The sequence below is a fragment of the Mesorhizobium sp. BHbdii genome (genome assembly GCF_053848045.1).
In genome coordinates, this window is record NZ_JBSPKX010000001.1 from 1,403,327 (window position 1) to 1,515,910 (window position 112,584).

Below are 112,584 nucleotides of genomic sequence, written 5' to 3' on the forward strand. Positions count from 1 at the left end.
CCGGCGTCGAGCTTGGAAATGTCGAGCAGGGTGCGGAGCAGGTCCTCCATCGTCTCCAGCGACCGCTCGACCTGCCGGACCAATTTTTTGCCCTCGTCGCTGGTCTGCACTTCGGCCAGCGCCGAGACGGAGAGATGCGCGGCATTCAATGGTTGCAGCACGTCGTGGCTGGCGGCCGCCAGGAACCTGGTCTTGGACAGGTTCGCCAGCTCGGCGTTTTCCTTGGCGGCACTGAGATCGATGTTGGATTGTTCCAATCTACGCAGTGTCGAGTGCAGTTCCTCGGTGCGCGTGCGCACTCGATTCTCGAGCGAAATCGCGGTCTGGAACAGCGAGAACGCGTTGGCCTGCTGGTCCATCGAGCGCTCGACGCGGCTGACAAGGGCTGCGTTGATCTTCTTCAGCTTCTCCAGGTCGTTGATGTTCCTGAGCGGCATAAGAACCTCCTACTCCGCCGCCTGCCGCTCTCCGAAGGCGATGCCGGTGAACGTCTGGTTCAGATGCATCGACCGGTACTGTTCGCCATAGGTGCCGAAGCCGATGACGTTGTTGACCTTGTAGAGTTCCGAAATCTCCCGAAAGACCTGCCGGTTGCGCGCGTCGAGTCGGCGCAGCACGCAGTCGAAGCCGAGGATCATGTCGATGCCGCCAAGCCTTTCCTCGACATCCCTGAAGGCGGCACGTGTCGATTCAACCATGTTCTTGGGCTGGGCGATGGAAAGGACGACGCCATCGTCGATGGCGCAGAAGAACGACAGCGAGCCGTCGGCGTGCATTTTCTGAATCGAGCGGCAGTAAAACTCGCCGCCCACTTTCACCACCACCGGGTGCGAGGCAAAACTCAGTGGCGTCAGCATCTGCCGGATGACACCGACCGAGGCGGCGTATTCCTCGGCGGCATTGGTGGCGTTGAATTCGCGCACGGTGCGGTAATCGGGATCGGACGCGGTCACCACCAGCTTCTCGTCGGTGGGAACGAAATTGTCGGTCTTGAACACGTGGAAAGGAATTTCCGTGGTGATCAGCACGATGATGGCACAGTCGGAGGCAACCTTGCCGTTCGAGATCAGCCGCGTCGTCTCGAATTTCAGATCGTCGCCGGCCGAACCGCCGATCAGCGGAATGTCGTCGAGCCCCCAGTGGATGGCGGAGGTCACCGCTTCTTCGGCATAGGACAGCCCGTCGATGAAGCAGAGCGCGAAGGTGGTGTTGGTCCGTTCGTAGCCGACGCGGCCCTGCAGCGCGCGCCGCAGCGCCCCGACTTCACCGGTGATCCTGTCCATGCCCGACGAAGAGAGACTGTCGACCATGGTGCTTGCGACCGAAAACGATGCTGATGGAAAGAGCAAGGCGAGGATCTGGCCTTCCTCCAGACCGCGCGGCGTGATTTCGCCGGCGGTGGAGCAGCCGGCATAGGCAAGTGCCGGCGCGTTGATCTTCAGCGCGTCCGACAGGGCCGCCGCATCGACAAGGCTCTGGGAGAAAAACAGCAGGGCGAAACCCGCATCGATGGCTGCGGCTTCAGCCGCGACCGCCTGGGTGAACACATTGGCGTCGGGCTCATCCGTGGTGAGCACCGATAGGCCGCATGCATAGCGCGTCCGTGAACTGGCCAGCGGCTTCCTCCTCGATTCCTCCGACGCTCTTTTTGTGCGCGTCTGGCGCGCCGGCGTCGAAGTCATTGTTGTCTTCAAGTGCTGCTTTGGCAATGAGCCAACACGATGGATTTGAAGTTTCTGCTATTTTGACGGCAGCAACATGGACAAAGTCACATCGGTCTATGCCTCCGCCTTCATTGCGGCGTCGCCTGCCGGCGTCATGGTCGGGAAGAACGACGACCAGCTCAGGCAAGTTATGGAGCAAGGTTATGCTCATTATCGAGCGATCGGTACGAAGGAGATGCGGATACGGGCACCTCGCCGATAGACGAGCATCATTTGCGTTGCTCACGTCGCCTGGACGTCGATCTATGCGCGCAAACGCCAACCGGACGTCACGATAGATTTCGACGTCCACTACCTCGTCCAGAAGCTGGACGGAGAGCCGAAAACATTTGGGTGGGTGTCAGGCGACGAGCAGGAGGTTCTCAGAAAACACGGCGTCGGCTGAATCGGCTTGCCGCGCTAGCCGTTCGTGGCCGCAAGGCGGCATCGCCACAGCGATCGTGGTTTCGCTTCGCTCCGCCGTTCCGGCCTTTGCGTGACCGAAAGTACAATAGGCGGATTTTCGGGCGAACTGCATTCTCACGACTTCGGGATTGCAAGCTGCTTTTTCCGCACGTTATACGGGAGGGGAAGAGCGGCAGCCGGGAGCACTCACGCGGCATCGGCGACAAGACGACCAAGGTAAATTACCCAGGGAGATTTCATGTCGGACATATCGTTGACGGTGAACGGAAAGCGGGTCGGTGGCGTCACCGAAGACCGCACGTTGCTGGTTCATTTCTTGCGGGAGAATCTTGGACTCACCGGCACCCATGTCGGTTGCGACACTTCGCAATGCGGCGCCTGTGTGGTCCATGTCGACGGCAAGGCGGTAAAGTCCTGCACAATGCTTGCGGTGCAAGCCTCCGGGTCGACCATCGCGACGATCGAAGGCTTGGCGGACGGAGCCGACCTGCATCCAGTGCAAGCGGCGTTCAAGGAGCATCACGGATTGCAGTGCGGTTTCTGCACGCCGGGCATGATTATGACGGCGACCGACATGATCAACCGTCACCCCGAAGGCCTCGACGAGGCCACGGCGCGCGCCGAGCTCGAAGGCAACATCTGCCGCTGCACCGGCTACCACAACATCGTGAAGGCGATCCTCGCCGCATCGGAGACGATGGCCAAGGGAGCCGCCAAGGGCAAGGCCAGGCAAGCTGCGTGAGGGATGAAGTGAGTAGGGGAATAGGGAATAGGGAGTAGGGAGTAGCGATTTGGCTCTTAATTCCCTATTGCCCGACTCCCTTACCCCTATTCCCCTACTTTTTCGGGAGGAATTTCTGCGATGGGCATTGAAGGTGTTGGCGCTCGTGTGGCGCGCAAGGAAGACAAGCGGTTCATTACCGGCGCCGGCCGCTATGTCGACGACATGGTGGTTCCCGGCATGAAGCATGCGGCCTTCGTCCGCAGCCCGCACGCGCATGCGCAGATCCAGAAGATCGATGTCAAAAAGGCCCAGGCCATGCCGGGCGTCATCGGCGTGCTGACCGGCGAGGAACTCAAGGCCGACGGCATCGGCAATCTCATCTGCGGCTGGATGATCCATTCCAAGGACGGCACGCCGATGAAGATGGGGGCGTGGTCGCCGCTGGCCTTCGACAGGGTCCGCTATGTCGGCGACGCGGTGGTCGTCGTGGTCGCCGAAACCAAGGGCCAGGCGCGCGACGCGGCCGAAGCGGTCGACATCACCTACAAGGAATTGAAAGCAGTCGTCGATGCTCCGAAGGCGCTCGAAAGGAGCGCACCACAGATCCACCCGGAAGCCGACGGCAATCTGATTTTCGACTGGGAGCTCGGCGACAGCACAGCGACCAATGCGGCGATCAAGGCCGCTGCCCACGTCACCCGCATGAAGATCGTCAACAACCGGCTGGTGCCCAACGCCATGGAGCCGCGTGCGGCACTAGGCTATTACGACAAGGCCGAGGACCACTACACGTGCTGGACGACCTCGCAGAACCCGCATCTCGCGCGTCTGGTGATGAGCGCCTTCTACAATGTCGCGCCCGAAAACAAGCTGCGCGTCATCGCGCCGGATGTCGGCGGCGGCTTCGGCTCGAAGATTTATATCTATCCGGAAGAAATCATCTGCCTGTGGGCCTCGAAGAAGACCGGCGTGCCGGTCAAATGGGTCGCTGACCGCACCGAGAGCTTTCTCACCGACGCCCATGGCCGTGACCATGTCTCGACGGTCGAAATGGCTTTCGACAAGGACAACAGGATCACCGGGCTGAAGGTCGACACCATCGCCAACCTCGGCGCCTACATGTCGCTGTTCTCGTCCTGCGTGCCGACCTATCTCTACGCGACGCTGTTGTCGGGCCAGTACGACATTCCGGCGATCCACGCCAATGTGCGCGCCGTCTATACCAACACCGCACCGGTCGACGCATATCGCGGGGCAGGGCGGCCCGAGGCCACCTATCTGCTCGAACGCGCCATGGAGACCGCCGCCCGTGAGTTGGGCGTGTCGCCGGCGGAGCTTCGCCGAAAGAACTTCATCACATCGTTCCCGCACCAGACGCCGGTCATCATGAATTATGATGCCGGCGATTATGCCGTTTCGCTGGACGCGGCGATGGAGGCTGCCGATTATGCCGGTTTTACCCAGCGCAAGGCGGCCGCCAGAGCGAATGGCAAGCTGCGCGGCATCGGCATGAGCTGCTATATCGAGGCCTGCGGGCTGGCGCCGTCGGCGGCGGTCGGCAGTCTTGGAGCGGGTGTCGGCCTGTGGGAATCAGCCGAGGTACGCGTCAACGCCGCCGGAACGATCGAAGTATTGACCGGCTCGCACAGCCATGGCCAGGGCCATGAGACGACTTTCGCACAACTGGTCAACCAGCGCTTCGGCGTGCCGATCGACAGTGTTTCGATCGTCCATGGCGATACCGACAAGGTCCAGATGGGCATGGGCACCTATGGCTCGCGCTCGGGCGCCGTCGGCATGTCGGCTGTCGCCAAGGCGCTCGACAAGGTCGAGGCCAAGGCCAAGAAGATCGCCGCCCATCTGCTCGAGGCCGACGAGGGCGACATCGTCATCGAAAACGGTGCATTGAAGGTCACCGGCACCGACAGACAAGTGCCGTGGTTTCAGATGGCGCTTGCCGCCTACACCGCCCACAACCTGCCGGGCGGCATGGAGCCGGGGCTGAAGGAGACTTCATTCTACGATCCGTCGAACTTCACTTTCCCCGCCGGCTGCTATGTCTGCGAGGTCGAGATCGATCCGGAAACCGGCGTCACCGAGATCGTCCAGTTCGTCGCCGCCGACGATTTCGGCAACATCATCAATCCAATGATCGTCGAAGGCCAGGTGCATGGCGGCGTCGCCCAAGGCATCGGCCAGGCCTTGCTGGAGGGCACCCGCTACGACGCCAGCGGGCAGCTTTTGACTGCGAGCTATATGGACTACACCATGCCGCGAGCCGACGACCTGCCGTCGTTCAAGGTCTCGACCTCGAACACGCCGTGCCCGGGGAATCCGCTCGGCATCAAGGGCTGCGGCGAGGCCGGCGCCATCGGCTCACCGCCGGCAGTGCTCAACGCCATCACCGACGCCATCGGCATCACCGATATCGCCATGCCGGCATCGCCGTCCACGGTCTGGGCAGCGATCCGGGCGACGACGAAACACTGAAAGGGGTGAATAGTGAATGGTCGATAGTGAATAGTAAGATTGGCGTCGAGTTCACGAAGCTTCCGATTCACCATTCACCGTTCACTAATTCACTTTAGCGGAGAGTCCCATGTACTCAGTCAATTATCACCGCGCCGCCTCGGTCGCTGATGCCGTCAAGCTGCTAGAGAGCGGCGATGCGAAGCTGCTGTCGGGCGGCATGACGCTGATCCCGGCGATGAAGACGCGGCTTGCCGCACCGTCCGATCTCGTCGACCTTTCGCATATCGAGGAATTGAAAGGCATCGAGGTGTCGGGCAGCACCATCACCATCCGCGCCGGCACCACGCATTACGACGTCGCCCGCGACGAGAGGCTGAAGACGGCCTGTCCGGCTTTGGCCCACATGGCTTCTCTGATCGGCGATCCGGCCGTACGCTACAAGGGCACGATCGGCGGCTCGGTCGCCAATAATGACCCGGCGGCCGATTACCCGGCAGCACTTCTTGCGCTTGACGCCACTATCGTCACCAACAGGCGCGAGATCGCTGCCGACACGTTCTTCACCGGCCTGTTCGAGACGGCGCTGGAGGACGGCGAGATCGTCACCGCGGTGACCTTCACCGCGCCGGCCAAGGCGGCCTATGAAAAATTCCGCAATCCGGCATCGCGCTATGCGATCGTCGGTGTGTTCGTGGCCAAGGGCGCGGACGGAGTCCGCGTCGCCGTCACCGGGGCCGGCGACAACGGCGTCTTTCGTTCCAAGGAAATCGAGGCGGCACTTGCCACGAATTTCGACGCCGCTGCCCTCAACGGAGTGAAAGTGCCGGCGAATGATTTGATGACTGACATCCATGCCTCGGCCGATTATCGCGCCAATCTGATCATGGTGATGGCCAAGCGCGCGGTGGCTGCCGCCAACGCCTGAAGATACCGATCGCCGGGTCTTGGGTTTGTCATCTTTGGGGAAGGGGCCTTCGCGGCCCCTTTTTCGTCGCTCTCGGGCATTACGGCCGTACAGGCCAAAGGGTGGCCATCTCGCACTTGCACAGCGCTCTATTGCACTGCAATATGCATGGAGGAATGCGAGCCGGGGCTCGGAGCGCACGGTCACAGCCCGCAGCCCTTTCGCATCATTCAAATGCGAAAGGACCGGCATGACGGATATCTCCGCGGCGCAGCTTGTCGTGTCCCGGTCCGCCGCCGACACGTCGTCGAGAACAAGGCTGGCCTATCTCGACGGATGGCGCGGCCTGTCGATCGCACTGGTGCTGATCGGCCACTTCTTTCCCGTTCCCGGGATCAACCTCGGTGTCATGGGCGTCGAGTTCTTCTTCGTGCTCAGCGGCCGGCTCATGGCCGAGATTCTCTTTGTCGAACGCTATCCTCTCAAGGCGTTCTTCAAGCGCCGGTTCTCCCGCATCTATCCGGCGCTGCTGGTTTTCGTCGTCGCTTCGATGGTTGCGTTGTCCGGCACGTTTGTCGCCTTCAAATGGAAGGCGGCGCTGACGGCGCTGACATTCACCTACAATTATGCCGGGATTCTCGTCAGCCGCGCCGGCGCGCTCGACCATATCTGGTCGCTATGCGTCGAAGAACATGCCTATGTCATCCTGGCGGTGATCAGTTTTTTCGTTTCAGGGCGTGCCCGCGTCGTCTTGCTGCTCAGCGCGCTGTCGGTGCTGGCCATGGCAAACGGCGCGATTTCGTACTGGGTCTTCGCAATGGACTACGAGACCACCTATTGGCGGACCGACGTGCACATCGCTTCGATCCTGCTGTCGGCGGTGATATGCCTGCTCAAGGCCGACGACAGGCTGCCAGCCTTGTTCGAGGGGCCGCATGTCGCCGTCGCGGCGTCCGTCGGGGCGGTTCTTCTGTTCATGGATGCGGTGCCGACGCCGATCCATTATCTGGTCGCGGTGCCGCTGTTGGCGCTCGCCGTCAACTCGCTCGATTTCAGCACACGGTACCTGACCGGATTTTTGTCCTGCTGGCCGATGGCGACGCTGGGACTGTGGTCGTATTCGCTCTATCTGTGGCAGCAGCCGTTCTACAAATTCGTCTATTCACAGGGCAGTGCGCCGCTGCTGATGCTGGCCGGGGCGTTCGCTTGCGCTTTGTGCAGCTATTACATCGTCGAAAAGCCTGCCCGTGGCTGGCTGAACCGCAATTGGTAGGGCTGTCGCCTCAGCCGGTGATCTGCCTGGTATAGTAGCGGACCGCCTTCTTGCCGCCGTGGATCACCGCGTCGCCGACCTCGACGAAGCCAAGCGCGGCGTGAAAGGCGTCTGAAGCCGGATTGGGCGGCTCGGCATTCACCTCGCAAGTGACGATGGTCTGGCCGGCATGCAATACATGGTCGAACAGATCCTCATAGAGCCTGCGGGCATGGCCGCGACCACGCGCTTCTCCTGCAACGACGACACGGTCGACATAGACGAAGCGCGAATAGCGCTCGCGGAACCACAGGAAGTTCGGGCTGTCGTAGCGGGCGTTCTGGTCGAAGGTCATGATGAAGGCTTCGAGCGCACCGATGCGGCGCGCATAAAACGCTTCGCCGAGCAGGAAGGACAGGCGCTCGGGTTCGAGCCACGACAACTCGGCCGCGTGTTCGTTGTTGAGGGCGAGGACGGCGGGCTCGTCCTGCGGCGAGACCTGGTCGATCGGCAGGCGTGCTTGCGTCACGTGTTTTTCTTTCTTCGGGATCATGCTCTCGCCGCCGCAATCGTCGCCGCCACCAGCGCCGCGTCGGTCACGGTGTTGCGGTACTCGCGGTCGAGGTCGGTGCCGCCCATGCCAACCTGGGGATTGCGGTAGCGCATCGCGCTCGGCACGTCCTTGAGCGCGGCGAAATGCATTTCCGTCAGTCCGGTTCTTTCCCGCACCTCGGCGGTGTTCCTGGGGTTGAGCCCGCCGCAGCCAAGAATGACGATGCGCTTACCGGCCTGCTGGACGAGGCCCGCCAGCAGGGCCACGCCCTCCAATGCGGTATCGCGCTGGCCGCTGGTCAGCACGCGGCCGACCTTGCTGCGGATCAGCGCTTCCAGCGCTTCGGCCGGATCGCGTGTCATGTCGAAGGCACGGTGGCAGGTGACGTTCAAAGGCCCTGCCGCCTGCACCAATTCGCTCATGCGCTTTTCGTCGACGGTACCGTCGGCATTCAGGCAGCCGACGACGACACCAGCCACGCCAAGTTCGCTCAGCGCACGCACATCGGCGAGCATCGAACGGTACTCGGCTTCACTGTAGAGAAAATCGCCGCCGCGCGGCCGCACGATGACGTGGAATGGGATCGTCGCCAGCTCAAGGGCGGCACGCACTGTGCCAAGACTCGGCGTTATGCCGCCCTCGAGGAGGCTGGCGCAGAGCTCGACCCGGTCGGCGCCGGCGGCTTGCGCCGCCAGCAGGCCGTCTATGCCTTCGACGCAGATTTCGATCAGCGGCAGGCGAGGGCGTTCGGTGTCGGTCACAGGGCGATCCGTTGGCGAATTCGAGTTGGTCATGCCCTAGCATCGGGCTCCTTGTAGCGAAAGCCGGAACTATTGGCTCAACGCGACGGGTCGTTGCCGTTTGCATTGCCCAATTTCCTGCTTGACACATTCATAACTGCCGAGTTATTGGTAAATCCATAGCTATCTGGTTATTGATTTTGGCAGACAGGGCGCCGATCCCGGATGACTGGCATCGGGATCGGCAAAACAAGGAGACCACGATGCAAGCAAGACTGAAACACCCTGTGCTTCTCATTCCCGGTGCCCTGCAGGCGCTGCTGGCGCTGGACAAGTCGACGGAATCGGCTGACCTGCCCTACGTGACGCGCAAGCTCGTCCATTTGCGCGCCAGCCAGATCAACGGATGCAGCGTCTGTATCGACATGCATGCGCGTGAATTGAAGAAGGCCGGCGAAAAGGATGAGCGCGTCTTCACGGTGTCCGCCTGGCGGGAGACGCCTTACTTCACCGACGCCGAACGCGCGGCTCTTGCGCTTGCCGAGGCAACAACCCGGCTCTGCGACCGGCCCGACCCGGTGCCCGACGCGATCTGGGACGAGGCCGCCCGGCATTATGACGAGAAGGCGCTTGCCGCCCTGGTGGTCCAGATTGCCCTGATCAACGCCTTCAATCGCCTCAACGCCGCCACTAGGCAGATGGTCGGCACCTGGGGGTGAGCGGACCGGCTCGCCGATATGCGCCGTGGCTGGTTTCGCGGCGGCGCATCAGATCCGCAAATTGTGAGCGTTCGCGCGCACGAAGTCGATGAAGGCCCGCAGCTTGGGCGGGACGAGGCGGCGGCTGGGATAATAGAGGTGGAGCGGTTCGTAGGTGGGACAGAAAGGCTCCAGCACCTTGACCAGCGCGCCGGAGGCGAGAAGCGGCGCAGCAAGGCCTTCGACGGCAAAGGCTAGGCCAAGCCCTTGCGCGGCGGCGGTGATGCAGAGCGGAAGTGTGTTCACGACCAGACGTGCGTCGGGCGTGAACTCGACTTGGCGTCCGTCCACGACGAACTCCCAGGGCGAGATGGCGCGGGTGCGGGTGAAGGCGAAGGCCATGCAGCGGTGGGCGGCGAGGTCGGCGGGCCGCTTCGGCGTACCGTTACGCGCCAGATAGTCCGGGCTCCCCAACACCACGGTCTGCAGCGGCCCGCCCAGACGCGCGCCGATCATATCCTTCTCGAGAAGCTCGCCGATCCGCAGACCGGCATCGAAGCCCTGAGCGGCGATATCGACGAAATTGTCGTCGAAGATCAGGCTAAGCCGCACTTCCGGGTAAGCGTCCATGAACGGCCCCATCAGCGGCTCGACCAGCAGTGGTGCGGCGATCCATGGCAGGCTCAGGCGCAGTGTGCCGGCGGGGCGATCGCGGGTCTCGCGCAGCGCCGCGCCAGCCGCCCGGATCTCTTCGGCCGCTGGGCGCACGTGGTCGAGGTAGTGGGCGCCGGCTTCGGTCAGGCCAACGCTGCGGGTCGTGCGGTTGAGAAGCCGCACCCCCAGACGGTCCTCGAGCCCCTTGACCGCCTCGCTCAAAGAGGCCGGAGCGACGCCGAGTTCGGAGGCGGCGCGGGTGAAGCTCCTGGCCTCTGCAACCTTCAAGAAGGCGACGATGCCGCTGAACTGGTCGAGGCGCATTATGAGGTTATTCCAAATAGCCTTGTCGAACTATACGGGTTTTTTCCGGTGAAGAAAATGCCTCATGCTGGGTTTAGCCTCGCCGTTGCGACGGCTCGAAAGGCAACTCGAAAGGCAAGGAGACAGGATCGATGACCAGGCTCGCTTCGCTTGCCGCCGGCGCTCTCCTGGCGGTGTCTGCCGCTCCCGCGAACGGCGGTCCGCAGGAAGACCGCAACATCCAGCTGATCAAGGACTATTACGCAGCTTATGCGACCGGGAACCCGGAGGCCGTCCGGCCCTTCCTCGCGCCAGACATCGTCTGGCGCATTCCGGGCCATCATCCGCTGGCCGGCGACAAGCGCGGGCCGGAGGAAGTGGTCGCCTTCTTCCGTGGCCTGGCCGATGGCAAATTCAGGGCCGAGCCGATCCTCTTCCAGGCGCAGGGCGACCTCGTCGTCGACATCCATCGCGGCTGGTCGAACGTCGGCTCAGGTCCCGAGATCGACCAGCTCTACGCCCTGATGTTTCGCATCAAGGACGGAAAGATCGCCGAGGCGCAGAATTTTTTGACCGACATGTACCAGTCGGACGCCTTCTACTGGACGCACTACCCGCTGAAGCCACTGCCCGGCCGACTGGCGGATGACCGCTAGACGGCGGCTTTGCTCAACCTGCCGCTCCCGCGCCAAGCAAAGGAGATTTGCGATGCTGAAAACCCTGACATTAGCCGCAGCAACTGCCGTCGCGCTCGGCTCCAGCGCCTTCGCCGCACCGCGGGTCGAGCGCGTCACTTTCACCTCGCACGGTGAGCAGATCGTTGGCGATCTTTATCTGCCCGAGGATCTGGACGCGGCGAGACTTCGGCCCGCGCTGGTCGTGACCGGCGCCTGGATGACGGTAAAGGAACAGATGCCGGCCCGCTACGCCCGCGAGATGGCCGACCGCGGATTCGCAGCCTTGACCTTCGACTTTCGCGGTTGGGGCGAGAGCGGCGGCGCCCGGCGCCAATATGAGGATCCCGGCGCCAAGATCGCCGACATCGAAGCGGCGGTCGCCTATCTCGCGACCCGGCCCGAGATCGGCAAGGATCGCATCGGCGGGCTCGGCATTTGCGCCAGCTCCGGCTACATGGTCACTGCCGCCGCTGAAGATGCCGCGATCAAATCGGTCGCCCTCGTTGCGCCGTGGCTGCATGATGCCGAGGTGGTCGAGCAGACCTATGGCGGCAAGGAAGGCGTCGCCAGACTTGAAGCGGCGGGCGATGCGGCCGAGGCTGCGTATCGCCGCACCGGCAAGCAGGCCTTGCTGCCCGCCGCCAGCCCGACCGACGAGCGTGCGATCATGTTCAAGGTGCCTTACTACACCGAGGCCGATCGCGGGATGATCCCGGCCTGGCGCAACGAGGCCGATCCGGCCTTCTGGCGCGGCTGGCTGACATTCGATGCAATCCGGGCTGCTCCGCGCCTGGATCAGCCCTTTCTGATGGTGCACAGCGAGGCGGCTGCCATCCCACAGGGTGCGCACAAATTTTACGCACGGCTGACTGGGCAGAAGCAGGAGCTGTGGCTCGACAACGTCACCCAGTTCGACTTCTACGACCGCGCTGCGCCGGTGAAGGCCGCGAGCGACGCCGTTGCCGCGCACTTCAGCGTCACGCTGGGCGGTGCAGGGGAGGCGGGACAATGAGCCCGGTTACCCGCCGGCAGGTCGTGGCCTCGGCAGTCTTCGCCGCGACCCTTGCAGCTACCTCGTTGCCGGCCTTGAGCACCACGCGATCCGCCGCCACGCTGACGGTCGAAGACAGGACCGCCATCGCGGAGGCAGTGGCGGGAATCGGCCTCTATGCCGATTTGCGCGAATGGAACCGGGTCAGATCCTATCTCGCGGCCCGCGTCACGACCGATTATACCAGCCTTTTCGGTGGCGAGGTTGCGACCAGCGACCGCGACGCGCTGATTGCTCAGTGGAAAGGCCTTCTGCCGGGCTTCGACGCCACCCAGCACCTCATCACCAACATCGTTGTCGAAGGCGCGGGCAACGATGCGGTTGCGCGCAGCCACGTCCGCGCCACCCACTGGTTCGACACCCGGTTCTGGACAGTTGGCGCCAGCTATCTACACCGGCTGGTGCGGACGCCCGAAGGCTGGCGCGTCAGCGCCATCGCTATCCGCCGCCTGTACGAGGAGGGCGACCGCGCCGTGCTGGCCGCCGCCGCTGATCGGGTGAACGCGGCGGCGAAGTGAGCAGCCGGCTGGTAGCCACTGTTGCCAGCTACTGGCGCAACACCGTGTTTTTGGTGCCTTCTTCGACCTGGTCGATGACCAGCAGCTTGACTGGATCGGCGCCGACATTGGTGGCCTGATGCCACTGCCCGGTCATTTCGATGATGAAATCGCCTGACTTGTACGTGGTGCTCTTGCCGGTCTCGACATTGGTGACCTGAAGCGTTCCACCCTCAACATAGGCATAGCGGGGAAACGGGTGCTTGTGGACCGGTAACGTCGCGCCCGGCGCGATCTCATAGGACGAAACCAGGACCTGCACGTTTTTCTGAGGCAGCGTGATCGGCTCGCCGGACGCCGTCTCGGTGCGCGAGGCAAGCGGGGTCACGACGACCGGGGTGCCGCTGGCGTCCAGCGCGTGCGCGGCGGTTGCGGACAGGGCTGCCGCAAGCACCAGCGTCGTCGATATCAGAATTTTTCGCATAATTCCCCCCAAGCCAGACTTCACCATCGCTCAGCAAATTTCCGCGCGCAAGCGTCTCCTTTCGGGAGCACCCAGCCGCCTCTCCTGAAAATACCAGGCGTCATGCCGCGCGTAGCCCGGAACGTGCGGGAAAAATGGCTCTGGTCGGCGAAACCTGCCGCGATGGCGGCATCGGCGAGGCCGAGCCCCTGTTCTATCAAGGTGCTGGCGCGACGCAATCTCCGGTCGCGGATATACGCCGCGGGCGTCAGGCCAATCGCCTTCTTGAAATCCCGGATGACCTGGAACCGGGTGACACACGCGGCGTCGGCAAGCCGCTGTAGGTCGAGCTGCGAGCCAAGTTCGCGTTCAATAACGTCCTCGTAGATCGAGAACCTTTGTCGCGATCCCGAACTTTCGACCTCTTCGGTTCGCCCGCCCCAATCGCCATGCCGAACGATGAGATGCCTCAAGGCGACGAGCAGCGACGCCTCAGCCTGCGTTGAGTCCTGGGACGTCGAGCCCTCATGCGCCGCCGCCAACGCTGCGGCGAGATTGCTGTCTTCGATGATCGCGCGTGAAAAAACCGGAGCGTCAGCCCCGCCCAACTCGCGGGCGACGGCCGTCAGCAGCGGCACCGAGGGATAAAACGTCCGGTAGGCCCAGCCTTCATCGGCACCTTGTTCGCCATCATGCCACTCCTCGGGATTGACGACGGCAATTGCGCCTGCCGGAGCGAGAACGCTGTGGCGCCCGATGCGAATACGTTCACAGCCAGAAGTAATCAGTGCGATCACATAGGTTGGGTGCGTGTGCAACTCGTAGCGATGCTGCGTGAAGCGCGCCTTGAACAGGCCAAGGTCAGGGAAGCAGGGATGGCGCCAGTACTTCCTGATCTCTGTCGCGTCCACGTCTTTCGTCCCCGCTGCGGTCAATCTGGTTCAAGACGCATCTTGCGCGACCTTCTAATCGTGATCCCGGATCAAACCATGACCGCCTTTGCCGGCGTGGAAGGAGCATCATGCTGCATAATGACCCCATCGCCGCTCTGACACCAGAGGTCATAGCCTGGCGCCACCACATCCATTCCAATCCCGAACTCGGATTCGATGAGAACGAAACGGCACGTTTCATTGCCGAGAAACTGCGCGCCTTCGGCTTCGATGAGGTGCATGAGGGGATCGGCGGAACCGGGGTTGTCGGCGTCCTGCGCAACGGCGCGGGCACGCGCGCCATCGGTCTCCGCGCCGAGCTGGACGCCCTTCCGGTCGTCGAGAGGACCGGCTTGCCCTATGCCTCCAGGAATGAGGGCGTGATGCACGCCTGCGGCCATGACGGCCACACAGCCATGTTGCTCGGCGCCGCCAGGCTGCTCAGCCAATCCCGCGCCTTCGACGGCATCGTCTACTTCATCTTCCAGCCAGCCGAAGAAAATGAAGGCGGCAGCTTGCGCATGATCGAAGACGGCCTGTTTAGGCGTTTCCCGGTCGAGGCGATGTATGCCGTCCACAACTGGCCGGGCGTCAGACTGGGGAGCATCGCCGCTCGCGTTGGAGCGCAGATGGCCGCCGTCGACAATTTCGAGGTGACCTTCGAGGGTCTTGGCGCACATGCCGCCATGCCGCAGCTCGGCGACGACCCGATCCTGGCCGCGGGCGCCTTTGTCCAGGCCGTCCAGCGCATTGTCAGCCGCTCGGTCGATCCGCAAAGCGCGCTGGTCGTCAGCCTCACCCAAATCCATGGCGGCAATGTCGGCAACATCGTGCCTGGGAGGGTCTGGCTGCAAGGCACCTGCCGGTTTTTCGAGCCCGGTCATTCCGATCATTGCGAGAAGCTGATCGGCGAGATCGCTCGGGGCATTGCCGCAGCCCATGCGCTCAAAGCCACGCTCGACTACCACAAGGGCTATCCGCCGCTCATCAACACGGCCGACGCGACGGCGCGCGCCATCGCGGCAGCCGCCGCCACCGTCGGCAGCGAGAACGTTTCGACCGAGTTCAGCCCGAGCCTCGGCTGCGAAGATTTCGCCTTCATGATCCGTGAGGCAGGCGGCTGCTACGCGTGGGTCGGCGTCGGCGATGTCGGGCCCGGGGAGGGCCTGCACGGCGACCGCTACGTCTTCAATGACGAGATCGTGCCGACCGTGCTGCGCTACTACCTCAGTCTGGTCGAGCAGACGTTTCCCGCCTCCTGAATCGCCAGAGGGAAAACTGACCGCTCAGCGAGAAATTCCGATCTGAATGCGCTTCGTGGGCGATAAGCCGGGAAATAATCATGCGCGACACCAAGCCGACGCGTCTCACCCGCCTGTGGCCACGAGTTGCGTTACCCGAACGGGATTTTCTAGCGCTGCCTGCGCGGTATCGGCCAGTTTTTCATCGACCTGCGCCATCACAAAGATGACGCCTTGTGCAACGTTCGGCTCACCCGGCTTTTTGGCAACATCGGCAGATGCCTGGAGAAGTCCACCAGCAAAGCCGCCGCAGGCCCCACCGACGAGGACCATGCCAGCCACGGCTCCGACAGGATCAATGCCGATGGCTCCAAAAGCACCCAGGCCGATTAACAGACCAGCGGCCGCGCCAAATGCGACACCGCCCGGACCGCGCAGGACAGCGCTGATTTCGTCGTCGTATGGTCCGATGACGCTGATCTGTTCGTAAGAAACTCCTGCCGCCTGAAGCGCGGCAACTGCACGCGCTGCCTGGTCGCGGGAATCGAAAAGTCTGCTGATTGTTCGCATTTGACACAGCCCATAGCATAGTCGCCCGCCGCTCATTCGAAGCGGCGGGCGTCTCCTACCCTCGCGTTCAGGTCACTGAATGATCTTGACGATCTTACGTGTGCCGGGATCAACGACAACGGTCCGGTTGTCGACGACGACATAGCGGTATTCGGTGTCGGGAACTTCGTGAAGCTCGACCGTCTCGGGCAGCGTTGAACCGATATTGAGTTCCACCCCAGGGAGTTCCACGGATGCGAGCGGCTGCTTTTTCACATATTCCCTGATGACTGTCTCCTGCTCAGGCGCGATTATCACGTCCTGAGCGGCAGCGGCGCCGATACCTGCCAATAGCAGAAATCCCGCGGCTGCAGTGGAAAGACGCATTTTCATAGTTGCCTCCTTCTGTGAGCTCTCTTGGCATCCATCTTCGAGCTAGGCTCACTCAAACATGAGACCGCTGCAAACGTTCCTTGGCTAGCCTTCGGTCCGATCCGAGAAGCCTTGCCGTTGGACTTAAGTCTGACCTGCCGCGCGCAATGGGTCCGGCTATCGAGCCGCCCGGAACCGCGACCGCTTGCACTCGTTCGCCGCACGTTCACAGGAGGAGCTCATGGAGAGGAGTGTCCACCACCCTCATCCAGCCGGTTTCCAACCGACATTCAGACCCCGTGTTAGGCTTCGCCAGGAGAAGGAAATGGCCGACAACAAGTGCAACCGAGACTTCCTCGACCACGACCGCCTGTCGGTCGACGAGTACTACGAGGTGGAACATTTCGCGCGAGAAAATGGCGTTTCGCCCAGCCAGGTCAGTAAGCTGATCAAAAAGAACGGTAACGATCGCATGACCCTTACTCAAGCGGTGAGAGAATTGCGCGACCGGAAGTGAAAAATACGCCGCATCTTGTGCCTGGGGGGATCGAAAGCGTTGGCGTTGCCGCGTCATGACTTGCCGCCTCGCTCGACGAGACCGTGGCGCTTACGCAAAAAAACCGCTGGCTGCGGTTTCCGTCCCGTCTGTTAGCCCTAAGTTCCCTTGTGATTGATCGGTTGCAGATCAAAGATGGCGTCGCTTAGCGTCGTTCGACAACAGATTGGCCGGTTCTCTCGAATCGTGCCGCTGGCGCGACGCGCCGCCGACCGGGCCGTTGGGGATATGGCGCGATACAGAGCGACAAGACTGATCGATCGATGGAATGCACTGTCGCTGGCCACCCAGTTTCTGCTCGCCGGCGGGCTGTTCTCGCTGTCGGCGATGATCGTGGTGGGAATTTCAGTGACAAGCCAGATAGAAGCAGCGGTCACCCGGAACTCGGCTTCTGCGACCGCTCTTTACGTCGACAGCGTTATCGCGCCGCTGCTCCCCGACATGCGCAGGAGCGAGGTGCTGGAGGAGAGCGTTGCCCACGCCCTGGATGAAACGCTGGGACAAGGCGCACTCGGCACAAGGCTCGAATCCTTCAAGCTCTGGCGCCGCGACGGTACCATCCTCTATTCAACCAATAAAAATTTGGTCGGGAAGCGCTTTCCACTCAGCGACAATCTCCGGGCCGCATTCGCAGGCGACATAGTTGCTGAATTGGACAGGCACTATGATAACCAGGCTGAGAGGGACAGCGGCTTGCATCTTCTTGAAATCTATAATCCGATGCTTCAGCCGTGGTCGGGCGAAGTCGTAGCTGTTTTGGAATTCGACGAGATCGCCGCCGATTTTGAAAAGGACCTCCGGCAGGCACTCGTTCGGACCTGGTTCGATGTCGCTGCCGTTACCGCACTTTTTTTCCTTGGGCTTTCGGCGATCGTTTTTCGTGGCAGCCGCACGATTCGTTCCCAGAGCCACTCCTTGAAGCGGCGCATTGCCGAACTTTCCGATCTGGTTGCTCAAAACAGAATGTTGAGATTGCGGGTGCAGCGTGCTTCGCAGCGCGCCACGGCACTTAACGAACGTTACCTCAGGCGGATCGGCGCGGACCTGCACGACGGGCCGGCGCAACTGGTTGCCCTCGCTGCGCTAGGGATTGACAGCCCCGTGCTAGCCGATCCTGCCACGCCGGCTGCGGCGCGCGCACGGGAATTGCAGGTGGTCAAAGCGAATTTGGACGATGCGATGCGAGAAATCAGGAATGTCAGCAAGGGCCTCATGCTGCCGCATGTCGAGAATGCCGAGTTGACGGAAATCCTTGAGCTTGCCGTGCGAGCGCACGAAGAACGGACCGGCGTCAAAGTGATGCTGTCCATGACCGGGGCGCACGCACCCTTGTCACCAGCGGCCAAGATCTGCATCTTTCGCTTCATTCAGGAGGCGCTGAACAACGGCTTCCGCCACGCCGGGGGTGCCGGTCAATCGGTCGCGAAACATTTCGACGGGGAGCGCGTTTCTATCGAGGTTTCCGACACCGGCCCAGGTTTCGACCCGAAGATCATCCACCCTGAAAGGCTGGGGGTCATCGGGCTGCGTGAGCGGGTAGAAAGCCTCGGCGGCCAATTTGGTGTAACATCTTCACAGAATGGCACGGTGGTGAAAATGGTTCTCAACATAGTTGAAATAGGACAGGCGTGATGGCAGCCGCCATAAAGCTCGCCATCATCGACGACCATCCGCTGTTCAGGGAGGGCGTCGTGCGCACTCTCGAGCAGATCGGCGGGTTCGAGATCGTTGCCCAAGGTAGCAGTAGAGACGATGCCTTGCGGATATCGGAAGACCAGCAGCTCGATATTCTCCTGATGGACATCTCGGTGCCGGGAGGGGGCCTCAGTGCGATCGAACCGGCTCTGGAGCGGCATCCGGATCTGAAAATCGTGATGCTGACCGTTTCGGAGGAAAACCAGCATGTCATGACCGCCTTGCAGAGCGGGGCAAGAGGCTATGTCCTGAAGGGGGTCGGGTCGAGAACCCTGGCCGCCATACTGCGCACGGTGGCTATGGGCGAACGGTACGTTTGCCCGCAATTGTCGGCGCGCGTGCTGGTCGACTTGTCTGCCCAGTCAACCGCGACCGCGAAACCCGACGTGCTGGCCGAACTCACCAGCCGCGAAAGAGAGATCCTGACGCTCGTTGCCGCGGGATTGAGCAACAAGCGGATCGGTCTTCAGCTGAACCTGCACGAGAAAACCATAAAGCATCACATGACGCGAATTCTCGCCAAGCTCAATGTGAGCAACCGGACCGAAGCCGCGATGACACTGCGCGACGCGACCGAGCATCAGCGTCCGCCTGCCCGCCATCCGGCGTGAAGCAAGGTAGCCTTGCGGCCTGTGAACTCGCCATCACTCGATCATGCCGAGCAGTCTTGCCCGATCGGAGTTCGTTGCCTGCCGCCGAATGATGGTGCGGCCCATCGCATCCCGCATTTCATAATGGCCACCGTCGATGCGCTCGCTGAGCCCGTTGGAATGCACTACACCCACACTTGGCCCGCGCACTTCGATCCGGTCTCCAGTGGTCGCGTTGACATATACTTGTGGCTTGTTGGCGGGGTTTACCGCGGCAACTGGATTTGCGGGGGGATTGCCTTTTGACGATTTTGATTTGCCCTTGCCCGCGTTGGCATTGGAGTTCGAGCTCCCGGGAGTTCCAGCGTTCCCGGAGTTTCCAGCGTTCCCGGAGTTTCCAGCGTTCCCGGAGTTTCCAGCGTTCCCGGAGGTTCCAGAGTTCCCGGAGTTTCCAGAGTTTCCAGAGTTCCCGGAGTTCCCAGCGTTCCCAGAGTTCCCTTGTGCCTGGGCGGCCTGCGGGCTAAGCGTCAGGGACAGGCCGTCCTGTGCCACACGGTAGGGGCTCACGACGAGCATCAAGGTCGATGCGGTGAGGCAGATGGCGACGCGAAGCCTTCGAAGAGATTTGAGCCTGCGCTGCGATTGAGAGCACGCAGGCCGCACATTGATCATGGCGAGAACTCTTGTCTCACGAAGCCTCAGGCGTTGCGGCCGTATCGCGTCTGTGGTCAATGAATTTGCCAATAGCACGCTAGAATATCCTCTGACCGTCACGGTCTGCGTTGCATTTCCACCTGTTTCGAATTCGCCCGAGCCAATCCTCTGTACTCTGCACCATCTATCACGCTTTCGCCATCATCAGGCGGTGTCAAGACCCACCAGTCTCACGGGGAGAAACCGGTGGTCTCGCTAGCGCAGGAAGGGACTCATTACTGCGCAAGTCTGTTGCCTTCATTGATCGGGCCCATCAGCCGATAATAAGCCCGACGGCCGCGACCCCGAACACCAAGCCAAATACCGGAAAAAGCAGCCAGCGTGCCTGGTGAATGCTGGGGTCCATTGCAGCCTCCTGTCACGGGTTGGTATCGCAACGACGCCTGCAGGAGCTCGGTTCCTGAAAACTCTCCCATATTAGGCTTTTGCGATAGCGGTCCCGGGCCAAAGCACTGCCGACGCCAGCCCATGGTCGGACAGGGGGCAGACTGAAGTCCTATCTCAGGCCTTTTAGACAAGAAGGGCACCGTCGAGGGTGATCCATGAGGCTACGGCTGGGGAGGGTGCTCAACCGCAAGAGCCCCGCCAGCTCGAACGGCGGTGTGTACTGGCGACGTAAATAGCTGCCGTTCGACAAATGGTGACTCCTCTCCAACTTCAACCGATGCAATTGAAGGGGACCGCCGTGGGGGCAGCGGACCCCTCCTTTGCGCCGAACAAGGGCGTTAGGTCAGAATAAGGACGATCTTGAGCGTACCCGGGTCGACGATGACGATTCGGCCATCGGCCAATACGAAATACTCATAGGATTCGTAAGCCGGGACGATCTTGACGATTCGCGGTGGCAGACGACGCAGCTTAACCTTCTGCCGCGGAACCTCGACACCCACTGAGATGTCAAAATCGACGCTGGCAACCGGTTCGACCCTCTCCTGCTTGAGGATTTGGGTGATTTCCGTTTTCTGTTCAACGGTCACATTGCTGATCGCGCCGGTCGAAGTCTCATCCTGAGTAGAGGTCGTGCCCTGCGTCTGCTGCTCGGTCTGGACCTTGGCCTTGTCCTGCGCCTGTTGGTCGGTTGTGGCGCCAGCCTCGCCTTGGGTCTGCTGCTCGGCGGTTGCGCCGGCTTTGCCCTGGGCTTGTTCATCGGTCTGCATCTTCGCCTTGCCTTGAGCTTGCTCCTCGGTGGTGGCGCCGGCCTTACCTTGGGACTGTTCGCCCATCGCACCTTCCGGGCAACCGGCCGAGCCGGCCGGGCAATTGGTTTCGGCGCCCGACTGGGTTTGGGCCGGCTGCTGTTCCTGAGCGAGCGCTGCTCCACAGCCAACGCCGATGGCCAGCATACTGGTGATCAGAACTTTTTTCACGAGACGTCTCCTTCGAAAAGTCTGTCCCTTCACGGGGAAAACCACCTCTGGAAAGTTTTGTTCCAGGCGAATTGACCGGGCGGAAGTGATCGGAGCCTGTTGGAACAAACAGTGCGCGTTCATGCGCGCGCCGAATAGGGCTCGTGTCTTTGTTACAGCAGAGGTGCGGGTTCCCTTATTCGGCCGACGCGAGGTCCTGGTAGGAGGCGGAGATTGAAAAATCCGCGCTCGCTGCCGGACAAATCTCTTCCAACCGCCGGTTGGTAGACGCCGGGCAGCCGGCACGCGTATGATTTTTTTCGGTCCGCGCACCGGGCACATCCCAGCCCCCCAAGCCGTGCTTGGTGACCGCTTGATCGCCCCGTCGCACCTGCAGGTACGGCGGGCTTTTTTTGTCGGTGCTAGAACTTGTTGCATTCAGCACAGCATGTTCTTACGCAGACAATGCAAATGGCCAGCGCTCCATTCCACGACGCAGCCCTGGGAGTCAGACACCGTGGAAGAACCTATTTGGGAAACCAACAAAATCCATGCGGCGCGCGTTCGGCAGACCGCCGAACGCGGAAGGGCGCTCGTTGAGGACCTTCGCTACACACTTGGCCGCAGCGTTATCAGGAAGGGCGATCGAAACGAGAATTTGAACGAGAAACAAGACGAAGCTGACGCCGTCGTCGGCGAGCCATACCCCGTCGCCTTGCTCCTGGTTCTTTCTATACTCTCGATGGTGGGCGGGGCAGTGTACGCGGTCCTTCGTCGGGAGGAGTTTCTATAGCGGCCAACACAAACCTGCGGTTTTTTCCTTAGAGGGTGGAACACTGTCCTGCGACAAAAGTTTAGTGCCAGCAGCGTAGTATTGTCCCTCATACAAATGCTGCGAGATCGGTGGCCCCGACCAGCCCGCGTCCTCTCCCGGAGGGCGCGGGCTTTCTGCTGCCGCGTCTTTCCGTCGCCGCGAATCGTGCCGCCGGGCGGTCTTTGCGAGAGTTCGGTTTTCATCGGGAGCAATGGAGTTCAGAGCGTCCTCGGCTGCAGGTTGCAGCGGTACACAGCGACATTGCGCATGCGGTCCCAGTCCTGCGATGCGTTTTGCTTCAGTCCCGAATTGGTCCTTCCTTGACAGCAAAAACCGCTCTTCACATATTTCCCCGCAGCCGTCGCTCACGGCTCTCGTGTAAGCTCAAACACTCGTTCAGTTGAATGGAGGTTCTAATGAACGACAGGACTTTCGACCGGCCTGTTTTCGTCAAGAGAGGGGAGTTCATGGTGGAGGAAATCGAATGCTTGGCTGATGCTTTCGAGTTCCTGCAGGAATGGCCGAAGAATCGCAGAGGGCCAATCTTTGACACGGCGTTCCGAGCTTGCCAGCGCGCCTACGATGGCCAAGTTCCCATTTCAGTTGCACGCGAGGCTTTCGCCGGCTTCGCGAGATCGGCCAAGATCCTCGATGACGTCTCTGCAGCTATGCCCTGGATGACGGCACCGAAAACCGGTCGCGGTGGCGTGACGGCGTAACCCATGTAGGTCCTTGGCGACGCCCTTGTGAAAATCGCCGGCATGGACAATCCGCCAAGCAGTTCCTGGCCGGTAGCGATGCCGTTACTGCGACAAGGGCGGCGCTTGAGGCACGGCTTGAGGAAATTCGCGCATTCGAGGACCTGTCCGATTCGACAGATGGGTCTTTCTAGGTCAGAGCCCGGAGAGCGGGGCCACGCTGGGTCGAACAGGCCCCGCGCGAATCCCAATTATCGAGGAGACGAAACCGGCCCCGGCCTCTGCGGGCTGCCGAGTGTAGCGGCAGGGGAGGGCACAGCGCGGGACATTCGCAATCTGGCCGCTCGTCGGGCATTGATGCTGACGTCGCGTGAAGGATCAGCATGGAGTTCGCCATTTATGGCCACGAGCAGGATGGCGTCCTCTTGGCCAAGGCGGGTGATTGGGACGATGCCGGCGCGCGCGAAGCATTCCGCGTCGCTGTCGTCCGCAACGTCGACAGGACCGTCGTTGCCCCGCCATTTTGGATGCTGGTGCGGAGTGTGCCTCAAGCGGAACATTACCGTCCGCTAACGGTGTGTTGGACCAGTGGGCCTACCCCCCACGCTTGGCCTGCTGGAGATCGGGCTGCATCCGGTCGGCCCGCGCCCTGAGGAGTAGCGCGGGCTTCTGCTTGCGCTTACCGGCTCAGCCTTTGACCGTCTCAATCATGGCCTTCGCAAGAGCCTCGCCCTCGTGGATCGGCTCGGGGCGATAAAACAACAGGACCGCTCTTCGCTCGGCAGCACGCCGGCAGGGGCATGGCTGTTCAATAGCCTTACGCACGGGCTTGAGGGCGGCCCAAGCGTTGCTGATGTCATCGTGGCCGTCCATGCTTTCTTCGCCAGATGGACTGTCTCAACGTCGACCCTGAAGGCAGGGGCCCGGACGAGGCGAGGCCCTGTTCCATCAAAATCTAGCGACTGGGAAAGCGCACTGGAAAGCACGTGCGGTAACAGTTGATTCAACCATTGCTGGTATTTTAGAGCGGTGTGGTAGCGGCTCCGGCAATGTGAGGCGGGGTGCTGAATTGCCGGAGCCGCCTGCGCAGTCCGGTTGGGTTTGACCGCGCCGTCCTATTCTGGGACGGCGCGGTCAACGATTCGTTAAAATGAGAACTAATTAAGCGTATGCTAATTGAATCGCGGTTTTGCGGGTCAATGCATGCGTTTGAAGTTCGTCCCGCCACTAATGCCGACTTTGGTGGAGAAGCCTCCCGAAAGCGCCGTCTGGCTTCATGAGCTCAAGTTCGACGGCTATCGGTCGCAAATGATCATTGACGAATGCGGAACGCGGATTTTCACCCGCCGTGGCTTGGACTGGAGGACCTCCGCCACGCGATGGAGAATAACAGGAATTCCGCCTCGGTTTGCGGGAGTGTTCGTCAAGCGGAACATAAGCTTGTACTAACGGTTGTGTAGGATCAGTGGGCCAACCCCCAAGATTTAGCCCCCTGCACATCGCGCTGCAATCCGGTCGGCCCGCGCTCGGAGGAGTGGGCGCGGGCTTTGCTTACGCTATTACCGGCTCTCAATCATCCTTCGCAAGCGCTTCGCCCGCAAACTGGTTCTCATGTCGATCGGACAGACTTGCCCCGCCAGCATATTGCCGAGCAAGGAAGCCGCCCTGTTGCTTTGCGAGCCCCGGGCCTACAGGGGATCGAGCCGCGCCCAATTGAGCGCGAAGAAAGGTTTATAAATGTCGGGAGCACCCCATATGTTAATTCGCTCACCAGGTGCCAGCGCGTACGCAACGTCATACTGCTTCGTGGTGCCATGAAACCCTGAAAAACTAACCGCGTTCCACCGTTCTGGATTGGTATTCCTAGCCTCCCACCATTCTTGTCCTGGCACTGTATGCTTCCAGATTTCGAGAAACCTCGACCCGTCGTCGCCCCCATATCGGCAAAGTCTGTCACTGCGCTAACGGCCATTTGAACCCCTGGGAAGAGAATGGGCCTGTCTCTGCCGTCTTCCAAATGGAACCATCGAGTGGCAACGAGGCCTCCGTGCTTGTCCCAATTCAAGACCTTTATTGTCTTGGGCGACGTATGCTTGTTGACCAGCTTTGGGGTATTTGTGTCAAGGTTGGTAATTTGAGCGCAATTAAGTAACTCGGCATCGATATTAACGACACGACCAACATAATCTTTGGGGAGACCAAGCATCTGAAGCCCTCCTCACTGCGTCCCGCAGGTTTTCATTCTGTCTTTTAAATCGCACTCCGATGAAAAGTCGCGTGCAGGAAAGGCGATCTTTGTCACAAAGTCGGCGGACTTGGTCAGCCGTTCTTTTCCGCGGACCACCCGCCCATCGAGGAATGGCGGGTGGTCCTTTATCAGCGCGGGAAGGGACTTAGCTGCGCAGATCTCATTTCGTCGTTCCGGCCATCGTCAAGTCCGGTCGGCCTCTAGCTAACGATCCTAGCTAACGATTATTCCAATCGCCAGGAATGTGATCGAAACTGCGAAGACCAGGAGCGAGTAACCAGCGGGCGTGGTGGGCACTATTTTCCATGGGCTCCTCCCGTGAACTTGCAGCGAGCAACGACTATGCGCAGGGGCGGTTCCGGGTGGCGCGATGTCCGGCCTATTACGCCAAAACAGGCGAGACTTACGTCCCGTCGCGCATCAGACCAAAGTCCCGCAAAAGGAACATTTGCAGCTGCCTGAGGTTTGGTAAATCTGGCGCGAAGACGCGTTCAGCGGAACATAGCTCACATAAAGGAGGCCATCATGAGAATGCATCTTTCCACTGCAGCCGCGGGATTTTTACTGCTGGCAGGCATTGGTGCTGCTGCCGCTCAGGACGTAGTCATCGAGCCTGAACAGGAGACGGTGATCAGGGAGTACGTGAAAAAGCAGCCGCTCGCCTCAGTGAAAATCCCTGGAGTGGAGCTCAATATCGGCTCAACCCTGCCCGAGACGGTCGAGCTCCATGAAGTACCCAACACCAAATACCGCACCGTTGTCGTCGACAACCGGACCGTTGTCGTTGACCCGGGCACTCGCAAGATCATCAAAATTATTGAATGACCTAAGCGACTGGGAGGAAAGCCCGCCGCGCCGAAAGGTGCGGCGGGCTTTTTTTGATCAGCTTATGGAGCGAAGTTGCCGGTGATGACGGCGAGAAAGATAGCAACAACTCGGAACACATGCCACGCTACAGTCAAGCCGAGGCCGATTAACACAGCCCACGCAATCAGCTTACCCTAATTTCTCTCCGGCAGTTTCGACAGCAGATGGCTTTCTTTCCCCCTTCGGTCGTCATCTCGCGGTTTAGCGAACAATCCCTTGGAGATCCGACCGATGCGGGCATGCCACTGCGCTTGCGCGGGCATCTCCGGCCCTACGAATGGAGCCATGCGCCATCGGCTGTTTTGGCGTCGAAAGCTACGGGCACGCTGTAAATCACGCACGCTGCCGCCAATATCTCCTCCAACTCGTGGTCGGTCGCGTTGCAAGCCGGCATGAGTTTCCGAAGGGCGCAGATTGCCTGTCCGATCGATAGGAAGCGGGCCTTGCCTATGGAAAGAACGTAGACTTCGGCGACTGTTTCTACCGTGACTGTGGGAAAAGAGTGAGTCATCGAGAATTCCTCCCTGAAACCCTGACCAACACGATTTCCGGCCAAATGTGGCGGCCTTCAACGCTCTGTCTGATTGCGGACAGTTAGGCTCGCCGCCATTTCGGCCATTGTCTGTAGGCGATTCATTGAATTGCTGATCCTAGAGAGGCCGGCCGGCGCGGCTCATTGCGCGTGCGATCGCAAGCTGCGCCTCGACCTTGGCATTTTCCTTTTGCGTCATGTTGTCTGCGGAGATCAGCCGGCGTAGCGAGCGCATGATCTCTCCACGGGCCCAGCCCGCTTCCAGCATGCAATCGACGATCGCCTGAAAGCTTGGCTCGACGGCCTTCTGACAATCGATCTCGCGATCGGGATATTCGCCGGGTCGTTTCGGCCGGTTTCTCACCCGGTGCCGTTTTGTCCACCTCGCGATTGTGATCCCGCACGCCATGCCAGCACAGTCGGCAATCCAGTCGAATACATCCGGACCGCGCCCTATCAGTTGCGCGCCCTGAACAACTTCAATCGCCACGCCCGAAAAAGCGAGGAGGACAATCAGCTTTGCCTTGTGTTTCGTCCAGCCGACACTTGCCAAGGCCGCCAAAACGGTGAATGCGGCGGCGTGGATGAGCTTGCCATGATGCGTGAAGGTCACTCCCAAATTCTGCAGGAGCCACGCCGGAAAAAGGGCGAGCAGCAGGAGAACGCCGGCCAACGCGGCAAGGAAAGCAACCCTTGCCGCGATCGGATATGAACCTGCGCGCAACAATATAGGTCAGCCCTTCATCCGAAGTTTGCAGAGGCCACCGCCAGCACGAAGCGGTCTAGAGCTGGGGCAGATTGTTAATTTCCAGCGGATCGGCGCATCAGCCGAATAGATGAAAGCTTTGAAGCTGCGGCCAAAGGCGGGCAAGATGCTATTCCCTTCGGACTGGGTCCTTACCAGCCGGCTAGGAGCTCTAGTCAGAGCAAATCGCTCCCCCTCGGCGCGGTGCTCGAAACAGAACCAGTGGGGCGTCTGCCTCGGCTTCGCAAAAGCCCCATCCTGCATTCTTCCCGCAGCCGATGCTCGCACCTATGGTGCTGAATGCTAGGGCGCGTGACGGGCTCCATTGCACTTGCAAGGCGGATCAGCTCGTCATTCATCGAATCTCACTTCAGTCGTGGAAGATTCCACAGCCGATCTTGACGAGCCCGGACGGCAAGATCCACTGGCTCACGGAAAGATCCCGGGGATGAACGGCTGATCGTGGCTCCCAGGAAGGTGGCCGGCGCCGCTTTGGGGGGCGTTGGGGTAGATTGCCTGTAGGGCGCCGGCCTGGCGGATTGGGGTCCGCCGCACCAAGAAGCTAACAGAGCTTGCGACCGTGGATATGGCGTGATCGCGGAAGTACCGTGCTTGGAGTATGTTCCTATCCAGCCGTGTTAGCGCGATGGCCGACAAACCGGCGACAACTTACATCGTGAGTGTCTTCGAGAAACCGCACTGGCGAACGGTGCTGACCACGAAGGACAAGGTCAAGGCGGAAGCTATGGCGAAAGAGATCGGCGAGAAGGTTCAGATCGAAGAGATCACGCCGAAGGGGAAGCGCTAGCCGGTCAGCTTAGTGAAGTCGTGGCGGCGCGCGAACGTGTGCCAGCAAATTCGTTTCATTGGCCACCCCGGATTGGAAGAGAGTCAGGGTGGTCGAGGCCAGAATCTGGCCGTCTATCGAGGTGCTGTACCATTTAGCGTCGGCGGTTATCTGGTCGACCACCCGCTGGCAGAGCGCCCGATCTTCAGGCTTCAGGAACTGGCTTTGCGGTGCTCGTAGCATCTCGACGCCTTTAAAAGGGGAGTTACTGCGTCTCCCACGCGAAGCCATGCGGGGATCTCCGAGAATGGACCGTAAACACATTCAGACAGAAAGTTACCATTCGTTTGACCGGTGGAGGCGAGCTCTTAGTCAAGAGGGTTTGCTACTATGCGGGACAACGCGCTTCGCTCCAGCGGGGACGGCCCAGCGGCTTGGTTGTGGGGGGAGGCCGCTGGGCCTGACAAGCGAGCCTTCGGGGGGCGCTCACCTGGCTGGCGGAAAACATGCGCTCAAGCTAATGGAGTCGAAACATTCGAACGAAGTATGTGGCGGCAATTCCGCTGTGTAGAAGCCATAAGGTGTGCCACGATGGGTCAACCCGTCTGGCACCGCAATTGCATGGTCAGGTCTCGGGGAATGGGGTCGAGGCCCGTCGCTTCGCAAATGCAGCGGCGGGTCTGCTTCATAAAGGTCGCCCCCGCCTGTGCGCTGCTTCCGTCTCGCTTCGTCGTCAATCGCCCGGACCGGCAGATAGGCGGCCGGCAACGCAATGGGTCAAGCCGGGGATCAAAGCCCGCGTGAAGCACGGGCGCGGCGAGAAGGACCTCCGCCACACTTCGCTGCAGGATTTCTGGGACGAGGGCCAAAGCGCGACATCTCAGAACCCATACCTCAGGGCAATGAAGATCACCGGTGCAAAGATCAGGAAAATCGCCATTACTATAATCATCGCGAGGGCCAGGCGCTCTGTTCGCCTGACGATTGCAGCGACCTCTTCGTCGCTCGACGAAACAAGATCAACCACCGAGAAATCTGTTGGGTCAGGAGTTTGATTGTCATTTGCGGGTCGGCTTGCGACCTCATCGACATTCTGTCTGCTCTGGGTAAGGGGCACAGTTGTTTCCGCTGTTAGAGTCATATCGGGCGCCCGCCGACGAGGGATTACAGCGGGCACCCGGAACCACCGATGAAGGGACTTTGCTCGGCGGCCAATACCAATCCGTTGGTAAGATCTTGGTTGCCAGCCTCAGCCCTCTGTCTTTAACGCAAAGACTTCAGTCTTACTGCATCATGGACCATAGCCCGGCGGCGGAACTAAGTGCCCGCCGGGCCCGTTGCCGACCAATGATAATTCAGAATAGGAGAGATAGTCATGGCTGACGGTCCCACCGTTGTTAACTCAGGCGGAAATGGCGCCGGCACCGCTGTCGCCGTCGTTCTCGCAATTATCGCAATCGTGATCCTGCTGTTGTTCACCGGCGTTATCAACATAAACGGCGGGGGCACCGGAAAGGACGTCGACGTAAAGGTTGAAGCGCCCAGGGTTGAAGCGCCTACAGTCGAAGCGCCCAAGGTCGAAGCGCCAGCCGCGCCCGCTCCGGCAGAGCCGGCCGCACCTGCTCCGGCAGCACCGGCTCCGGCAGCACCTGCAGACGGCGGCTGAAGGATGCTTCTTGGGAAAGGTCCGCCCTACAGGCCCCTGCTTCGCTGCAGGATTTTTGGGAGGAAGAATGACTGGGATTCCGTCTCCGTTTGCGGGGGTGTTCGTCAAGAGCGACATTAGCGTGCGCGCTAACGCTTGTGCGGGACCAGCGGGCCTTCCCCCCAACTTTAGCCCGCTGCAGGTCGGGCTGTAACCCGGTCGGCCCGCGCTCGGAGGAGGAGCGCGGGCTTCTCCTTGTCAGTCCGACGCGCCAGACAAGGCGGAAGGCCGGCGCTGCTAAGGGGGTGAGGTAGAATGCCCAGGCACCAGCCCGGCGAATTGGGGTCCGCCACGCACTCCGCCGTTCGGCTCCTTGCGCGCGGGGCGTTTGTCCTCAGCCTTTGCGCCGCTTGGACACATCTTCTTCCGAAATGGGCTTTCCTTGTCCGGTGTTCTCGCTAATCCCGGACTTGGCTGCAAAACTATAAAGAAGGCCTGCCACGACCAGCACCAAAAGCGTACCGAGCGCCGCCACCTGCCACAGACCTAGCCCGCACGCCACGCCAATTGCGCCAGACAGCCACATGCCCGCACCGGTCGTCAGCCCGTGGACCTCGCCTCTCGAAAACAAAATCGATCCGGCAGCAAGGAACGCGACGCCAGCGGTAACCGCTTCGACGACACGAATCGGATCGACTTTCACGGAGTCCTGCAGAAACATCGGCGCGTGGACGATTTCAATCGTCAGAATACCGAAAGTAGCCGCTGCCACGCAGACCAGGATATGGGTGCGAAGCCCGGCAGGCCGATTTCGCCATTCGCGTTCGAAACCGATCGCAGCACCGAAGATCGACGCCAGCAGAAGCCTCGCCGCAATAACCGGAAACGGGAGGTATGTCGGATGGCCGAATTCTTGGAAAATTTGTTGCATGCGTAACCCGGGCTCACCGGCCACAACGTGCTCGGGCCGGCCCGGTTCCCCAAGGTCTGACGGAGGTAGCGCGCCTAGGTCACGGCATTGGGCTCTGCTAGCTTACCACTGACTTTGACCGGTTTCCCCTGCCGCTTGGGGGCCAGGGGGCTGCCGTAGGAGGGGATCGAGACGCTGGCACGATCCTCCGTCACCCCCCCGCACTGACGCCGTGAGGGCGACCTCGTCGGATGTTTATGCCCCGAGCCATCTGATGATGATGGGGCGGCACGTTGGCTAGTCAAGAGGTTGCTAATATACCTTGACCGGCAATAGCACGGCCTAAGGCGATTCCCAGGGCCGATTGCGACGCCGAAGGCGGCATTCGTTACAGTTGGAGCGCAAAGGCGCAGCGCTCCCGCAGGCTGTTTTGCGGGGCTTTCAGGATGCGGGCAAGATCATCAAGGGCGCTTTCCATGGCTGCTACCATAGATCGATACGTTGTGAATTCCCCAGCGTAATGGCGTTGTCGCACCAGTCTTTGCTAGAACTTAGTGGGGGGATTTGCAGCGCGGAACTAAGCCTCTCCGACGGCGTTCAAAAGTTGGGTAGGTTTGCGTGAAAGGGATTATCGGATGCGATCGATTCTTTCGGCTGTTCTGGTGATGGCATCGAGCGCGGCAATTGCTCAGCAAGCTCCGCTTGAACAGCAACGATGCTGGCTAGGTGGCATGGCGTACTCCCCCGGCGCAACGGTGCGGGCCAGTGATAGCGTAATGATGTGTTCACCTGCCTTCGTTTGGGAGGCCACCAAAGCCTCTGCGTGGGGGTGTATCTACAAGGGCGAGTTCTATAGCGCTGGCGCTATCACGGGCGGAGACCTGGCCTGGAACGAGTGTCAACCTGATGGCACTTGGAGATGGATAAGCCCCAAATAGCAGTGCCCGAGAGCGGCGATGGTGGCTAGGAAGGTCTGGTAACGGAGACTAGTGGCGGCTCGCCGACGTACAACTGACCCGACGCCACCAGAACGAAGCGGCTCACTGGCGGTTTTTTTCGTGCGCTAAAGCGGGAAGGAAAGCGGGAAGGCGCCGCTTCAAAGAGTAAAATTAAGGAAAAGCAATAAGATAGACGTGGCAAATGGCTCCCCGGGCTGAATGAAACCACGAACTACGAGCTGCCGATCCCCCTCGAAACTACGCCACAGCCCACTGTCAAAATTCGAAAGCGTGATCGCGAGCGCGCCGAGCGGATCCGGCTTGCCGGTGGTCCGAAGCCGACATTGAGGGAACGCGCCGTCCGGCTCGCTCTTGAGAAGGGTGAAGTCCGGACAAAAGACCTGACCGACATCGGCGTTCCTCGTTGCTATCTCGCCCGCATATGCGAGGAAGGGTTGCTCCTGAAGGTGGGCTACGGTCGCTATCGTGCGGCCGTTCCCAAAGCGGCTGATGGCACGATACGAACGGCTCTTGAGGGCACAAGATGCTGACGAGAACCGTAGTAGGGTTAGGTATGCTGACGCAGAGAGCGGGGCTTGTGCTCTGGAACGGGCAAGTAGCGCCAGAGAAAGGTGACGCCCGGATCGACGTATCGAATGTCTTGATAGGGCCGAAAGTGGACTGACGGCTTTGTGTCTCGGACCTTTTGCGAGCGGACCTTCAGCTTCGGCGCGAGCTACACGTCGTGGACGCGCATTCCGCCACCGTTTCTAGGAGGCCCTATGGGACTGGAAGTCTTCGCGAGCGTCGTCTCGGAGGTAGCGGCGTAATTTATTGGAAGCGATGCTGCACTGCGCAAAAGCGTGATCAGCGCCGCATCGACACAAAACTGCGTGTTTGCTGCTCGATAGCAATTTCGGTGGGCAGCCGCTCCATCGAGCTTGCGCCGTAGAAGCCGTCGCAGTTGCGGGCGCGGGAAAGCACATAGGCCGCGTCGTCGGGCATGGAGATCGGCCCGCCATGGCAGAGCACGATGATGTCGTCCCGGACGCGCCGGGCGGCGTCCGACCACGCCACGATCTTGCCCACGCAATCGTCGAGCGACACCGCCGTCTCGGCGCCGATCGAGCCGCCTGTGGTGAGGCCGAGATGGCAGACGATGATGTCGGCGCCGGCCTTCGTCATGGCGACGGCGTCGTCCGTCGAGAAGACATAGGGCGTGGTCAGCATGTCCTTGGCGTGGGCGCGGGCGATGACGTCGACCTCGAGATGGAAGCCCATGCCGGTCTCTTCCAGATTGGCGCGGAAGGTACCGTCGATCAGGCCGACGGTCGGGAAATTCTGCACGCCGGAGAAGCCGAGCGCCGTGAGCTCGTCGAGGAAATGATCGGGCAGCATGAACGGGTCGGTGCCGTTGACGCCGGCCAGCACCGGCGTGCGGCTGACAGCGGGCAGCACCTCGCGCGCCATTTCCTTCACGATGTCGTTGGCGTTGCCATAGGCGAGCAATCCGGCCAGGGAGCCGCGGCCCGCCATGCGGTAGCGGCCCGAGTTGTAAATCACGATGAGGTCGATGCCACCCGCCTCCTCGCATTTGGCGGAAAGGCCGGTGCCTGCGCCGCCGCCGATGATCCGCTGGCCGCTGGCGATCTTGCGGCGCAGGTCGTTGAGAATCGTTTCGCGGGGTATGCGGGGCATGGTCTTCCTCAATTCGAGATTTCGCGAAAATTCTCGACCAGTGCGGTCGAGAAGCTTTCGTCGTTGATATGCGCGTCGACCTCGACCAGCCGCCGGTTGCGGGCGGGCTGCCACCAGGAACGGATCGCATCGAAAAGCGCCGCATCAGCTGCCGGATCGTGGAAGGGCTGGCCGGACGCGTCGATCGCCGAAACGCCGCGCAGGGGCAGCAGGAAGCGCACCGGTCCTTCCATGCGGTTCAGCCGTTCGACGATGAAGCTCCCGATGGCGCGGTTCTCCTCCGGCGTGGTGCGCATCAGCGTCACCTGCGCGTTGTGGACATGCAGTTTCCGATCCCGGAATTTTTCCGGGACGGTGTCCCTGGCCCCGAAATTCACCATGTCGACGGCGCCGACTGAGCCGACATAGGGGATTTTTGTGCGGATGACCGAGCCGAAACGGTCTTCCGTGGCGGGAAAGACGCCGCCGACCAGAAGGTCGGGCACTTCCGTCGTGGTGACGTCGATCAGCCCGGCGACGAGGCCGGAATCGGCGAGCTTCTCCATCGACTGGCCGCCGGTGCCGGTAGCGTGGAAGGTGTAGACCTCGTGGGTCGTCTCCATGGCGGCGCGAACCTGCGTCACGCAGGTGGTGGTGACGCCGAACATGGTCATTCCGAGACCAGGCCTGTCCGATGCCGAGGCGGGCACGGGATGAAGCGCCATGCCGGCGGCGGCATTGGCGGCATTGCCGATCACCTTGCGCGAAATGGTGTTGAGACCGGCAATGTCGACCACCGAATACATCATGGCGAGGTCGTTCGGCCCGACATAGGGCGCGGTGTTGCCGGAGGCGACTGTCGAGACCATCAGCTTCGGCACACCGATCGGCAGGGAGCGCATCGCTTCGGTCACCAGCGCTGTGTTGCCGGTGCCGCCAAGCCCAAGCACCGCGCCGATGTCCTTGCGTGTCGCAAGATAGGCCGTGAGCGCCTTGGCCATAGCCGAGACCGCCTTGCCGCGGTCGGTCAGGCCGGACAGTGCCGGGGCGCCCTCGGGATGATGCCGGGCCACTTCGGCCGCGGGAACGTCGACGTTCTTTCCAGCGCCGCCCTGCGTGCCGACATCGACCAGAACGGCCTCGACGCCGGCTGCCGAGACCACCTCTTTTGCATAGGCAAGCTCGACGCCCTTCGTGTCGGCGGTGCCGACGATGAAAACCTTGGCCAAAAGTGTCTCTCCTCCCTCTCGATCAGCCCGCCAATGCGAGAAATCCGCGTGTTTTATATTTTGCGTATTGTATATTCTTTCGCATATTGCATACTAGCTGGCATAAAGCCAGACGGAATCGCCCGCATGAATGCACCACGCCACCTGACGCTTCGCGAACGCATCTATGAGGAGATCGTGCGGCTCATCGTTTCGGGAGAGCTGCCGAGTGGCGGCGCCATCGACGAGAAGGCGCTGACCGAGAAGTTGCAGGTGAGCCGCACGCCATTCCGCGAGGCGATCGGCACGCTGGCGAAGGAGGGGCTGATCGAGATCAAGCCTTATCGCGGCTTCTTCGTACGCTCCTTCTCGCGCAAGGAAGTCAACGACCTTTACGAGCTGCGCAAGGCGCTGGAATGCTTCGCCGTCGAGCTTGCCGTGCCTGAGATGAGCGACCGCGACATAGGCCGTTTCGAGATGCTGCTCGACGAGGCGGTCGCGGCGCTCAGGCGCGGCGACATGGAAACCTACGGAGCGCGGGACCGCGCCTTCCACGAAACGATTGCGGAAAAGTCGGGCAACGCGGCGCTGATCGAAACGCTGGCCAGGCTGGCGCTGCAGATCCAGGTCGGGCGCACCATCGCCAATGAAAGCCGCGACCTTGCCGAACGCGCGGCGCAGGAGCGCGACGAGATCGTCGCGGCGTTCCGCGCCCGCGATATTGCCAAGGCGTCGGCGCTGATGCGGGCGCATATTTCGGACGTCCAGGAGGCCGTCCTGGCGCGCTTCCTGCATCGCGATCCGGCAGCCTAGCCGGGAAGGGGAGGAAGGTCGGCCTTTTCCGACCGAAAGGCATGCGAACGGCGTGCCGAGTGGAGGAGAGTATGTTGAAGCATCTCGTCAGAGGTGCGGCAGTCGCCGCGCTGATCGCGGCCTCAAGCGTGGCGGCGGGCGCCGAAACGCTGCGCATGTGGGGGCCGGAGCAGATCACCGAGCCGCTGGTGGCGGAGCTGTGGAACGGCATCAAGGCCGATTTCGAAGCGGCCAATCCGGGCACGACGGTGGAGTTCATCCCGCCGACCGGCACGATCAGCAACGGCGCTGTGCAGGCGGCCATCCAATCCGACGCCGGCCCGGACGTCATCCTCACCAATTCCGGCATCGGCCGCATCACGGTGGTCAAGAACGCCCAGCAGGTGATGCCGCTGACCAAATACTACGAAGAGCGCGGCTGGAAGGACAATATCTATCCGTGGCTTTATGCCGATCTGAAGGGGCAGTTCGGCGGCGAGATCTACGAAGTGCCGGATGGCCTCGATGCGCTCGGCGTCTGGTATCACAAGGACCTCTTCGCCGAGAAGGGCTGGGATATCCCCAAGACCTGGGGCGAATTCGTCGCGCTTCTGAAAACGATCAAGGAGGCCGGCATCGCGCCCATCGCAATCGGCCCGCGCACGCCAGCCAGCGCCGGCCACTTCTTCGGCAACATGCTGCAGTCGGCCAGCGGCACCGAAACCGTGCTGAAGGCGCTGAAGCGAGAGATTCCCTTCGACGATCCGTCGGTGGTAACCGGCGCGGTGCGCATGCGCGAGCTGGTCGACGCCGGGCTGATCCAGAAGGAGATGGCAGGCTTGGATCTCGAAGGCGCCTCGCGTCTGTGGTTCTCCAAGCGCGCCGCGATCTTCGTCGCTGGCCCGTGGTTCACGGCCAATGCGCGCAAGGCAGGCTATGACCTCGCCAATGCCGCCTATGCGGCAATGCCCTCCGATCTGCCGGGCGAAGCCAAGCCGACCGGCGGCGTCGGCTGGAGCTGGCTGGTGCCGGTCAATTCCAAGCAGCCTGAGCTGGCGCTGAAATGGATCGATTTCATTCTCTCCGACGCGGTGATGAAGAAGCGCGCCCAGAACCCGGCAAGCACGATGATCTATCCGCGCGAACTGTCTGGCGTCGAACCTTCCACGCCGGTGCTGAAGGAGATTTTCGCCGTCGCCGCCAAAGGCGTCGGCTACAATCCCAGCGTCTATCTACCCGGTCCCGTGGTCGACACTTACTTCCAAGTCTTGCAGGGGCTGGTGTCGGCGCAGATCACCGGCCAAGACGGAATGACGCAGATCCAGGCCAAGCTGGCCGAGACCAAGTAGGGCCGTTCTTCAGCATGCCGACTTGCAATACGACGATGACAATACTCTCTCTCCGCTGCCGGGGGGAGGAGCATTCCCGCCGGGGAGTGCGAGGCGAACGGCGCAAGTGCCCATGACTTCCGCCGCTTCCTCTGGCGCACGGGCCGAAGTTCTGCCGCGCCGCCCCCGCCACAATAACGGCGACACGACCGGATCGGCGCTTTGGCTGATGGCTCCTGCCATTGCCGTCTATGCGGTGTTCACGCTGCTGCCGGTTGCCGTCACGCTCTGGCTCAGCTTCACCAATTCGGCCGGCTTCAATACGCCTGCGGAGTTTGTCGGGCTGGACAACTATGCCAAGGCCGCCACCGATCCGATCGTCTGGCAGGCGCTCGGCCACACCTTCCTCTGGCTTATCTATCACCTGGTCATGGCCGGCGGCCTTGGGCTTGCGCTCGCCCTCGCCATCGGCAGCCTCAGGCGCAGCCATGTCTTTTTCCGCACCGCGTTCTTCCTGCCGCATCTGGTGTCGCTGGCGGTGGTCGGCGTCATCTGGGCCAACATCTACGATCCGTTCTTCGGCCTGCTCAACACGGCGCTGACTAAGGTCGGCCTCAGCGCCTGGACGCAAGGCTGGCTGTCGGACCCGGCGCTGGTCCTGTTCTCGGTCAATGTCGCCAGTTCCTGGCAGGGTTTCGGGCTGTACATGCTGCTCTTCATCGCCGGGCTTCAGAACATCGATCCTGCGCTCTACGACGCGGCGGAGGTCGACGGCGCGTCGAGCTTCCAGAAGCTGATCTATGTGACCTTGCCGGGCCTGCGGGAGGTGATGACTTTCGTGGTCTCGCTGGCGCTGATCAACGGGCTGAAGGGTTTCGCCACTGTCTATGTAATGACCGACGGCGGTCCGTTCTATCGCAGCGAGCTGATCACCACCTACATCTACCGGCTGGCCTTCCGTTCGCAGGACCACGGACTGGCCGCAGTGCTCTGCATCCTGCTCAGCGCACTCGCCATCGCCATCACCATCGTGTTCACCCGCTGGCGCGCGAGGCTTGCCCGATGAGCCGCCGCAAAAACGAATGGCCGACCGCGCTGGCGCTGGCGCCGGTGCTGGTCCTGATTGTCTCTCCGTTCGCCTGGCTGATCGTTTCCAGCTTCAAGAGCGAGGCTGAAATTGGCGCCGCCGATCCGTTCTCTTGGCCGGCAAACCTGATGTGGCGCAACTACCAGGATGCCTGGCAGATCGGCGGCTTCGGCGAACTCGTCGGCAACAGCCTGCTCAATCTCGCTGGCGTGGTTGCGCTTACCTTGGCCGTTTGCGCGCCGGCCGGATACGCCCTGGCCAAGATCCGCTTCCCCGGGGCGGGAGTGGCTGTTCTATGCCTTCATCTTCGGCCTCACCATCCCGATCCAGGCGATCGTCATTCCGCTCTACCAGGTGCTGTTCGGACTCGGGCTGGTCAACACGCTGACCGGCATCGTCTTGGCGCAGGTCTCCAACGGCATACCCTTTGGCATCTTCCTGATGCGCTCCTTTTTTGTTTCGGTTCCGGATGAGCTGGTGGAGGCGGCCCAGATGGACGGCGCCAACCACTTCCAGATCCTGACGAAGATCTTCCTGCCGATCTCGAAACCCGCCATCCAGGCGCTTATTATCATCAGCGCCCTGTCGACCTGGAACGACTTCTTCCTGCCGCTGGTGGTGCTGATCAGCCCGGAAGTGCAGACGCTGCCGCTCGGACTGGTGCGCTTTGCCGGCACCTATTCCTCGGAATACCGATTGGTGTTTTCGGGAACGGTGATCTCGTTCCTGCCGATCATCCTTCTCTACATCCTCACCCAGAGGCGCTTCACGGAAGGCCTGACCCAGGGCGCGATCAAAGGCTAAACCATGACACATCACGTCCAGCGGGAAATCCGCTACAATTTTGAATTCGAGCGCAAGCTGCGCGCCTGTTTCATCGGGGCTGGCGGCCATGCCTACCGCAACGTCTATCCGGCGCTGCGTTACGCGCCGGTCGAGCTGGTCGGCGTCTGCGACCTCGACCAGGCCCGCGCCGATAGCTTCGCGAGGCTTTTCGGGGCGGCGCGCGGTTGGACCGACCACCGCAGAATGCTGGCCGAGGAAAAGCCGGAGCTGGTCTTCATTGTCACCGCCTACACATCGGACGGACATGTCCAGGCGACCGGCCTGGCACTCGACGCGCTTGCCGCCGGCGCCCATGTCTGGATGGAGAAGCCGACCGCCGCGACGCTGGCGGAGATCGAGCAACTGCAGGCGGCGAGCGCCAAGGCCGGCCGGCTGGTCATGACCGGGCTCAAGAAGACTTTCTTCCCGACGATAGAGAAGCTGAAGGATCTGATCGGCTCCAAGGATTTCGGCAAGCTCACCTCGATCGCAGTGCGTTATCCTCAAAGCCTGCCTGCGCCGGCGGGCCGCAACGACTTAGTCAAGATGCAGAGCTTCCTCGACCACATCTACCATCCCGCGGCGATCCTCAGTTTCCTCGGCGGTCAGATAGAGCGTGCGAGCTACGACTGGGAGCCGACAACCGGCGCGACCTTCACAAATATCCGCTTTAAGTCCGGCGCGATCGGCAGCTTGCATTTCGCCGCCGGGCAGTCGGGCTCCAGTCTGTTCGAGCGGGTGGAGATCATCGGCGAGGGCTCCAACGCCATCGTTGAGAACGGCAGCAAGCTCACCTGGTACCGCCGCGCCGAACTGCCCGCCTATGGCCGCGCCGCAAGCTTCATCCAGCCGGATGACAAGGCTGCGCTGATCTACGAGCCGGAGCATTCGCTCGGCCAGCTCTACAATAACAATCTGTTCTACCTCGGCTATGTGCCGGAGATACTGCATCTCACCGACGCTATCCTCGACGACGCGCCGCTGACCAAGGGCACGCTGGAAGTGGCGCATGAGATCATGAAGCTGTTTGATTTCTACCGCACCGCCGAGGCCGGCGTGACGGTCACGCTGTGAGGCCGGAGACTGCCATGCCGATCGATAATCCGATTTCGAAGCGTGCGGACGGGGAGGTCGTGCCGACCTCGTGGGGCGAGCTGAACTGGAAGATCACAGCTGAAAACTTCGAGGGCTCGGAAATGACCTTCGGCACCTGCCTGATCAATCCCGGCGAACGCAACCAGCTTCACTCGCACCCCAATTGCGAGGAGATCCTCTACATCGTCTCCGGCATCTGCGAGCACAAGCTGGGCGACGCTATCTATCGGCTGGAGCCAGGCGATGCGATTCACATCCCGAAGAACGTGCGCCACTGGGCCAGCGCGGTCGGCACCGAGCCGTTGTTCGCGCTGATTGTGTTCTCATCCGGCACGCGTGCGGCGATTAATCATGAGAGCGACGGGGCCAGCTGAGCCCGCAGACCGGCGGCGCCTCCAAGACCTTGGTGAGGGCGAGCCGCTTCTCAACTCCACCCTGGGGCGCAGAGCATGTCACTCCCTGCGTTGGCGAGGAGCTTGGACCGAGAAGTCGAGAAGAAGCATTACTCACGAGGTATGTCAGCTTTCAGCGCACGCTAGATTTCGCCGGCCGAATCTATGTAACGGCTCGTTTCGGCGCAATGGCGCCGGGTGCATGTCTTTTCACGATGTTGCCGCCGACTCTACGATGAGAGCTTTGCAGGCCTAGGCGAGGGGAGGGCGCTACGCTAGCTTACAACTGACTTCGATCGGTATCTCTGCTGTTTGCGAGCCATTCCCGCAGAACGATCGGATCGATGTGTAGGGAAAAATCGCACGTTGGCACGCAATATCGCGCCCTGGCGCAGAACGGGCGTTGGCTCCCCGGGCCGGATTCGAACCAGCGACCAACCGGTTAACAGCCGGTTGCTCTACCACTGAGCTACCGGGGAACAGAGGCTCTCATGTGAGTGGCGCAGCCTATAGCAAACCCGTTTCGGCTTTGCAAAGAAGCATTTCGTATTTTTCGGCGCTTTTTCGCGCGACGATTTATAGCAATCATGTGTGCGCGTCCTCATATGAGCCGTCTGACGGGGTGCGCGGAACCGAAAACGTGGTTGCGGCTTTCGTCAGCTGGTGCTTTTACTTTGCCCGAACGGACCACCGACCCGACATGAGCGCAGCAAGCCACAACCATCCACCGGCACGGAAAATATCGGTCTTCGGCCGTCAGTTCACCATGCCGCGCTCGCGCGGCCTCAGGATTGCGATCGGCGTCGTGCTGATCTTCGGCGGCATTCTCGGCTTCCTGCCGATCCTGGGATTCTGGATGATACCGATCGGATTGCTGGTGCTCTCCTACGAGTTCGCCTTGGTACGCCGCCACCGGCGCCGGCTTGTCGTGTGGTGGGAACGGCGGCGGCGGCCGAACTGACGGTTTGCACCGCGTGGCAAGCCTCTGTGAAGGGGCGGTCTTTCCGGCTCGACTCAACCCGGCTGATGCCCGGCGCGCTTTTTTCCGGCCCTTGCAACTCCTTCAAAATGGCGGACCTTCTGCTTACCCGACGTGAGGTCCAGGCCCCGGGCTTCCCTTTGCAAAATTCCCTACTTAACAGTTAACTAATATTTTGATTGCAGCATGCGTATCGACGACGCGATGCGTGGAATCATGGCCGAGGGGAAACCGTCCGGAATGCACCATGGCCGCTTGACGGCATTTTCGCCGCAACCTATTGGAACCGGGTGGAACGCCGGGAGCAATGAGGCCTCGTGGCGGAGTGGTTACGCAGAGGACTGCAAATCCTTGCACCCCGGTTCGATTCCGGGCGAGGCCTCCAAATGCCCAAGCTCCCGCGCACCAGCGCCAGGGGGCTTGAGTTCCGGTCGAAATGAGCCGCGGTCTTGGCGCGGCAAGCAGATTGGTTTTGGGCGGATTGGTTGGAACATGAGCGCTGATTTTGCCGAACGTCGGGTGAAGATGGTCGATGGCCAGATCCGCACCACCGACGTGACCAGCGCGCCGCTGCTCGAGGCGCTGCTTGTCGTGCCGCGCGAGGCCTTTGTTGTCCCCGGCCAGCGCGATCTAGCCTATATCGACGAAGACATCCGCATTGCCAATGCAGCGGATGGCCCCCGCTACCTCATGGAGCCTTCGCCGCTGGCCAAGCTGATGCAGCTGGCCGAAATCGGCCTTGGCGATTCGGTGCTCGATGTCGGCTGCGGCACCGGCTATGCGGCGGCGATCCTGTCGCGGCTGGCAAAGTCCGTCGTTGCGCTGGAAAGCGATCCGGCATTGGCCGAGACCGCCATGTCGACGCTTTCGGCGCTGGGCTGCGACAATGTCAGCGTGGTCAAGGGACCACTGCCGGAAGGCCATGCCGCGGGAGCACCCTACGACGTCATTTTCATCGGCGGCAGTGTGGAGAAAGTGCCGGAATCGCTGCTCGACCAGCTTGCGGAAGGCGGCCGGCTCGTCGCCGTCGAAGGGCAGGGGAATTCGGGTGTGGCCCGATTGTTTCTGAAAACAGGGGGGGTTGTAGCCGGAAGAGGCGCATTTAATGCGGCAATTAAGCCACTACCGGGATTCGAACGTATTCGTGCGTTTGAGTTCTGAATGATTTTGGCTTGCAGCAAAGGCGTTGTCATGTTCGCTTGCGCTTGAACAATCGTTGCTGATCCGCATAACCGGGGTGTTCTTTTTTGGGGGCTGACAGCAGGGGACCTGAAACACACCGCGCCGGCTGCTCAAATGGGAGAAGCCGGCGCGGTGTGGTTCCCATGCAAAACGAATGAGGGAATAACGTGCCGTCTTTACGCAAGAGCCTTTTTGCCGCCGTCCTCTTCTCGGCGACCGCGCTTTCTCCGCTGGCCGCCTCGGCGGAAACCATTCTCGGTGCACTTTCAAAAGCCTACCAGAACAATTCCCAGCTCAATTCGGCTCGTGCCGGCGTCCGCGTCACCGATGAGAGCGTTGCCATCGCCAAGTCCGGCTGGCGCCCGACCATCACCGGTTCTGCGGATATCGACTACTCCGCCAGCCATTTCAATGCCCGCGGCAATGTACCCGGCGCGAACCGAAGCACGCGTTTGACCACCGGCAGCTTTGGCGTCCAGATCGATCAGACCCTGTTCGACGGCTTTCAGACCAGGAACAACGTCGCTGCCGCCGAATCGCGGGTCCGCGCCTCGGTCGAGAGCCTGCGCAATACCGAAGAGAACATTCTGTTCAACGCGGCAAGCGCCTACATGGACGTGATTCGCGACCGCCAAGTGGCGGTGCTGACGGAGCAGAACCTGCAGTTCCTGACCGAGCAGGCGCGCGCGGCGCGTTCGCGCTTCGAAGTCGGCGAAGGCACCCGCACCGACGTGGCACAGGCCGATGCCGAGCGCTCCTCCGCTGTGGCGGAACTGGCCGCCGCCCGCGCGCAGGCGCTGGCAAGCGCTGCGACCTATCGCCAGATCGTCGGCGACGAGCCAGGCAGGCTCAGGAGCGCTTCGCCGTTGTCGAAGCTGTTGCCGTCGAACCTCGATGCGGCGATCGCGATCGCATCCATTGAGCACCCGGCCATCCTCGCCACCCAGCATCTGGTCGACGCGGCGGCGTTTACGGTGAAATCGGCCGAAGGCGCGCTGCTGCCGCAGCTTTCGGCTTCCGCCGGCGTTTCCAGCGCCTATCGCAGGACGAGTCCGGGCGTCGATCTCGGGACGGGGCAGGATGGCACAACCAATTCGGCCAACATCGGTGCCACGTTGACTATACCGATCTATTCGGGCGGGCGGACGTCGGCGATAGTGCGTCAGAATAAGGAATCGCTTAGCCAGGCCCGGATCGAGGTCGATGTCAGCCGTGACACCGTGCGGCAAGCCGTGACCTCGGCGTGGACGCAATATATCGCCGCCCAGCAAACCGTGGTGGCCAACAGGCAGGTGATCGCAGCCGCGCAGCTTGCCTTGAGCGGCGTCATCGAGGAGCGCAATGTCGGCCAGCGCACCACGCTCGACGTTCTCAACGCCCAGGCCACCCTCATCACCGCCAAGATCAATCAGGCCAGTTCGGAACGCGATTTGGTGGTGGCGAGCTATGCCATCCTCTCGGCGATAGGGCGTCTTTCGGTCGATCGTCTCGCCCTTCAGGTGACGAAATACAGACCCGAAGAGCATTACAATGCGGTCAAGGACAAGTGGATCGGCCTGCGCACCCCGGACGGCCGCTGATCGCGCCACCAGTTTCAATTCCGTCCAGTTTCAAGGCATTAGAGCCCGCGCGTTCGAAGGAACGCGCGGGCTCTAATCTGTTGAAATCCAACGCGTCCTCAGATTGGGGATTCTCGTAAGGCGATCCGTCGGTTACGCTGTTGCCATGATTCGAATCCGGCTTTGGCCGGACTGGAAATCTGCAACGAGTCACAAGGGCGGCGGATGTGACGATGGCGACAGCAAGCAGCGTACAGCGCGAACCTTCCATGGAGGAGATACTGGCTTCCATCAGGAGGATCATCGAGGACAACGATACCGGCCGCAAGCAGCCGGAGGAAGCGGACGACCTGCTGCAGGATTTAGCGTCGGTTGCCGTGCCGGCACCGGCGGTAGGCGGGGCGCCACCGGCGGTAGGCGGGGCGCCACCGGCGGCAGGCGAGGCGCCGCCAGCGGTAGGCGGGGCGCCACCGGCGGCAGGCGAGGCGCCGCCGGAGGCGGGTGCGTTTCGCGCCGAGTTGCGTCCGGGATTCGACGCCAGGAGGCCGGTCACGCTGACCGAGGTGCAGGCGCCACCGTCGGCCGCCGAGCCTGTCATCGCACGCATGGAGCCGCCGGTGCGTTCCGACCCGACTCCGGTCAAAGCGACCGTGCCGCTTGCTGGTGCCAGGATTGCAGCCGAACCGGCCCCGGCCGCCAAGCCGGAGCCGGATGCGCCTTCGACGGGAAGGGTTGCGGATACGACCGACAGCATCGTCGCCGATTGGCGGCGTGAGATCGCCTCAGTAGGCGAAGCGATGACCGCGGCCAAGCCGGACAGGGCCGAGGTGAGACGGACGCCGGACGCCGAACCGAAGGCCGAGGTTTTCGAGGACGCGGCCGAACCTGCTTTCGAGCCGGCCCCGCCGCGAAGCGGGTTGGCGCGCCCGGCGACAAGCGAGGCACCGTCCACTCGTCCGGCGATCCTTTCCGAACACACGGGCCGGCAGGTCGCCGCCGCCTTCGGCGAGCTTTCCGATGCGTTCGCCAGCCGCAGCAAGAAAACCTTCGACGAGATGGCCGAGGAGATGCTCAGGCCCATGCTGCAGGACTGGCTGGACAACAATCTGCCGACGCTAGTCGAGCGGCTGGTGCGCGAAGAAATCGAGCGCGTGGCGCGCGGCGCGCAGTAACAATTCGGACGGTCGACGGATGGGGAACGCCGCCGCTGGCGGTGTTTTTGGGTGCGATGTAATGCCTACGGCCTCGGCAGTGGCATTGCCTGTGATCTTGTCAGATCTATCTGTATGGCAGGCGAGCCAGTTCGCCTGCCGCCTCGCGGTTGACTTGGCCAAGACCTTCCGATTTACACCGGACCAGCAAAAACCCGACAGCTCGGACGCCTTTCCATGCTCGAAAAAAACTACGACGCCAAAATCGTCGAGCCGAAGATCGCCAAAATCTGGGAGGAGGCCGACGCGTTTCGTGCCGGCGCAGGCGCCGAGGAGGGCGCGGAAGCCTTCACCATCGTAATCCCGCCACCGAACGTCACCGGCTCGCTGCATATGGGCCATGCGCTCAACAACACGCTGCAGGACATTCTGGTGCGCTTCGAGCGCATGCGCGGCAAGAACGTGCTGTGGCAGCCCGGCATGGATCACGCCGGCATCGCTACGCAGATGGTGGTCGAGCGCCAGCTTATGGAAAAGCAGATCCACCGCCGCGACCTGACGCGCGACGAGTTCATCGAGAAAGTCTGGGAGTGGAAGGCTGAATCCGGCGGCGCGATCTTCAATCAGTTGAAGCGGCTGGGGGCCTCGGCCGACTGGAGCCGAGAACGTTTTACCATGGACGAGGGCCTATCCAAGGCGGTGCTCGAAGTGTTCGTCACGCTCTACAAGGAAGGCCTGATCTACAAGGACAAGCGCCTTGTCAACTGGGACCCGAAGCTCTTGACTGCGATTTCCGACCTCGAGGTCGAACAGCAGGAGGTCAACGGCAACCTCTGGCATTTCCGCTACCCTGTCGAGGGCGAGGTTTTCGATCCGGAAAATCCTAAAACCTTCATCACCGTGGCAACGACACGCCCCGAGACAATGCTGGGCGATACGGCGGTGGCGGTGCATCCCGACGACGAGCGTTTTCGGCATCTGGTCGGCAAGAACCTCGTCCTGCCGATCGTCGGCCGCAAGATACCGGTCGTGGCGGACCAATATTCCGATCCGCAGAAAGGCAGCGGCGCGGTCAAGGTCACGCCGGCGCACGACTTCAACGATTTCGAGGTCGGCAGGCGCCATAAGCTGCTGGCGATCAATATCCTCACCGTAGAGGCGGCGGTCACCCTCACGGACAATGACGACTTTCTCGCCGGGCTGGAGGTGACGCCCGAGCGCCAGGCCGTCTGGGATGAACTCAACGGCCTCGATCGTTTCGTCGCGCGTAAGAAGATCGTCGAGCTGATGGAGGCGGGCCGTTTCCTCGAAAAGGTCGAGCCGCATCGCCATGCCGTGCCGCATGGCGATCGCGGCGGCGTGCCGATCGAACCGTTCCTGACCGAACAATGGTATGCGAACGCGGCGGAGCTCGCCAAACCGGCTATTCGTGCGGTGCGCGAGGGCCGTACCAATTTCGTGCCGAAAAACTGGGAAAAGACCTATTTCGACTGGATGGAGAACATCCAGCCCTGGTGCATTTCGCGCCAGCTCTGGTGGGGTCACCAGATCCCGGCCTGGTATGGACCGGATGGGCGCGTCTTCGTCGAGAAGAGCGAGGAGGAGGCGCTCGCAGCAGCCGTCGAATATTATCTGGCGCTGGAAGGGCCATGGAAGGCCTGGGTTGAGGACAAGCTCGAGAACTTCAAGCCGGGCGAGATCCTGACCCGCGACGAGGATGTGCTCGACACATGGTTCTCGTCGGCGCTGTGGCCGTTCTCGACGCTTGGCTGGCCGGACCAGACGCCGGAGCTGAAAACCTACTACCAGACCGACGTGCTGGTGACCGGCTTCGACATCATATTCTTCTGGGTCGCCCGCATGATGATGATGGGCCTGCACTTCATGGACGAAGAGCCGTTCCACACCGTCTATGTCCATGCGCTGGTGCGCGACAAGAACGGGCAGAAGATGTCGAAGTCGAAAGGCAACGTCATCGACCCGCTCGATCTCATCGACGAATACGGCGCCGACGCGCTGCGCTTCACGCTGACGGTGATGGCCGCGCAAGGACGCGACGTGAAGCTCGATCCGGCCCGCATCGCCGGCTACCGCAACTTCGGCACCAAGCTGTGGAACGCGACGCGCTTTGCCGAGATGAACGACGTCGCGAGGAACGACGAGTTCTGGCTGAACGACGCCAAGCTGGCGGTCAACCGCTGGATCCTGACCGAACTGACACGCGCCGCGCGCGAAATCACCGAAGGAATCACCTCATACCGGTTCAACGAGGCTGCAGGCGCGGCCTACCGCTTCGTGTGGAACTTGTTCTGCGACTGGTATCTGGAACTGCTGAAGCCGGTGTTCATGGGCACGGACGAGGCTGCCAAGGCCGAAAGCCGGGCTTGTGTCGCCTTCGTGCTCGACGAGATCTATAAGCTGCTGCATCCGATGATGCCATTCATGACCGAAGAGCTGTGGGCTGAGACCGCCGGCGAGGGCAAGGAACGGCCGTCGCTGCTTTGCCATGCCGCGTGGCCGTCGCCAGACTTTGAGGATGAGGCAGCGGCCGCCGACATCAACTGGCTGGTCGAGCTCGTCTCAGGCATCCGCTCCGTGCGCTCGGAAATGAATGTGCCGCCGGCCGCGATCGCGCCCCTGATGGTGATCGGCGCCAATACCGCGACCCACGAAAGGCTTGAGCGCCAGGCATCGGCCATCAAGCGACTGGCGCGGGTCGGCGACATCTCGCTGGTCGATACGGCGCCTAAGGGCTCCGCCCAGATCGTGCTCAACGAGGCGACCATCTGTCTGCCGCTCGGCAGCCTGATCGACCTTACCGCCGAGGCGGGCCGGCTGCAGAAGGAACTGGTCAAGGTGACCGAGGAGATCGCCCGCCTGCACAAGAAGCTGTCCAACGAGAAATTCGTCGCCAACGCGCCAGAAGATGTCGTGGAAGCCGAGCGCGAAAAACTCGCCGAGTATCGCGAGGCGCAAGAAAAGCTTTCGGTAGCGCTGACACGAGTGCGCGAAGCCGGTTGACTAGTACTGGTGTTTGAAAATCGAATTGGCTGAGGTTCGGATTGGCCAAAACCGGCATCCGCTTTTTGGGTCCGATGCTCAGGATTTGCGAGTCGTGCGAACTTGCTTTTCGGACGGCTTCCTGCCGCTAGAATAGGCGTTCCGCAGCGTAAATCTTGACGTAAACGGAATGTTTTAGCCCCATTGTTGCCATAATGTAACAATGTGGCCTTGTCTTCGCAAAACCGGCCGTTTTTGCGTCGTTCCACGCGAGTTTTCTGGATTTTTTGTCGATTTGCAACCAAACGGGCCGTTTTCCGGCTTTGCGGGAAAGCTGTCACTTTGTCTAAAATGCGGTCGGCGAAGGTGTACATGTACGCATCGGGAATTCATTGTTGCGCCGTTAACCTGAATTGGTTCTAGCTAAATCCCATTCGTATTCGGGAGGAGATTCGTGAACAATTTGCGTCTGAAAGCGCTGCTGGGGACGGGGTGCTTTTCGCTATTGATTTCGAGCGTTGCGAACGCGGGCGGTTTCGACCGGGGCGGTGTCAACATCGACCAGTTGTTTGATGCCGCGCCATATTCGGTCGACGCTGGCGTCACCTATGTTTCGCCACAGCGTACGCTGAAGAACTTGCAGCGCCTGGATGGCTCGGGATTGTCGTCTTCGTCAGTGGACGTTGGTGGCGACTATGCGGTGCCGCGCATCGGTATCAAGGCCAACCTCTTTGAACCTGTGGATTGCCTTGCCACCTATACGGAACCGTATGGTGCGGAGGCAGACTTCGGAATGAACAACGCCTATTCGCCAACGGCGGTCGAATACTACGTCAAAACAAATGATTTCGGCCTTACCTGCTCCTACAAGGTAAATGTTGGCAAGGGCTCGATGCGGTTCATCGGCGGCGTCTCCTACCAGGAGGTTGATGCATTCCTGTCGCGGCAGACCTTGCTGGCCTTCGGCAATACCGGCATTGGCAAGTTCCAGCTTTCAGACGAGGCGTGGGGCTGGCGTGTTGGTGCCGCCTATGAAATTCCCGAAATCGCCTTGCGCGGAAGCCTGATGTACTCTTCGAGCTACAAATATGACGAGCTGTCGGGAACTGTCGACACCACCGGTTTTAGGGGCGCCTTTCCGGCGGATCTGATTCCAGGCGCTACCGGGGTCTTCCCTGTCTCCGCCTCGGCCGAGATACCCCAAGCTGTGGAACTCAAGCTGCAGAGCGGTATAGCGCCTGGCTGGCTGGCCTTTGGTTCCATCCGCTGGCAGGAATGGAGCAGGCTTGGCGTCATTCCCATCAATGGCGTGCGCAGTCCGGTAACCGGCGCTCCCTCGCCCGTTTCTTTCGACCTGCTTTATCGCGACGGCTGGACAGTTTCGGGTGGCATAGCTCACAAGTTTTCCGACCAATTGTCTGGCGCGGTTTCGCTGACCTGGGATCGTGGAACCTCGACGACCTCCGGCTATCAGTCGGACACCTGGTTCGTGGCCAGCGGCATTTCTTATTCGCCGAACGACAAGATCGAGGTCAGACTTGGTGGTTCGATCGGTGTTCTGACCAGTGGGTCGTCGACCTTCACCGGTGTTGGCGACACGGCAAATGCCATCACCTACACATACGACGACGATCTGCTCCTTGCCGGCTCAGCTTCGGTTAAGGTCAAGTTCTAACTATAAGTTTTCAATAGCAAAAAGGCCGGGCATTGCCCGGCTTTTTTGTTCGAGCGGCTTCCTGACATGCAGGCGGCGTTACAAAAACGCGGCACCCCTCTGCCTCCCGCGATTGTGACGTTTTGGCAACAGTTTCTGAGCAACCCTCGCACCACAAGGACGCCCGGGGAGATTGCCTATTTCCCGCCATAAACCCGGCGCACTCGAGTTTGTCTCGGAACACGTGCCCAAAGAGGCTCGGCAATGGGGCAGGTCGCACCGCCCGCGGCAAGGAAGAGTATGAACGCCAGAGTCATCTCCAAGGCCAAGCTGCCCAGCCGCTATGTGACCGTCGGTCCGGCGCGCGCGCCGCACCGCTCCTATCTCTATGCGATGGGATTGTCGGCGGCCGAGATCGCGCAGCCGCTGGTCGGTGTCGCGAGCTGCTGGAACGAGGCGGCACCGTGCAACATCTCGCTGATGCGCCAGGCGCAGGTGGTCAAGAAGGGCGTCGCCGCGGCAAACGGCACGCCGCGCGAATTCTGCACCATCACCGTCACGGACGGCATCGCCATGGGCCACCAGGGCATGAAATCGTCACTGGTGTCGCGCGAGGTCATAGCCGATTCGGTCGAACTCACCATGCGCGGCCATTGCTACGATGCGCTGGTCGGCCTTGCCGGTTGCGACAAGTCGCTGCCCGGCATGATGATGGCCATGGTGCGGCTCAACGTGCCGTCGATCTTCATCTATGGCGGCTCGATACTGCCCGGTTCCTACAAGGGCCGGCAGATCACCGTGCAGGATGTGTTCGAGGCCGTCGGCCAGCACTCGGTCGGCACGATCGGCGACGCCGAGCTCCTCGAAATCGAACAAGCCGCTTGTCCGTCGGCCGGCTCTTGCGGTGCCCAGTTCACCGCCAACACCATGGCCACCGTCGCCGAGGCCATCGGTCTGGCGCTGCCATATTCCTGCGGGGCACCGGCGCCCTACGAGATGCGCGACCGCTTCAACTTCGCCTCCGGCGAAAAGATCATGGAGCTGATCGCAAAGAATATCCGCCCGCGCGACATCGTCACGCTGAAGGCGCTGGAGAATGCGGCGACCGTGGTCTCGGCCACCGGCGGCTCGACCAACGCAGCGCTGCATTTGCCGGCGATCGCGCATGAGGCCGGGATAAAGTTCGACCTCTTCGATGTAGCCAGGATCTTCGAGAAGACGCCCTACATCGCCGACCTTAAGCCGGGCGGCAAATATGTCGCCAAGGACATGTTCGAGGCCGGCGGCATTCCGCTCTTGATGAAGACGTTGCTCGACCACGGCTATCTGCATGGCGACTGCCTGACGGTGACCGGCCGCACTTTAGCCGAAAATATGGAGCACGTAGCCTGGAATGATAGCCAGGATGTGGTCCGTCCCGCCAACCGACCAATCACCCAAACGGGTGGCGTCGTGGGCTTGAAGGGAAACCTTGCCCCCGAAGGCGCGATCGTGAAGGTCGCGGGCATGTCGGAGCTGAAATTCTCTGGTCCGGCGCGCTGTTTCGATTCGGAAGAGGAATGTTTCGAGGCGGTTACGGATCGCAGCTACAGCGAAGGCGAGGTCCTCGTCATCCGCTACGAGGGTCCGCGCGGCGGTCCGGGCATGCGCGAAATGCTGTCGACGACGGCGGCGCTCTATGGCCAGGGCATGGGCGGCAAGGTGGCTCTCGTCACCGACGGACGTTTTTCGGGCGCGACACGCGGCTTCTGCATCGGCCATGTCGGGCCGGAAGCCGCCGTGGGTGGTCCGATCGGGCTGCTCAGGGATGGCGATTTGATCTCGATCGATGCGGTGAACGGCACGATCGAGGTGGCGCTGTCCGACACCGAACTGGCGGCCAGGGCAAAGGCCTGGAAGGCCCGCGCGACCGACTATCAGTCGGGCGCGATCTGGAAATATGCACAAACGGTGGGGCCTGCCCGCGACGGCGCGGTCACCCATCCCGGTGGTGCGAAAGAAACACATTGTTATGCGGATATCTGAGTTGCTGAGGTTGTCTGTCTTTTCGGCACTGGTCGCTATCGCCACTTTTGGCGCGACCTTGGGCGCCGCGGGCCAGGCCATGGCCTTCGACGACAAGGTGTTCGACGACAAGACCGGCGTGAAGCCGCAGTCCAGCCCGTGGGCGGTGTTTCAGTTCGGCTTCTCCGCCTACAAGAACGGCCGCAAGGAACAGGCCGCGGAGGCCTACAAATACGCGGCCGAAAACGGCCAGATCGGCGCCACCTGGAAGCTTGCGCGTATGTATGCCGAGGGTGACGGCGTGGAGCGCGACGACTACGCGGCGTTCAAGTTCTTCAGCGAGATCGCCGACCAGGACGTCGAGCCCGGTTCGCCGGAAGAGAGCTATGTGTCGGACGCGCTCGTGGCGCTCGGCGACTATTTGAGGAAGGGCATCCCCGGCAGCCCCATCACAGAGAACGAGGTGGCGGCCCAGGAATATTACATGCGCGCCGCCGCCAATTACCGCAACCCGAATGCCCAGTTCGAGATGGGCCAGATCTTCCTGAATGGCAAGGGCGGCGTCAAGGCCAGCATCAAGCAGGCGGGACGCTGGTTCCAACTCGCCGCGGAAAAGGGCCATGCCGGCGCGCAGGCAACGCTCGGCCATCTGCTTTTCCAGAGCGGTAAGATCGTTCGGGGGCTGGCGATGATGACCGCGGCGCTCGAACGGGCCTCACCTTCCGACCAGCCATGGATACGCGGCATGCAGGAAGAGGCGTTTGCCGCCGCGGGCGAGGCCGACCGCCGCACCGCGATTTCGCTGGCCGACGACATCCTCACCAAGGGCGGCGGCGACCAGTAGCCACGAAGCCGATAGTGAGGAAGCCAATAAGTCAGGAAGACTGGCTACTTCGAAAAATCAAGTCGGAAGATCAGTTGTCGGTGGGTTCCGTCGGAACGAGACCGGACTCCGGTGTTGAAATCGGCGTGGCCGACGGCGCCAGCATCGTTCGCGGGCATTCGTCCCGAATCTTTGTCCATGACGTGTTGTTGAGCACCATATCGCAGCGGGCGAGGTGGCTCCGGCCGGACAGCGTCAGACAGGCGACCTGGCCGATCTGGAATGATTTTCCGTTGGCCAGGCATTCAGGATCGGCAAACGCCGGCGTCGCCGCGAGGGCGAGCGCGGCGGCACATGGGCAAAGCGCAAATCTGATCGTCATCTTGAACCCCGGCCGAACCCGGATTGCAGCGGAAACCCCGATTGTGGCGATATGACGGTCCATCAACCGGGAATTCGGTGGTCCGAGCCCCGAAATGATCAGATTGGCGCGAAAGCCAGTTCGACGGCCACCGGCACATGGTCGGAGGGTTTTTCCCAGGCGCGCACATGCTTTTCGATCGAGGCCGAGGAAAAGCGGTTGGCGGCTTCGGGCGAGAGCAGCAAGTGATCGATGCGGATGCCGTTGTTCTTCTGCCAGGCGCCGGCCTGATAATCCCAGAAAGTAAAGATGTCCGGCGCGTCGGTGACCGCGCGCACCGCTTCGGTGAAGCCGAGATTCTTCAACCGGCGGAACGCCTGCCTCGTCTGCGGCTGGAACAGCGCGTCGCTCAGCCAGTTCTCCGGGAATTTCGCGTCGATGTATTCGGGGATGACATTGTAATCCCCGGCCAGCACCAGCGCCTCTTCGAGCATGAGCCGTTCCTCGGCCCAGCGCTCCAGCCGCGCCATCCAGGAAAGCTTGTAGGAGAACTTCTTCTCGTCATTGATCGGGTTGCCGTTCGGCAAGTAGAGCGACGCAACGCGCAACGCGCCCTTGTCGGTCGAGAACACGCCCTCGATGAAACGCGCCTGCTCGTCGGTGTCGTCACCCGGCAAGCCTCTGATGACCTCGTCGAAGCGCAGCTTCGACAGGATAGCGACGCCGTTAAAGCCTTTTTGGCCATAAATTTCAACGTTGTAGCCGAGCGCCTCGATCTCCGCGCGCGGAAACTGCTCGTCGACAGTCTTGATCTCCTGCAGGCAGGCGATATCAGGCGCGCTTTCCGTCAGCCAATGGGTCAAATTGCCGATGCGGGCCCGAACGCCGTTGATGTTCCAGGTGACGATTTTCATGACGGCCTCACTGATGTTTCGGGCTGTTCCGGCGGATGGCGTTCGACGAGGCCGATCGTATTGCCTGCCGGGTCCTTTAGGAAGGCCATCCATTCGCTTTCCCCCGCCGGCCCGAACAGGCCCTCGGTGTCGCGATGGACGAGCATCGGCGGCGCGGTGAAGGGGACACCGGCGGCTTTTGCCGAGGCGTAGAAATCGTCGAGGCCCGATATGTCGAGATAGACGGTGCCGGCCGGCAGGCCATCGGTAAACAGCAGCCGCACGTCGCCGGCCATGATGAAGGCGATGCCGGGCGGATCGAAGCGCACGTGCACCGTCATGCCAAGCACGTCGTGCCAGAACGCCAGCGTTGCATCGAGATCGCGCCCGGCTGAAAGCGCGACCTGACGGACCGCGCCGATGGCAGGCATTTCTAAATACTGAAGCTGGTGCCGCAGCCGCACGAGGCGACCGCATTCGGGTTCCTGATCTGGAACGACTGGCCCATCAAGTCGTCAACGAAATCGATCACCGAGCCACCCATATAGACCAGCGAGAGGTCGTCGATCAGTACGGTTGCGCCGTCTTTCTCGATGGCGACGTCGTCATCGTTGCGCGTTTCGACCAGGTCGAACTTATAGGAAAAGCCGGAGCAGCCGCCGCCCTCGACCGAAACGCGCAGCGCCGTCTTGCCGGCTTCGCCAGATACAATCTTTGCGATCCGCCTGGCGGCGGCGTCGGTCATCTCGACTTTCATGGCGGTCTTGGCATCAGCGCCCATGGGCGTCACCTTGCTTTCGGTTTCACATGATAGGTATGAAGCGCGAGGGGGCAAGTCAACTGCGGCAGCGGCGATGACAAACGAGTTGGGCGACATCGGATTTGGTTATCGGCCGCGCGCGGCCTATGCCTGCGATCCGGCGAAGTCGCGCGGGCGGCTGTTCGACGAGGTGGAGAGCCCGACCCGCACGCCATTCCAGCGAGACCGCGACCGCATCATCCATTCGACGGCATTCCGCCGGCTGAAGCACAAGACGCAGGTGTTCGTCGCGCATGAGGGCGATCATTACCGCACCCGGCTGACGCATTCGATCGAGGTGGCGCAGATAGCGCGTGCCCTGGCGCGGGCGCTGCGCGGCGACGAGGACCTGGCCGAGGCGGTGGCGCTGGTGCACGATTTCGGCCACACGCCCTTCGGCCATACCGGCGAGGACGCGCTGAACGAGAAAATGATCCCCTGGGGCGGCTTCGATCACAATGCACAGTCGCTGCGCGTGGTGACGCGGCTGGAGAGCCGCTATGCCGAATTCGACGGGCTGAACCTCACCTGGGAGACGCTGGAGGGCCTGGTAAAACACAACGGACCGCTGACTGACGCCAGCGGAAAGGGTCTGAAGGGGCCGGTGCCGCCAGCGATCCGCGACTATTCGGAACTGCACGACCTCGAACTCGACCGCTTCGCCGGCATCGAGGCGCAGTGCGCAGCGATCGCCGACGGCATCGCCTACAACACCCATGACATCGACGACGGCCTGAGATCCGGCTTCCTGACGCTGGACATGCTGGAAAAGGTCTCGCTGCCCGGCTCGATCCTCGAAGGCGTGCGCCAGCGCTATCCGGCGCTGGACGATGTGAGGACAGGGCACGAACTGATGCGACGGCAGATCACGATGATGGTCGAGGATGTCATCGTTTCCACCACCGCCAATCTGGCCCGCATCAAGCCGGACAGCGCCGACGCGGTAAGGGCGGCAGGCGAGACGATGGTGACCTTTTCAGCCGAAATGGCCGCGTTCGAAAAGGAATTGAAGGCCTTTCTCTACAAGCATCTCTACCGGCACAGCGAGGTCATGCGCGTGCGTAACGAGGCCGAGCAGATCGTCAACGACCTGTTCGAGGTCTATTTCGCCGACCCGCGCGCCATGCCCGACGGCTGGCGCGAAGGGCTCGACCGGGCCGACGATCGCATCAGGGCGCGCAGCGTCGCCGACTTCCTGGCGGGCATGACGGATACCTACGCTTTGAAAGAACACCGCCGTTTGTTTGACCATACGCCTGAATTAAGCTAGGCCGAGCTCGATTTTGCCGGCCAATAAGCCGGATCCCCGCAAAGCCGCCAGAGCCACACACCAGAGCTACACCAATGAACATCTTCGCCGATTTCAACGCGCGAATCACCAGAGTTGTCGAAGCGCTTGAGTTAAAAGACAAAGACGGCGGTTCGCTGGACTTGTCGCGCATCGCCGTCGAGCCGCCGCGCGACGCCAGCCATGGCGACCTGGCGACCAATGCTGCAATGGTGCTGGCCAAGCCGACCGGCCAGCCCCCACGCGCACTGGCTGAAAGGCTGGCACAGGCGCTGCGCGCCGACATCGACATCGCCGCTGCGGACGTTGCCGGTCCAGGCTTCGTCAATCTCAGGCTCAAGGACGCGTTCTGGCAGTTGCATCTGACTGTGCTGCTCGGCCAAGGCCGCAATTACGGCCGCTCGACGGTCGGCGGCGGCAAGAAAGCCAATGTCGAATATGTCTCGGCTAACCCTACCGGACCGATGCATGTCGGCCATTGCCGTGGCGCCGTGGTGGGTGATGCGCTCGCCAACCTGATGGCCTTCGCCGGTTATGACGTGACCAAGGAATATGTCATCAACGATGCTGGTTCGCAGATCGACGTGCTCGGCCGCTCGGTCATGCTGCGTTACCGCGAGGCGCTCGGCGACGACATCGGCGAGATTCCGGCCGGGCTCTATCCGGGCGACTATCTGGTGCCGGTCGGGCAGGCGCTGGCCAGCGAATTCGACCGCTCCCTGCTGCAGATGCCCGACGAGGAAGCGCTTGCCATCGTCAAGGACAGGACGATCGATGCGATGATGGCCATGATCCGCGAGGATCTGGCGCTGCTGAATGTGCATCACGACGTCTTTTTCTCGGAGCGCACGCTGCACGCCGACAACGCCCGGAAAATCCGTTCGGCCATCAACGACCTGACGCTCAAGGGCCATATCTACAAGGGCAAGCTGCCGCCGCCCAAGGGCGAGAAGCCGGACGACTGGGAGGATCGCGAGCAGACGCTGTTCCGCTCGACTGCGGTTGGCGACGACATGGACCGGGCGCTGGTCAAGTCGGACGGCACCTTCACCTATTTTGCCGCGGACGTCGCATATTTGAAGGACAAGGTTGATCGCGGTTTCGTCGAGCTGATCTATGTGCTTGGCGCCGATCATGGCGGCTATGTGAAGCGCCTGGAAGCGCTCGCCCGGGCGATTTCCGGCGACGAGGTGAAGCTTACAGTGCTGCTTTGCCAACTGGTGAGGCTTTTTCGCGAGGGCGAACCGGTGCGCATGTCGAAGCGGTCGGGCGATTTTGTGACGCTGCGCGAAGTGGTGGAGGAGGTCGGCCGCGATCCGATCCGCTTTATGATGCTCTACCGCAAGAACGATGCGCCGCTCGATTTCGATTTCGCGAAGGTGACCGAGCAGTCGAAGGACAATCCGGTGTTCTATGTGCAGTATGCTTCGGCGCGCTGCCATTCGGTGTTCCGGCAGGCGAGCGAACAGTTGGGCGAGGCCAATTTCGACCGCAATCGGCTGGCCGCCGCCACCGCTTCGCTGACCGACGAAGGCGAGATCGGCCTGATCAGGAAGCTTGCCGAATATCCACGGCTGATTGAATCCGCGGCACTTGCGCTCGAGCCGCACAGGCTGGCATTCTACCTCTACGATCTCGCCTCCAGCTTCCACGGACATTGGAACCGCGGCACCGAGAATCCGGACTTACGTTTTGTTAAGGTTAACGACCGACAATTGACGCATGCCAGACTAGGGCTGGTGCAGGCTGTTTCGGACGTTTTGACGTCCGGCCTGATGCTGATCGGGGCCGATGCGCCCACCGAAATGCGTTAGGTTTGACTAAAAAACCTGTCACCTTTTGCCCACATTGCGCTGGTAAGGGCCAACCCTGCGCGACGTCCATGGCGTCCGAATGAGTGCGAGTTCGGGAACGATAATGGCAGACAGAACCCAGCTGAGAGCAGCCGCCCAAAACGATATCGCCGACGATGATCCGTTCGCGGAACTGACCAGGATCATGGGGTTCGACCCGCGCCAGCCGGTCAAGCCGCAGGCCCAGCCGAAGGCGGTTCCCGCCAGCCAGCCGGCGGACGAGGGCGATTTCGACATCGATCTCGAGAAGGAGTTGATGGGTGAATTCGGCGTCGACGACAACGACGGCGCAACCGAGATTCGCGAGCCGGCTTTCGAAGCGGCTGCCACCGACGCCGTGGACGACGAGCTTGCCGCGTCGCTCGAACAGGATTTCCTGCTGGACCATGATGCGGCGGACGAAACCGCCCATGCCGTTGCTGCCGACGACGCGCGTTCTGGTGTTGCCGAAGCATCCGCGCCGGCTGTCGAAGCTGCGTTCGATGACGATTTCGACGATGCGCTTGCCAGTTCGCTCGAAGACGTGTCGCCTTTCGAAGACGATTTGGCAGGGAACGACAAGCTTGGGAACGACAAGCTCGGGAAAGACGAGCTTGCCGCGTCGCTCGAACAGGATTTCCTGCTGGACGACGATGCGACGGACGAGACCGCCCATGCCGTTGCTGCCGACGACTCGCGTTCTGGTGTTGTCGAAGCATCCGTGCCGGCTGTTGAAGCTGCGTTCGATGACGATTTCGACGATGCGCTTGCCAGTTCGCTCGAAGACGTGTCGCCTTTCGAAGACGATTTGGCAGTGAACGACAAGCTTGGGAACGACAAGCTTGGGAACGACGAGCTTGCCGCGTCGCTCGAACAGGATTTACTGGTCGACAACGAGGCGACGGACGTGGCCGAACAGAATACTGCCGCCATCGATGCATCCGCGCCGGCCGCCGAACCCGCCTTCGACGATCAGTTCGACAACGCAGTCGCAAGCTCGCTCGAAGACGAGCTGATGCTCGACGAGCAGGTGCCGATGGAGCAGGTTGCCGAAGCCGCCGAAATCTCCGCGCCGGCTGCCGACCCCGCCTTCGACGATGAATTCGACAATGCCGTCGCAAGCTCGCTCGAAGACGAGCTGATGCTTGAAGAACACGTGCCGATGGAGCAGGCTGCCGAACCCGCCGACGTTTCCGCGCCGGCCGCCGAACCAGCCTTCGACGACGAATTCGACAATGCCGTCGCAAGCTCGCTCGAAGACGAGTTGATGCTCGACGAACATGGGCCGATGGAGCAGGCCGCTGTTGAAGCTCCTGCTGCGCCTGTTCGGGCTGTTTCGGACGAGTCCGATGAGGACTTTGCCGGCCATTTCGACGATGTCATGGTCGATGTCGACATGGATTTCGACGTTCGCACGGCTGAACCGGTCGAAATTGACGAGCCAGAAATTGACGAACCAGAGGCTATCGTCGCCAAGCACGAGCCTTCCGCCGAGACCCCGGAAGATGCGTTCGACGCCGATTTTGACCTGAGCTTGGAAGACGCGCTTGCCGAGGAAGCCGAAAAGCCGGTTGCTCAGGCCTTCGGCGTTGCTGCCCAACCGACGGCGCCGTCCGTCGTAGTCCAGCCGGCGGCGCCCGCCCCCATCGCTGACGAGCGGAGCCTCGAAGACGAGCTGAACGCGCTGTTGGGCACCATGCGCACACGGGCTGCCCCCGTGGCGGCCTCCGCGGCCAACGAACCCGCTAAGGTTCAGCAACCTGTAGCCGCCACTGAAAAGGTCGCCATCAAACCAGCGAATCCCGTCGAAGAACTGGACTGGAGCCTCGACGAGCAGGACCTTTTGGGGTCGCCGGATAGTAGCGCGGTTCACGCCGCCGACGCCGATCTCGATAGCGTTCTCCTCGATGAGCTCGAAAGCCAGGATTTCAGCGCTGAAGATGCCGCCGGGCAGGCCGATGACGATTTCGACGATGACGCATTGCATACCGCGTTCGCCAAGGACATCGGTCTGGATCATGGCGACGGCGATGACGTTGCGGCCGCCGCTCCCCAGCAGGATCCGGCTGATGCGCTCAGCTGGATGGCGGCACCCTCCGCCCCGCCGACGCCAGCCCGTTCGTGGAGCCGCGTAACGCCGGTCGCACAGTCGCAGCCTGCCTTTGCAGCCCAGCCGACGACTTCGGTGAAGACCACGGAAGCGACACCGCCAATGGCTACGGCACCGTCCTATCAGGATGAGCCGGCCGAAGACGGCGCCGCCGATGCGGCATCTGCGCCGGCGCAAAGCGAACAGTCTTCGGCGTATGACGAGATGCCCGATGTCGAGACGGTCGATGTGCCCGAGCGCGTGGTGGCGCTGGCGGACGACCTCGATATTCCGGACCTCGACTTCAATGACGACGAACCGGCGGCGCCTGCCTATGACGATCTCGACACGGAGTTCGCCAGCCTTCTCACGGAAATGAATGCCGTAGACGTCGCTGCCGCCCCGGCGCGCAGCGCGGCCTATGACGACGAATCCTACAATGCCGGATTTCAGTCAGGGGCCGGATTTCAGTCAGGGGCCGGATTTCAGTCAGGGGCCGGATTCCAGTCAGCGGCCGGGTTCCAGTCAGCGGCCGGGTTCCAGTCAGGCTATGAGCCCGACCGCGTTGAAACGCGGACCTATGCGGCGAGACCCGCACAAGCGTCTGTCAGTACGTCTTATGCCGATGCCGCCAGCGGCTTCGATCTGGGCGACTTGCCCAACGGCCGGCCGGCTTCGCAGGCCGACGACTTTGGCTTGGACGAACTCGACTACGACCCCGAACTGGATGAGGCCATGTCAGTTCCCGGCTTGGCTGAGCACGATGCTGCGAGGCCGCGGAGCCGCGGCCTGCTGGTCGCCGCGGTCCTCGGTGCCGTGGCGCTCGCGGGCGGTCTCGGCGCCTTCGCGCTGTCTTTCGGCGGCACCGGCGGCACCGATGCGCCGGTCATCGTGAAGGCGGACAACGCACCGATCAAGGTCAGGCCGGAAAATCCGGGCGGCACCGTCGTGCCGAACCAGGACAATAAGGTCTATGACGCCGTGGCCAAGGGTGGCGCAAAACCCGCCGAACCGGTCCAGGAAAAACTGGTCACCAACACCGAAGAGCCGGTGGACGTGGCGGCCAAGGAGCCGCCGCAGAGCCGTGTGGTCGATCTTTCGCCCGACGATATCGACACGGCTGAAGCCGCCGATGCGACCCGCAATGCCGAATCCGCCGCCGCTGAAGGCGCCAATGCGATCCGCGGCACGCAAGCGGCCGGAAATGCCGACGTCGCCGCCGTGCCGGCATCCAAATCCGAGGATCGTATCGCCCAGGTTCTGCAAGAGGCCGACCAGGGCATCGACCCCGACCTCGTCGCGGTTGCGCCGCGCAAGGTGAGAACCATGGTCGTCAAACCCGATGGCTCGCTGGTTGCGCGCGAGGATCCGGCGCCTGCGGCACCGCAGATGGCTGCCGTCGAGCAAGTCGATCCGGCGCCGCAGCATGTGGCCCCGACGGGTCAGACCGAAGATGCAGAACAGACCGGTACGGTACCGCCTGTTGCCGACCAGGCAAGTGGCGACCTACTGGGTGGCGACCCAGTGGGCGGCGACCAGACCGAAGCCGCCAAGCCGGAAACAGCCAAGCCGGAAACACTCAATCCGCCGGCAGCCGCGCCTGAGGCTGAGGCCCAAACCGCCCAGCCTGCCAATACGCCGGCCTCGGTTCCGGTGGCGCCGCAGCGTCCGTCCGACCAGCCGGTCGACGTCGTCGGCGAGGTCAAGCCCGACCAGGTTGCGTCCATCAATCCGGCGGAGGGCTCGACCGGCGGTGGCTCATGGTCGATGCAGATCGCCTCGCAGCCGACCGTCGAAAGCGCCCAGTCGACCTTTCAGGATCTGCAGCGCCGATATGGCAGCGTGCTTTCCGGCCATACCGCCAACATTGTCAAGGCCGAGATCGCCGGCAAGGGAACGTTCTATCGCGTCCGCGTCCCGGCGAAGTCGCGCAACGATGCGATCAACCTGTGCACCAGCTACAAGGCTGCCGGCGGCAACTGCTTCGTGTCGCGTTAGACATTTCAAGTCTCCCGCCCTTGGCCGGAAAGAACCGGCGCGGTCACGAACCGCGCCGGTTTTTTTGTGGAAGGGAGTTCTTTGTGTGGAAAGGGTCCTGGCCGCATGTGGTTCGATGCGATTCCCTTTGTCCGCGTGAAGCTCTAAACTCCTGCCCATGACCGAATCAAAATCCATGATCCTCGGCTGCGCCGGGAAATCGCTCACACGCGAAGAAATCAATTTCTATCGCAATGAATGCCCGTGGGGATTCATCCTGTTTGCGCGCAACATCGGCGAGACCGAGCAGATCCGCGATCTGGTCGCCGCGATGCGCGACTGTATCGAGCGCCCGGACGCCCCGGTGTTCATCGACCAGGAAGGCGGCCGGGTGCAGCGGCTGCGCCCGCCGTTGGCGCCGAATTATCCGGCCGGTGGCGAGCTCGGGGCCCTGTGGCGCAACGACCACGACGCCGGCAACCGCGCCGCCTGGCTGATGGCACGGCTGCATGCCTTCGACCTGCTGCGCTACGGCATCACGGCGGATTGCCTGCCGGTGCTCGACGTTCCGATCGAGGGCGCCAGCGACGTCATCGGCGCGCGCGCCTATGGCAAGGAACCTCGTTCCGTCATCGAACTGGGTCGCGCAGCGGCGGAGGGCCTGATGTCGGGCGGCGTGCTGCCGGTGATGAAGCATATTCCCGGGCATGGACGGGCCTTTGCCGACACGCATTTCGAACTGCCGACCGTCGATGCCTCGATGAGCGACTTGCAGCGGCATGATTTCGCCCCGTTCAGGGAGCTCAATCATTTGCCGATGGCGATGACGGCGCATGTCGTCTACAGCGCGATCGACCCGAAGAACCCGGCCACGACATCCGGCAAGGTCATCGATGAGATCATCCGCGGCGAAATCGGCTTCGACGGGCTGCTGATGAGCGACGACACCTCGATGAAGGCACTTTCTGGGGATTTCCCGACAAAGGCGGCCGCGATCCTTGCGGCGGGCTGCGATCTGGTCCTTCACTGCAATGGCGTTTTCGAGGAAATGGCCGGCATTGCGTCGCGCACAACGGGGCTTGAAGGCACGTCGCTGCAACGCGCGCAACGGGCGCTGACCTATATCAAGAACCGCGATCGGGCTGATGAAACCGAGATACGCGCCGAATTCGCCACCTATTTCGATGCGGTGGCCTAGACCTTGATCCCGAAAAATGGGAGCCGGTTGTTCGGAACAGATCATGGTCAAACAAGAAGATAGAAGCAAAGGAAAGCAACAGGAAGTGGCGGAAACATTGGACAACAAGGCCGGCAAGGCCGCACCGATGGACCGTCTGTGGGCCGAGAACGACGATTCGCGGCTGACCGGCGATCCCGCGCTGGTCGTCGATGTCGACGGTTTCGAGGGCCCGCTCGATCTTCTGCTGCATCTTGCCCGCAACCAGAAGGTCGATCTGTCGCGCATCTCGATCCTGGCGCTGGCCGAGCAATATCTGGCCTTCGTCGAGAAGGTGAGGGCGCTCAGGCTGGAGCTTGCCGCCGACTATCTGGTGATGGCGGCGTGGCTGGCGTTTCTCAAGTCGAAGCTTTTGATCCCCAAGCAACCCGGCGACGACGGCGAAAGCGGCGAGGAGTTGGCGGCCGTGCTGCAATTCCGGTTAAAGCGGCTGGAAGCGATGCGCGACGCGGCGGCACGCCTGGTCAACCGCAACCGGCTCGGACGCGACGTGTTCGCCCGCGGCATGCCGGAAATGATCATCGTCGAGAAACGCAACGCCTATTCGGCCTCGCTCTACGATCTGCTGACCGCCTATGCGGCGCAACGCCAGAAGCAGGCCATCACTAATGTGACGATCGCCAGGCGCGGTGTGTGGTCGCTCAAGGATGCGCGCGATATCCTCAACAGGCTGATCGGCTCGCTTGCCGACTGGACGGCGCTGGACAGCTTCCTGGTCGAATATCTGACTGGCCCGGACGAGCGGCGTACCGCGATTGCCAGTTCGTTTGCGGCGACGCTGGAACTGGTGCGCGAAGGCAAAATGGAAATGCGGCAGGACGAGGTGTTCGCGCCGCTCTATCTGCGCGGCCGTGCGCAAGGCATCAGGGCAGTCGAGGTGGCATCGTGAGTGAACGCGCCAACGCTTCGGTCATTCCGTTCAACATCGACGCCGAGACCGAAGAGGGCGTGCTCGCCGGGGCACCGGCAGAAAGCCAGGCCCAGAACTTGTCCCAGAACCCTGGCGAGCGGCTGCATATGGCGGAAGCCGTGCGCATGGCCGAGGCGATCGTCTTTGCCAGCGCCGAGCCGGTCAGCGAAAGGCAGCTTGCCGCACGCCTGCCTGACGGCATCAGCATCGCCGCGGCGATGGCCGAACTGCAGCAGATTTATGCGCGGCGCGGCGTCAATCTGGTGCGCGTCGGCGATGCCTGGGCGTTCCGCACCGCCGGCGATCTCGCTTTCCTGATGAGCCGCGACACGGTGCAGCAGAGGAAACTTTCCCGCGCGGCGCTCGAAGTGCTGGCGATCATCGCCTACCACCAGCCGGTGACGCGCGCCGAGATCGAGGATATCAGAGGTGTCGAGACCTCGAAGGGAACGCTGGACACACTGATGGAGACCGAATGGGTGAAGATGCGCGGCCGGCGCCGCACGCCCGGCCGTCCCGTCACCTACGGCACCACCGACATCTTCCTCGACCACTTCGCACTGGAGGAGATCCGCGACCTTCCCGGCATGGAGGAATTGAAGGGTGCAGGGCTGCTTTCGGGCCGCATGCCGTCGAATTTTACCATTCCGCTGCCACCGGCCGATCCGGATGCGCTGACCGACGACGAGGATCCGCTAACCGACATCGACCTTGAGGAACTCGGCTTGTTGACGCCGCGCGTCGAGGAAGATTGACCGCAAACGACGTGCCGAAAGCCGTTGGTATTTCGCGGCTGCGCCGATTGGTAGCGGGCTATGGCGCCGAAAGTGCGTGACTTCGGCCACTGTTTTATAAAACTCTGTCGCGGTTGTGTTTGAATCCCGACGCGAAAGCGCATAGATCATCGTCAGAGAAAACTTTCGAGAGAGATTGTTATGGGTTCATTTTCGATTTGGCACTGGCTGATCGTGCTGGTGATCGTGTTGCTGGTGTTCGGCCGCGGCAAGATTCCCGAGTTGATGGGTGACATGGCCAAGGGTATCAAGAGCTTCAAGAAGGGCATGGCTGACGACGAGGTTGCCGAGGACAAGCGCACCGTTGAACACCGTGCCGACGAGACCGTTTCGGCAGTGAAGGAAAAGGCCAGCAAGAGCTGAGCCCAAACTTTAGTCGGAACGCATCGCCATGTTCGACATCGGCTGGACCGAGATGCTGGTGATCGCGATCGTCATGATCGTGGTCGTCGGGCCCAAGGATTTGCCAAAGATGCTGCGCACGTTCGGCCGCACGACGGCGAAGATGCGCGGCATGGCAGCCGACTTCCAAAAACAGTTCAACGACGCGCTGAAGGAGGCCGAGCTTGACGACGTCAAGAAGTCGGTCGATTCACTCAGAAGCCTCAACCCGGCCGCCGAGATCAGGAAACAGCTCAACCCGTTCGAGCAGGCGGCAGCCGATGTCCGTTCAGGCGTCGACGCGGTGATGAAGCCGAAGCCAGCAGTCGACCCAGCCACGCCAGCTGCTTCGACGCCGCAGGATACCGAGCTGAAGAATGGCGCGACGGTGCTGCCGGGCGTCAACGCCCCGGAAGCGGCGCCGGCGGCGCCGACGTTCCCGGCGATGACCGATGAGTCGGTGGTGACACCGCCTGTCGCGACGGCGACGCCGGCTGCACCGCAAAAGGCCGCGGCAGCGAAGAAGAAGGCCGCGCCAGCGAAAGCGATGCCGGCCTCCAAGGCCGCAGCGAAGCCAGCGGCAGCAGCCGCAAAACCTGCCGCGACAAAGACGGCAGCTAAAAAGGCCGAGCCGAAGCCTGCACCGGCAGCGGTGAAGAAGCCGACTGCAGCCGGCAAAAAGACGGCGGGAGCCGCCAAGTGAGCATTTCGGAAAAGGACGAGATCGATAAATCGGCGGCTCCGCTGATGGAGCATCTGATCGAGTTGCGCCGGCGGCTGATGTGGTCGATCGGCGGGTTCTTCGTCGCCTTCCTGTTCTGCTTCTTCTTCGCCAAGCAACTGTTCAACCTGTTGGTTATCCCGTTCAAATGGGCAACCCAATGGGCAGGACTCGACCCGCACAAAGTCGAGCTGATTTACACGGCGCCGCAGGAATTCTTCTTCACCCAGGTTAAGCTGGCGATGTTCGGCGGCATGGTGATCGCCTTTCCGCTGATCGCCACGCAGATCTATAAATTCATCGCGCCCGGCCTCTACAAGAATGAACGCAACGCTTTCCTGCCGTTCCTTATCGCTTCGCCGATCCTGTTCCTGATGGGCGCGTCGCTGGTCTATTTCTTCTTCACGCCGATGGTGATGTGGTTTTTCCTCGCCATGCAGCAGGCCGGCACCGACGACCAGGTGCAGATTTCGCTGCTGCCGAAAGTGTCGGAATATCTCAGCCTGATCATGACGCTGATCTTCTCCTTCGGGTTGGTGTTCCAGTTGCCGGTGGTAACCAGCCTGATGGCGCGGGTGGGCATGCTGTCGTCCGAGGCGCTGGTTGAAAAGCGCAAATGGGCGATCGTCATCGCCTTCGTGGTGGCGGCTGTGCTGACACCGCCCGACCCGATAAGCCAGATTGGCCTCGCCATCCCCACGATCATTCTCTACGAGGTCTCAATCTGGTCGGCCCGGCTGATCGAGCGCAGCAAAGAACGGGAACGTCTGGCGCGCGAGAAGGAGGCCGCAGAAGAAGTGGCCGAAAAGCCGGTGGACGCGTCGTCTACCTAGTCTGCATCTACATAGGTTGCATCCTGTCGCGCCCCCCTCTGTCCTGCCGGACATCTCCCCCACGGGTGGGGAGATCGGCTGTCATCGCGACTATCGCTAATCTGCAGGGTGGAATAGGTGAGCCGTCGGCAAAGCTGCCAATCTCCCTCCTTGTGGGGGAGATGTCCGGCAGGACAGAGGGGCGCGCGAAGGAACTCGGCCTTCACATCTTGCATCGATCAAGGATGCGGTTTACGCCCTCTGGCCTAAAATGCGATGCGTTTTAGGTCTTTATTTTGGGCATGTCGTTGTCCCAAAACCGCTGCGCACTTTGGGCGACATGCCCGCCGAGGACGAACAACCATGCTCGACATCAAATGGATTCGCGACAACCCGAAGGCCCTTGTCGAGGCGCTCAAGAAGCGCTCGTGGTCGGCTCAGGATGCGCAGTCCACGGTCGATGATCTGATCGCCAGGGACGAGGCGCGGCGCGAACACCTGACCGAGCTGCAGACCAGGCAGGAGCGCCGCAACGCTGCGTCGAAGGAGATCGGCAATGCCATGCGTTCGGGCGATGCCGCACTTGCCGAAAGGTTGAAGGCCGAGGTCGGCGAGATCAAGACCTTTATCCAAAATGGCGAAGCGCGCGAACGCGAACTCGACAAGGCGCTGAACGACGCCTTGGCCGTGCTGCCCAACGTGCCGCTCGACGATGTGCCGGTCGGCAAGGACGAGCACGACAATGTCGTCAAGCGCATCGTCGGCAAGGTGCCGACGCGACCGAACTGGGTGAAGGAGCATTTCGAGATCGGCGAAGCGCTCGGCATGATGGATTTCGAGCGGGCGGCGAAGCTGTCAGGCTCGCGCTTCACCGTGCTGAAGAGCGGGTTGGCGCGGATGGAGCGCGCGCTCGGCCAATTCATGCTCGACCTCCACACCACCGAGCATGGCTACACGGAAGTGCAGCCGCCTCTGATGGTGAAAGACGAGGCTCTTTTCGGGACGGGGCAGCTGCCGAAATTCGAGGAGGATCTCTTCTTCGCCCCGCATGGAGATGGCAGGCTTGGCCTCATTCCCACAGCCGAAGTGCCGCTCACCAACCTCGTGCGCGAGGAGATCACGGCGCACGAAAAGCTGCCGCTGCGCTATACGGCGCTTACGCCGTGCTTCCGTTCGGAAGCGGGCTCGGCCGGGCGCGACACGCGCGGCATGCTTCGCCAGCATCAGTTCTACAAGGTCGAGCTGGTCTCGATCACCGATCAGGAATCGTCGCTGGCCGAGCACGAGCGGATGACTGAATGCGCCGAGGAGGTGCTGAAGCGTCTCGGCCTGCCGTTCCGCACCATGACGCTGTGCACCGGCGACATGGGTTTTGGCGCGCGCAAGACATACGACATCGAGGTCTGGCTGCCGGGCCAGAACGCCTATCGCGAGATTTCGTCCTGCTCGGTCTGCGGCGATTTCCAGGCGCGGCGTATGGACGCCCGCTACAAGGACAAGGACGGCAAGGGCAACCGCTTCGTCCACACGCTGAACGGCTCCGGCACCGCCGTCGGCCGCGCTCTCATTGCTGTCATCGAAAACTACCAGAGTGAGGATGGCAGCGTAACCATTCCTGAAGCGCTTCGGCCCTACATGGGCGGTCTGGAAAAGATCGAATCGAAATAATGCGTATCCTCCTGACCAATGATGACGGCATCCATGCCGAGGGCCTTGCATCGCTCGAACGCATCGCCCGCACGCTGTCGGACGAAGTCTGGGTGGTGGCGCCGGAGCAGGACCAGTCCGGCTACGCGCATTCGCTGTCGATCTCGGAGCCGCTGCGACTGCGCAAGATCGGCGAAAAACACTTTGCCGTGCGCGGCACGCCCACCGACTGCGTCATCATGGGCGTGAAGAAGATCCTGCCGGCAGCACCCGACCTGATTCTGTCCGGCGTCAATTCCGGCGCCAACATCGCCGACGACGTTACCTATTCGGGCACCGTCGCCGGCGCCATGGAAGGCGCGCTGCTCGGCGTCCGTTCGATCGCGCTCAGCCAGGCCTATTCCTATGTCGGCGAGGATCGCGTCGTGCCTTACGAGACCACCGAGGCGCTGGCGCCGGCGCTGCTCAGGAAACTTGTCGCCATGCCGCTGCCGGACGGCGTACTGCTCAACGTCAATTTTCCCAATTGCGCGCCAGAAGAGATCGCCGGCACGGTGGTCACCTCGCAAGGCAAGCTCGTCCACAGCCTGTGGGTCGACGAGCGCCGCGACGGCCGCGGACTTCCCTATTATTGGCTGCGCTTCGGCCGCGAGCCGGTCGAGGGCAAGCAAGGCACCGACCTCTATGCCATGCGCAACCGGCTGGTGTCAGTAACGCCGCTGCAGCTCGATCTCACCGCTCATGAAATCCGCGATCAACTGACCAAGGCGCTCGCATGAACCTGAACCACGGTCCGACGCTCGACGACCGCGAAGGCTTCGCCGCTTTCCTGCTCCGCTTGCGTGGCAAGGGCGTGGTGCCGAAGGCGCTGATCGCCGCTTTCGAGGCGACGCCGCGCCGCGGCTTCCTTTCCGCGCAGTTCCATCCGATCGCCTGGTCGGACCGTATGCTGCCGATCGAATGCGGCGAGGCGATCGAGGGCGCCGATCTGCAAGCCGCAGTGATCGCAGCGCTTGCCATCGAGCCGGGCAACCGCGTGCTCGAGATCGGCACCGGGTCGGGCTACACGGCGGCTGTGATGTCGCGGCTTGCCGCGCGGGTCGTCACCATCGACCGCTACAAGACGTTGGTCGAGCAGGCCAAACAGCGCTTCGAGGCACTCGGCATCGGCAATGTCATCGTGCGTCAGACGGACGGCTCCAACGGGCTGGCAAATGAAGCGCCGTTCGACCGTATCGTCGCGGGGGCGGCCTTCGACAGCCTGCCGCGCTTCCTGCTCGACCAATTGTCGAGCGGCGGCATCGTCATCGCCCCGATCGGACCCGAGGAGGGCGAGCAGGTGCTGGCCAAACTGACGAAGGTCGGCAGCCGCTTCGAACGCGAGGACATCGGCCTCGTCCGCCTGCAGCCGATGCTGCGCGGCATAGCCGCGGTCATCTAGGGATCTGTCGATATTTCAGGTGATGGCCGCAACCGACCGGTCTGGTCGCTTCGCGCCCGTCCGCGACTGGTCCCTACCTGAACCTCAGCCCGACAGGTCCCGCCTTAAATATTTTAACAAAATTTGCGTCTGATTCTAGAGGTTTAACCGACCAGTAACATTAACGCGCTTTAATCACGGTCAGTCTGTACCGGGTATCTGCGGGTAAAAGCGATGCAATTCAGTATTTTGAAGGCAAACGGACGCAACCTGGCGCGTGGTTTCGCTGTCCTCATGGTTGCGGGCACCGCGGCGGGATGCAGTTCCCAGGTCTCGCGGTTCAACAGCGTCGATGACGTCTTTACCTCCTCGACCAACAACCAGCGCGCCATCATCGACAAGCAGGACGCCGCACAGCCTTATCCTGGCGATGCGCCGGTGTCGGCCGCGCCGCTCGACGGCAGCCATACCCAGTCGGTCAGCCGCTCAAGCCTCGAGCCGGTTACGACGCAGCAATTGCCGCCGGTCAGCCAGTCGCAGCCGGCGCCCGCCGCCAGTCCGGCGCGCACCGCTTCGGCGCCAGCCGCCCCCCAGGTCGACCGGATCGCAACGGGGACAGCGGCAAAGCCGTTCAAGGACGCACAGTCTGATGCTCCGCGCATGGCAACGGCAGGCAGCGCACCGCGTGCTACCGAGATCGTCGTCAAGGGCGGCGAGACGATTTCCGGCCTGTCGCGGCGCTACGGCGTGCCCGCCGATGCCCTCATGAAGGTCAATGGGCTAAGCGCGACCAACGGGCTGAAGACCGGCCAAAAGCTCGTCATCCCGGCCTATGCCTATTCGGGCAAGAAACCGACGCCGAAGCTTGCGGACGCCAAGCCTGCGAACGACACCAAGCACGATTTGCCGGCCAAGGCGCCGGAGATGGTGGCCATGCTGCCGCAGCAGCCGAAGCCTAGGGAGGGCAAGTCCGCCGCGCAGGTGGATGCATCGGCCGCAGCAAGCCAGCCGAAGGACGGAAAAGCCGCCCCCAAGACGACTGGTGCCGGCGGCACCTACACGGTCCAGCAGGGCGATACGCTGTCGGCGATCGCCAGGAAGACCGGCGTCGGCGTGGTTTCGTTGAAGCAGGCGAACGGCATGCAAGACGGTCTGCTCAAGATCGGCCAGACCCTGAAGGTGCCGGCCGGCGGAACCGCGACGGTTGCCGGTGCCAAGCCGGCAAAGGTCGATCCGGTGACGACTGCCACTACCCCGCCTGCGGCAAAGACCACGCCGTCGGAGACGCTCGCCGCCTACACGCCGCCGAGGAAGGATGCCAAGGTCATCCAGCAGGCCGAGGACGACGACGCGGTGGCGCCAAACGCCACCGGTATCGGCAAGATGCGCTGGCCGGTACGCGGCCGCGTGATCTCCAGCTTTGGCGGCGGCAAGGATGGTGTCGACATCGCGGTGCCGGAAGGAACCCCGGTCAAGGCGGCCGAGAACGGTGTCGTCATTTACGCCGGCGATGGCCTCAAGGAATTCGGCAATACGGTGCTGGTGCGCCACGAGAACGGGTTGGTCACTGTCTATGGCCACACCCGCTCGATCGAGGTCCAGCGCGGCCAGAAGGTTAAGCGCGGCCAGGAAATCGCGCAGTCCGGGATGAGCGGTACCACCGACTCGCCGAAACTGCATTTCGAAGTGCGCAAGAATTCGGCGCCGGTCGATCCTTCGACCTATCTTGAATAAAAGAAAGTCGATCCTTCGACCTATAAAAGAAAAGTCGATCCGTCGACCTATCTCGAATAGAACAAGAAAAGCAACTGCGCGCCGCCTGACCTCCAGTCCGGCCCGCCGGCTCAGCCCGCTCCGCAAGGGGCGGGCTTTTTCAGTCTTCGTCCCTAATCTTTGAGCGATTTGCCGAGCCGGCCTGCCAGATCCTGGGTGAATTGCCAGGCAACGCGGCCCGAACGGCTGCCGCGCGTCGTCGCCCATTCCAGCGCCTCGGCGCGCAGCGTCTCGGGATCGATGGCAAGGCCGTGGTGGCGGACATAGCCGTCGACCATGCCGAGATACTCGTCCTGCGAGCATTTGTGGAAGCCGAGCCAGAGGCCGAAACGGTCGGACAGCGAGACTTTTTCCTCGACCGCCTCTGACGGGTTGATGGCGGTCGAGCGCTCATTGTCGATCATGTCGCGCGGCAGTAGGTGCCGCCGGTTTGAAGTGGCGTAGAAGATAACATTGGGCGGGCGGCCCTCAACCCCGCCTTCCAGCGCCGCCTTCAGCGACTTGTAGGAGGTGTCGTCGTGGTCGAAGGAGAGATCGTCGCAAAACAGGATGAACCGGTAAGGTGCTGCCTTCAGCAAATTCATCAGCTTCGGCAGCGTGTCGATGTCCTCGCGATGGATCTCGATGAGCTTGAGCGGCAGGTCCAGCTTTGCCGAGGCATTGACCGCCGCATGCACGGCCTTGACCAGCGAGGACTTGCCCATGCCGCGTGCGCCCCACAACAGCACGTTGTTGGCTGCGTAACCGGAGGCGAAGCGCTCGGTGTTGTCGACCAGTATGTCGCGGACGCGGTCGACGCCGCGGATCAGGCCGATGTCGACGCGGTTGACCTTGAGCACCGGCTCCAGATAGCCGGGATCAGCCTGCCAGACGAAGCAATCGGCCTCGCCGAGGTCGGTTTCCGGCACCGGCGGCGGGGCGAGGCGGGCGACCGCCTCGATCAGACGGTCTAGCTTCTTGTTCAGGGCTTCAATGGTGCTGTCGCTCATTTCTTGTCTTTTTGTTTTTGCATTCAGGAGTGTGACAACGGAACCTATCTGATTCCGGCGGTTTCGGACCGGCTCCAAGCTTTTGTTAGAGCATGATCTTTTCCGAAAGCGCGCTCCATTTTTTGGGATCATGCTCTAACACGGCTCAACCAGCCGGAAAAGCAGCTGAAATGCCTGGCCGCAGTTGCATTGGTAACTTTACCGACTATATTCCGGCCAAATTTCACGGGCCGCCAAATTTCCCCAGGACGGTTTGGCGGCTGTTTTTCAAAATTCAGGAGTACCTCGATGTTCGTGACACCGGCATATGCCCAAGGCGTCGGCACCTCCCCGGATATGTTCATCAGCATTTTGCCGTTTGTTCTGATTTTCGTGATCATGTATTTTCTGATCATCCGGCCGCAGCGCACGCAGTTGAAGAAGCGCGGCGAGATGCTGGCGGCGGTTCGTCGCGGCGACACGGTCATCACTGGCGGCGGTTTCGTCGGCAAGGTGACCAAGGTGATCGACGACAACGAGCTCGAGATCGATCTCGGCGGTGGCACCAAGGTAACGGCGCTGCGCTCGACGATCGCCGATGTGCGCGTCAAGGGCGAGCCGGTGGCGAACCAAAACGCCAAGAAATAACCGAAATTTCTGGCGGAGCGATCCGCGGATACGCCCCCTGACGGACGACGCCATTTGCTGTATTTCTCGCGCTTCAAGATGACTCTGATCTGGGTAGCCGTGGCGATCGCAGGGGTTCTTGGTGCGCCCAGTCTTTTCGCCGCCAGTCCGCTCGCCAAGCAGCAGCCCGACTGGATGCCAAAACTCGAAAGGGCAATCGGCCTTGATCAACAGGGCGGTTCGCACATCCTGCTCAGCTTGGATCTGGACGATTTGATCGAGGGCAGGCTGGAGACGACACGCGATGAAATCAGGTCACTGCTGAAGAAAGCCCGATGGCAGCACCAAAGTGACTGACCCGTGCTCTATAATTGCAGGTGCGGACCAACGGCGAGCCGCTGGCGAACCAGAACGCCAAGAAATAACCCGATTCCAGGCGGAACGATCCGCCAGAATGCCCTGACGGACGACGCCATATGCTTTATTTCTCGCGCTTCAAGATGATCCTGATCTGGCTGGCCGTGGCCGCCACAGTAGTCCTCGCCGCGCCCAATCTTTTCTCTGCCAGTACGCTGGCCCAGCTTCCTAACTGGGTGCCGAAGCGCCAGATGACGCTTGGCCTCGATCTGCAGGGCGGCTCGCATATCCTGCTCAGGATGGATCCGAACGATCTGACCAAGGATCGGCTGGAGACGACGCGCGACCAAATCAGGACACTGCTGCGCGACGCCAAGATCGGCTACACCGGTCTTGCCGGATCAGGCCGGACCGTGCAGGTCCGCATCACCGATCCCGGTCAGGTCGATGCCGCCAAGTCGGCGCTGAAGACATTGACCGATCCGGTGGCCGCCGGCCTGTTCAGCGGCGGCTCCGTCCAGGAGATGTCGCTGGATGATTCCGAGCCTGGCCTGCTCAAATTCACCGTCACCGATGCCGGCATCAAATACCGGACGTCGACGGCGCTGGCGCAGTCGCTCGAGGTCGTCGAGCGCCGCGTCAACGAACTCGGCACTACCGAGCCGATCGTGCAACGCCAAGGCGACGACCGCATTCTGGTCCAGGTGCCGGGCCTGCAGGATCCGCAAAGGCTGAAGGACATTCTTGGCCAGACCGCCAAGCTGACCTTCCAGATGGTCGACCAATCCATGCCGGTGCAGGACGCGCTCAACGGCCGTCCGCCGGCGGGATCCTCGGTTCTGTATTCGCAGGATGATCCGCCGGTTCCGTATCTGATCGAGAACCGTGTCATCGTTTCGGGCGAAAACCTCGTCGATGCGCAGGCGACGTACAATTCCCAGACCAACGAGCCGGTGGTTTCGTTCACCTTCGATTCCAAGGGAGCGGCGCGTTTCGGCCAGGCCACCTCGCAGAATGTCGGCAAGCTGTTTGCAATCATCCTCGACAATCAGGTGATTTCGGCGCCGCAGATCCGCGAACCGATCCTTGGCGGCAGCGGCCAGATCTCGGGCAACTTCACCGCCGAGAGCGCCAACGACCTCGCCGTGCTGTTGCGTGCCGGCGCGCTGCCGGCGACGCTGACGGTGATCGAAGAGCGCACGGTAGGCCCTGGGCTCGGCGAGGATTCCATTCACGCCGGCAAGGTCGCCGGCGTGATCGGCTCCATCCTCGTCGTCGTATTCATGTTCGTGGCCTATGGCTTCCTCGGCTTCATTGCCAACATCGCGCTGGCGGTGCATGTGGCGATGATCATCGCGTTGTTGTCGTTGCTTGGCGCGACACTGACATTGCCGGGCATCGCCGGTATCGTCCTGACCATCGGCATGGCGGTCGATTCAAACGTTCTCATTTACGAGCGCATTCGCGAGGAGCGGCGAAACGGTCGCTCGGTGATCCAGGCGATCGATACGGGCTTTTCGAAAGCGCTGGCGACCATCGTCGATTCGAACGTCACCTCGCTGATCGCGACCGTGGTGCTGTTCTGGCTCGGCACCGGACCGGTGAAGGGCTTTGCCGTAACCTTCGCCATCGGCATTCTGACCACCGTCTTCACCGCGTTCACGTTCACCCGGCTGCTGGTGTCGATCTGGCTTCGCCGCGCCCGCCCGAAGGAGTTACCGCGCGCGCCGGTGACCTTCGTCCCGTCGGGCACGAGAATTCCGTTCATGGGCATCCGCCGCTGGACATTCGCGCTGTCCAGCGTGCTGTCCATCCTGGCGGTCGTGCTGTTCATGACTGTCGACATCAATTACGGCATCGACTTCAAGGGCGGTTCGCTGATCGAGGTGCAGGCCAAGGATGGCACCGCCGATATTGCCGACATCCGCAGCAGGCTTTCGGAACTCAACATCGGCGAAGTGCAGGTGCAGCAGTTCGGCGACCCGAACGACGTCTTGATTCGCGTCGGCACGCAGGAGGGCGGCGAGAACGCCGAACAGACCGTCATCGACAAGGTGCGCGGCGAGTTGCAGGACCATTACGACTTCCGCCGCGTCGAGGTGGTGGGGCCAACGGTTTCCGGCGAGCTCGCTAAGCAAGGCACCATCGCCATGCTGATCGCACTACTCGGAATCCTGATCTATGTCTGGTTCCGCTTCGAATGGCAGTTCGCGGTCGGCGCCATCATCGCCACGGTCCACGATGTGGTCATGACGATCGGCTTCTTCGTCATCACCGGTCTCGAATTCAACCAGTCGTCGCTTGCGGCGATACTCACCATCATCGGCTATTCGCTCAATGACACGATCGTCGTCTATGACCGTGTTCGCGAAGACCTCCGAAAATACAAGAAAATGCCGCTGCCGCAGTTGTTGAACAACGCCATCAACGAGACGCTGTCCAGAACGACGCTGACCTCGGTGACGACGATGCTAGCGCTGCTGGCGCTGGTGCTGTTCGGCGGCGAGGTGATCCGCTCGTTCACGCTGGCGATGCTGTTCGGCGTCGTCTTCGGAACCTATTCGTCGATCTTTATCGCCGCCCCGCTGCTCATCCTGTTCAAGCTGCGGCCACAGGCCGCGACGGCCGACGAGGAGAAGCCGGTGAGCGGCGGCAAAGCCGTGGCAACCTGACGGGCGGCCCACGGGATGACCAAAGGCATCGTCATCCGTGAAGCGCATTTCCCCGGCCGTGCCCCGATCGAGGCCTACGGCAATGGTGGGTTTCGTTTCGCCGACATGTCGCATCGCGGCTCGCTCCTGTGCCTGCCGTCGGGCATCTACGGTTGGAAGCCGGCCGATCCCCTGGCACTGACGACGGCGGATTTCGCCAAGCTGCTCAACGAGGCTGACAAGGTCGAGATCCTGCTGGTCGGCGCCGGCAAGGATCTCAGGCCGTTGCCGGCGGCGCTGCGTGCTGCGCTGAAGGCGGTGGGCATTGCGGCCGATCCGATGTCGACCGGTGCTGCCGTGCGGACCTACAATGTTCTTCTGGCGGAAAACCGTGCGGTGGCTGCCGCACTGATCGCCGTCGAGTGACGTGAGCGAAAACGCCAAAATCGTCATGGAAACGGTGCGAGCCGCCGACCATGACCGCTATGTTTCCGCGCTCTATGCGCCCGAGGACAAGCGTGACGCGCTTTTTTCGCTCTATGCCTTCAATGCCGAAATATCAGGCATTCGTGACCGTATCCGCGAGGCGCTGCCGGGCGAGGTGCGGCTGCAATGGTGGCGCGATGTCATCGCAGCCGAGGACGCCGGGGTAGGCACCGGCCATCCGGTTGCGGACACGTTGACGGCCACGATTTCCGCCCACCGCCTGCCGAAATCTGCCTTCGAGAACATGCTCGAAGCGCGTATTTTCGATCTCTATGACGACCCTATGCCGTCGCGGACCGATCTGGAAGGCTATTGCGGCGAGACCGGAGCGGCGCTCATCCAGCTTGCAGCGATGGTGCTTGATCCCGTCGAAGCACCACGGTTTGCCGAACTTGCGGGCAGAGCAGGTTGTGCACAAGCGATGACCGGCCTTTTGCTACTGCTGCCGCTGCATCGCAAGCGTGGGCAATGCTTTGTCCCGGCCGACATTCTGGCTGCGGCAGGGTCGTCGCCCGAGGAGTTCGTTGCGGGCGAAGGTGGGCCTGGAGCGCAACGCGCTGTCGCCGCGATGATTGCACTAGCGCAGGAGCATTTGTCTGCTTTCGAGAAGGGTGCATCGGCCCTGCCAGTTTCGCTGCGACCGGCATTTTTGCCGCTGGCCTTGTCGAGCGCCTATCTCGGCAAGATGGAAGGTTCTCCTCATTCACCTCTGAACGGCGAGGCGCAGCTCTCGGCCTGGCGCCGCCATTGGCTGCTCTTGCGTCGCGCAACGCGAGGCTGGCCGGGCATCTGAAGGCTGACACGAACTCCGTAACTGCTACTCCGCTGCTTCCGCCCGCGAAGGCGATCCCAGCCATTCGCGGCAGTCGGCCAGCGCGCGTGACGTCAGCGCACGCCGCTTGGCGACGGTCTTATCCTTGCCGCGCAGGCGCTTTCCCTCGGCTTTCGGCGCTTCCACAGGGGGAAACAGGCCGAAATTGATGTTCATCGGCTGGAAGGAGCGCTTTCCCGGCTCGTCGTCGGAAACGATGTGACCGCCGGTGATATGGTTGAGCAGCGCGCCAAAGGCTGTGGTCATCGGCGGCAGCGCCGGCGCGTGGCCCAGCCGCTCGGCGGCGGCAAAGCGCCCGGCAAGCAGGCCGATGGCCGCACTTTCGACATAGCCTTCGCAGCCGGTGATCTGGCCGGCGAAGCGCAGGCCGGGCCGCGATTTCAACTGCAGCGAATGGTCAAGCAGCGTCGGCGAATTGATATAGGTGTTGCGGTGCAGGCCGCCGAGGCGAGCGAACTCGGCGTTTTCGAGGCCCGGGATGGTGCGGAACACGCGCGCCTGCTCGGCGTGCTTCAGCTTGGTCTGGAAGCCGACCATGTTGTAGAGCGTGCCCAGCGCATTGTCCTGGCGAAGTTGCACGACGGCATAGGCCTTCACCGATGGATTGTGCGCATTTGTCAGCCCCATCGGCTTCATCGGCCCATGACGCAGCGTCTCGACGCCGCGCTCGGCCATGATCTCGACCGGCAGGCAGCCGTCGAAATATGGCGTGCCTTCCCATTGCTTGAATTCGGTTTTCTGACCGTCGACAAGTGCCCGCACGAAGGCAAGGTACTGCTCCTTATCCATCGGGCAGTTGATGTAGTCCTTGCCGGTGCCGCCAGGCCCGACCTTGTCGTAACGTGACTGGAACCAGCAAACGTCCATGTCGATCGTGTCGAAATGGACGATCGGCGCGATGGCATCGAAGAAGGCGAGCGCATCGGCGCCGGTCACTTCCGCGATCGATTCGGCGAGCGACGGTGCGGTCAGCGGGCCGGTGGCGATGATCGCCTGGTCCCAATTCGCCGGCGGCAGGCCGGGCACTTCCTCGCGCTGGATGGTGATGAGTGGGTGCGCTTCGAGCTTTTTGGTCACCGCTTCGGAAAATCCGTCGCGGTCGACGGCAAGCGCACCACCGGCGGGCACCTGGTTGGCATCGCCAGCGCTCATGATCAGCGAACCGGCCAGCCGCATTTCGGCGTGCAGCAGACCGACGGCGTTGGTTTGCGCATCGTCGGAACGGAAGGAATTGGAACAGACGAGCTCGGCCAGTCCACCCGTCTTGTGCGCATCGGTGCCGCGGACGGGACGCATTTCATGCAGAACAACGGGAACGCCGGCTTCGGCCGCCTGCCAAGCGGCTTCTGAGCCGGCGAGACCGCCGCCGATGACGTGAATGGGATTCTTGTTCATGAGCGCCGAAATAATCCCTTGTAGCTGCGATTGCAATTGCATGAGTTCGTCGCACTGTTGGCGCCAAGTGCTGCAATCGTCTACTGTCGGAGAATGGACGGGAGTCTCGGGAACTTTGCCAGAGCGACCTTTTTAACAGTCGTGATCGCCATGGGCGGATCAGCGGCCGCCGGCGAACTGGCCGCGACGGCTTCCAAGCGGATCCCCATATGCCATGGCTATAGTTGCAACTATCGCACGATGCTGGCGCTTGGCCCCGGTGACGGCGCGCGTTTCCGCTCTATCCTGCGTGCGGGTGCGGATTCGCCCCAAGCCGAGCGCTCCGCTATTTCGAAGGCTGTCCGCTATTTCGAGCAGCGCATCTTCCGGGCCATCGGCATTCGCGATCTGCCGCAGTCGGAATTCGGTGCATCGCGCATCAGGGGCCAGATGGATTGTGTCGACGAATCGACCAATACGCATGCTCTGCTGGTCTATCTTGCCGAGCGAAAATTGCTCAGGTTTCACAAGGTCGAGGACAAGGCCTCGCGGGGCCTGTTTGTCGACGGGCGCTATCCCCATTGGACGGCGGTGATCAGCGACCGCGGGGGCACCGAATGGGTGGTGGATTCCTGGTATGCGCCGATGGGCGGCGCACCGGACATTTTTCCGCTGAGCCAGTGGAAGATACGGGGCGTGCTGGAAAGCGGTGCGCTGGACTGACGACAGTCCCCCGCCAAAACGGCTCTCGGACTGCTTCGACTCTGAAAACAACAACACCCGCCGGGGGAGGAGGTCCGGCGGGTGTCGTTTTGCTGGCCGATCCTCGGGAGGAGGTGAAGATCGACCGTATTCGTCATCGCCGGGGAGGAGGTCGGCTTTGACGAAATTCCTTTCGCCTGATGAAGGGGGCGAAACCCCTGAAGACGAAATTCGTTTCGCCCTGGGACGAAGTTTGTTTCGCCTTGGGGAAACAACGCCCGCCGCGGGAGGAGGTGCGGCGGGCGCCGTTTTTGTGGTCAAACCCTCGGGAGGAGGTGAAGGCTGACCGTATTCGTCAGGGTTGGGGAGGAGGTCAACCCTGGCGAAATTCCTTGGCTAGATCGCCTTGCGGGCGATGCTCTTGATCTCTTCGCGGACGATGCCGAGGTCATGCAGCTGGCGGTTCGAAAGGCGACCCAGCTCGGTAACCGTCGAGCGATAGACGCGCCAGTTACGATAGTTGCGGATCAGGTTCATTGTCGTTCTCTTTTCAAGTCAAACTGGTTCGGACCATTTGCGGTCCGAAGAGGATTAGACCGCCTTGCGGGCGACGTAGTGGATGTCGCTGCGGCTGATGCCGAGGTCGGTCAGTTCGCGGTTGCTCAGGCGGCTCAGCTCGGAAACGGTGTCCCGGTAGCGGCGCCAGTTGCGGTAATTGCGGATCAGGTTCATGGTATTTCTCGTTTCGTCTTTCTTTCGGATCATTCCGTCTTTGTGTACGACCTGAAGATAGGTGGGGTCATATCGATTTAAAAGCGCTTTTGGTGCATAGCAGCAATGCAAACTGTGCAATGCACCATCACTGCCAAATCACGTCTTCGACACAGATTAACCCGAATCGGAAAATGCCGTAGCGTCAACGGTTTGGCCGGATCGGCTGAAAAAAAGGCCAAGCTGGGGGAGAAAGGCATGGCGAGCTATTCGTCACGCGTCAGGACCGATATCGCACGATGGCTGCAGGTTGGCCTGATCGATGCCTCGACGGCCGACGCGCTGACGCGCGACGTCGAGGCCAATGAGCGCAAATCACTGAGCTTCGGCTCGATCCTGGCGATGATTGCGGCGCTGCTTTTTGGTGCGGCCGTCCTGATCTTCGTCGCTGCCAATTGGCAGGCCATCCCGCGGCTGGCGCGGGTGGCAGCGCTCTTTGCCATCATCTTCGCCGGCTATGTCGGCGGCGCCGTGCTGAAGACACGCGACCATGCTGCAATGGGCGAGGCACTCTGGATCGTCGCCGCGGCGGCTTTCGGCGGATCGATCGCGCTCATCGGCCAGATGTATCATTTGTCCGGCGACGAGGCATCGGCCTTGATCACCTGGGGCGCTGGCACGGCCTTGGCTGCGGTTGCGCTGCGCTCGAACCCGTTGACAGTCGCTGCTGTCGGCATTGCCGATGCCTGGCTGTTCCTGAAGGGTTTCGATTATTTTAGTCGCGCGGAATTTCCGCATCTTTTCGTCGTCATGGCGAGCGTGTTGTTCGCCATTTCGTTCTGGAGCCGCAGCCAGGCGGCGCGCCACCTGATCATCCTGTCGGTCATCTTCTATCTCGTGCTGTTGTTTACGGAATACGAAACACTGCAGGTCGCTGTGCCGCTCGTCGTCGTGTCGGTGCTGCTTTTCTCGGCTGCGATCTTCGCTGCCGAGCCCGTCGACTGGATACTGCAGCTGGGCGGTCGTCTGCCCTTGCACGCGCTGGTCGGATTTCTCACCGGCCTGGCGATGATCCAGTTCGAATTAGCCGATTTAAGCAGCTATAACAGCGGCTTTGCCATTGCCTCGGCCGTTGCGCTTGCCGGCATTGTCGCGGCAATCGTGCTGGGCGGACGCGACAGCAGGGGCTTGCGCTGGGTTGCCTATGCCGGCTTCGCCTTCGAACTCGCCATCATCTATGTGGTGATGTTGCAGTCGATGGTCGACACGGCAGGCTTCTTCCTGGCGGCAGCTGTGCTTCTCGGCATCCTTGCCTTTGTCATCCTCCGCGTGGAAAAGCGCATGAGGGCCCCGAGCGTGGAAGGAGCGGCATGATGACCGGTAAACGGCTGATCATTTCGGCGGTGGTGCTGGCGCTCGTCCAGATCGGCTTCCTGAGCTGGATCATCGCTGGTCGGGCGGCGATCCTGCGCGACGGCAAGCAAGTGCTGCTTAGGGTCGAACCGATCGATCCGCGCGATCTGCTGCGCGGCGACTTCATTCGCCTTGGCTACGATATTTCGCGCATACCGGTGAAGCTGATCGCCAACATTCCAGCCGGCAAGCTCACGAGCGATGACACGCCAATCGTCGTCAGGCTGAAGCAGGGCGCCGACGGCTATTGGCAGGCGACAGCGGCCTGGTTCGGGCACGCGCCGGCGCCGGCAGCATCCGACGAAACCGATATCGTCGGGCATGTGTCCGCGGGGTGGGATCTCAGCGCAGCCACCACCATCGCGCCGGATTACGGCATTGAACGTTTCTACCTGCCGGAAGGCGAGGGAATAGCGATCCAGGACGATATGCGGGTGCGGCCGTTCGGCGTCCGCGTCGCAATCGCAGCCGATGGCGCCGCGCAGATCAAGGCGCTGATGGACGGCGACAAGACGCTGTTCGAGGAACCACTTTATTAGAATTGGCCCGGATAGAATTGGGAAAGCGTGGCCGCTCGGACAGCATCAAACATGACAACTATCCTGACGACACGAGAAGACATAAATCTCAGCTCCATTTTCCGCGTCGCCTGGAAGAAAGACACGGTGCAAATCAGCGGCAAGGCCTTGCAGCGCATCGCAGAGTGTCGCGCGTCGTTCCTGCGTCTTATTGAAACCGACCCTGTACCGATCATCTATGGCGTAACCACCGCTGTGGGAGAACTGGCGAGCAGGCGGCTCGAACTTGGCGAGCGGGGTCGCCATGCGCGCATCAAGGCGTTCGCAGCCGCCACATCATTCGGCGAGCCTTTGCCAGATCGCGTGGTGAGGGCGATCGTGCTCGCCCGTCTGACGAATTTCCTCGAAGGAAATGCCGCGACTACACCGCGTATGGCGCTCGCCGTCGCCGCGATGCTGGACGGCGGACCCATGCCCATGGTGCCATCCTCCGGCCAGGGCGGCGCCGGTGAAATCCTCGCTCTTTATCCGCTCTTTGCAGAGCTTTCGACGCGCTTCGACCTGGAAATCAAGGAACGGGGATCCCTGATCAATGGCTCGCCCTGCGCTGCCGCACTCGTGGCCGATGCCGCCTTGGCGGCTCGCCGCCGCATTCGCCTTGCCGAAAAAGTCTTTGCGCTTTCGATCGAGGCGTTTCGCGCGCCGCTCGAACATTACGATCCGGCGCTCGACGCGCTTTGGGGCGATGAACACGAAGCAGCGGCCCTGCGGGGATTGAGGGAGTTTCTTGCCAGTGCCGGCACCGGGCGCCGCAATTATCAGGCGCCGGTCAGCTATCGCATCGTTCCTCGCATCCTGGGGCAGGCGCATCGCGCGCTGGCGTCGGCAGAGCGGGCGGCTACTCTGTCGCTCGGTTCGGTATCGGACAACCCGGTCTACATCCCGCCTGACGACGGGCACCCGCTCGGGCGCTGCATCAGCACGGGCGGCTATCACAATGCCATGGCAACACCCGCCCTGGATGATCTGGCAGCGATATGGGCCGATATCTGCCTCTTATGCGACCGCCACGCCTCGAAGCTTTTGAACGGCAAGGTGTCGCTCCTGCCCGATCTGCTTTTGACGGGGCGGGACTGGAGTGACAGCGATGGTCACGGCAATGTCGGCTATGTGCCGATGGCGATCACGGGCTATCTGGAGCAGGCTAAACTCGCGGCGCAGCGCACCTTCATCCCGGGAACGGAATCGGCCGGCGCCGGCCAGGACGATGTAGCGACGACGGTGTTCCTCGCCTGGACGAAGGAAGCACGCGCCGGCCGCTGCCTCGATGCCGCAATGGCGATGCTGGCGGTGATCGCCTCGCAGGCGCTGCACGTAACCGAGCGTGTGGCGCCTCCGGCGCTTCAGTCGTTCGTCGCGGATATCAGAAGCATCGTGCCGCCGGTCGGCAACGATCGCGTGCTGGGACCTGAACTTGCGAATTTGACCGAGTGGTTCACGCGCCAGGTCTTTGAGCAGTAAGCGGCCTGGAGTTTCACGATGCCCAAATGGCGGCTAAGACCAGAACGGCCCGAGGATGAACACGGCCATTAGGGCAACAAAAAGCACAGCGATGATCACGGCGCCCCACTTGAAGACCTTTCCGGTGCCGCGTTTCTCTTCCTCGCGAGATAGGTCTTTCGCCATCGCACGGATCCTTTTGTGAAGGTCGATGACTTAGCAACGTGTTTTGCCGAGGCTGGTTCCCGCCAGTCATCTTGAGCAGGATCAGCTTTCGCAAGGGCCAGCGTTCCCCGGCTTTCTGGCGAAAAACTTGGTGCGGATGAAGGGACTCGAACCCCCACGCCTTTCGGCACTGGAACCTAAATCCAGGGCGTCTACCAATTCCGCCACATCCGCATTGCCCGGCAATCCCATGTAGCCATCATTCTGTCAATGTCGCGTTCAAAATAGAGGCCATTCGCCGGCGCATGATCCCGAAAATCGATTTTCGGAAAGGATCACGCGCCAAAATCAAGGTGCTACAGGGTCCTTTGCGCGTCCAAGAGGACGCGCGGCGCTGTATACGCGAAGATGGTTGAAAATTAGCCTCGCCTGTGACAAAAGGCGTGTCGAATGTGACGGGATGCGACGATCCGCTTCTGCAGAATGTGATAAGAAGTAGGAAAAACAAAGACTTATTCACATTTTGGAGCGTATTTCTGAAGGATTTGAGCCGCGTTGGGCGGACAGATCGCCAAGTCCCGCACCAAAAGCCATTCCCGGCAAGATAATACCGGCAGGCTGTAACGGCAGGAGCCGTTTGGCTGCCTCATTGGTGGAAACAAAGGTTCTATGATGCAGGTCACCGAAACGCTCAACTCCGGTCTCAAGCGCGAGATCAAGATCACCGTGCCGGCGGGTGACATGGAAGCCAAGCTGATGGCGCGGCTTTCCGATGCCAGGAACAAGGTCCGTATCAACGGCTTCCGCCCCGGCAAGGTGCCGGTGCAGCACCTGCGCAAGGTCTACGGCAAGTCGTTCATGGCCGAGGTGGTCAACGAGATCCTCAACGATTCGACCCGTTCAATCATTACCGGGCGCGGCGAAAAGGCCGCCATGCAGCCTGAAGTGATCATGACCGAGGACGAGAAGGAGGCCGAGAAGATCCTGGCCGGCGGCGCAGACTTCGAGTTCCGCCTGAACTACGAGATCATTCCGCCGATCGAGATCAAGGATTTCTCCGACATCAAGGTGACGCGTCAGGTGTTCGACGTGCCTGACACCGAAATCGACGAGCAGGTCCGGCGTGTCGCCGAATCGGCGCGTACCTACGAGCCGAAGACCGGCAAGGCCGCAGAAGGCGACCGTGTGACAATCGACTATGTCGGCAAGATCGACGGCGAAGCCTTCAGCGGCGGCGCCGGCACGGACCAGCCGCTGGTGCTCGGCTCCAAGGAATTCATTCCCGGCTTCGAGGATCAACTCATCGGCAGCAAGGCCGGCGACGAGACGCAGGTCACTGTCACGTTCCCGGAAAACTACCAGGCGGCGCATCTTGCCGGCAAGGAAGCCACCTTCGACGTTACCGTCAAGGAAGTGTCCAAGCCCGGTGCGTTGGAAATCAACGACGAAACGGCCAAGAATCTCGGCCTGGAGTCGCTGGAGCGCCTGCGTGAGGTGGTGCGCGGCCAGATCGAAAACCAGTTCGGTTCGATGACGCGCCAGAAGATCAAGCGCCAGCTGCTCGACCAGCTCGATGCCGCCTACTCGTTCGAGGCGCCGTCGAAGCTCGTCGAGGCCGAGTTCAACAACATCTGGAACCAGGTCAACCGCGATTTGGAAGCCGCCGGCCGCACCTTTGCCGACGAGGAGACGACGGAAGAAGAGGCACGCGCCGAATATATGCGGCTTGCCGAGCGCCGTGTGCGTCTCGGCCTGGTTCTCGCCGAAATCGGCGAGAAGGCCGGCGTGACGGTGTCGGACGACGAATTGCAGCGTGGCCTGTTCGAGCAGGTGCGCCGCTATCCGGCCAACCAGCAGCAGGAAGCCTTCGAATTCTACCGCAGCAATCCCGAAGCGCTGAACACGCTGCGCGCGCCGATGTTCGAGGAGAAGGTGGTCGATCATCTGCTCGGCCAGATCTCCGTCACCGACGTTAAGGTCAGCAAGGAAGAGTTGATGGCCGACGACGAGGACACCGAGACGGCCAACGCGAAGCCGGCGAAGAAAGCCGCCGCGAAGAAGGCCGACACCAAGCAGGCCGACGATACGGAAGAGCCCAAGAAAAAGGCCGCGCCGAAGAAGAAAGCCGCCAAAGACGCCGAATAACACGGCATTCTGCGAATTGTGAAAGGCCGCCCACGAGGCGGCCTTTTCGTTGCCGCCGACGTCGTAAGGCCGCCGCCCTAGTCGCGAGGCAATTGACTGACGAGGATCCGCATCACGGTCACTCGCTTGGGCAGTTCAATGAGAAACTCTTCGTCACGCGGCAGGTGGTGGATCTTGTGCGGGTCGCCGCCGGTGAAGCTCGCCATGGCTTCGACGTCTGGCCAGTACGAGATGGTCACGAACTCCGTTTCTTCTTCGCGATCTTCGCGAAACAATTGCAAGCCAAGTGCCTTCTCCTGAAGCGGCGGAATGCCTTCGCGGCGTAGATAGGGCTCGTAGGCGTCTGCCAGATCACGGCGTGTCCTTCCCCGCCAGATCCGGGCAATTGTGGCGTTGTCGGTCATGAAGTGCTCCTCTGTGCGGGCGATTAATGCAGGACCTCGCCGAGAAACCGTCGCACCAGCGGCAGGGCGACCTCGAAATGGGTCTCCAGCAGCCAGTGTCCGGCGTCGTTCAGCAAATGCAGCTCGGCCTCGGGGAGATCGCGCAGATAGGCGCGCGCTGCCGGCTCGGGCATGTATTCGTCCTTCGGTCCCCAAAGGATCATTGCCGGCGGCCGCTGCTCGCGCAGGTATCCCTGGTAACGAGGGAACCAGTCGAGATTAGCCTTGAGCTTCTCCATCAGTCCGACTGAAAGCGCACGGCGCACAGGCGTATCCATCAGCGGCCAATGCAATTTCCACAGATCGGGCGGGACACGTCGAGCGACGTCGTCATCGACTTCGCCTACGAACTCGGCGCGAAAGCCGTCCTCGCTCACCGCGTTTTCGAGCGGCGCGCGGTTCGCTGGTGAAGGATCCCGCCAGAAACGTCGGATCGTTTCGTATTTGGGGCCAAGAGCATCCGCATAGATGTCGCCATTCTGGATGATGAGGGCCCTGATCCGCGATGGATGCGCTATGGCGTGCCGCAGGCCGATCTGCGAGCCGTAGTCGTGCAGCCACAGCGCGTAGCTGCCGAGCCCCAGCGCGTCGGTGAACCGCTCCAGAAAAGTCGCGTAAGCGTCAAAATCATAACCGAACCGTGGCGGATCTGGAGTTTCACTGTAGCCAAAGCCGGGGAAGTCTGGCGCAACTGTCCGCCACCGATCGGCGAGCGCCGGCATCAGCCGGCGATATTGGAAGGATGAGCAGGGATAACCATGCGGAAGCAGCAACACCGGCGCAGCTTCAGGGCCTGCCTCTCTGTAAAAGACCGTGTCGCCATCGATCGTGAGGGTGCCGTGGCGCACCTCCAGGACGCTCCCGTCGTTCATGGACGCTTCTCTGATCTTTGATCTTCCAGATGCTTAACCGTAGCTGGTCTAACGCCTTTATCCGGTATGCGTTCCGACCGCGCCCCGACGCCGCTCGAGCCGCCCGTCGCTTCGGGGGCAATCTGGCTGGTCGACTTCTTCTATCTGCCGGCCAGATTCTGTGGTATGTAGGTGCCGCAATCCATACGGGAGACGCGGAAATTCCGCGCTGTCGTGCAAGGGGCGCATGCCGTGTCGGCACGCGCAGATCGTCCAAGACAGATTTGGCGGTCGGGGAGGGAATGCCATGCGTGCAATCGCGTTTTTCGCTACCGTGTCCGTTGCGATCTTAGTCACGAGCCAATCGCAGGCGCAGGACGCCGCCGCGGGTGAAAAGGTCTTCACCAAATGCAAGGTCTGTCACGTCGTCGACAAGGATCAGAACAAGGTCGGTCCGTCGTTGAGCGGCGTCATTGGCCGGACGGCCGGCACGCATCCGGGATTCAAATATTCCAAAGCCATGACCGAGGCTGGCAAATCTGGCGTCAAATGGGATGAAGCCACGCTGACCAGCTACCTTCGCGATCCCAAGGCCATGGTCAAAGGCACGAAGATGGCGTTTGCCGGGCTCAAGAAGGATGAGGACCTCGCCAACGTCATCGCCTATCTGAAGCAATTCTCCAAATGACCCGGTTCTTCCGCCAGGAAGTAACCTGGCTCCTCCGCCGGCCGATGGGTCGACCAGATTGCCTGCCCCCATCGGGGGTCCACTGAAATGTCGGCTAGGGAAAGCGGCCTCAAGGATACCGGTGTCCGCATCTCGGAAGCGACGGTCAGCGATTTCTTCGCGCTTCTGAAACCACGCGTCATGGCGCTTGCTGTTTTTACCGCTTTCGTCGGGCTGATGGTGGCGCCCGGGGCGATGAATCCGGTCATCGCCGTGATTGCAATTGGTGCAATTGCGGTTGGAGCGGGAGCGGCCGGGGCACTCAACATGTGGTACGATGCCGATATTGATGCGCTGATGTCGCGGACATCAAAGCGGCCGGTCCCGTCAGGCCGGGTCATGCCAGGCGAAGCTCTCGGCTTTGGCCTGGTGCTTTCCGTGCTTTCGGTCATGACGCTCGGCGTGCTGGTGGGGTGGCTTGCCGCATCGCTGCTGGCCTTCACCATCTTCTTCTACGTCGTGATCTACACGATGTGGCTGAAACGCTCGACGCCGCAGAATATTGTCATAGGCGGCGCCGCGGGTGCCCTTCCTCCGGTGATCGGATGGGCGGCGGCCACCGGCGCCGTCGGGGCTGAAAGTCTCATCCTGTTTCTGATCATTTTCCTCTGGACGCCGCCGCATTTCTGGGCGCTAGCGCTGTTCAAGATCGGCGACTATGCTGCCGCCGGCATTCCCATGATGCCGAACGTGGCCGGCCAGGCTTCGACCAGAAAACAAATCTTCGTCTATTCACTGATCCTGGCACCAATCGGCGTGCTCCCTTGGGCTTTTGGATTCGCGAGCGGATTGTACGGGCTCGCTTCGGCCGCATTGGGCGCGGGTTTCATCTGGCATGCCTGGAAGCTTCTGATCGACAAAAGGTGGGTTGAAGGGTGGGAGATGAAACGCGCAAAGGCGCTGTTTGCCTATTCGATTTTCTATCTTTTCGCGATCTTTGCCGTGCTGCTTGCCGATACCATTGCAGTGCGTGTCGTCATGTCAGCCGGAAATTGACGGCATGACCTGCCTCGTGGCTGCATCGAATCCTGATTCTCGGATTGCTTGCCGGGTTGAGACGGCCAATCGGTGATTGCTGAACGAGGTCCGCCCCCGAACCTGCTCAAACCTTACGTTGGCACTGCGCAGAACCCCAGCAACAGCAGAATAACTACGCCAAGGCCGAGCATGAGAACGGTCTTTCCATCCATGACCTTCACCCTTCAACCCGGCTTGGAGAATATCGAAGAAAGGCCGTTAGAGCTAGCCGGATCACCGGAGCCGTCCCCTCAGACAAAGGGCGGCGACAAATCCCATGCAAGAGCGTATGTTGACCATGGTGCAGGTCGCGGTTTTGCGTGGCCAGTTACGCTGAACGGCAGCACCGTGGAATCGCGACCTTACCGGACCTGGTCTGGAGGAATGGTCATGGCAAGTTTTCACGTGATTGCAGGCGCCAGCGAGACGCTGGAGCACACCAGAATACGAAAGATCGGCGTTTCCGACCTTTTCGATGCGCTCAAGCGTGGCGTCGACGATTTTATGGTCAAACCGTCGCATATCGTTTTCCTCTGCCTGATCTATCCGCTTGTCGGCGTCGTGCTCGCTGTCTGGACGTCGGGCAACAATGCGCTGCCGCTGTTGTTTCCGCTGGTGTCAGGTTTTGCGCTGATCGGTCCATTCGCGGCGATCGGCCTGTATGAGATCAGCCGGAGGCGGGAAGCCGGGCTCGACGCCTCCTGGGGCCACGCTTTCGAGGTCAGGAATTCTCCGGCGCTGCCGGCCATCGCGGCCGTCGGGATAATGCTGCTTGCGATCTTCATCGCCTGGCTTTTAACCGCGCAGATATTTTACCAGCAGGTGTTCGGCCCGGCCCCGCCGGAATCACTCTCCAGCTTCATCGGTGAGATATTCGCCACCGGACGCGGCTGGACGCTGATTATCCTGGGCCACGCCATCGGCTTCGTCTTCGCCGCGGTCGTATTGTGCACCACGGTCGTCGCGTTCCCGTTGTTGCTCGACCGCGACGTCGGCGCCTATGAAGCCATCCACACCTCGGTGCGCGTGGTCCTGGCGAACCCGATCGTGATGGCAGTGTGGGGCCTGATCGTCGCCGTCGCCCTGATCATAGGCTCGCTGCCGGTGTTTGCCGGGTTGGCGGTCGTGCTGCCGATCCTCGGTCACGCCACCTGGCACGTCTATCGCAAAGTTGTGGAATCGCCGGCTTCCACCAAACCGGCGAGCTGAAAAATCCTGCCTTGCCGCACCGGCGAGCGCGCCGGTACGGCAAGAGCTGAGCCTTCAGTAAGCCGGGTAGCTAAAGCGGGCTTGGTGTGCGTCGCTGGTCAGGCTGCGGAAATCCTTGCCGCTGACATGCACGAGCGTCCTGTGGTCACCGCCCTCGAAATAGATGTCGGCGGCATTGCCGAGGCTTTCATCGAGGATCACCGGCACATCGTAGGCCGCGCCGATCGGCGGGATGGCGCCGGTGTCGCAATCCTCGAAGAGCGAAACCACCTCGTCTTCGGAGGCGAGTCCGATGCGCTGGTCCATGACGTCCTGCAACGTGCCGAGCTCGATCCTGTGCGTGCTGGGCACCACGGCCAGCGCATAGCCACCGTCGTGGTGAACGACCACCGATTTGGCCATTATGCTGCCGGGCACATGCGCCGCTATGGCGGACTGCCTGCTTGTCGACGTGCGGTGGTGCTCGACGGTGTCATAGGAAATTCCCTTCCCGTCGATAAAGTCCTTTAGTCTGTTTGCGATCGTCATCTTGAGCCTCCCTTGCTGGAGTCGCGACGCATGTGGAAACGAGGGCAGCAATCACTTCTGCCTCTGTCGTTTCGCGTACCAACAGAAATGGGCCAGCTGTCGATTGTTTCAAGGCAGACAGGAGCGGACCGCAAATAGCGCTTCCAGCTCTTGACGGGAGACGCCGTCGACACCCGTACTCGGATTGCGCGTCAGGGGCCGGCCCCAAAAAACACCGTCCGGGTGAGAAGCGTGTAATCCGATTCGAAGACCATCATTGTCACGAACACCAGCACCAGTATCGGCGGCAGGATGATCGCATAAGTCAGCGCCAGCCGTTCCCAAGCCATGTGCATGAAGACGGCGACGATCAGCCCGGCCTTGAGCATCATGAAGATCAGGATCAGCGACCATCTGAGATAGCCATGGATGCCGAAATAATCGACCATATAGGAGCAGGCGCTAAGGATGAACAGCCATGCCCAGACCACCAGATAGAGCTTGATCGGGTGCTCCTGATGAACCTCCGCAGGGGCGATGCCGGTCGCTGTCGGATCATGCGCTTGAGCTCCGTGCAGCGTATGCTGCCCCAGGCCGTTTGCGGTTATCTCAGCCATATCTGCCTCTCACCAAAGATAGAAGAATGCGAAAATGAACACCCAGACCAGGTCGACGAAATGCCAGTAGAGTCCCATGATCTCGACGTTCTCGTAGCGGCCCCTGCGGCTGGTGAAGAAACCGGGCCGTCCGGTGTCGTAATCTCCGCGCCAGACCTTTCGCGCCACGATGATCAGAAAGATCACCCCGAACGTCACATGGGTGCCGTGAAAGCCGGTGATCATGAAGAAGGATGACCCGAACTGCGCCGCACCCCACGGATTGCCCCAGGGCCGTACCCCTTCGGTGATCAGCTTGGTCCATTCGAACGCCTGCATGCCGACGAAGGTCGCGCCGAGTGCTGCGGTCAGAAGCATGAGGACCGCCGTCTTGCGACGGTCGCGGCGATAGCCAAAATTCACCGCCATGGCCATCGTTCCGCTGCTCGAGATCAGCACGAAGGTCATGATGGCGATGAGGATCAGTGGAATGTCCGAGCCGCCAATATGAAGGGCAAAGACCTCGCTCGGATTGGGCCACGGCACGCGGGTAGACATGCGCGCGGTCATGTAGGAGAGCAAGAAGCAACCGAAGATGAAGGTGTCGCTGAGCAGGAAGATCCACATCATGGCCTTGCCCCACGACACGTTCTTGAACGCGCGCTGATCGGAGGACCAATCGGCGGCGACGCCTTGCAAGCCCGCCGGCCGCGGCTGTGCTTGGCCAGTATGCGTCAGTGTCGTGTCTGCCATCCGTCCGGCCCTCCTAGGTCAGCAACTGTCGGCAAATCTCGATGAAAGTCGCGGCCCAGCCGGCCAGAAGCGCGAAAATGGCGAGCCAGACGAAAAGCAGGAAATGCCAGTACATGGCGCACAATTCGACGCTGAGGCGAAGCCGCTCCGGCCGTGCTCCGTTCCAGGCGCCGGCAGTTGTTCGGCTCAGACCCACCAGCCCTCCCAGGATGTGCAGGCCATGCATCCCGGTTATCAGGTAGAAAAAACTATTGGCCGGATTGGCGGTCAGCAAGTAGCCGTCGGCGGTCAGTTCCCGCCATGCCACAAGCTGTCCGATCAGGAAGGCAAGCGCGGTGAGCCCAGCCGTGACAAGGCCAAGCCTGACCGTGTCGATTTGGCCCCGGCGCGCAGCGACCGAGGCGCATTGCAGCGCGATGCTGCTCAGGACCAGCACACCGGTGTTGAACCAGAGTACGCGCGGTAGCGGCAGCGCCTGCCAGTCCGACAGCGCCATGCGCATGAAATAGGCGCTGGTGAAGAGTGCAAACAGGCAGCCGACGACGGCGAGGAAGACGCCGAGGCCGATCTTGGCGGTCGGCAGCGCCGATCCTTCCGGGCCGATAATGTCCCCGATCACACCTTGCTCGAGCCATGGCTTTCCCATCAGCCGCTGGTGGGAAAGCCACCATCCGGCAAAGCCGACGATCACGAGGAGGAAGACCAGAATGACGCTCATGCCGGCTCTCTTGAGGATCCGAAGGAGCCCGGCATGTTTTGCGGGATAAAATCCTCCTTGGCGCCCGGCACGCTATAGTCATAGGCCCAGCGATAGACGATCGGCAGTTCCTTGCCGAAATTGCCATGGGCGGGCGGTGTTTGCGGCGTCTGCCATTCGAGGGTCGTGGCGCGCCACGGATTGCCTCCGGCCTCGCGGCCATGGCGGATGCTCCAGATCAGATTGAACAGGAACACCATCTGGGCGAAGCCGACCATGAACGCCATGATGCTGATAAACGAGTTCAGGTGGTGGGCCGATTCCGTCATAACCGTCATGTCGGTCAGTTCGTTATAGCGCCGTGGCACCCCCATCAGGCCGATGTAGTGCATGGGAAAGAAAATCAGGTAGGCACCGAGGAAGGTGACCCAGAAATGGAACTGGCCCATTGCCTCGTTCAGCATCCGGCCAGTGACCTTCGGGTACCAGTGATAGATCGCCCCGAAGATCACCAGAATCGGAGCGACGCCCATGACCATATGGAAATGGGCAACAACGAACATCGTGTCCGACAGCGGAACGTCGACGACAACGTTGCCGAGAAACAGCCCGGTCAGCCCGCCATTGACGAAGGTGACGATGAAGGCCAGGGCAAAAAGCATCGGTATGGTGAGGTGGATGTCGCCGCGCCACAGCGTCAGCACCCAATTATAGACCTTGATTGCGGTCGGGACGGCAATGATCAATGTCGTGGTGGCGAAGAAGAAGCCGAAATAGGGATGCATGCCGCTGACGTACATATGGTGCGCCCAGACCACGAAGCTCAGCGCGCCGATGCCGACGATGGCCCAGACCATCATCCGGTAGCCGAAGATGTTCTTACGCGCATGGGTGCTGATCAGGTCGGATACGATGCCGAAGGCCGGGAGTGCCACGATGTAGACCTCGGGGTGGCCGAAGAACCAGAACAGATGCTGGAACAGGATTGGGCTGCCGCCGCCGTGCTGCAATTGTTCGCCCATCTCGACGATCGCCGGCATGAAGAAGCTGGTGCCGAGCGCACGGTCGAACAACATCATCACGCAGGCGACAAACAGCGCCGGGAAGGCGAGCAGCGCCATGACGGTCGCGGTGAAGATACCCCAGACAGTCAGCGGCAGGCGCATCAGCGTCATGCCGCGTGTACGGGCCTGCAGCACCGTCACGACATAGTTCAAGCCGCCCATCGTGAAGCCGATGATGAACAGGATCAGCGAGACGAGCATCAGCATGATGCCCCAGTCCTGGCCGCCTGGTGTGCCGGTCATGATGGCCTGCGGCGGGTAGAGCGTCCAGCCGGCACCCGTCGGTCCGCCGGGCGCAAAGAAGCTCGACACCAAAACCAGCACGGCGAGCAGGTAAATCCAGTAGCTCAGCATGTTGACATAGGGAAAGACCATGTCGCGAGCGCCGACCATCAGTGGGATCAGATAATTGCCGAAGCCACCAAGGAAGAGTGCCGTGAGCAGGTAGATCACCATGATCATGCCGTGCATGGTGATGAACTGGTAGTAGGCTTCCGGGGTGATGAAGTCGAACGTGCCGGGGAAGCCGAGCTGCAGCCGCATCAGCCAGGACAGCACCAGCGCCACCATGCCGATTGCCGTTGCCGTCGCCGAATACTGGATGGCGATGACCTTGGCGTCCTGCGAGAAGACGTATTTCGTCCACCAGCTGTGCGGATGGTAGAGTTCCATCTCCGCGACTTCGGCCGGCGGTACCGCATCTGCAGGTGTGATATCGACCATAGGAACACCTCCGTGCCCTTCTCGGCCAGGCTCGACAGTTTCGAGCCCTGCCGCAATTTCAATCCACGTCGCCGTCTTTCCCGGCGTCTACTCTGCCGAGCCCACCTGCTGGGGGGCCGACAATTGCGCAAAGGTCCGCTGTTCGCCGAGCCACGCCAGATAATCTTCCTGCGTGTCGACCATGACCACACCATGCATCAAAGGATGTCCCTGGCCGCAAAGTTCGGCGCACAGGACCTGGAAGGTTCCGGTCTTGGTCGGGGTGAACCAGAAATAGGTGACCGAGCCCGGGATCATGTCCATCTTGGCGCGGAATTCCGGCACGTAGAAATCATGCAGCACGTCGATCGAGCGGAGCAGCATCTTGACCGGCTTGCCGACCGGCAGGTGCAGATCGGCGGCTTCGACGACGACATCATCCTGGCCGTTGGCATCACTGGCGATGACGCCGAGCGGATTTTCAGCGCTGACGTTGCGGGTGTCGGATGTGCCGAGCTTGCCGTCCTTGCCGGGCAGGCGGAAACTCCATTGCCATTGCTGGCCGACGACTTCGACCACTGTTGCGTCGCTGGGGACGTTGACGAACCGGTTCCAGACGAACAGGCCGGGAACCAACATGGCCGTGACTCCGATTGCGGTGGCGATCGTCAGCCACCATTCGAGCCGCTTGTTCTCGGGTTCGTATGCCGCCTGATTCCCTTCCCGATGACGGAAGCGGAAGACGCAATAGGCCATGAATAGGACGACGGCGGCGAAGACGACGCCGGTGATCCAGAAGGTAATGATGATGGTGTTGTCGATATAATCCCAGTTCGAGGCAATCGGCGTCCACCACCATGGGCTCAGGAAGTGGAACAACACTGAGCCCACGACTACCAAAACGAGTACAAGCGCGATGGCCATATCCCGTTTCCCTCCCGGCATTCCAAGGGCGCGAAGCCGTCCCAGGAAATGCCAAGTGCATCATAGCTCGATTTCCCGTCGAAATTCTAGTGCGGTCTTCCGGTCAGCCGAAAACGCAATGGCGATGATGCGGAAGAACCCAAGAAGAAGAAGGCTGCAGCGAAGAAAAAGCTGCCAAGGGCGCCGAACAACACGGCATTGCGCCGAATTATGAAAGACCGCCCTCAATGCATCCTTTTTCATAGTCGCCTTAAAGCGACGTGCGTCCACTTGGACGCAGAAACTCTGAATGAATTTTCATTATCTACGAATCGTGCGTCCGAGAATCGATCCCGATTCTCGGGCCGATGCGATAAGCGACAGATTCGCGCCCAAGCAGCGGTTGGCGGCTGGCGATACGATGTTTTGATCATTATCTGCGCCGAGTTGCAAAGCGCAGGGTCGTTGGAGGGATCGTTGAGATTATTCGTCGGCATCGGAGGCGCGGTCGCCACGGCGTTCCTCTTCGCCTCGGTCTGCGGTATCGCCCAGGCCGACAGCGTCCTTGACAATTGGCGGTTCGACACCGGCAGCGATGGCCTGGTCACTGCCTCGCTCCATGCTACCAACAAGCTCATCACGGGCGGCGGCACCTTAAGCTACAGCCCGATCCTGACCATTGCCTGTCGGGCGAATGGCGAACCGCGCTGGAGCGAATGGCTGCAGTTGAACGATGCCGTCTCCGCCAGCCGGACCATCACCGTGTCGGTGACCGTCGACAAGGCCAGCAAGGTCAACGAAAGCTGGTCGGTCGGCGCGCGGGGGAGGAGGCTGGTTCGGGATGGTGCCGACGGGATCAGGCGATTGGTTTCCGCGGACCGGCTCCAGCTGTCCTGGCGGTTCGGGCTGCTGTCGGGGCGAGGCGAGGCCGATTTCGACCTTGCCGGGTTCAGCGAGGCGGTCGGCCAGATCGCCGGCACCTGCAACACCGAGTTGCCGTGATCGGATCAGCAACGCTCGCCTCAACCCACTAAGAAATCCAGTGAGTTATTCCGGCGCAAACGTCTCGAACGCACCCGCGCAGCCAGCGGTGCGCCGGATCGGCATCGAGCCGCGGGTGCCACAAAAGTGAAACCGTGATTTCCGGCAGGGGAACCGGCAGAGGGAAACAGTACATTCCGTCGCGCAGGTTCCCCGTATATCGTTCGGGAACGCTGGCGATCAGGTCCGAGGCGCGCGCCAGAGCCAGAGCTTCCGAAAAACCGCCGACGACCGTCACGATCTCTCGTTTCAACCCTAGCGGCTCAAGCGCATGGTCGATCGGTCCCCTGTCGAGCCCGCGACGGGAGAGGAGGATGTGCCGGCCGGCCGCATAACGGGCAGGGGTGATCGTCACCTCGCATAAGGGATGCCCCATCCGCACGACGCCGACGAAACGATCACGGAACAGCGCTTGCGCGCGCACCTCCGGTCCTGTGGCCTTTCCGACGACGCCGGTTTCCAGTTCTACACTGCCGTCGCGCAGGGGCGTGCTGTCCTTGTCCGGCTTCAGTACAAAACGCAGCCGCACGCCCGGTGCTTGTTCGCCGACGCGCGCAATGAGATCAGGTCCGAAATTCTCAACAAAGCCGTCCTGGTTTCTGAGCGTGAAGGTCCGCACAAGCCGTTTCAGGTCGAGCGTCTCAACAGGACGCAGAACGGCTTCGGCGTCCTCCACAAGCTGACCGACGCGCTCGCGGAGCTCGAGGGCCCGGGGTGTGGGAACAAGGCTGCGTCCGGCCCTGACCAACAGCGGATCGCCGATCGTCTCACGCAATCGCGCCAGCGCCCGGCTCATCGCCGACGGGCTAAGCCGCAGCCTCTTGGCGGCGCGTGCCACACTGCCTTCCGTCAGCAGCACATCAAGGGTGACAAGCAGATTGAGATCGGGATGCGGCATAGATGGATCGTAGCATGGTTGGCACAATCTGACATAGCGTCAAACGCAATGATTAAGTGCAAATGATGCGTCTTCCGCCATATCAAGCAAAGGACTACGTGTCTGCCAGCTCCGTTTCCGGAGCCGCCAGAAAACGGAGTTCATATTGAAGCCAATCGATGCAGGACGGGCAGTCGCCGGAAATGTGGAACGAGCACCTTCGGTTCGGTGGGCGCTTGCCGGCCTTTCGCTGTCAATGTTGCTGTCCTCACTCGGCATCAGCATCGCCAATGTTGCCTTGCCGACCTTGGCGCAGGCGTTCGACGCCTCGTTCCAGGAAGTCCAGTGGATCGTGCTGGCTTATCTCCTCGCCGTGACCACCCTGATCGTCAGCGTTGGACGGCTCGGTGACCTCATCGGTCGCCGGCGGCTGTTGCTGGCCGGACTGTTGCTGTTCACGACGGCCTCGGTCCTGTGTGGTGTCGCGCCGACGCTCTGGCTGCTGATTGCCGCGCGGGCGGCGCAGGGCTTGGGGGCGGCCATCATGATGGCCCTCACCATGGCTTTCGTCGGTGATACGGTTCCGAAGGCAAGGAGCGGCAGCGCTATGGGGCTGCTCGGAACGATGTCGGCGATCGGCACCGCTCTCGGTCCCTCGCTCGGGGGCCTTCTGATTGCCGGATCCGGCTGGCGGGCGATCTTCCTTGTCAACGTGCCATTGGGTTTGCTGGCCCTTGTTCTCGCCTATCGCTACCTGCCGGCTGATCGCCGGGGTTCGAAGACGGATCGGGCCGGCTTCGACGTTGTGGGCACGCTGCTGCTTGCCTTGGCGCTTGGCGCCTATGCGCTCGCGATGACGTTCGGGCGTGGCAGTTTTGGTCCGCTCAACATGGCTCTGTTGGCGGGAGCCGTTTTCGGAGCCGGCTTCTTTGTGCTTGTGGAGGCGAGGGTGGCATCACCTTTGATCCGATTGGCCGCATTCCGCAATGCGACGCTGAGTACGAGCCTCGCCACGAACGCACTCGTCGCGACGGTGATGATGGCGACACTGGTGGTCGGGCCGTTCTATCTGTCTCGTGCGCTCGGGCTCGACGCGGCTCTTGTCGGCGTCGTCATGTCGGTCGGTCCGCTTGTCGCCGCGCTGACTGGCGTGCCAGCTGGTCGCATAGCGGACCGTTTTGGCGCTGGGCGCATGACCATCATTGGGCTCATCGCGATAGCGGCCGGTTGCCTCATTCTATCCATGATGCCGACAATATCGGGCATCCCTGGCTACATCGCTCCGATCGCAATCGTCACATCAGGCTATGCGCTGTTCCAAACGGCCAACAACACCGCCGTCATGTCGGATATCCGCCCGGACCAGCGGGGCGTCATTTCCGGCTTGCTCAATTTGTCGCGCAATCTCGGGCTCATCACTGGTGCATCCGCCATGGGCGCCGTGTTCGCATTCGCCTCGGTGGCGACCGACATCACAACGGCGCGCCCCGAGGCCGTTGCCGCCGGCATGCGGATCACGTTCGCAGTCGCGGCGGTTTTGATTGTCGTCGCGCTCGCAATAGCGGTTGGTAGCCGTGCTCTCGCGGCGCGCCCCTCGCTGCCTGGAGGTATTCTTGACACGAGACCGTACGCTTCGACAAGAAGGCGTGCATGCTCAGATCGGGCGTCAAATCAGCAGCAGGCCCTTCATGCTGGCGTGACCCTTCTTGCCGATGATGATGTGATCGTGGACGGCGATGCCGAGCGGTTTGGCCGTCTCGATGACCAGCTTGGTCATCTCGATGTCGGCGCGCGACGGCGTCGGATCCCCTGACGGATGATTATGCGCCAAGATGATCGCCGTGGCGGAGAGTTCGAGCGCGCGTTTGACCACTTCGCGCGGATAGACCGGCGTGTGGTCGACGGTGCCGACCTGCTGCACCTCGTCGGCGATCAGCGCGTTCTTCTTGTCGAGAAACAGGATACGGAACTGCTCGCGCTCCTCGAAGGCCATTACCGACCGGCAGTATCCGAGAACCTGCGTCCAGGACGACAAGACCTCGCGGCCTTTGATCTCGCTACGTGCCGCGCGTTGGGCGGCCGCGGCAACGATCTTCAGATCGAGCGCCACTGCCGGGCCGATACCCCTGACCTCCTCAAGTCGCCCGACAGGCGCGCCAAGCACCTCGGCAAGCGTCCCGAAACGCGCCAGCAGCGCCTTGGCGACGGGCTTGGTGTCGGCGCGGGGGATCAGGCGGAAGAGCAAGAGCTCCAGCAATTCGTAGTCGGGGAGGGCGTCGGAACCCGCGGCCGCGAACCGTTGGCGCAAACGGTCGCGATGACCGAGATAATGCGGCTTTTCGACCGACTTGGCTTTCGCGAGCGATTTTATCGGCCTTTCGGGAAAGAATATGCGTGCGTCTTCGTCGCTGGTTTTCCCCATAGGCCGCCCATATCCAGCGCTTGCCGGGCAGATGCCCGCGACTTGTCGAAACACTATACCGGCAGGACACTATGCCGGCAGGCCCGGGCGGTCGAGGTTTTTTGGCGACAGCGTGAAAATCTCGCACCCGGTTTCGGTGACGCCGATCGTGTGCTCGTACTGCGCCGACAGCGAGCGGTCGCGTGTCACCGCCGTCCAGCCATCCGACAGCACTTTTACGTGCGGCCGGCCGAGATTGATCATCGGTTCGACGGTGAAGATCATGCCCGGCCGCATCTCGACGCCCTCGCTGGCGCTGCCATAGTGCAGGATGTTCGGCGCGTCGTGAAAGAGCTGGCCGACGCCGTGGCCGCAGAAATCGCGCACCACCGAGCAGCGCTCGCCTTCGGCATAGGTCTGGATGGCGGCGCCGATGGCGCCCGTGCGGGCGGCCGGCCTGATCGCCGCGATGCCGCGCATCAGGCATTCATGCGTGACCTCGAGCAGGCGCTCGGCGGCGCGCTTGATCGTGCCCACCGGATACATGCGCGAGGAATCGCCATGCCAGCCATCGAGGATGTAGGTGACGTCGATGTTGACGATGTCGCCGTCCTTCAACGGCTTGTTGTCGGGAATGCCATGGCAGACGACGTGGTTGATCGAGGTGCAGGATGACTTCGTGTAGCCGCGGTAGTTGAGCGTCGCGGGCAATGCGCCGTGATCCATGCCGAACTCGAAGACGAAGCGGTCGATGGTTTCAGTGGTAACGCCCGGCGCGACGATCGACACCAGTTCGTCGAGGCAGCGTGCGGTGAGGTCGCAGGCCTTGCGCATGCCGGCAAAGCCCTCTTCGCCGTAGAGGCGGATCTGGCCGGTGTTTCTGAGTGGTGCCGTGGCGGCGTCGAGATAGGTGACCATTGTGTCCGTCTTGCCGGAAGAAAGGGCTTCTGATGAGCCCGCGCGAAAAGTCTCTCAGATTTGGCACCGGACGGCCCCAGGTTCAAGGACGAACTGCCGGCGATGGGCTCAAGCCGGCGATATTCATGTCTTGCGGCTTCATCCTGTGCCTGTCCAGCCCGTGCCGGGGTGTTCGTCCGCACTGACGACATATTTCTGAGCAACAAGTGGGGAACGGGCTCTGGAGAGACACGAATGGACAGATCGCAATTCGAGGTGCCGGTGCGCATCACGACAGCGCCTGGCCTGCCGGTCGAGGAAATCTACAGCGTCGAACAGGCGCTGGATTTCCTGCAAGGCTGGCCGGTTCGCCGGCAGGGCCCGGTCTATCAGGCCGCGTTCAATGCCTGCTTTGGCGCCACGGTCGACCTGGTCGACACCGAGGACGCTTGCCGGGCGTTCATGGCGTTCTGCCGGGTAAGCCGCCTCCTGGCCAGGGACAGCTGGTTCCGCGCAGGCGCGGAGGCGAGGCGAGGGGGCTGCGGGCTTAGCGGCCGAGCCGGGCAGTCCCAGCGAACTGCTTAATGCATCCCACACTTCCATGCGTTCGACGAGCGGCAAATCTGCCCCAGAGCGGCATGCCTTCGGTGATGCTGTGCCAGCCAGTCACGAATCGGCTATGGCTCCGGCATGCAGGAAACGTCTCTTTACATCCCGGTGAAGCGGTTTCTTGAGAGCCTGGAATTCACCGTTAAAGGCGAAGTTGGTGGTTGCGACGTCGTGGGACTGCGTGACGGCGAGCCGCCCGTGGTCGTCATCTGCGAATTGAAATTGCAGTTCAACCTCGAACTCATACTTCAAGGTGTCGATCGTGCTGCGTCATGCGATGAGGTCTGGCTCGCGGCGCGGATGTCGGCCCGCGGCAAAGGCCGCGAGCATGACCGTCGGTTCCGCGCACTCTGCCGGCGGCTCGGGTTCGGGCTTCTGGGGGTTGGTTCCGCCGGCAACGTCGAATTGCTGCTCAGCCCGGCCGCTTTGCCGCCCCGGCGAGACCCGAGACGAAGATCGCGCCTGGTGGACGAGCATCGTCGCCGGCGCGGCGACCCTGTAGTCGGCGGCGGCTCGCGTACGCCGATAATGACCGCTTACCGGCAGGATGCGCTGGCCTGCGCCGCTGCGATGGTCGACGGCCCGAAGCGCCCGCGCGACTTGAAAGCCATTTCACCACGCGCCGCCAAGATCCTGCTTCACAATGTCTATGGCTGGTTCGCCAGGGCCGAGCGCGGCGTCTATGCGCTGACGGACGTTGGCCGCGCTGCGTTACACCGCTGGCCCCAACCGGCCCCATAGCGAGGCGGCGTCGAGTTTGTTTGAGCGGCTTGCCGCGGGCAGGGGAGACAACGTACCTCTCCCGACTTGGCAACGATCAGAGTCGGCGCGGGCTGTATCGGTTGTCGCTGGCCGTGGAAAGCATTATTGCACCAGGCGAAACGTGACAGCCTCTTCCGAGTTGCTCATCTGCCTTGTGCACACCCGTTGGTGCCGCGAAATACGACAGATGAGTTGCGTCGAACTCAAACGCGGCAATGGGCACCGTCGCCGGCGAGATATCGCAAACTGCGATCGCCCGCGGCAAGATTGTTCAAACAAATAGTCCAATCTGGCTATGAGGCGGCCAGCGCGTCGCCTCCATTGTCACTGCCACGCCAGAGCGCAAAAATCGAGCAAATGCGGCGGCAGGAGACAGTGAAGGCAGTAGCCAGAAACAACAAATGTTGATATTTGCGTTACTAAGCGCGTCGAACGGATCGGCCCGCCTAGGAACAAAAAAGGAATATTCTGGTAGTTCGTCAAGACTGGCTACGGGTTGTTTTTCACGAATTCGACATTGGCAGGAGCGTGAACTTTGTGCGGCGAAATCGGGGCTGCGAGACTCAATGCAATACCAAATATCTCAAAAATTTTATCAGAGGGGTGTGTGTATTTGATTTGGCGCTAATATACGCCGTCGAGTAGGCAGGCCACCGCGGGGCGCTAAGAAAAAAAGGATTATCAATGGCACTTCATTTCGCAGCAGGTGGGTCCGCCACAGAAGTCGCAAGCGCCGGTTTCAACCTGGCTGACGTTCAAACCGTCGAGCAGGTCAACGAGCTACCGGATGGCATGAAGGCTATGGTCTGGCTCAACGAGGGCGAGGGCGTAACCCAGTCCTTTATCGACAAAGTCACCCCCTTCATTGGCAATCCGAAGGTGTATGGGTTTTTTCTCGTCGACGAGCCGGATCCCACCGGCAAGTACCACACAAAGGTGGACGCTGCCGATCTGAAAGCGGAATCCGATTACATTCATTCTAATGTGCCAGGCGCCAAGACCTTCATCACCATGATGAATATGGGATCGTCTGCTGAGCCGGATTTTTCCAACACCTACAACCATGAGAACACGCATATCGATCTGTTCGGAATAGATCCGTATCCGGTTCGCACGGGCACAGACACGGTCGACTATGACATGATCGACAGAACCGTGGCTGCAGCGGTGGAGTCGGGCATCCCGACCAGCCAGATCGTTCCGGTCTATCAATCCTTTGGCGGCGGCAACTGGACGACCGATACGGACGGCAAGTATGTCATGCCGACGACAGACCAGTTGCAGACCATGATGGACCACTGGGGCAAGGTGGTTCCATCGCCCGCCTTTGACTTTGCCTACGCCTGGGGCTCCCAGGAAGGCGACGTCGCACTTGAGAGCTCCCCGGAACTGCAGGCCGTTTTCCGGGAGCACAATCTCAGCACAACTGGGACCGCCGCTTCCGACGCTACCGATGACAGCTCTACCGTAACTGCCCCTGCCGACGCTACCATCAGCGACGACGGCTCTACCGTGACTGTCCCTGCCGACGCCAGCACCAGCGACGGCAGCTCTACTGCGACTGTCCCTTCTGACGCCAGCACCAGCGACCACAGCTCTACTGCGGCTGTCCCTTCTGACGGCAGCACCAGCGACCACAGCTCTACTGCGACTGTCCCTTCTGACGCCAGCACCATCGACCACAGCTCTACTGCGACCGCCGCTTCCGACACCACCATCAGCGACAACAGCGCTACTGCGACCGCTGCTTCCGACACCACCATCAGCGACGACAGCTCTACTGCGGCCGCCGCTTCCGATACCACCACCAGCGATGGCAGTTCCACTGAGGCCGCCGCTTCCCGCCCCGCGACCAGCAATGGCGGTGTTCATGCTGTGCGTGGTGCCGATGCGCCCCATGCAGCCGCCGGCACCGACTGGGCGGTAGACCATGACGGCAACGACACCTCCCATGTCGACAATGGCGGCGAAAAGGCAGGCAGCAGTGTCGACCGGGTGTTGGCCGCCCTTTCTGGCGGCTCGGAGTCGCTCGCCGGTTCACACGACAAGACGGCCGGCAACGGGTTCGCCCACACTGTCGAGGATAATGAAAATGTCGGCGCCAATGCTAGCAAGGGCGGCGCCGCCGAGATCATGTCCGACCGCGGAGGCCACGACGCCTTCGACTTCAGCTGGCTCCAGGAAAAGCTGCAGGACAAGCCTCACTTCGACCAGGCCTTCTTAGACGGTCTCAAGCCGGGAGGGGAGTCATCTGACGCTCTGTCTACGGCTTCGCATGATCGTTCCGACCAGGTCAGCTACGACAGTTCAACCGGGTCGCTCTCTTTGGACAGCGACGGGACGGGAGATGCATCTCACACGCAACTCGCCGGCCATTTTCCATGGCAGCATCATTCGCTGTGACCTGAAGGAGCTACGGGCGGGAAACTAGATCAGGCCCGGCCTTTGTTCACCTCGAAGAACATGGGCCGGGTCGTTCCCGTGCCGGTCATAAATCGTCTTTCCAGAAATTCCGCGACGAGATACAGGTCATACTGGCGTCGCGGGATTGCCTCGCAGTTCGGCAAAGTCCGAACGGGGCTTCTCATCGAGGACGATGGCTTCGCCTTTGATGAGGAGTGAAGACGCGCACGCCGCCAGCAATGAGCTGTGCGTGGCGGCAAGAAAGTAGGCCTGATCTACACGCCCGACACTGCGTCGAACGCCTATGGCAAGGCCAAGGACGAACGCTGAGAGACGCGCGAGAGCATCAGCGCGACCGGCGGAAACGCGCGCGCTCGTGAGGCTTTACGCCCCCGCTCTCGGCTGCGCAGCTGCGCTTGCGCCGTCATATCAGATAAGCCTAATGTAAATCATGACCTGGCCATTGAGCGGGTGCGGCGGCGCACTCGGATTGGGCTCGCTATTCATCCGGTGGATATACCGATCACGCAAAGGGAGGACGAGATGAGAGTGGTTAAGTTATTTGCACTTGCTGCTGTGCTGCTTCTTTCCTCTGCGTTGTCTGCGGCCGCCCAGTCGGCTCGCGAGGACATCGAAGCGGCACTGACGAAATTCACGGACGCCTTCAACAGCGGAAACGCGGCGGCGGTCGGTCAAATGTATACCGAGGATGCCGCCGTGCTGCCGCCCGACGGCAAGCGCGTCGATGGTCGCAAGGGCGTGGAAGAATTCTGGCAGGGCGCGATCAAAAGCGGGATGAAGAATCTCACCCTAAAGGCCCTGGAGGTGGAAGAGAGCGCAAACCTCGCCTACGAAGTTGGCGCATTTACGCTCGATGTGCCGAGCAAAGACGGCGCCCTCTCCACCGTTGCGGGCAAGTACATCGTCGTCTGGAAAAAGGACGACGACGGGACATGGCGCCTGCATCGGGACATCTGGAATTTAGGTGCGGCCCAATAGGGATTTGATATCCAGGTCCTCATCGACCGCCTTGGCGACGAGTACGGCTAAATGCACTGGATCTGATGCTCTATTGCCATGCCAGTTGAAATCTCTGGTACGCCCAAGGGGAATCGAACCCCTGTTACCGCCGTGAAAGGGCGGTGTCCTGACCGCTAGACGATGGGCGCGCTCAGATGTGAGCGCTTATAGTTGCGTTGCACCAAACCGGCAACCCGTCTGCCGCACCTGCGACAACTTTTTTCAGTGGCCGCAAAAAACGCGCATTTTCGGCGATTTAGCCCGGTTCGACGCTGCATCGCATGCCGTCCTCAGACGGCGCACTGCGGGCGTCCACAAACGAGAGGAAGAACCAGCCATTACCCCCGCCGGCGGCAGCGCCAGTTCCAATCGCGCTCGGGACCGACGTCGATGTGTACGGATTCGGTATGGCAGTAGGTGCCGACGCCGCCACGCCCGGGCATGCTGCGTATATAGCCTGCTAGTTGCGCTTTCGAGACGCCTGGAACCTGAATGTCGGCGGCGGCGCAATACATATGCAGCGAATTCTTGGCGCCGTTGGCGCGGCGGTTGCGGGCCGGGTCACGATAGCCGGAGGTGACGATCATCTTCTTGCCGTAGTGGCCCTCGATCGTCTTCAGCACGCGGACCAGCGAAGGTTTTAGACAGGCAACGTCGACATTCTCGGTCTGCTTCAAAAGACCGTTGGGCGCCAGCCGGGCAAGCCCGGCAGCGGATGCCACCTGATAGGCGCCCCCTTCATCCTCGTTCAGATCGACGTCGCTGTCGTCGTCGAGGCCGGATTTGCGCTTGATCTCGAAGAGTGCGGTCTTGCGAACGCCAGGCAGCGCGTCATCGGTGAAATGGCTGGTATCGCCGATCGAAGCCAGTTGCACCGGCTTTTCAGCCGATTTGGCCGAGGCCAACGTGATGGTCGGCTTTGCGGCCGCCTTGGGCTGCGCCGCCGTCGTTTGCTCGCCCGACCTGTTGCTGGTCTGCGGGGCAGGCGCCGCCGAGGCCGGCGTGGCGCTGAACAAAGAGGCGAGGAACCCCTTCTTCTTCGGCGCATAAGCTTGCGGCTGCGGCTCCCCGGCGGTCACATAAACCGGGTTGTTCATCGCCGGCGCGGCCGCCTCGGTCTTGGACTTCGGCGCGGCCGTGCCTGCATCGGCGGTTTCAGTCTTCTGCGTAGCAGAGCCGGCCTGTTCAACCGTCTGCGCGGACTGTTGCTGGGGCTGCGGCGTCTGGCCCGCAGCAGCGTCGGCGCGCGCAGGAGCCGTGACGGGGAAGCCGGCATCGGACTTGGCGCCTCCCTGAGGGGCTCCCCCCTGGGTTCCCGGCTTGCCCATTGGTACATAGCCGACCTGCTCGGGAAGGCTTGCGTCGCCCTCGGCGGTCATCGTCATCTGTGAAGTCGTGATCTGCGACGACGAATCAACGGCGACCTGTTGGGTACCAGAGGCCGTGCTGATATCCGTAGCAGAGGCGTTATAACCGGGCATGCCGACTGACAGGGACGGGTCGCCGGCCGAGGTGCAGGACGCCAGGAGCACGGAGAAAAGCGCGGCCGCGATGGCGCGGCTTTCTCCCTTCGCGAAGCGCGATCCTGCTGATTTCAAAACAAAATTCCCCCTCGATGTCCGGCCGGTACGTCATTGGCGGCGTCGAAACGTCTCGCCGAAATAAATCCTTGTCCCCGAACCGAAACGAGACCTGTGTCAAATCCGCAAGCCCCAGAGTAATTCGACGGCTAAAGAGGAATCGAGACTGCTTGAGGGTTGACGACACCATTTCGCCCTCTTTTACCGGCGCGTCAACTCACCACACATTACAGAAGGTTACACACGCACCTTGACATAGGTGCCTGGCGCGTCGCCCAGGGTTTTCATGTGCTTGCCGGGTTTGCGGGCCGGCACGCGGGTGTTGTCCTTCGCCTCGACCCAGCGTTGCCAGTGCGGCCACCAGGAGCCGGGATGGTTTATGGCCTCGGCGATCCACTGGTCGAACTCGCCCGCCGGCTTGCCGCCGGTCCAGTAGTGATATTTCTGCGCTGCCGGCGGATTGACGACACCGGCGATGTGGCCGGAGCCGGCCATGACGTAGTCGACTTCGCCGCCGAAATACTTCGAACCTAGGAACACCGAAAGCGCCGGCGCGATATGATCTTCCTTCGCGGCGAGGTTGTAGACCGGGATGGTGACGTTCTTCAGCGAAACCACGCGGCCCGCCAGCTCCATCATGCCTTGCGAAAGTCTGTTCTCGAGATAGCAGTTGCGCAGGTAGAAGGAATGGTTGGCCGCGCCCATGCGGGTCGAATCGGCGTTCCAGTAGAGCAGATCGAAGGGCAGGGGATCCTTGCCGCGCATGTAGTTGTTGACGACATAGGGCCAGATCAGGTCGCCCGAGCGCAGCATGTTGAAGGCGGTCGCCATCTTGGTGCCGTCGAGATAGCCTTTCTCGTTCATCGCCTTTTCGACGGCCGCAACCTGCTCCTCGTCGACGAACACTTTCAGGTCGCCGGCATACGTGAAATCGACCTGCGTGGTGAAGAAGGTGGCCGATTTGATGCGGTGGTCGCCTTCCTGCGCCATCAGCGCCAGGGCCGCCGCCAGAAGCGTGCCGCCGACGCAATAGCCGACGGCATTGACGTCCTTTTCACCGGTGGCCTTTTCGATCGTGTCCAGGCCGTATTGCAGTCCCTCTCGGATATAGGCCTCCCAGCTCTTGGTGCCGTGCCGCTCGTCCGGGTTGATCCAGGAGATGACGAAGACAGTGTGGCCCTGCTCTACCGCCCAGCGGATGAAGGACTTTTGCGGGTTGAGATCGAGAATGTAGAATTTGTTGATCCATGGCGGGCAGATCAGTAGCGGCCGCTTGAGTACGCTCTCGGTCGCCGGATCGTATTGCAAGATCTCGGCGACATCGCTGCGGCCCACCACCTTGCCGGGCGTCGTGGCGAGGTTCTTGCCGATCTCGAAGGGCGAATAATCGGCCTGCCGGAGTTTCAGGTCGCCCTTGCCGGCGGCGATGTCCTCGGCCAGCATCTTCATGCCGCGGACCAGGTTTTCGCCATTCGAAGCGACGGTCTCGCGAAACAGCTCCGGGTTGGTCAGGATGAAATTCGACGGCGAGATGGCGTTGGACACCTGCTTGACGTAGAAGCTGGCCTTGTGGCGGGTGTGCTCGTCCAGGCCATCGGCGTGCTCGACCAGCTCGGCCGCCCAGCGCGAGGTGACGAGATAGGCCTGCTTGAGGAAATCGAAGAAGGCGTTGCGGCCCCATTCCGGGTCCTGGAAACGCTTGTCGCCGGGCTCGGGCTTGACCGCGTCTTCGGCATCTTCGCCGCCGGCGCTGAGACGCTGGATGGAGTTGGCCCAGACGGTCATGTAGCCGGAAAACAGCCGCGTCTGCGCCTCCAGCGCACGCTGCGGGTCGGAAAGCCAGTATTCGCTGAGCTTCGAGAATGTTTTCACCATGTCGACGACCGGCTCGGCGACATGATCGCGTACCTCGCCTTTTTCCCGCGGCTCGGCCCATGCGGAGGCCGCCTTGCCGGCCTGCTCGATCATGCGCGCCACGTTCAAGGCGAAGCGCTCCGGGTCCTTCACCAGATATTGCTCGACGGTCGAAGCCTGGTCATCTTCCGCTTTGCCCGAATCGGGTGTTTTGGACATGGTTCGCGGGGTTCCTCCCGAAGCGTTTTCTTGACATATTATCATGGGACATCGGACAGGGTCCAACGCGCTCTACCTCGGCTGCCAAGGAAACAATATGACGATTAACATTGGCGAAACTGTTTTTTCTGGCACTGGTCGTTTTTGCCGCATGGGCGCGGCGGTCGTTTTGCTGGCGATCGCCGGCTGTTCGAGCACCAACATCGAGGGCGCCACGCCTGTCGCGGCTACCGACGGGCCGAAGAACACCGGCACCTATCCGAATCTGAATATTCCGCCGCAGGTGGCGGCGAAGCAATTCACCGAGGCGGAAAAGAACGCCAAGCTCGCCCAGTTGAAGGCCGACGAGCAGGCGCAGGCCTCAAAGGGCGGAGCGGTCAAGGCCGCGAACCCGGCGGCGCTGAACACACTGGCAAGGAAGCACGGCGCCGACGCGCTGAAGCAGATCGAAGCCCCATGCGATCCTGCCCTCGACCCTACCTGCAAATAGGGTTATATCGCGCGACCGACAACCACCTTCGCCAAAAACCACTTTGACCGTCTGGAATTGACATGGAAGAATTTCACAAGGTCCGCCGGCTTCCGCCCTATGTCTTCGAGCAGGTCAACCGGCTGAAGGCCAGTGCCCGCTCGCGCGGCGCCGACATCATCGACCTTGGCATGGGCAATCCGGATCTGCCGACGCCCAAGGCCATCGTCGACAAATTGTGCGAGGTCGTGCGCGATCCGCGCACGCATCGCTATTCGTCATCGCGCGGCATTCCGGGCCTTCGCCGCGCCCAGGCCAATTACTATGGCCGCCGTTTTGGGGTGAAACTCGACCCGGACACGCAAGTGGTGGCGACGCTGGGGTCGAAGGAAGGTTTTGCCAATATGGCGCAGGCGATCACCGCCCCCGGCGACGTGATCCTGTGCCCTAACCCGACCTATCCGATCCACGCTTTCGGCTTCATCATGTCGGGCGGCGTCATCCGCTCGTTGCAGGTGGAACCGGACGACGGCTTCATCCCCGCGCTGGAGCGCGGTATCCGCCATTCGATCCCGAAGCCGCTGGCGTTGATCCTCAATTACCCGTCGAACCCGACGGCGCAGGTCGCCTCGCTCGATTTCTACAAGGAGGTGGTGGCCTTCGCCAAGAAGAACGACATCATCATCCTGTCGGACCTTGCCTATTCGGAAATCTATTTCGACGGCCATCCGCCGCCCTCGGTGCTGCAGGTGCCGGGCGCGATCGACGTGGCGGTCGAGTTCACCTCGATGTCGAAGACCTTTTCCATGCCCGGCTGGCGCATGGGTTTTGCCGTCGGCAACGAGCGGCTGATCTCGGCGCTAACCAGGGTCAAGTCCTATCTCGACTACGGTGCCTTCACGCCGATCCAGGTGGCGGCTGCGCACGCGCTCAACGGCGACGGCGCCGATATCGCCGAAGTTCGCGACATCTATCATAAGCGCCGCGACGTCATGGTCGACGCCTTCAGCCGCGCCGGCTGGATTGTCCCGGCGCCGGCGGCGTCGATGTTCGCCTGGGCGCCGATCCCGGAGCCGTTCAAGCATCTCGGTTCGCTCGAATTCTCCAAGCTTCTGATCGAGCACGCTGACGTGGCGGTGGCGCCGGGTGTCGGCTTCGGGGAGCATGGCGACGACCATGTGCGCATCGCGCTGGTCGAGAACGAGCACCGGATCCGGCAGGCGGCTCGCAACATCAAGCGCTTCCTGGCGTCCAGCGCCAAACAGCCCAACAATGTGGTGCCGCTCGCCGCGCACCGTTGAGCGCCTGACACTACATCGACCAAATTCTTGGGGGGCGTCGCCGGACATGGCTGAAGCGTTGCGTGTTGGAATTGCCGGTCTCGGCACCGTCGGCGCGTCGGTGGCGCGCGTGCTGCACGACAAGGCGGCGGAACTGACGCGGCAATGCGGCCGCGAGGTCGTCGTGTCGGCCGTCTCGGCCCGTGATCGCAAACGCGACCGCGGCGTCGATCTCGGCGCGGCCAAGTGGTTCGACGATCCGGTAGGAATGGCGCAGACCGCCGAGATCGACGTGTTCGTCGAGCTGATCGGCGGCGACGAGGGACCGTCGCGATCATCCGTGAAAGCAGCGCTTGAAACCGGCCGCCACGTCGTCACCGCCAACAAGGCGCTGCTCGCCAAGCATGGCGTGGCGCTGGCCGAGATCGCCGAGAAGAAGGGCGTGCTGCTCAATTATGAGGCGGCGGTGGCGGGCGGCATTCCGGTCATCAAGACGATGCGCGAGGCGATGGCCGGCAATTCGGTGACCCGTGTCTTCGGTATCCTCAACGGCACCTGCAATTATATCCTGACCCGCATGGAGGCCGAGGGCCTGTCGTTCGACGCCTGTCTGAAGGATGCGCAGCGGCTGGGCTATGCCGAGGCCGACCCGACCTTCGACATCGAGGGCCACGACACCGCGCATAAGCTGTCGATCCTGACCAGCCTTGCCTTCGGCACGCGAATCGCCGCCAACGACATCTACATGGAAGGGATTTCCAACATCAGCCAGGCCGACATCCGCGCGGCCGGCGATCTCGGCTACCGGATAAAGCTGCTCGGCGTCGCCCAACGCACGGAAAGCGGGATCGAACAGCGCGTGCACCCGACCATGGTGCCGACGGCCTCGGTCATCGCGCAGGTGCACGGCGTCACCAATGCGGTGGCCATCGAAACCGATATTCTTGGCGAGCTTTTGCTCTCCGGTCCCGGTGCCGGCGGTAACGCCACCGCATCGGCAGTGGTCGGCGACATTGCCGACATCGCCAAGAGCCGGCCCGGTTTCCAGCACGGTCCGGTCTTCGGCCTGCCGGCGAAGGAATTGCGACCCTATAAGAAGGCGCAGATGCGCAGCCATGCCGGCGGCTATTTCATCCGGCTAACCGTGCATGACCGCATCGGCGTCTTTGCCGCCATCGCCAAGCGCATGGCCGACAACGATATTTCGCTGGAATCGATCGTGCAGCACGCCGCCGGGCCGGATACCGCCCTGCAGAAGACGGTGATCCTCGTCACCCACGAGACAACAGAAGCGGCGGTCCGCAAGGCCGTCGACGGCATCACCAAGGACGACCATCTGACCGACAAGCCGCAGGTCATCCGCATCGAGCGGGCGGAATAGGAATTCTCTTTCTCAAATCGATTGATATCGCTGCGCTTTCAAGAAAGACCCGCCCAGGTCTTGCTGTTGTCATGGAGCTTTGACACAACCGGCGCGCCTCTAACGCATCGGCCCGGAAATCGGAATCGATTTTCGGGAAAGCACAATGCGTAAATTTAAGGACTTAGAGCGTCCTTTGCGCGGTCCAATGGACGCGGCGCTCTTACGGGAGGCAATGTGCCAACGAGGATTGTCCACCGATGAACATTGCCCAGAACATCGTCGCCGGCCTTGACCGGATACTCACCATGGAACTGGTGCGTGTCACCGAACGCGCCGCGGTTGCGGCGGCCAGGTTGCGCGGACGCGGCGACGAAAAGGCCGCCGACCAGGTCGCAGTCGACGCCATGCGCGAGGAGCTCAACCGCCTCGCCATCAACGGTACGGTGGTGATCGGCGAGGGCGAACGCGACGAGGCGCCGATGCTCTATATCGGCGAAGAGGTCGGTTCCGGCAAAGGCCCGGCGGTCGATATCGCGCTCGATCCGCTCGAAGGCACGACGATCTGCGCCAAGAACCTGCCCAACGCGCTGGCCGTCATCGCCATTGCGGAAAAAGACAGCCTGCTGTTCGCGCCCGACGTCTATATGGACAAGATCGCCGTCGGCCCGGGCTATGCGGACGGCGTCATCGACATCGATGCCTCGCCGGCCGAAAACATCGCCAGCCTGGCCAGGGCCAAAGGCGTACCGGTGCCGGAGATCACCGCCTGCATCCTCGACCGGCCGCGCCATGGCAGCCTGATCGAGGCCGTGCGCGCCACGGGCGCTGCGATCCGGCTGATCGGCGATGGTGACGTCGCCGGCGTCATCCACACCACCGATCCGGAGGAAACCGGCATCGACATC

The 112,584-nt window shown here is 61.7% G+C and carries 107 protein-coding genes, 4 tRNA genes and 3 pseudogenes (2 of these 114 only partly in view); 71 read left to right on the forward strand and 43 right to left on the reverse strand.

Features of this window, described 5'->3' with window-relative positions:
* Positions 1-437: the start of an ATP-binding response regulator gene (locus tag ACWTU8_RS06810; RefSeq protein ID WP_455847518.1), read on the reverse strand. 904 nt of this gene lie to the left of the window's left edge; 437 of the gene's 1,341 nt are visible here — the first part of the coding sequence; its start codon is at positions 435-437; the stop codon falls past the left edge of the window.
* A 9-nt stretch (positions 438-446) separates the two neighbouring features.
* Positions 447-1,682, reverse strand: coding sequence for an FIST N-terminal domain-containing protein (locus ACWTU8_RS06815; RefSeq protein WP_455847519.1), 1,236 nt, complete (start codon positions 1,680-1,682; stop codon positions 447-449).
* A gap of 88 nt (positions 1,683-1,770) precedes the next feature.
* Between ACWTU8_RS06815 and ACWTU8_RS06820 the strand changes: the two are divergent.
* From ACWTU8_RS06820 to ACWTU8_RS06840, 5 genes and pseudogenes are all read left to right on the forward strand, one after another.
* Positions 1,771-2,109: pseudogene (locus ACWTU8_RS06820) on the forward strand (nuclear transport factor 2 family protein); the annotation flags it as partial.
* 258 nt (positions 2,110-2,367) lie between these two features.
* A complete protein-coding gene (locus tag ACWTU8_RS06825; protein WP_455847520.1) occupies positions 2,368-2,871 on the forward strand; it encodes a (2Fe-2S)-binding protein in 504 nt (167 codons plus the stop codon).
* A gap of 120 nt (positions 2,872-2,991) precedes the next feature.
* Positions 2,992-5,343 (forward strand): xanthine dehydrogenase family protein molybdopterin-binding subunit, encoded by a 2,352-nt coding sequence (locus tag ACWTU8_RS06830; protein WP_455847521.1) that lies wholly within the window; start codon positions 2,992-2,994, stop codon positions 5,341-5,343.
* 109 nt (positions 5,344-5,452) lie between these two features.
* Positions 5,453-6,250: an FAD binding domain-containing protein gene (locus ACWTU8_RS06835; protein ID WP_455847522.1), complete on the forward strand. Its 798-nt coding sequence runs from the start codon at positions 5,453-5,455 to the stop codon at positions 6,248-6,250.
* 229 nt (positions 6,251-6,479) lie between these two features.
* On the forward strand, positions 6,480-7,502 hold the full coding sequence (locus ACWTU8_RS06840; RefSeq protein ID WP_455847523.1) for an acyltransferase family protein: 1,023 nt from the start codon (positions 6,480-6,482) through the stop codon (positions 7,500-7,502).
* 10 nt (positions 7,503-7,512) lie between these two features.
* Here the strand turns inward: ACWTU8_RS06840 and ACWTU8_RS06845 are convergent, their stop codons facing one another.
* Positions 7,513-8,034 carry a GNAT family N-acetyltransferase gene (locus ACWTU8_RS06845; protein ID WP_455847524.1) on the reverse strand — a complete coding sequence of 174 codons (522 nt, stop codon included), beginning with the start codon at positions 8,032-8,034 and terminating at the stop codon, positions 7,513-7,515.
* The gene (locus tag ACWTU8_RS06850; RefSeq protein WP_455847525.1) at positions 8,031-8,828 is read right to left on the reverse strand and encodes a copper homeostasis protein CutC; all 798 of its coding nucleotides are present in this window, start codon (positions 8,826-8,828) and stop codon (positions 8,031-8,033) included. The genes ACWTU8_RS06845 and ACWTU8_RS06850 overlap by 4 nt, the downstream gene beginning before the upstream one ends.
* A gap of 209 nt (positions 8,829-9,037) precedes the next feature.
* Here ACWTU8_RS06850 and ACWTU8_RS06855 point away from each other — a divergent pair, with 209 nt between their 5' ends.
* Entirely contained in the window at positions 9,038-9,493 is a 456-nt protein-coding gene (locus ACWTU8_RS06855) for a carboxymuconolactone decarboxylase family protein (protein ID WP_455847526.1), read from the forward strand.
* 48 nt (positions 9,494-9,541) lie between these two features.
* Here the strand turns inward: ACWTU8_RS06855 and ACWTU8_RS06860 are convergent, their stop codons facing one another.
* On the reverse strand, positions 9,542-10,450 hold the full coding sequence (locus ACWTU8_RS06860) for a LysR substrate-binding domain-containing protein (RefSeq protein ID WP_455847527.1): 909 nt from the start codon (positions 10,448-10,450) through the stop codon (positions 9,542-9,544).
* A gap of 131 nt (positions 10,451-10,581) precedes the next feature.
* Between ACWTU8_RS06860 and ACWTU8_RS06865 the strand changes: the two genes are divergently transcribed.
* From ACWTU8_RS06865 to ACWTU8_RS06875, 3 genes are read left to right on the forward strand one after another with little or no spacing between them, the layout of a single operon-like run.
* Entirely contained in the window at positions 10,582-11,085 is a 504-nt protein-coding gene (locus ACWTU8_RS06865; RefSeq protein WP_455847528.1) for a nuclear transport factor 2 family protein, read from the forward strand.
* Positions 11,086-11,137: 52 nt separating this feature from the next.
* Positions 11,138-12,118 (forward strand): alpha/beta hydrolase, encoded by a 981-nt coding sequence (locus ACWTU8_RS06870; protein ID WP_455847529.1) that lies wholly within the window; start codon positions 11,138-11,140, stop codon positions 12,116-12,118.
* Complete coding sequence (locus tag ACWTU8_RS06875) at positions 12,115-12,675, forward strand: nuclear transport factor 2 family protein (protein WP_455847530.1); 561 nt, start codon at positions 12,115-12,117, stop codon at positions 12,673-12,675. The genes ACWTU8_RS06870 and ACWTU8_RS06875 overlap by 4 nt, the downstream gene beginning before the upstream one ends.
* Positions 12,676-12,703: 28 nt before the next feature.
* Here the strand turns inward: ACWTU8_RS06875 and ACWTU8_RS06880 are convergent, their stop codons facing one another.
* Positions 12,704-13,138, reverse strand: coding sequence for a cupin domain-containing protein (locus ACWTU8_RS06880; protein WP_455847531.1), 435 nt, complete (start codon positions 13,136-13,138; stop codon positions 12,704-12,706).
* A gap of 20 nt (positions 13,139-13,158) precedes the next feature.
* Positions 13,159-14,028 carry an AraC family transcriptional regulator gene (locus tag ACWTU8_RS06885; protein WP_455847532.1) on the reverse strand — a complete coding sequence of 290 codons (870 nt, stop codon included), beginning with the start codon at positions 14,026-14,028 and terminating at the stop codon, positions 13,159-13,161.
* Positions 14,029-14,138: 110 nt separating this feature from the next.
* Between ACWTU8_RS06885 and ACWTU8_RS06890 the strand changes: the two genes are divergently transcribed.
* Complete coding sequence (locus ACWTU8_RS06890) at positions 14,139-15,311, forward strand: amidohydrolase (protein WP_455847533.1); 1,173 nt, start codon at positions 14,139-14,141, stop codon at positions 15,309-15,311.
* 105 nt (positions 15,312-15,416) lie between these two features.
* Here ACWTU8_RS06890 and ACWTU8_RS06895 read toward each other — a convergent pair whose 3' ends face one another.
* Entirely contained in the window at positions 15,417-15,860 is a 444-nt protein-coding gene (locus tag ACWTU8_RS06895) for a hypothetical protein (RefSeq protein ID WP_455847534.1), read from the reverse strand.
* A 72-nt stretch (positions 15,861-15,932) separates the two neighbouring features.
* A complete protein-coding gene (locus tag ACWTU8_RS06900) occupies positions 15,933-16,232 on the reverse strand; it encodes a DUF1236 domain-containing protein (RefSeq protein ID WP_455847535.1) in 300 nt (99 codons plus the stop codon).
* 304 nt (positions 16,233-16,536) lie between these two features.
* On the opposite strand from ACWTU8_RS06900, the gene ACWTU8_RS06905 reads away from it, so the two are divergent.
* The 3 genes from ACWTU8_RS06905 (at position 16,537) to ACWTU8_RS06915 (ending at position 19,073) form a co-directional block, all read left to right on the forward strand.
* On the forward strand, positions 16,537-16,728 hold the full coding sequence (locus ACWTU8_RS06905; RefSeq protein WP_029353282.1) for a DUF3606 domain-containing protein: 192 nt from the start codon (positions 16,537-16,539) through the stop codon (positions 16,726-16,728).
* Positions 16,729-16,995: 267 nt separating this feature from the next.
* On the forward strand, positions 16,996-18,399 hold the full coding sequence (locus ACWTU8_RS06910; protein ID WP_455848402.1) for a sensor histidine kinase: 1,404 nt from the start codon (positions 16,996-16,998) through the stop codon (positions 18,397-18,399).
* A complete protein-coding gene (locus tag ACWTU8_RS06915) occupies positions 18,399-19,073 on the forward strand; it encodes a LuxR C-terminal-related transcriptional regulator (protein ID WP_455847536.1) in 675 nt (224 codons plus the stop codon). The genes ACWTU8_RS06910 and ACWTU8_RS06915 overlap by 1 nt, the downstream gene beginning before the upstream one ends.
* A 33-nt stretch (positions 19,074-19,106) precedes the next feature.
* On the opposite strand, the gene ACWTU8_RS06920 is transcribed toward ACWTU8_RS06915, so the two are convergent.
* Together ACWTU8_RS06920 and ACWTU8_RS06925 are read right to left on the reverse strand one after the other, a co-directional pair.
* Positions 19,107-19,262 carry a hypothetical protein gene (locus tag ACWTU8_RS06920; protein WP_156768274.1) on the reverse strand — a complete coding sequence of 52 codons (156 nt, stop codon included), beginning with the start codon at positions 19,260-19,262 and terminating at the stop codon, positions 19,107-19,109.
* Positions 19,263-20,491: 1,229 nt separating this feature from the next.
* Positions 20,492-21,133, reverse strand: a complete 642-nt coding sequence (locus ACWTU8_RS06925; RefSeq protein WP_455847537.1) for a DUF1236 domain-containing protein — start codon at positions 21,131-21,133, stop codon at positions 20,492-20,494.
* 496 nt (positions 21,134-21,629) lie between these two features.
* Between ACWTU8_RS06925 and ACWTU8_RS06930 the strand changes: the two genes are divergently transcribed.
* Positions 21,630-21,905 carry a hypothetical protein gene (locus ACWTU8_RS06930; protein WP_455847538.1) on the forward strand — a complete coding sequence of 92 codons (276 nt, stop codon included), beginning with the start codon at positions 21,630-21,632 and terminating at the stop codon, positions 21,903-21,905.
* Between the two features lie 437 nt (positions 21,906-22,342).
* Positions 22,343-22,645 carry a DUF982 domain-containing protein gene (locus tag ACWTU8_RS06935; RefSeq protein WP_455847539.1) on the forward strand — a complete coding sequence of 101 codons (303 nt, stop codon included), beginning with the start codon at positions 22,343-22,345 and terminating at the stop codon, positions 22,643-22,645.
* 666 nt (positions 22,646-23,311) lie between these two features.
* On the opposite strand, the gene ACWTU8_RS06940 is transcribed toward ACWTU8_RS06935, so the two are convergent.
* Complete coding sequence (locus ACWTU8_RS06940; RefSeq protein ID WP_455847540.1) at positions 23,312-23,497, reverse strand: hypothetical protein; 186 nt, start codon at positions 23,495-23,497, stop codon at positions 23,312-23,314.
* A 1,900-nt stretch (positions 23,498-25,397) separates the two neighbouring features.
* Between ACWTU8_RS06940 and ACWTU8_RS06945 the strand changes: the two genes are divergently transcribed.
* A complete protein-coding gene (locus tag ACWTU8_RS06945) occupies positions 25,398-25,697 on the forward strand; it encodes a DUF1236 domain-containing protein (protein ID WP_287338273.1) in 300 nt (99 codons plus the stop codon).
* A gap of 692 nt (positions 25,698-26,389) precedes the next feature.
* Here ACWTU8_RS06945 and ACWTU8_RS06950 read toward each other — a convergent pair.
* A complete protein-coding gene (locus tag ACWTU8_RS06950; protein ID WP_455847541.1) occupies positions 26,390-26,995 on the reverse strand; it encodes a VanZ family protein in 606 nt (201 codons plus the stop codon).
* A gap of 667 nt (positions 26,996-27,662) precedes the next feature.
* On the opposite strand from ACWTU8_RS06950, the gene ACWTU8_RS06955 reads away from it, so the two are divergent.
* Entirely contained in the window at positions 27,663-27,824 is a 162-nt protein-coding gene (locus ACWTU8_RS06955; protein ID WP_455847542.1) for a hypothetical protein, read from the forward strand.
* Positions 27,825-27,833: 9 nt separating this feature from the next.
* On the opposite strand, the gene ACWTU8_RS06960 is transcribed toward ACWTU8_RS06955, so the two are convergent.
* Entirely contained in the window at positions 27,834-28,094 is a 261-nt protein-coding gene (locus tag ACWTU8_RS06960; protein WP_455847543.1) for a hypothetical protein, read from the reverse strand.
* A 589-nt stretch (positions 28,095-28,683) separates the two neighbouring features.
* Positions 28,684-28,920, reverse strand: coding sequence for a hypothetical protein (locus tag ACWTU8_RS06965; RefSeq protein WP_455847544.1), 237 nt, complete (start codon positions 28,918-28,920; stop codon positions 28,684-28,686).
* 258 nt (positions 28,921-29,178) lie between these two features.
* On the opposite strand from ACWTU8_RS06965, the gene ACWTU8_RS06970 reads away from it, so the two are divergent.
* Complete coding sequence (locus ACWTU8_RS06970) at positions 29,179-29,469, forward strand: hypothetical protein (RefSeq protein ID WP_455847545.1); 291 nt, start codon at positions 29,179-29,181, stop codon at positions 29,467-29,469.
* A 373-nt stretch (positions 29,470-29,842) separates the two neighbouring features.
* Here the strand turns inward: ACWTU8_RS06970 and ACWTU8_RS06975 are convergent, their stop codons facing one another.
* Positions 29,843-30,379 carry an MgtC/SapB family protein gene (locus ACWTU8_RS06975; RefSeq protein ID WP_455847546.1) on the reverse strand — a complete coding sequence of 179 codons (537 nt, stop codon included), beginning with the start codon at positions 30,377-30,379 and terminating at the stop codon, positions 29,843-29,845.
* A 644-nt stretch (positions 30,380-31,023) separates the two neighbouring features.
* Between ACWTU8_RS06975 and ACWTU8_RS06980 the strand changes: the two genes are divergently transcribed.
* Entirely contained in the window at positions 31,024-31,296 is a 273-nt protein-coding gene (locus tag ACWTU8_RS06980; protein ID WP_455848403.1) for a DUF1496 domain-containing protein, read from the forward strand.
* An 867-nt stretch (positions 31,297-32,163) separates the two neighbouring features.
* On the opposite strand, the gene ACWTU8_RS06985 is transcribed toward ACWTU8_RS06980, so the two are convergent.
* Positions 32,164-32,994: a phosphoenolpyruvate hydrolase family protein gene (locus tag ACWTU8_RS06985; protein WP_455847547.1), complete on the reverse strand. Its 831-nt coding sequence runs from the start codon at positions 32,992-32,994 to the stop codon at positions 32,164-32,166.
* A gap of 8 nt (positions 32,995-33,002) precedes the next feature.
* Positions 33,003-34,202: a Tm-1-like ATP-binding domain-containing protein gene (locus tag ACWTU8_RS06990; protein ID WP_455847548.1), complete on the reverse strand. Its 1,200-nt coding sequence runs from the start codon at positions 34,200-34,202 to the stop codon at positions 33,003-33,005.
* Positions 34,203-34,328: 126 nt separating this feature from the next.
* On the opposite strand from ACWTU8_RS06990, the gene ACWTU8_RS06995 reads away from it, so the two are divergent.
* From ACWTU8_RS06995 to ACWTU8_RS07020, 6 genes are all read left to right on the forward strand, one after another.
* Positions 34,329-34,994: a GntR family transcriptional regulator gene (locus ACWTU8_RS06995; RefSeq protein ID WP_455847549.1), complete on the forward strand. Its 666-nt coding sequence runs from the start codon at positions 34,329-34,331 to the stop codon at positions 34,992-34,994.
* Between the two features lie 71 nt (positions 34,995-35,065).
* Positions 35,066-36,322, forward strand: coding sequence for an ABC transporter substrate-binding protein (locus ACWTU8_RS07000; protein WP_455847550.1), 1,257 nt, complete (start codon positions 35,066-35,068; stop codon positions 36,320-36,322).
* Positions 36,323-36,530: 208 nt separating this feature from the next.
* Positions 36,531-37,367 (forward strand): carbohydrate ABC transporter permease, encoded by an 837-nt coding sequence (locus ACWTU8_RS07005; RefSeq protein WP_455847551.1) that lies wholly within the window; start codon positions 36,531-36,533, stop codon positions 37,365-37,367.
* 168 nt (positions 37,368-37,535) lie between these two features.
* The gene (locus tag ACWTU8_RS07010; protein ID WP_455847552.1) at positions 37,536-38,192 is read left to right on the forward strand and encodes a carbohydrate ABC transporter permease; all 657 of its coding nucleotides are present in this window, start codon (positions 37,536-37,538) and stop codon (positions 38,190-38,192) included.
* A 3-nt stretch (positions 38,193-38,195) separates the two neighbouring features.
* Positions 38,196-39,287, forward strand: coding sequence for a Gfo/Idh/MocA family protein (locus ACWTU8_RS07015; RefSeq protein ID WP_455847553.1), 1,092 nt, complete (start codon positions 38,196-38,198; stop codon positions 39,285-39,287).
* 14 nt (positions 39,288-39,301) lie between these two features.
* Complete coding sequence (locus tag ACWTU8_RS07020; RefSeq protein ID WP_455847554.1) at positions 39,302-39,682, forward strand: cupin domain-containing protein; 381 nt, start codon at positions 39,302-39,304, stop codon at positions 39,680-39,682.
* A 422-nt stretch (positions 39,683-40,104) separates the two neighbouring features.
* On the opposite strand, the gene ACWTU8_RS07025 is transcribed toward ACWTU8_RS07020, so the two are convergent.
* A tRNA-Asn gene (locus ACWTU8_RS07025) sits at positions 40,105-40,179 on the reverse strand.
* A gap of 221 nt (positions 40,180-40,400) precedes the next feature.
* Between ACWTU8_RS07025 and ACWTU8_RS07030 the strand changes: the two genes are divergently transcribed.
* The 9 genes from ACWTU8_RS07030 to ACWTU8_RS07070 all read left to right on the forward strand — a co-directional run bounded on the left by ACWTU8_RS07030 (position 40,401) and on the right by ACWTU8_RS07070 (position 52,073).
* A complete protein-coding gene (locus ACWTU8_RS07030) occupies positions 40,401-40,661 on the forward strand; it encodes a hypothetical protein (RefSeq protein ID WP_029353198.1) in 261 nt (86 codons plus the stop codon).
* Positions 40,662-40,990: 329 nt separating this feature from the next.
* Positions 40,991-41,064, forward strand: a tRNA-Cys gene (locus ACWTU8_RS07035).
* Positions 41,065-41,171: 107 nt separating this feature from the next.
* Complete coding sequence (locus ACWTU8_RS07040) at positions 41,172-41,840, forward strand: protein-L-isoaspartate O-methyltransferase family protein (protein WP_455847555.1); 669 nt, start codon at positions 41,172-41,174, stop codon at positions 41,838-41,840.
* 188 nt (positions 41,841-42,028) lie between these two features.
* On the forward strand, positions 42,029-43,441 hold the full coding sequence (locus ACWTU8_RS07045; protein WP_455847556.1) for a TolC family outer membrane protein: 1,413 nt from the start codon (positions 42,029-42,031) through the stop codon (positions 43,439-43,441).
* Positions 43,442-43,653: 212 nt separating this feature from the next.
* A complete protein-coding gene (locus ACWTU8_RS07050; RefSeq protein WP_455847557.1) occupies positions 43,654-44,592 on the forward strand; it encodes a DUF2497 domain-containing protein in 939 nt (312 codons plus the stop codon).
* Positions 44,593-44,808: 216 nt separating this feature from the next.
* The gene (locus ACWTU8_RS07055; protein WP_455847558.1) at positions 44,809-47,592 is read left to right on the forward strand and encodes a valine--tRNA ligase; all 2,784 of its coding nucleotides are present in this window, start codon (positions 44,809-44,811) and stop codon (positions 47,590-47,592) included.
* Between the two features lie 433 nt (positions 47,593-48,025).
* A complete protein-coding gene (locus ACWTU8_RS07060) occupies positions 48,026-49,246 on the forward strand; it encodes an OmpP1/FadL family transporter (protein WP_455847559.1) in 1,221 nt (406 codons plus the stop codon).
* Positions 49,247-49,525: 279 nt separating this feature from the next.
* Entirely contained in the window at positions 49,526-51,250 is a 1,725-nt protein-coding gene (gene ilvD, locus ACWTU8_RS07065) for a dihydroxy-acid dehydratase (protein WP_455847560.1), read from the forward strand.
* Positions 51,237-52,073, forward strand: a complete 837-nt coding sequence (locus tag ACWTU8_RS07070; protein WP_029353183.1) for a tetratricopeptide repeat protein — start codon at positions 51,237-51,239, stop codon at positions 52,071-52,073. Before ilvD ends, ACWTU8_RS07070 begins: the two co-directional genes overlap by 14 nt.
* Positions 52,074-52,143: 70 nt before the next feature.
* Here the strand turns inward: ACWTU8_RS07070 and ACWTU8_RS07075 are convergent, their stop codons facing one another.
* The 4 genes from ACWTU8_RS07075 to erpA form a co-directional block, all read right to left on the reverse strand.
* Positions 52,144-52,434, reverse strand: a complete 291-nt coding sequence (locus ACWTU8_RS07075; RefSeq protein WP_029353181.1) for a hypothetical protein — start codon at positions 52,432-52,434, stop codon at positions 52,144-52,146.
* Positions 52,435-52,532: 98 nt separating this feature from the next.
* Positions 52,533-53,327, reverse strand: coding sequence for an exodeoxyribonuclease III (xth, locus tag ACWTU8_RS07080; protein WP_029353180.1), 795 nt, complete (start codon positions 53,325-53,327; stop codon positions 52,533-52,535).
* Positions 53,324-53,737, reverse strand: coding sequence for a VOC family protein (locus ACWTU8_RS07085; RefSeq protein ID WP_095521446.1), 414 nt, complete (start codon positions 53,735-53,737; stop codon positions 53,324-53,326). The genes xth and ACWTU8_RS07085 overlap by 4 nt, the downstream gene beginning before the upstream one ends.
* A gap of 2 nt (positions 53,738-53,739) precedes the next feature.
* Positions 53,740-54,087 (reverse strand): iron-sulfur cluster insertion protein ErpA, encoded by a 348-nt coding sequence (gene erpA / locus ACWTU8_RS07090; protein WP_029353177.1) that lies wholly within the window; start codon positions 54,085-54,087, stop codon positions 53,740-53,742.
* A gap of 73 nt (positions 54,088-54,160) precedes the next feature.
* On the opposite strand from erpA, the gene ACWTU8_RS07095 reads away from it, so the two are divergent.
* The 13 genes from ACWTU8_RS07095 to ACWTU8_RS07155 all read left to right on the forward strand — a co-directional run bounded on the left by ACWTU8_RS07095 (position 54,161) and on the right by ACWTU8_RS07155 (position 70,947).
* A complete protein-coding gene (locus tag ACWTU8_RS07095; RefSeq protein ID WP_455847561.1) occupies positions 54,161-55,375 on the forward strand; it encodes a deoxyguanosinetriphosphate triphosphohydrolase in 1,215 nt (404 codons plus the stop codon).
* Positions 55,376-55,449: 74 nt separating this feature from the next.
* On the forward strand, positions 55,450-57,207 hold the full coding sequence (gene argS / locus ACWTU8_RS07100; RefSeq protein WP_455847562.1) for an arginine--tRNA ligase: 1,758 nt from the start codon (positions 55,450-55,452) through the stop codon (positions 57,205-57,207).
* A 103-nt stretch (positions 57,208-57,310) separates the two neighbouring features.
* The gene (locus tag ACWTU8_RS07105; protein ID WP_455847563.1) at positions 57,311-61,312 is read left to right on the forward strand and encodes an SPOR domain-containing protein; all 4,002 of its coding nucleotides are present in this window, start codon (positions 57,311-57,313) and stop codon (positions 61,310-61,312) included.
* Positions 61,313-61,469: 157 nt separating this feature from the next.
* The gene (gene nagZ, locus ACWTU8_RS07110) at positions 61,470-62,489 is read left to right on the forward strand and encodes a beta-N-acetylhexosaminidase (RefSeq protein WP_455847564.1); all 1,020 of its coding nucleotides are present in this window, start codon (positions 61,470-61,472) and stop codon (positions 62,487-62,489) included.
* A gap of 127 nt (positions 62,490-62,616) precedes the next feature.
* Complete coding sequence (locus tag ACWTU8_RS07115; RefSeq protein WP_455840923.1) at positions 62,617-63,417, forward strand: segregation and condensation protein A; 801 nt, start codon at positions 62,617-62,619, stop codon at positions 63,415-63,417.
* Positions 63,414-64,193 (forward strand): SMC-Scp complex subunit ScpB, encoded by a 780-nt coding sequence (scpB, locus tag ACWTU8_RS07120; protein ID WP_455847565.1) that lies wholly within the window; start codon positions 63,414-63,416, stop codon positions 64,191-64,193. Before ACWTU8_RS07115 ends, scpB begins: the two co-directional genes overlap by 4 nt.
* A gap of 180 nt (positions 64,194-64,373) precedes the next feature.
* The gene (locus ACWTU8_RS07125) at positions 64,374-64,595 is read left to right on the forward strand and encodes a twin-arginine translocase TatA/TatE family subunit (protein WP_029353164.1); all 222 of its coding nucleotides are present in this window, start codon (positions 64,374-64,376) and stop codon (positions 64,593-64,595) included.
* Positions 64,596-64,623: 28 nt separating this feature from the next.
* On the forward strand, positions 64,624-65,316 hold the full coding sequence (gene tatB / locus ACWTU8_RS07130; protein ID WP_455847566.1) for a Sec-independent protein translocase protein TatB: 693 nt from the start codon (positions 64,624-64,626) through the stop codon (positions 65,314-65,316).
* 44 nt (positions 65,317-65,360) lie between these two features.
* Positions 65,361-66,167: a twin-arginine translocase subunit TatC gene (gene tatC / locus ACWTU8_RS07135; protein ID WP_455848404.1), complete on the forward strand. Its 807-nt coding sequence runs from the start codon at positions 65,361-65,363 to the stop codon at positions 66,165-66,167.
* 342 nt (positions 66,168-66,509) lie between these two features.
* Positions 66,510-67,814, forward strand: a complete 1,305-nt coding sequence (gene serS, locus ACWTU8_RS07140; RefSeq protein ID WP_455847567.1) for a serine--tRNA ligase — start codon at positions 66,510-66,512, stop codon at positions 67,812-67,814.
* Complete coding sequence (gene surE / locus ACWTU8_RS07145; protein WP_292312395.1) at positions 67,814-68,572, forward strand: 5'/3'-nucleotidase SurE; 759 nt, start codon at positions 67,814-67,816, stop codon at positions 68,570-68,572. The genes serS and surE overlap by 1 nt, the downstream gene beginning before the upstream one ends.
* Positions 68,569-69,234: a protein-L-isoaspartate(D-aspartate) O-methyltransferase gene (locus ACWTU8_RS07150; RefSeq protein WP_455847568.1), complete on the forward strand. Its 666-nt coding sequence runs from the start codon at positions 68,569-68,571 to the stop codon at positions 69,232-69,234. The genes surE and ACWTU8_RS07150 overlap by 4 nt, the downstream gene beginning before the upstream one ends.
* Before the next feature lie 213 nt (positions 69,235-69,447).
* Positions 69,448-70,947, forward strand: coding sequence for a peptidoglycan DD-metalloendopeptidase family protein (locus ACWTU8_RS07155; protein WP_455847569.1), 1,500 nt, complete (start codon positions 69,448-69,450; stop codon positions 70,945-70,947).
* 152 nt (positions 70,948-71,099) lie between these two features.
* Here the strand turns inward: ACWTU8_RS07155 and ACWTU8_RS07160 are convergent, their stop codons facing one another.
* Positions 71,100-71,975 carry an ATP-binding protein gene (locus ACWTU8_RS07160; RefSeq protein WP_455847570.1) on the reverse strand — a complete coding sequence of 292 codons (876 nt, stop codon included), beginning with the start codon at positions 71,973-71,975 and terminating at the stop codon, positions 71,100-71,102.
* A 288-nt stretch (positions 71,976-72,263) separates the two neighbouring features.
* On the opposite strand from ACWTU8_RS07160, the gene yajC reads away from it, so the two are divergent.
* The 5 genes from yajC (at position 72,264) to ACWTU8_RS07185 (ending at position 76,868) form a co-directional block, all read left to right on the forward strand.
* On the forward strand, positions 72,264-72,602 hold the full coding sequence (yajC, locus tag ACWTU8_RS07165) for a preprotein translocase subunit YajC (protein WP_065007771.1): 339 nt from the start codon (positions 72,264-72,266) through the stop codon (positions 72,600-72,602).
* A 54-nt stretch (positions 72,603-72,656) separates the two neighbouring features.
* Positions 72,657-72,938, forward strand: a complete 282-nt coding sequence (locus ACWTU8_RS07170; protein WP_455847571.1) for a hypothetical protein — start codon at positions 72,657-72,659, stop codon at positions 72,936-72,938.
* A gap of 119 nt (positions 72,939-73,057) precedes the next feature.
* Positions 73,058-75,610 carry a protein translocase subunit SecDF gene (gene secDF, locus ACWTU8_RS07175; protein ID WP_455847572.1) on the forward strand — a complete coding sequence of 851 codons (2,553 nt, stop codon included), beginning with the start codon at positions 73,058-73,060 and terminating at the stop codon, positions 75,608-75,610.
* Positions 75,611-75,625: 15 nt separating this feature from the next.
* Positions 75,626-76,015: an Mth938-like domain-containing protein gene (locus tag ACWTU8_RS07180; RefSeq protein ID WP_455847573.1), complete on the forward strand. Its 390-nt coding sequence runs from the start codon at positions 75,626-75,628 to the stop codon at positions 76,013-76,015.
* 1 nt (position 76,016) lies between these two features.
* Positions 76,017-76,868 carry a phytoene/squalene synthase family protein gene (locus ACWTU8_RS07185; protein ID WP_455847574.1) on the forward strand — a complete coding sequence of 284 codons (852 nt, stop codon included), beginning with the start codon at positions 76,017-76,019 and terminating at the stop codon, positions 76,866-76,868.
* A 24-nt stretch (positions 76,869-76,892) separates the two neighbouring features.
* Here ACWTU8_RS07185 and trmFO read toward each other — a convergent pair whose 3' ends face one another.
* Positions 76,893-78,302, reverse strand: a complete 1,410-nt coding sequence (trmFO, locus tag ACWTU8_RS07190) for a methylenetetrahydrofolate--tRNA-(uracil(54)-C(5))-methyltransferase (FADH(2)-oxidizing) TrmFO (RefSeq protein WP_455847575.1) — start codon at positions 78,300-78,302, stop codon at positions 76,893-76,895.
* A gap of 150 nt (positions 78,303-78,452) precedes the next feature.
* Between trmFO and ACWTU8_RS07195 the strand changes: the two genes are divergently transcribed.
* Entirely contained in the window at positions 78,453-79,004 is a 552-nt protein-coding gene (locus ACWTU8_RS07195; protein WP_455847576.1) for a hypothetical protein, read from the forward strand.
* 157 nt (positions 79,005-79,161) lie between these two features.
* Positions 79,162-79,329 carry a hypothetical protein gene (locus ACWTU8_RS07200; protein ID WP_455847577.1) on the forward strand — a complete coding sequence of 56 codons (168 nt, stop codon included), beginning with the start codon at positions 79,162-79,164 and terminating at the stop codon, positions 79,327-79,329.
* A gap of 50 nt (positions 79,330-79,379) precedes the next feature.
* Here ACWTU8_RS07200 and ACWTU8_RS07205 read toward each other — a convergent pair whose 3' ends face one another.
* Together ACWTU8_RS07205 and ACWTU8_RS07210 are read right to left on the reverse strand one after the other, a co-directional pair.
* The gene (locus tag ACWTU8_RS07205) at positions 79,380-79,520 is read right to left on the reverse strand and encodes a DUF1127 domain-containing protein (protein WP_023802557.1); all 141 of its coding nucleotides are present in this window, start codon (positions 79,518-79,520) and stop codon (positions 79,380-79,382) included.
* Positions 79,521-79,574: 54 nt separating this feature from the next.
* Positions 79,575-79,715, reverse strand: coding sequence for a DUF1127 domain-containing protein (locus ACWTU8_RS07210; RefSeq protein ID WP_006335194.1), 141 nt, complete (start codon positions 79,713-79,715; stop codon positions 79,575-79,577).
* Positions 79,716-79,952: 237 nt separating this feature from the next.
* Between ACWTU8_RS07210 and ACWTU8_RS07215 the strand changes: the two genes are divergently transcribed.
* Genes ACWTU8_RS07215 through ACWTU8_RS07225 form a run of 3 tightly spaced genes read left to right on the forward strand, consistent with a single transcriptional unit; the run spans position 79,953 to position 83,146 of the window.
* Positions 79,953-81,068 carry a DUF2157 domain-containing protein gene (locus ACWTU8_RS07215; RefSeq protein ID WP_455847578.1) on the forward strand — a complete coding sequence of 372 codons (1,116 nt, stop codon included), beginning with the start codon at positions 79,953-79,955 and terminating at the stop codon, positions 81,066-81,068.
* Positions 81,065-81,646, forward strand: coding sequence for a GDYXXLXY domain-containing protein (locus ACWTU8_RS07220; protein WP_455847579.1), 582 nt, complete (start codon positions 81,065-81,067; stop codon positions 81,644-81,646). The genes ACWTU8_RS07215 and ACWTU8_RS07220 overlap by 4 nt, the downstream gene beginning before the upstream one ends.
* Positions 81,647-81,697: 51 nt before the next feature.
* Positions 81,698-83,146 carry an aromatic amino acid lyase gene (locus tag ACWTU8_RS07225; protein WP_455847580.1) on the forward strand — a complete coding sequence of 483 codons (1,449 nt, stop codon included), beginning with the start codon at positions 81,698-81,700 and terminating at the stop codon, positions 83,144-83,146.
* 33 nt (positions 83,147-83,179) lie between these two features.
* Here the strand turns inward: ACWTU8_RS07225 and ACWTU8_RS07230 are convergent, their stop codons facing one another.
* Together ACWTU8_RS07230 and ACWTU8_RS07235 are read right to left on the reverse strand one after the other, a co-directional pair.
* A complete protein-coding gene (locus ACWTU8_RS07230; protein ID WP_455847581.1) occupies positions 83,180-83,311 on the reverse strand; it encodes a hypothetical protein in 132 nt (43 codons plus the stop codon).
* Between the two features lie 128 nt (positions 83,312-83,439).
* A tRNA-Leu gene (locus tag ACWTU8_RS07235) sits at positions 83,440-83,524 on the reverse strand.
* Between the two features lie 438 nt (positions 83,525-83,962).
* On the opposite strand from ACWTU8_RS07235, the gene tig reads away from it, so the two are divergent.
* Positions 83,963-85,435 carry a trigger factor gene (tig, locus tag ACWTU8_RS07240; RefSeq protein WP_455848405.1) on the forward strand — a complete coding sequence of 491 codons (1,473 nt, stop codon included), beginning with the start codon at positions 83,963-83,965 and terminating at the stop codon, positions 85,433-85,435.
* Between the two features lie 77 nt (positions 85,436-85,512).
* On the opposite strand, the gene ACWTU8_RS07245 is transcribed toward tig, so the two are convergent.
* Together ACWTU8_RS07245 and ACWTU8_RS07250 are read right to left on the reverse strand one after the other, a co-directional pair.
* Positions 85,513-85,839 carry an antibiotic biosynthesis monooxygenase family protein gene (locus ACWTU8_RS07245; RefSeq protein ID WP_287088406.1) on the reverse strand — a complete coding sequence of 109 codons (327 nt, stop codon included), beginning with the start codon at positions 85,837-85,839 and terminating at the stop codon, positions 85,513-85,515.
* A 23-nt stretch (positions 85,840-85,862) separates the two neighbouring features.
* A complete protein-coding gene (locus ACWTU8_RS07250) occupies positions 85,863-86,750 on the reverse strand; it encodes an alpha/beta fold hydrolase (RefSeq protein WP_455847582.1) in 888 nt (295 codons plus the stop codon).
* Positions 86,751-87,036: 286 nt separating this feature from the next.
* On the opposite strand from ACWTU8_RS07250, the gene ACWTU8_RS07255 reads away from it, so the two are divergent.
* The 3 genes from ACWTU8_RS07255 (at position 87,037) to ACWTU8_RS07265 (ending at position 89,682) form a co-directional block, all read left to right on the forward strand.
* The gene (locus ACWTU8_RS07255) at positions 87,037-87,417 is read left to right on the forward strand and encodes a c-type cytochrome (protein ID WP_455847583.1); all 381 of its coding nucleotides are present in this window, start codon (positions 87,037-87,039) and stop codon (positions 87,415-87,417) included.
* A gap of 87 nt (positions 87,418-87,504) precedes the next feature.
* Positions 87,505-88,452 carry a heme o synthase gene (locus ACWTU8_RS07260; protein WP_455847584.1) on the forward strand — a complete coding sequence of 316 codons (948 nt, stop codon included), beginning with the start codon at positions 87,505-87,507 and terminating at the stop codon, positions 88,450-88,452.
* A 411-nt stretch (positions 88,453-88,863) separates the two neighbouring features.
* The gene (locus tag ACWTU8_RS07265) at positions 88,864-89,682 is read left to right on the forward strand and encodes a DUF2189 domain-containing protein (RefSeq protein WP_455847585.1); all 819 of its coding nucleotides are present in this window, start codon (positions 88,864-88,866) and stop codon (positions 89,680-89,682) included.
* A gap of 54 nt (positions 89,683-89,736) precedes the next feature.
* Here ACWTU8_RS07265 and ACWTU8_RS07270 read toward each other — a convergent pair whose 3' ends face one another.
* The 6 genes from ACWTU8_RS07270 to coxB all read right to left on the reverse strand — a co-directional run bounded on the left by ACWTU8_RS07270 (position 89,737) and on the right by coxB (position 94,925).
* Positions 89,737-90,210: an aminoacyl-tRNA deacylase gene (locus ACWTU8_RS07270; RefSeq protein WP_455847586.1), complete on the reverse strand. Its 474-nt coding sequence runs from the start codon at positions 90,208-90,210 to the stop codon at positions 89,737-89,739.
* 191 nt (positions 90,211-90,401) lie between these two features.
* Positions 90,402-90,806, reverse strand: coding sequence for a cytochrome C oxidase subunit IV family protein (locus ACWTU8_RS07275; protein WP_455847587.1), 405 nt, complete (start codon positions 90,804-90,806; stop codon positions 90,402-90,404).
* A 9-nt stretch (positions 90,807-90,815) separates the two neighbouring features.
* Entirely contained in the window at positions 90,816-91,538 is a 723-nt protein-coding gene (locus ACWTU8_RS07280; protein WP_455847588.1) for a heme-copper oxidase subunit III family protein, read from the reverse strand.
* Positions 91,539-91,551: 13 nt separating this feature from the next.
* Positions 91,552-92,256, reverse strand: coding sequence for a cytochrome c oxidase subunit 3 (locus ACWTU8_RS07285; protein ID WP_455847589.1), 705 nt, complete (start codon positions 92,254-92,256; stop codon positions 91,552-91,554).
* Positions 92,253-94,022, reverse strand: a complete 1,770-nt coding sequence (gene ctaD, locus ACWTU8_RS07290) for a cytochrome c oxidase subunit I (protein ID WP_455847590.1) — start codon at positions 94,020-94,022, stop codon at positions 92,253-92,255. The genes ACWTU8_RS07285 and ctaD overlap by 4 nt, the downstream gene beginning before the upstream one ends.
* A gap of 87 nt (positions 94,023-94,109) precedes the next feature.
* Complete coding sequence (coxB, locus tag ACWTU8_RS07295) at positions 94,110-94,925, reverse strand: cytochrome c oxidase subunit II (protein WP_455847591.1); 816 nt, start codon at positions 94,923-94,925, stop codon at positions 94,110-94,112.
* A 456-nt stretch (positions 94,926-95,381) separates the two neighbouring features.
* Between coxB and ACWTU8_RS07300 the strand changes: the two genes are divergently transcribed.
* A complete protein-coding gene (locus ACWTU8_RS07300) occupies positions 95,382-95,906 on the forward strand; it encodes a hypothetical protein (RefSeq protein ID WP_455847592.1) in 525 nt (174 codons plus the stop codon).
* A 28-nt stretch (positions 95,907-95,934) separates the two neighbouring features.
* Here ACWTU8_RS07300 and ACWTU8_RS07305 read toward each other — a convergent pair whose 3' ends face one another.
* Complete coding sequence (locus tag ACWTU8_RS07305; protein WP_455847593.1) at positions 95,935-96,843, reverse strand: LysR family transcriptional regulator; 909 nt, start codon at positions 96,841-96,843, stop codon at positions 95,935-95,937.
* 145 nt (positions 96,844-96,988) lie between these two features.
* Here ACWTU8_RS07305 and ACWTU8_RS07310 point away from each other — a divergent pair.
* Positions 96,989-98,395, forward strand: a pseudogene (locus ACWTU8_RS07310) (MFS transporter); the annotation flags it as partial.
* Between the two features lie 93 nt (positions 98,396-98,488).
* Here the strand turns inward: ACWTU8_RS07310 and radC are convergent.
* Both radC and map read right to left on the reverse strand, forming a co-directional pair.
* A complete protein-coding gene (radC, locus tag ACWTU8_RS07315) occupies positions 98,489-99,244 on the reverse strand; it encodes a RadC family protein (protein ID WP_455847594.1) in 756 nt (251 codons plus the stop codon).
* Positions 99,245-99,313: 69 nt separating this feature from the next.
* The gene (gene map / locus ACWTU8_RS07320) at positions 99,314-100,141 is read right to left on the reverse strand and encodes a type I methionyl aminopeptidase (RefSeq protein ID WP_455847595.1); all 828 of its coding nucleotides are present in this window, start codon (positions 100,139-100,141) and stop codon (positions 99,314-99,316) included.
* A 234-nt stretch (positions 100,142-100,375) separates the two neighbouring features.
* Here map and ACWTU8_RS07325 point away from each other — a divergent pair.
* The 4 genes and pseudogenes from ACWTU8_RS07325 (at position 100,376) to ACWTU8_RS07340 (ending at position 104,893) form a co-directional block, all read left to right on the forward strand.
* Positions 100,376-100,671, forward strand: a pseudogene (locus ACWTU8_RS07325) (DUF982 domain-containing protein).
* 139 nt (positions 100,672-100,810) lie between these two features.
* On the forward strand, positions 100,811-101,470 hold the full coding sequence (locus tag ACWTU8_RS07330; RefSeq protein ID WP_029353113.1) for a DUF2161 domain-containing phosphodiesterase: 660 nt from the start codon (positions 100,811-100,813) through the stop codon (positions 101,468-101,470).
* Positions 101,471-102,175: 705 nt separating this feature from the next.
* On the forward strand, positions 102,176-103,894 hold the full coding sequence (locus ACWTU8_RS07335) for a calcium-binding protein (RefSeq protein WP_455847596.1): 1,719 nt from the start codon (positions 102,176-102,178) through the stop codon (positions 103,892-103,894).
* A 543-nt stretch (positions 103,895-104,437) separates the two neighbouring features.
* Complete coding sequence (locus tag ACWTU8_RS07340; RefSeq protein WP_455847597.1) at positions 104,438-104,893, forward strand: YybH family protein; 456 nt, start codon at positions 104,438-104,440, stop codon at positions 104,891-104,893.
* A gap of 95 nt (positions 104,894-104,988) precedes the next feature.
* On the opposite strand, the gene ACWTU8_RS07345 is transcribed toward ACWTU8_RS07340, so the two are convergent.
* The 3 genes from ACWTU8_RS07345 to phaC all read right to left on the reverse strand — a co-directional run bounded on the left by ACWTU8_RS07345 (position 104,989) and on the right by phaC (position 108,567).
* Positions 104,989-105,063: transfer RNA gene (locus ACWTU8_RS07345), tRNA-Glu, on the reverse strand.
* Positions 105,064-105,252: 189 nt separating this feature from the next.
* Entirely contained in the window at positions 105,253-106,395 is a 1,143-nt protein-coding gene (locus ACWTU8_RS07350) for a YcbK family protein (RefSeq protein ID WP_455848406.1), read from the reverse strand.
* Between the two features lie 336 nt (positions 106,396-106,731).
* Positions 106,732-108,567 carry a class I poly(R)-hydroxyalkanoic acid synthase gene (gene phaC, locus ACWTU8_RS07355; RefSeq protein WP_455847598.1) on the reverse strand — a complete coding sequence of 612 codons (1,836 nt, stop codon included), beginning with the start codon at positions 108,565-108,567 and terminating at the stop codon, positions 106,732-106,734.
* A gap of 97 nt (positions 108,568-108,664) precedes the next feature.
* Here phaC and ACWTU8_RS07360 point away from each other — a divergent pair, with 97 nt between their 5' ends.
* The 4 genes from ACWTU8_RS07360 to glpX all read left to right on the forward strand — a co-directional run.
* A complete protein-coding gene (locus tag ACWTU8_RS07360) occupies positions 108,665-109,057 on the forward strand; it encodes a hypothetical protein (RefSeq protein ID WP_455847599.1) in 393 nt (130 codons plus the stop codon).
* 62 nt (positions 109,058-109,119) lie between these two features.
* A complete protein-coding gene (locus ACWTU8_RS07365; protein WP_455847600.1) occupies positions 109,120-110,337 on the forward strand; it encodes an LL-diaminopimelate aminotransferase in 1,218 nt (405 codons plus the stop codon).
* A 46-nt stretch (positions 110,338-110,383) separates the two neighbouring features.
* A complete protein-coding gene (locus ACWTU8_RS07370) occupies positions 110,384-111,697 on the forward strand; it encodes a homoserine dehydrogenase (protein WP_135937403.1) in 1,314 nt (437 codons plus the stop codon).
* Between the two features lie 239 nt (positions 111,698-111,936).
* Positions 111,937-112,584: the 5' portion of a class II fructose-bisphosphatase gene (gene glpX, locus ACWTU8_RS07375; RefSeq protein WP_455847601.1), read on the forward strand. The gene runs 336 nt beyond the window's last position; only the first 648 of its 984 coding nucleotides appear in the window; the start codon lies at positions 111,937-111,939; the stop codon falls past the right edge of the window.

Excerpts from the sequence above, each read along its gene's own strand:
- ACWTU8_RS06915 (WP_455847536.1), top strand. The coding sequence starts at position 18,399 with ATGGCAGCCGCCATAAAGCTCGCCATCATCGACGACCATCCGCTGTTC.
- ACWTU8_RS06860 (WP_455847527.1), bottom strand. The coding sequence starts at position 10,450 with ATGCGCCTCGACCAGTTCAGCGGCATCGTCGCCTTCTTGAAGGTTGCA.
- ACWTU8_RS06880 (WP_455847531.1), bottom strand. The coding sequence starts at position 13,138 with ATGCGAAAAATTCTGATATCGACGACGCTGGTGCTTGCGGCAGCCCTG.
- ilvD (WP_455847560.1), top strand. The coding sequence starts at position 49,526 with ATGAACGCCAGAGTCATCTCCAAGGCCAAGCTGCCCAGCCGCTATGTG.
- ACWTU8_RS07285 (WP_455847589.1), bottom strand. The coding sequence starts at position 92,256 with ATGAGCGTCATTCTGGTCTTCCTCCTCGTGATCGTCGGCTTTGCCGGA.
- ACWTU8_RS07115 (WP_455840923.1), top strand. The coding sequence starts at position 62,617 with ATGGACCGTCTGTGGGCCGAGAACGACGATTCGCGGCTGACCGGCGAT.
- ACWTU8_RS06890 (WP_455847533.1), top strand. The coding sequence starts at position 14,139 with ATGCTGCATAATGACCCCATCGCCGCTCTGACACCAGAGGTCATAGCC.
- map (WP_455847595.1), bottom strand. The coding sequence starts at position 100,141 with ATGGTCACCTATCTCGACGCCGCCACGGCACCACTCAGAAACACCGGC.
- ACWTU8_RS06935 (WP_455847539.1), top strand. The coding sequence starts at position 22,343 with ATGAACGACAGGACTTTCGACCGGCCTGTTTTCGTCAAGAGAGGGGAG.
- ACWTU8_RS07070 (WP_029353183.1), top strand. The coding sequence starts at position 51,237 with ATGCGGATATCTGAGTTGCTGAGGTTGTCTGTCTTTTCGGCACTGGTC.
- tig (WP_455848405.1), top strand. The coding sequence starts at position 83,963 with ATGCAGGTCACCGAAACGCTCAACTCCGGTCTCAAGCGCGAGATCAAG.
- ACWTU8_RS07335 (WP_455847596.1), top strand. The coding sequence starts at position 102,176 with ATGGCACTTCATTTCGCAGCAGGTGGGTCCGCCACAGAAGTCGCAAGC.
- ACWTU8_RS06895 (WP_455847534.1), bottom strand. The coding sequence starts at position 15,860 with ATGCGAACAATCAGCAGACTTTTCGATTCCCGCGACCAGGCAGCGCGT.
- serS (WP_455847567.1), top strand. The coding sequence starts at position 66,510 with ATGCTCGACATCAAATGGATTCGCGACAACCCGAAGGCCCTTGTCGAG.
- ACWTU8_RS07160 (WP_455847570.1), bottom strand. The coding sequence starts at position 71,975 with ATGAGCGACAGCACCATTGAAGCCCTGAACAAGAAGCTAGACCGTCTG.
- ACWTU8_RS06870 (WP_455847529.1), top strand. The coding sequence starts at position 11,138 with ATGCTGAAAACCCTGACATTAGCCGCAGCAACTGCCGTCGCGCTCGGC.
- ACWTU8_RS07245 (WP_287088406.1), bottom strand. The coding sequence starts at position 85,839 with ATGACCGACAACGCCACAATTGCCCGGATCTGGCGGGGAAGGACACGC.
- ACWTU8_RS06905 (WP_029353282.1), top strand. The coding sequence starts at position 16,537 with ATGGCCGACAACAAGTGCAACCGAGACTTCCTCGACCACGACCGCCTG.
- ACWTU8_RS07305 (WP_455847593.1), bottom strand. The coding sequence starts at position 96,843 with ATGCCGCATCCCGATCTCAATCTGCTTGTCACCCTTGATGTGCTGCTG.
- ACWTU8_RS06970 (WP_455847545.1), top strand. The coding sequence starts at position 29,179 with ATGGCTGACGGTCCCACCGTTGTTAACTCAGGCGGAAATGGCGCCGGC.
- ACWTU8_RS07085 (WP_095521446.1), bottom strand. The coding sequence starts at position 53,737 with ATGCCTGCCATCGGCGCGGTCCGTCAGGTCGCGCTTTCAGCCGGGCGC.
- yajC (WP_065007771.1), top strand. The coding sequence starts at position 72,264 with ATGTTCGTGACACCGGCATATGCCCAAGGCGTCGGCACCTCCCCGGAT.
- ACWTU8_RS07040 (WP_455847555.1), top strand. The coding sequence starts at position 41,172 with ATGAGCGCTGATTTTGCCGAACGTCGGGTGAAGATGGTCGATGGCCAG.
- ACWTU8_RS07265 (WP_455847585.1), top strand. The coding sequence starts at position 88,864 with ATGGCAAGTTTTCACGTGATTGCAGGCGCCAGCGAGACGCTGGAGCAC.
- ACWTU8_RS07230 (WP_455847581.1), bottom strand. The coding sequence starts at position 83,311 with ATGGCGAAAGACCTATCTCGCGAGGAAGAGAAACGCGGCACCGGAAAG.
- ACWTU8_RS07370 (WP_135937403.1), top strand. The coding sequence starts at position 110,384 with ATGGCTGAAGCGTTGCGTGTTGGAATTGCCGGTCTCGGCACCGTCGGC.
- ACWTU8_RS06840 (WP_455847523.1), top strand. The coding sequence starts at position 6,480 with ATGACGGATATCTCCGCGGCGCAGCTTGTCGTGTCCCGGTCCGCCGCC.
- ctaD (WP_455847590.1), bottom strand. The coding sequence starts at position 94,022 with ATGGTCGATATCACACCTGCAGATGCGGTACCGCCGGCCGAAGTCGCG.
- secDF (WP_455847572.1), top strand. The coding sequence starts at position 73,058 with ATGCTTTATTTCTCGCGCTTCAAGATGATCCTGATCTGGCTGGCCGTG.
- ACWTU8_RS06960 (WP_455847543.1), bottom strand. The coding sequence starts at position 28,094 with ATGGCTTCGCGTGGGAGACGCAGTAACTCCCCTTTTAAAGGCGTCGAG.
- ACWTU8_RS07015 (WP_455847553.1), top strand. The coding sequence starts at position 38,196 with ATGACACATCACGTCCAGCGGGAAATCCGCTACAATTTTGAATTCGAG.
- ACWTU8_RS07225 (WP_455847580.1), top strand. The coding sequence starts at position 81,698 with ATGACAACTATCCTGACGACACGAGAAGACATAAATCTCAGCTCCATT.
- ACWTU8_RS07360 (WP_455847599.1), top strand. The coding sequence starts at position 108,665 with ATGACGATTAACATTGGCGAAACTGTTTTTTCTGGCACTGGTCGTTTT.
- ACWTU8_RS06940 (WP_455847540.1), bottom strand. The coding sequence starts at position 23,497 with ATGGACGGCCACGATGACATCAGCAACGCTTGGGCCGCCCTCAAGCCC.
- ACWTU8_RS06850 (WP_455847525.1), bottom strand. The coding sequence starts at position 8,828 with ATGACCAACTCGAATTCGCCAACGGATCGCCCTGTGACCGACACCGAA.
- ACWTU8_RS06980 (WP_455848403.1), top strand. The coding sequence starts at position 31,024 with ATGGCATCGAGCGCGGCAATTGCTCAGCAAGCTCCGCTTGAACAGCAA.
- ACWTU8_RS06995 (WP_455847549.1), top strand. The coding sequence starts at position 34,329 with ATGAATGCACCACGCCACCTGACGCTTCGCGAACGCATCTATGAGGAG.
- ACWTU8_RS07125 (WP_029353164.1), top strand. The coding sequence starts at position 64,374 with ATGGGTTCATTTTCGATTTGGCACTGGCTGATCGTGCTGGTGATCGTG.
- ACWTU8_RS07095 (WP_455847561.1), top strand. The coding sequence starts at position 54,161 with ATGACAAACGAGTTGGGCGACATCGGATTTGGTTATCGGCCGCGCGCG.
- ACWTU8_RS07260 (WP_455847584.1), top strand. The coding sequence starts at position 87,505 with ATGTCGGCTAGGGAAAGCGGCCTCAAGGATACCGGTGTCCGCATCTCG.
- erpA (WP_029353177.1), bottom strand. The coding sequence starts at position 54,087 with ATGGGCGCTGATGCCAAGACCGCCATGAAAGTCGAGATGACCGACGCC.
- ACWTU8_RS06830 (WP_455847521.1), top strand. The coding sequence starts at position 2,992 with ATGGGCATTGAAGGTGTTGGCGCTCGTGTGGCGCGCAAGGAAGACAAG.
- radC (WP_455847594.1), bottom strand. The coding sequence starts at position 99,244 with ATGGGGAAAACCAGCGACGAAGACGCACGCATATTCTTTCCCGAAAGG.
- ACWTU8_RS06855 (WP_455847526.1), top strand. The coding sequence starts at position 9,038 with ATGCAAGCAAGACTGAAACACCCTGTGCTTCTCATTCCCGGTGCCCTG.
- xth (WP_029353180.1), bottom strand. The coding sequence starts at position 53,327 with ATGAAAATCGTCACCTGGAACATCAACGGCGTTCGGGCCCGCATCGGC.
- ACWTU8_RS06910 (WP_455848402.1), top strand. The coding sequence starts at position 16,996 with ATGGCGCGATACAGAGCGACAAGACTGATCGATCGATGGAATGCACTG.
- ACWTU8_RS06875 (WP_455847530.1), top strand. The coding sequence starts at position 12,115 with ATGAGCCCGGTTACCCGCCGGCAGGTCGTGGCCTCGGCAGTCTTCGCC.
- trmFO (WP_455847575.1), bottom strand. The coding sequence starts at position 78,302 with ATGAACAAGAATCCCATTCACGTCATCGGCGGCGGTCTCGCCGGCTCA.
- ACWTU8_RS07050 (WP_455847557.1), top strand. The coding sequence starts at position 43,654 with ATGGCGACAGCAAGCAGCGTACAGCGCGAACCTTCCATGGAGGAGATA.
- ACWTU8_RS07210 (WP_006335194.1), bottom strand. The coding sequence starts at position 79,715 with ATGAACCTGATCCGCAATTACCGCAACTGGCGCCGCTACCGGGACACC.
- argS (WP_455847562.1), top strand. The coding sequence starts at position 55,450 with ATGAACATCTTCGCCGATTTCAACGCGCGAATCACCAGAGTTGTCGAA.
- ACWTU8_RS06900 (WP_455847535.1), bottom strand. The coding sequence starts at position 16,232 with ATGAAAATGCGTCTTTCCACTGCAGCCGCGGGATTTCTGCTATTGGCA.
- ACWTU8_RS06985 (WP_455847547.1), bottom strand. The coding sequence starts at position 32,994 with ATGCCCCGCATACCCCGCGAAACGATTCTCAACGACCTGCGCCGCAAG.
- ACWTU8_RS07250 (WP_455847582.1), bottom strand. The coding sequence starts at position 86,750 with ATGAACGACGGGAGCGTCCTGGAGGTGCGCCACGGCACCCTCACGATC.
- ACWTU8_RS06825 (WP_455847520.1), top strand. The coding sequence starts at position 2,368 with ATGTCGGACATATCGTTGACGGTGAACGGAAAGCGGGTCGGTGGCGTC.
- ACWTU8_RS07195 (WP_455847576.1), top strand. The coding sequence starts at position 78,453 with ATGGGCGGATCAGCGGCCGCCGGCGAACTGGCCGCGACGGCTTCCAAG.
- tatC (WP_455848404.1), top strand. The coding sequence starts at position 65,361 with ATGGAGCATCTGATCGAGTTGCGCCGGCGGCTGATGTGGTCGATCGGC.
- ACWTU8_RS07365 (WP_455847600.1), top strand. The coding sequence starts at position 109,120 with ATGGAAGAATTTCACAAGGTCCGCCGGCTTCCGCCCTATGTCTTCGAG.
- ACWTU8_RS06945 (WP_287338273.1), top strand. The coding sequence starts at position 25,398 with ATGAGAATGCATCTTTCCACTGCAGCCGCGGGATTTTTACTGCTGGCA.
- ACWTU8_RS07105 (WP_455847563.1), top strand. The coding sequence starts at position 57,311 with ATGGCAGACAGAACCCAGCTGAGAGCAGCCGCCCAAAACGATATCGCC.
- ACWTU8_RS06815 (WP_455847519.1), bottom strand. The coding sequence starts at position 1,682 with ATGACTTCGACGCCGGCGCGCCAGACGCGCACAAAAAGAGCGTCGGAG.
- ACWTU8_RS06835 (WP_455847522.1), top strand. The coding sequence starts at position 5,453 with ATGTACTCAGTCAATTATCACCGCGCCGCCTCGGTCGCTGATGCCGTC.
- ACWTU8_RS07030 (WP_029353198.1), top strand. The coding sequence starts at position 40,401 with ATGAGCGCAGCAAGCCACAACCATCCACCGGCACGGAAAATATCGGTC.
- tatB (WP_455847566.1), top strand. The coding sequence starts at position 64,624 with ATGTTCGACATCGGCTGGACCGAGATGCTGGTGATCGCGATCGTCATG.
- ACWTU8_RS07205 (WP_023802557.1), bottom strand. The coding sequence starts at position 79,520 with ATGAACCTGATCCGCAACTATCGTAACTGGCGCGTCTATCGCTCGACG.
- ACWTU8_RS07075 (WP_029353181.1), bottom strand. The coding sequence starts at position 52,434 with ATGACGATCAGATTTGCGCTTTGCCCATGTGCCGCCGCGCTCGCCCTC.
- nagZ (WP_455847564.1), top strand. The coding sequence starts at position 61,470 with ATGACCGAATCAAAATCCATGATCCTCGGCTGCGCCGGGAAATCGCTC.
- phaC (WP_455847598.1), bottom strand. The coding sequence starts at position 108,567 with ATGTCCAAAACACCCGATTCGGGCAAAGCGGAAGATGACCAGGCTTCG.
- ACWTU8_RS07215 (WP_455847578.1), top strand. The coding sequence starts at position 79,953 with ATGGCGAGCTATTCGTCACGCGTCAGGACCGATATCGCACGATGGCTG.
- ACWTU8_RS07340 (WP_455847597.1), top strand. The coding sequence starts at position 104,438 with ATGAGAGTGGTTAAGTTATTTGCACTTGCTGCTGTGCTGCTTCTTTCC.
- ACWTU8_RS06845 (WP_455847524.1), bottom strand. The coding sequence starts at position 8,034 with ATGATCCCGAAGAAAGAAAAACACGTGACGCAAGCACGCCTGCCGATC.
- ACWTU8_RS07055 (WP_455847558.1), top strand. The coding sequence starts at position 44,809 with ATGCTCGAAAAAAACTACGACGCCAAAATCGTCGAGCCGAAGATCGCC.
- ACWTU8_RS07275 (WP_455847587.1), bottom strand. The coding sequence starts at position 90,806 with ATGGCTGAGATAACCGCAAACGGCCTGGGGCAGCATACGCTGCACGGA.
- ACWTU8_RS07350 (WP_455848406.1), bottom strand. The coding sequence starts at position 106,395 with ATGCCCGGTTATAACGCCTCTGCTACGGATATCAGCACGGCCTCTGGT.
- ACWTU8_RS07020 (WP_455847554.1), top strand. The coding sequence starts at position 39,302 with ATGCCGATCGATAATCCGATTTCGAAGCGTGCGGACGGGGAGGTCGTG.
- ACWTU8_RS07330 (WP_029353113.1), top strand. The coding sequence starts at position 100,811 with ATGCAGGAAACGTCTCTTTACATCCCGGTGAAGCGGTTTCTTGAGAGC.
- ACWTU8_RS07270 (WP_455847586.1), bottom strand. The coding sequence starts at position 90,210 with ATGACGATCGCAAACAGACTAAAGGACTTTATCGACGGGAAGGGAATT.
- ACWTU8_RS07010 (WP_455847552.1), top strand. The coding sequence starts at position 37,536 with ATGCCTGGCAGATCGGCGGCTTCGGCGAACTCGTCGGCAACAGCCTGC.
- surE (WP_292312395.1), top strand. The coding sequence starts at position 67,814 with ATGCGTATCCTCCTGACCAATGATGACGGCATCCATGCCGAGGGCCTT.
- ACWTU8_RS06975 (WP_455847546.1), bottom strand. The coding sequence starts at position 30,379 with ATGCAACAAATTTTCCAAGAATTCGGCCATCCGACATACCTCCCGTTT.
- ACWTU8_RS07000 (WP_455847550.1), top strand. The coding sequence starts at position 35,066 with ATGTTGAAGCATCTCGTCAGAGGTGCGGCAGTCGCCGCGCTGATCGCG.
- ACWTU8_RS06865 (WP_455847528.1), top strand. The coding sequence starts at position 10,582 with ATGACCAGGCTCGCTTCGCTTGCCGCCGGCGCTCTCCTGGCGGTGTCT.
- ACWTU8_RS07180 (WP_455847573.1), top strand. The coding sequence starts at position 75,626 with ATGACCAAAGGCATCGTCATCCGTGAAGCGCATTTCCCCGGCCGTGCC.
- ACWTU8_RS07005 (WP_455847551.1), top strand. The coding sequence starts at position 36,531 with ATGGCTCCTGCCATTGCCGTCTATGCGGTGTTCACGCTGCTGCCGGTT.
- ACWTU8_RS07155 (WP_455847569.1), top strand. The coding sequence starts at position 69,448 with ATGCAATTCAGTATTTTGAAGGCAAACGGACGCAACCTGGCGCGTGGT.
- ACWTU8_RS07255 (WP_455847583.1), top strand. The coding sequence starts at position 87,037 with ATGCGTGCAATCGCGTTTTTCGCTACCGTGTCCGTTGCGATCTTAGTC.
- ACWTU8_RS07280 (WP_455847588.1), bottom strand. The coding sequence starts at position 91,538 with ATGGCAGACACGACACTGACGCATACTGGCCAAGCACAGCCGCGGCCG.
- ACWTU8_RS06955 (WP_455847542.1), top strand. The coding sequence starts at position 27,663 with ATGGCCGACAAACCGGCGACAACTTACATCGTGAGTGTCTTCGAGAAA.
- ACWTU8_RS07220 (WP_455847579.1), top strand. The coding sequence starts at position 81,065 with ATGATGACCGGTAAACGGCTGATCATTTCGGCGGTGGTGCTGGCGCTC.
- ACWTU8_RS07150 (WP_455847568.1), top strand. The coding sequence starts at position 68,569 with ATGAACCTGAACCACGGTCCGACGCTCGACGACCGCGAAGGCTTCGCC.
- coxB (WP_455847591.1), bottom strand. The coding sequence starts at position 94,925 with ATGGCCATCGCGCTTGTACTCGTTTTGGTAGTCGTGGGCTCAGTGTTG.